Raw genomic sequence first — 111,227 nt, 5'->3', positions numbered from 1 at the left:
CTTCCTGCAGCAGATGGCGGGCCATGGCCAGCTCGCCGCGGTTCAGGTGCATGTCCGCCAGGTTAAAGAGCGAGTTGGCCATGCCCTGCCGGTCACCCAGCTCGCGTTTAATCGCCAGGCTCTGCTCGGTGAGGCGCTGGTACTCGCCCAGGTCGTCCGTGACGTTGGCGAGGTTGGCCAGCGCGTACGCGACCCCCTGCCGGTCACCGATGCGCTCCTTCAGCGTCAGGCTCTCCTGAAAGAGCGGCCGGGCCCGGTCCAGGTCATCTTGCAGGGCCCAGACGATGCCCAGGTCGTTGAGCGTGCTGGCCAGCGCCCAGGGCAGCTCCAGCGTCCGCTGCAGCTGCTCGGCCCGTTGCAGCTGCAGCCCGGCCGCCTCCAGCTCTCCGCGTTCCCGGCGGCTCAACCCCAGGCCGTGCCGCACCTCGGCCTCCAGCCGGGCGTCCCGGTCCTGCACCAGCGTCAGCGCCTGCTCCAGCCACGCCTGGGCCTGAGGGTACTCGCCCAGATCGCGGGCCAGCCCGCCCAGCCGGCTCAGGGCCGCCGCACGCAGCGGAGCCGGCACCTCGCCGGGCCGCTCCAGGGCCATTCTCAGCCAGCCGTACCCGGAGCGGTGGTGGCCGCGCACGTACCAGAACCAGTGCAGCGCCACCGTCAGCTCCAGCGCCTGCTGAACGCCCGCCTGAGCGAAGGTCCATTCCAGCGCAGCCTCCAAGTTGTCGTGCTCGGTCTGCAACCGGGCCAGCCAGTCGGTCTGCTCCGGCCCATGCAGGTGGGGCGCCGCCTCCTGAGCGAGCGCCGCGTACCAGTCGGCATGGGCCTGGCGTGCCTGCACCTGCTCGGCCGGCTGGCGCTGCAGCTGTTCGGCCGCGTACTGGCGCACCACCTCGTGCAGGGTGTACCGCCCCGCCCGGTCGCGCCGCAGCAGCGAGTGGTCGGCCAGGGTCAGCAGCGGGCGCAGCCGGCCGCCGGTCACCGCCAGGGCTGCCGCCCGCTCGAAGCCACCCCGGAACACCGACAGCCGGGCCAGCGCCCGCTGTTCGTCTGGGCCCAGCAGCCGCCACGAATGCCCGAAGGCCGCCCGCAGGCTGCGGTGCCGCTCCGGCCGGTCGGGGGCGTCACTGTCCAGCAGGTCCAGGCTGGCCGACAGCTCCGCCACCACGTCCGCCACGTCGAAGGTGCCCATCCAGGCGGCCGTCAGCTCCAGGGCCAGCGGCAGTCCCTCGGTCAGCTGGCAGACCCGGATCAGGTCATCCACGTTCTGCGGCGTCAGTCCGAAGCCGCCCCTCACCCGCCCGGCCCGCTCCACGAACAGCCGCACCGCGCTGGACTGGGCCGCGAGGTCCAGCCGGGCGATCTGCGGGTAGTCCAGCCCCCCCAGCGAGATTACCCACTCGGCCTGCAGACCCAGCCGCACCCGCGAGGTCACGATCAGCCGCAGGGTGGGCACCGCCTCCAGCAGCGTCTGGATCAGGGTCAGCACCTCCGCGCGCGAGGGGGCAGCCAGCAGGTGCTCCAGGTTGTCCAGCACCAGCAGGTGAGGGCCGGTCTGCAGCACCGGCGGCAGCTGCGCCGCCAGCGTCTCGGCGGGGCCGGGCGGCAGGCCCAGGGCGGCGGCCAGGGCCGTCACCATCCCCTCGGCCGCCGTGGCCGCCTCGAGCGGTACGAACGCCACCCGCACCCCTGCGTCCTGGCCGGCCAGCACCTCCTGAGACAGCCGGGTCTTGCCGGCCCCGCCCGGCCCCAGCAGCGTCAGCAGCCGGCCGTCCGGCTGGTCCAGCCGTTCCTGAATCCAGGCCAGCTCGTGGTGGCGCCCAAACAGCGGGGGACCGGAGTGGCGGAAGGTCGGCAGCGGCGCGGCAGGGGCCGCCGCCTGCTGGACCCCCTCGTAGAGCCGGGTGGTGGCAGCGCTGGGGTACACGCCCAGATCGCGCTGCAACTGCAGCTGAAAGCGGCTGTAGACCCGCTCCGCCTCGGCGGGGTCACCGAGCTGGGCGGCGCAGCGCAGGGCCGCCTGCACCGCCTCCTCGCTGTAGGGGCTGACGCCGAGCAACCGGTCCAGCCAGGGCAGCGCCAGCCGCGCCTGTCCGGCCCGTTCCAGCTCGGCGGCATGCTGCAGCGCCGCGTCCAGCCAGCTGGCCTGCAGCTCGTCGCGCTCCGCGTCGAGCCACGCCTCGAACTCCGGCAGATCAGCGGGTCGGCAGCCGTCCAGCAGCGGTCCCCGGTACAGGGCCAGCGCCTCGGCCCAGCGGCCATCCCGGCAGGCCTGCCGGAAGGTCCGCACGTCCACCGGGGCGGTCCAGTACAGGCCCGGGCCACTGGCCTGCAGGCCGCCGCTCCACGGCTGCTGCCGCAGGCGGTGCAGCAGGTTGCGCAGCCGGTTGCGGGCCGCCGGCTCGTCCACCTGGGCATACAGCAGCTCCAGCAGTTCCGGGCGCGTCACCGGCTCCTCGTGGCAGCCGAGCAGCGTCAGCAGCCACAGCGGGGCCTCGGCCGGCAGGGGGAACCGGGCGCTCCCGGCCTCCACCTCGGGCGGGCCGAGCAGCAGCAGCGTGGGCTCCGGTCCCGGGCCGTTCATCGGTTCACACCGTACCAACCGCAGCGCGGGCGGTCATGCACCTGTTCCCCGGCTCAGTCCAGCTTCATGGTCATGATGTGCGCGCCGGCGTCCACGTACACCACTTCTCCGGTGATGCCGCTGCCCAGGTCGCTGAGCAGGAACAGCGCCAGCTTGCCCACCTCCTCGGCGGTGGCGTTGCGGCCCAGCGGGGCGGCGGCGGCGGCCTTGTCGTACATGCTGCCGAAGCCGGGGATGCTGCGGGCGGCGATGGTCCGCATCGGCCCGGCCGAGATGCAGTTGACGCGCACGCCCGCCGCGCCGAGCTCACTGGCGAGGTAGCGGGTGCTGGCCTCCAGCGCCGCCTTGGCCACGCCCATTACGTTGTACTTGGGCACCACCTGCTGCGAGGCGTGATAGGTCAGGCTCACGATGCTGCTGCCCTCGCGGAGCAGCGGCTCGGCATGGCGCGCAATGCTCACCAGCGTGTAGGCGCTGACCGACATGGCGGTGTTCCAGTCCTGAGGCGTGGTGTCCAGGAAGCGGCCCTCCATCGCCTCGCGCGGCGCGAAGCCGATGCTGTGCACCAGGTAGTCCAGCTGCCCGAACTCCTCTTTCACCTTCGCGAAGAGGGCGCTCAGGTCGTCCTCGCTGGTCGCGTCCGCCTGCTGGATCCAGGTGCCGCTGTGGCCGCCGGTCAGCTTCTCCAGCTCCGACTTCAGGCGCTCGCCCTGGTAGCTGAAGCCCACCCGGGCGCCCGCCTCCAGCAGTTTCTGTGCGATGGCCCAGCCGAGGCTGCGCGCGTTGGCCACGCCCATCACCAGGGCCGTCTTGCCGTTGAGATCAATGCCGATCATGCGCCGAATGTAGCAGGCGGGCCGCCTGCGGGGCTGAACTCGGCTCAAGCCGGGGCCCTGCGGTTTGTCGGCTGGGTTGGCATGGTGAGCCGTCGCAAACGTCAGAATTCGGTGATACATGCACCCGGATACTGAAGACCTTATGACGATCCAGGCACCCCTGCTGCGGGCCACCCACGGGTTCACCACCCGGCGGGGCGGGGTCTCGGCAGGCGCCTACGCGGGCCTGAACCTCGACGACCGGCAGGACGATCCGGCGGCCGTGCACGAGAACCGGCGGCGGCTGGTGACGGCCCTGGGCTTTCAGCTGCCGCAGGTGGCCCGGCTGGATCAGGTGCACGGCGATGAGGTGCGCACGGCGCAGCCCGGCGTGCAGACCGGCGACGCGCTCGTCACCGACCGGCCCGGCGTGCTGCTGAGCATCATGACCGCCGACTGCTACCCGCTGCTGCTGGAAGACCCGGAGGCCGGCGTGCTGGGTGCGGCCCATGCCGGCTGGCGCGGCACCGTTGGCCGCATCGGGGTGCGCACGGTGGAGGCGATGGTGCGGCTGGGTGCCCGGCCGGAGCGCATCCGGGCCGCCGTGGGCCCCGGCATCAGCGCCGGGCACTATCAGGTGGGGCCGGAGGTGGAAGCGACCTTTATTCAGGCGGAACTCGGCACACACCTGCAGGACCGGCACCTGGACCTGGCCGGGGCCAACCGTCAGGTGCTGCTGGAGGCGGGCGTGCCAGAAGGGCACATCTGGATGTCGGGGCGCTGCAGCACCGAGGCCGACTTCTACAGTCACCGCCGCGACCAGGGCGTCACCGGCCGCATGTGGGCCGTGATCGGAACCCCGCTGATGGACGCCGGGGAACCGGAGCGAACGGTCGCCGCCAGCCGTCTCCACTCCGCGTCTCAGGAGGCGTTGGGCTCCGCCGGGCAGGGCGGCCTGCCCGTTGACGCCCTGGTCCGTCCGGCGTCTCTGGGGGGATTGTGAGCCTCCTGCGCCCCCGTGTGATCCTGCCGGACGTGTACAGCATCACGCCTGAATTCATGGAGCAGCACGGCCTGAAGGGGCTGCTGCTGGACCTGGACAACACCCTGATTCCCTACGGCTCCTACGAGGAGCGCCACGAGGTGATGACCTGGGCGGCCGATCTGCGGCGCGGTGGGTACCGGCTGTACCTGCTGTCCAACGCCACCCGCGAGCGGGCCGCCTTCTGGCTGGAGCGGCTGGGCTTCGAGGGGGTGGGCATGGCGGCCAAGCCGTTTCCGGGCCACTACCGGCGCGGCCTGCAGGTGATGGACCTGCCGGCGCGTCAGGTGGCGATGGTGGGCGATCAGCTGTTCACCGACGTGCTGGGCGGCAACCTCAACGGCATGTTCACCATCATGGTGCGGCCCATCAGCGACAACGCCCTGCCCCACACCCGCGTGACGCGGCGGCTGGAACGCATCGTACTCAAACGTTATGGACACGACTGGTACAGCCGTGACTGGAGGAAGAAATAATGGCGCTTTCGATTGGTGACCGGCGGTTGGGTGCAATCCTGCTTGAACAGGGCTACGTGAACGACACCGACCTGCAACGGGCCCTGGACCGGCACGCCGAGGTGGGTGGCCGGCTGGCCGACATCCTGATCGACGGCGGCATGGTGGGTGAGAAGCGCATCGCGCGGGCGGTGGAGGAAGCGCTGGGCATTCCGCTGGTCAACCTGACGTCCGTCACCCCGGACGTGGCCGCCCTGGCCTGCCTGACCGCGCAGGTGGCGCACAACGCGCTGGCCTTCCCCTTCGCGCTGGAGGGCGACACCCTGCGGGTGGCCTTCGTGGACCCGCTCAACAACCTCAACCTGGAAACGGTCGAGGATGCCAGCGGGCTGAACGTGGAGCTGTATCAGGCGCTGCGTGAGCAGGTGCAGTGGGCCATCGCGGCGAACTACCCGGAACTGGGACTGAACGTTTCGGCGCCGTCCGATGGCCAGGACGGCACCGTCTCGCTGCTGGGCCAGCGCCTGATCAACCGTGGGCTGCTGAGCGAACTGCAGCTCAAGGACGCCCTGCAGCACCAGAAACAGAGTGGCGATCCGCTGGGCGCGCTGCTGGTCAACATGCGGCTCATCACCGAGGAGCAGCTGTACGAGACGCTGGCCGAGCAGGCCGGCACGCTGTTCGTCCGCAACCCCAAGGACTTCAACCCCGACGAGGAGGTGCTGGGGCTGCTGCTGCGCGCCGACGCGCTGCGCCTCTCGGCCGTGCCGGTGGACGAGACGGCCGGCAAGGTCACGGTGATCGGCTCGGACCCGCGCCGCCGCGAGGACATTCAGGCGCTGATGGGCAAGCCGGTGGACCTGCTGCTGGCCCGCCCCGACGACGTGGACACCCTGATCGAACGCGCCTATCCGCAGCGCGGCCGGCTGGGGGAGCAGATGGTGCAGCAGGGCACGCTGTCGCGCGAACAGCTGCGCGAGGCGCTGCAGGTGCAGGCCCGCACCGGCAAGGTCAAGCCGCTGGGCGAGGTGATCGTGGACCTGGGCTTCGCGGCCAGCGACGAGATTGAGGCCGCGATCCAGAAGCAGAACGCGGGCGGCGGGCGGCTGGAAGACACGCTGGTGCAGTCGGGCAAGCTCAGCCCCGAGATGCTGGCGCGCTCGCTGGCCACCCAGCTCGGCTACGAGTACCTGGACCCGGTCCAGAGCCCGCCGGACCCCAAGGTGGCGCTGCTGATTCCCGAAAGCACCGCCCGGCGCTACGTGGTGGTGCCGATGCGGCTGCAGGGCGACGCGCTGGTCGTGGCCATGAAGGACCCGCGCAACGTGTTCGCGCTGGACGACCTGCGGCTGCTGACCGGCCGCGAGATCCAGCCGGCCGTGATGGCCGAGAAGGACATCGTCCGGCTGATCGAGCGCTACTTCGGGTCGCAGGACATGGCGGCGCTGAACGAGGAGCTGGCCAAGAACAGCCGGGGCCGCGAGAAGGAGCGCGAGGCGGCCCAGGATCAGGCCAACCTCGACGACAACGCGGTCGTGAAGGTGGTGGACAGCATCATCCGTGAGGCGGCGCTGCAGGAGGCCTCGGACATCCACATCGAGCCCAGCGAGACCGCCGTGCGGGTGCGCTACCGGGTGGACGGCAACCTGCGCGACCACATGGAACTGCCCAAGGGCTCGGCGCAGAGCGTGCTGGCCCGCATCAAGATCCTGGGGCAGCTGGACATCGCCGAGCGGCGCATTCCGCAGGACGGACGCGTGCGCTTCAAGAAGGGCAGCATCGACCTGGACCTGCGTCTCTCGACCCTGCCGACCCTCTACGGCGAGAAGGCCGTGATGCGTCTGCTGCAGAAGGCCAGCAACATTCCGGAAGTGGAGCAGCTGGGCCTCAGCGAGCACAACTTCCAGCGCTTCACCGATCTGATCGAGAAACCGAACGGCATCTTCCTGATCACCGGCCCCACCGGCTCCGGCAAGTCGTTCAGCAGCTTCTCGATCCTGAAGCGCATCGCCCGGCCCGAGAAGAACACCACCACCATCGAGGACCCGGTGGAGTACGAGATTCCCGGCATCAACCAGTCGCAGGTGAACCCGGTGGCCGGCATGACCTTCGCCCGCGCCCTGCGCGCCTTCCTGCGACAGGACCCGGACATCATCTTCGTGGGCGAGATCCGCGACGCCGAGACCGCCAAGATCGCCACCGAGGCGGCCCTGACCGGCCACCTGGTGCTGGCCACCCTGCACACCAACGACGCCCCCGGCGCGGTCACGCGTCTGGAGGAGATGGGCGTGGAGCACTTCAACATCGGCGCGGCGCTGATCGGGGTGCTGGCGCAGCGGCTGGTGCGCAAGGTGTGTCAGGAGTGCAGGACGCCCACCAACGCCGACCCGGACGTGCTGCGCCGGCTGGGCATCGGGGAGCGCGAGCTGACCGGGGCCACGCTGTACCGCGGCGCCGGCTGCCCGCGCTGCGGCGGCACCGGCTACAAGGGCCGCATGGGCATCCACGAGCTGATGGTCATCGACGACCCGCTGCGGCGCGGCATCGGCAAGGCCCTTTCGGCCAACGACCTGCGCGACATCGCCACCGAACAGAGCAACATGAAAACGCTGCGCCAGGACGGCATCGAGAAGGCCATGGCCGGCATCACCACCCTGGAAGAAGTGCTGGCCGTCACCAGCGCCTGAGCTGTCCCTGCCCGTCCACCAAGGAGCACCTATGCAGACTGCCACCGACATCACCGATATCCTGCGCCTCGCCGCCGAGAAGAACGCCTCCGACGTGATCGTGACGGCCGGACTGCCGCCGCAGTTCAAGATTCACGGCGTGTACACCGGCTACGATTTCGCCGAGCTCTCGGCCACCGACACCCGCAAGCTGATGTACAGCATGATGAACGAAAAGCAGCAGCGCAGCTTCGAGGAGCGGCGCGAGCTGGACTTCAGCTTCGCGCTGGGCGAGCGGGCGCGCTTCCGCGTCAACACCTTCATGCAGCGCGGGTCGGTGGGCGGCGTGATGCGTCTGATTCCCACCACCATCAAGTCGGTGGGCGACCTGGGCCTGCCGCCGAACGTGGTGGAGATTGCCAACGCGCCGCGCGGACTGGTGCTGGTGACTGGCCCCACCGGCTCCGGCAAGAGCACCACGCTGGCCGCCATGATCGACTACATCAACCAGAACAAGAAGATGCACATCATGACGATCGAGGACCCGATCGAGTTCATGCATCCGCACAAGAACAGCATCGTGAACCAGCGCGAGGTCGGCTCCGACACCATGGACTTCCAGAACGCGCTGCGGGCGGTGCTGCGTCAGGCGCCCGACGTGATCCTGGTGGGCGAGATGCGCGACTACGAGACCATCAAGGCGGCCGTGACCGCCGCCGAGACCGGGCACCTGGTGATGGGTACCCTGCACACCAACAGCGCCCCGGAGAGCATCGACCGCATCGTGGACGTGTTCCCGGAGGAGCAGCAGGAGCAGATCCGGGTGCAGCTGGCCAACAACCTGGTGGCGGTCATGACCCAGCAGCTGCTGCCCAGGATGGACGGCGGACGGATTCTGGCGTATGAGCTGCTGATCGCCAACCCGGCGGTGCGCGCCCTGATCCGCGAGGGCAAGACCTACCAGATCACCTCGGTGATGCAGACCGGGCTGCGCGAGGGCATGGTCACCATGGACGCCTACCTGGCGGGCCTGTACCGCCGCCGCGTGATCTCGCACGACACCGGCATGGAGCGGGCAGTGGACAGCAAGGAGTTCGCGCGCCTCGCCAACGACCCGAATGCCAGCGCCCAGATCCCCATGAGCACCAACCTGAGCGGCCAGGGCGGCCCGGACGTGTCGTCGGTGCAGCCGCAGGGAGTGGGGCGGCCCTCCACCGGGCTGCCGGCCAGCGGCGCCACCCTCTCGGGCATGCCCGCCAAGCCCTACGGTCGCGGCTGAAGCGCAGCAGACAAAGCGCCCCGGCGAGCTGTGCCGGGGCGCTTCTGTGTGGCCTGCCCTCCGCTTCCCGCTATGCTGAGGCCCACATGCCGGACCACCAAGCGAATCTGAACGTCGAGCTTCAGGAACTGATCGCGGCGATGGAGCAGCGCCGCAGCAAGATCGAGGCGGGCGGCGGCCCGGCCCGGCAGCAGAAACAGCGCGACGCGGGCCGCCTTACTGCCCGCGAACGGCTGGAGCGGCTGCTGGACCCCGGGAGCTTTCTGGAGTTCGGGACCTTCGTGGAGCACGACGGCACCCGGCTGATGACCGGGGTGGAGGCGCCCGGCGAGGGCGTGGTGACCGGCAGCGGCACCATCCACGGCCGGCAGGTGTACGTGTTCAGCCAGGACTTCACAGTGCTGGGCGGGTCGCTGGGCAAACGCAACGCCCAGAAGGTCGTCAAGATCATGGATCTCGCGGCCAAGGTGGGCTGCCCGATCATCGGGCTGAACGACAGTGCCGGCGCGCGCATCCAGGAGGGCGTGGACGCGCTCTCCGGCTACGGCGAGATCTTCTACCGCAACGCCATCTACAGCGGCAGCGTGCCGCAGCTGAGCGCGATTCTGGGGCCGTGTGCGGGCGGCGCCGTGTACAGCCCGGCCCTGACCGATTTCATCCTGATGAGCCGGGGCAGCAGCTACATGTTCATCACCGGCCCGGAGGTGATCAAGTCGGTGACGCGCGAGGAGGTCAGCTTCGACGCGCTGGGCGGCGCCGACGTGCACACCCGCAAGAGCGGCGTGGCCCACCTGGAGTTCGAGGGCGACGAGGCCACCCTGGAGGGCCTGCGGGCGCTGCTGGCCTACCTGCCGCAGAACGCCCGCGAGCGGCCCCCGGTGCGGCCCACTCAGGACCCGCCCGGACGCCAGAACACTGAGCTGCTGGAGGTGGTCACGCCGGACCAGCGGCGGCCCTACGCCATGCACCGGGTCATTGAGAGCGTGGTGGACGACGGGGTGTTCTTCGAGATCCAGCCGGATTGGGCCAGGAACATCCTGTGCGGCTTCGCGCACCTGGGCGGGCAGGTGGTGGGCATCGTGGCCAACAACCCGCGCGTGATGGCCGGCACACTCAACATCGACGCCTCGGACAAGGCGGCGCGCTTCATCCGCACCTGCGACTGCTACAACATCCCGATCCTGACGCTGGTGGACGTGACCGGCTTCCTGCCGGGCGTGGCGCAGGAACACGCCGGCATCATCCGGCACGGGGCCAAGATGCTGTACGCCTATGCGGAGGCCACCGTCCCCAAGATCACCCTGATCACGCGCAAGAGCTACGGCGGCGCGTACCTGGCCATGAACAGCCAGGACATGGGCGCGGACGTGGTCTACGCCTGGCCCACGGCGGCGGTGGCGGTGATGGGCGCGGAGGGGGCCGCCAACATCGTGTACCGGCGCGAGATTGCCGGCTCCGACCAGCCGGAGCAGACGCGCGCCGAGAAGATCCGCGAGTACCGCGAGACCTTCGACAACCCCTACGTGGCAGCCAGCAAGGGCTACATCGACGACGTGATTCCCATCGAGGAGACCCGCGCCCGGCTGATCGCCACGTTCGCCATGCTGGAGCGCAAGCAGGAGCAGCGCCCATACAAGAAGCACGGCAACATCCCGCTGTAGGGCCGCCGGCCTCCATTCATGCTTCATCAAGACTGTGGAGGCAGTCTTGCCGCTCCTCATGCGGTCCGGGGCCCCCTCCCGTACTCTGAGGCAAAGGCAGGGACCCGATGACGCGAACGACCGAGCTTGTGATTGCCACGGTACCGGCGGTGCTGGCCGTCGCCGCGTTCTTTGCCGGCGACCTGTCGAGGCTGCTCAACCACGATCCGGCGCCGGGGCTCGCCACACCCATCCCGCTGAGCGCCCCGCACCGGCCCAGCGCGGTACCCCTGCTGAGCAGCGGCGGTGCAGTGCCCGCGCTGCAGACCCCGGCCAAAGCGCTCCCCACTCCGCCCGCGCCCCCGGCGGCCCAGATTCCGGCCCGGCCCACGCGGCAGGCGGCCCCCCTCCCCCGGCCCACGGCCGTCGCCGACCCCCTCACCCGGGCCCCCGTGAAGCATCCGGCCACCGTTCGTCCGGCCACGCCGCATCCGGCGGCCCGTGCCTCCCCACCTGTACGGCACCCGTCCGCCGCGCACCCGACCACCCGGGTTCAGCCGGCTCCGGCGGCCCGCGCCCGGCCCACACCCGCGCCGGTGAAATCGGCTCCGGTGAAGGCCACCCCGGCGCCCACGGTTCACCGCCCGGTCCCCGCGAAGCCCACCGCGACCAGGCCAGCGCAGACGAAACTGGCAACGAAGCCAGCCCCCACCACACCTGCCGCAGCCAGACCGACTCCTTCAAAACCAGCTGTGGCAAAACCGGCCCAGACACCGGCGCACCCGGCGACCACACGCACCCGGCCGACACCCGCGCCGGCCAACGCGGTGACGGTTCGGCCCCACGCCCAGGCCACGCCGCACCGCGTCGCCACCGCGCCGGTCGTCCGACCGAAGCCGGTGCCCGTGGCGCGGGCCGTGCCCCGGCCCGCAGCGGCCGCGCCCACGCCGACCGTCCACCCACAAGCCCCGGCCCCGGCGCCCGCCACCGAACTGACCCGCGGACGGGCGCTGACCCGGCAGCTGTATCACGGTGAGCTGCCCCGGGTGTGGGCCGCCTTCCTGCCGCCGGCGCGGGCGCGCTGGCTCAGCCTGAACCGGCTGCAGGCGTATCAGCGGGCCACCCTGAAGCGGCTGGGCAACGAAACGGCGGTGCTGGACGAGACCGTGACGCGCGGCCGGGGCGTGACGTACTACAGCCGGCTGGCCCGCTTCAAGAACGCGCCGGGCGGCACCACCGTGATCTTCGGGCTGGACGGCAGCGGCCGCGTGGTGTCGTTCGGAATGGTCACCGGAGGGGTGCTGCCGCATCAGCGCGCCAAACTGCACACGCCGGACTGAGGGCCAGGCACAGGTCACATCCAGCCCATCTGCCCCCCTCTATCCTGGGGCATCTGGAGGACGCTGTGGGCCGAGCCACCGAATTTGCCATCGCCACCCTGCCGGCGCTCGCCGCGCTGGCGGTGTTCGGCGGGCCAGGACTGCTGACCCTGCTGCGGCACCCGGCCCAGCGGTCCGTGACTCACAGCCCCGCGCCCCAGACGACGCCCACCGTGGCCTCCGTGCCGACCCGGCCCAGCACCCCGGCCCCCCCTGCAGCGGAGCCGGTGGTTCAGGCGCACCCGCTGGTAAGGCGGCCCCCGAAGCCGGCCTCCACGCCCCGGTCCGTGGCCCTGGACCGTGCCCGCACCCTGACCCGGCACCTGTATGCCGGGCAGATGGCCCCGCTCTGGAAGGCCTTCACGCCCGAGGTGCAGGCGCAGTGGGGCAGCTACCCGGCTTTCCTGGCCTACCGGACCGGCGGGCAGCGGGCCTACGGGAACGAGGGGCAACTGCTGAGTGAGGAGCTGCATCAGGACGGTCCGGTGCAGTACTACACCCGCACGGCCCGGTTCGAGCGCGGGACGCCCCGCACCTGGACCCTGATCATCGGCCTGAACGCTGGGGGGCAGGTGGTGCAGTTCGGTGTGGTGGCCACGGATCTGTTGCCCGCACCGCCGGCGGCCCGCGCCCCATGAACCCCGGCTCATCCGCCCCTCTCCGGGGCCCGGGACGCGAGTGACATACTCAGCCATGACCCCGCTCCGCTCCACCCGCTGGCCGCTGCTGCTGTCGTGTGTCGCCGCCCTTGCTGCCGGAGCCGCGCGGGCGGACGGCGGTCCCCCACCGTCCGCGGCCGCCCCGGCGGACCCTGTGATCGCCCGGGCCACCTACCGCTGCCAGGGCGGCGTGCAGGTGCAGGTGGAGCAGCGCACCGGCACCGCCCGCGTCACCTTCGCCGGGCGGACACGCATTCTGCGGCTGGTGCGCGACGCCAGCGGCACCCATTATCAGAATGCCCAGTTCGCGTGGTTCAGCCGGGGCAACACCGCCACCATGCGCCGCACCCAGGGCGGCCAGCCGGCGTTAAGCGGCTGCGTTCTGGTGCCGTGACCCGCGCTCAGCCGAGCGTGGCCCGGACGGCGCGCGGCAGGCCCGCGACCACCAGGGCGTAGCTTCCCTGCAGCAGCTCCAGCACCAGCGGTCCGGGCAGGGAACCGTCCAGCGTCAGGGTGTGCCAGTGCCGCTTGTTGAGGTGATAGCCGGGCGCAATGGCCGGATGCTCGGCCCGCAGCTGCTCTGCCTGCTCCGGCACGCCCTTGACGCTGAGGGTCAGCGGGTCGTCCTGCAGGCCGCACAGCGCGTAGATGCGCCCACCCACCTTCCACACCAGCGTGTCGGGGCCGAAGGGAAACGTTTCGGTGCTGCCGCGCAGGGCCGCACACGCCTGTCTGAGTTCCGGGACGCTCTGCATGGTGCCATGATGCAGGAGTGATCTCCAGCGCCGTCCGCCCCACCGAACGCCACCCGTTGCCGGACATCCTGCGCGGCCTGGCCATCCTGGGCATCCTGTGGGTCAACATGCAGGATTTTGCCGGCTACGACGAGTGGCGGCAGCACGGCGCGGACCGGGTGGCCCAGGTGGTGATTGACGTGCTGTTCAACGGCCGCTTCATCAGCATCTTTGCCATGCTGTTCGGAGCTGGGGTGGCCGCCCTGCTGGCCCGGCACGACCTGGCCCTACTGCTGCGGCGCCTGCTGGTGCTGCTGGCGCTGGGCAGCCTGCACGCGGTGCTGCTGTGGCACGGCGACATCATCGCCAGCTACGCCCTGCTGGGCCTGCTGTTGCTGGTGCCGCTGACCCTGCGCCTGAGCAGCGGGCGGCTGACCGTGCTTGCTGCCGCGCTGGGCGCGTACTGGCTGCTGGCCCGCAGCCTGGAAGCGCTCGCGGTTCCGGCACTGCACCGCTGGACCACGGTGCAGCGCACCGCTGACCTGCAGCACTACCTGCCGCTGGTGCAGCAGCGCGCCAGCAGCTACCTGTCCACCTTCACTGACAACCTGCTCTACAACGCCCCCTGGCTGCTGTGCCTGCTGCTGCTGGGCGCGGCGGCCCAGCAGGCGGGCGTGCTGCAGCGGCCCGCCGAGCACCGGCCGCTGCTGCGGCGGCTGGCCTGGGGCGGGGTGGCGCTGGGGGTGCCGCTGGGCCTGCTGCTCGCGTGGCTGAACAGCCTGTCCACCGCCCAGGCCGGGTACTGGGCGGTGCCGGTGCGGATGTCGGGCGGGCTGGCGCTGGGGCTCGGGTACGTGGGGCTGGTCGGGCTGGCGGTCGCGGCAGGTCAGGCCGGCGGGCTGCGCCGCTTTGCCGCCGCCGGTCAACTGGCCCTGACCCACTACCTGACCCAGTCGCTGCTGATGACCACGCTGTTCTACCCGTACGGCCTGGGCCTGTATGCGCGGCTGGGCGCGCTGCCGTGCCTGCTGATCGCGCTGGCGCTGGGGGCGGTGCAGCTGTGGATTTCCGCGCCGCTGCTGCGCCGCTTCCGGCGCGGGCCGATGGAGGCGCTGCTGCGGCGGGTGGTGTACGGCCGTTGAGGAGCACCCTTCCTTGACCGGCTGCACGCGCGGCGTCTATACTCCCAGGGCTGAAGACAGCCTTGGTGGGGCATGGTGTAAAGGCAGCACAGCAGTCTTTGGAACTGTTAGTCTAGGTTCGAATCCTTGTGCCCCAGCCATCCGGGCGGGCGATACCGGTGCGGAAACGCCGCGCCCAGGGTCGCCCGCTTTCTGTATGGCTTCACAGGCGTTCATCTGGCGCCCACTTGTGCCTATAATGCCTGGGTTATGCGTTCTATCACGGTCGGTACGCGGGGCAGCACCCTGGCTCTCGCGCAGACGCACTGGGTTGTGGCCCGCCTCAAGGAAGAATGGCCGGATACCGATTTCCGGATCCAGACCATCAGCACCAAGGGCGACCGGAGCCGCGAGTCACTGAGCAGTCTGGTGGAGAAGGGCAACAAGGGCCTGTGGGTCAAGGAGATTGAGGACGCGCTGCTGAACAAGCGCATCGACATCGCCGTGCACAGCCTCAAGGACCTGCCGACCAGCCAGCCGGACGAGCTGGAGGTGGCCAGCATTCCCAAACGTGTGGACGCGCGTGACGTGCTGGTGGGCCGGGAAGGCATGAAGCGCCTCGCGGAGCTGCCGCAGGGCGCCCGCATCGGCACCAGCAGCGTGCGCCGGCGGGCCTTCCTGCAGGCGTTTCGCCCGGACCTGATCGTCAAGGACCTGCGCGGCAACATCGACACGCGGCTGGCGGCGCTGGGCGGCGACGAGTACGACGCGATCATCCTGGCGGCGGCTGGCCTGATCCGCACCGAGCAGCGCCACCGCATCGACGAGTTCATCGAGCCGGGCATCCTGCTGCCGGCGCCGGGCCAGGGCGCCCTGGCGCTGGAAACCCGCAGCGACGACGACCTCTCGGTGGAGGTGGCCTACGCCATCCACGACCGCACCACCGACGACCGGGTCACGGCGGAGCGCGAGTTCCTGGCGGGGCTGGGCGCCGGCTGCATGGCCCCGGTGGGCGCGCACGCCACCATCAAGAACGGCGTGCTGACGTTGGAAGGCTGGGTAGCGGCGCTGGACGGCTCGCGCGTGCTGAGCGGCAGCACCACCGGTGACGCCAGCGAGTGCGCCGACCTGGGCGCGGAGCTGGCCGAGGACATGCTCAAGCAGGGCGCCGCCGAACTCGTCGAAGCGGCCCGCGTCTGAACGAGCAGGAATCGGCGGCTACGCCCTCCGGTCCACCGCAGCGGCTGGCCCTGATTCATACCGGCGGCACCATCGCCAGCCGTCCGGACCCGGCGGGTCAGGGGCTGACACCTCAGCACGCCCCTCCCCTGCCCGGGCTGCCGGGCGTGACGGTGCAGACGCACCAGCCGTTCAGCCTGCCCAGCCCGCACATCACGCCGCAGCACATGAATACGTTGCGCGACCTGCTGGGCGGGCTGAAGGACGTGGACGGCGCGGTGGTCACGCACGGCACTGACACGCTGGAAGAAACGGCCTTCTTTCTGCACCTGACGCTGGCCACCGACGTTCCGGTAGTGCTGACCGGCAGCATGCGCCACGCCGAGGAGGTGTCGTGGGACGGCCCCGGCAACCTGCGCGACGCCGCGCAGCTGGCCCTGCACCCGCAGAGCCAGGGGCGCGGGCCGCTGGTGGTGTTCGGCGGGGACGTCTTTGACGCCCGCACCGTCACCAAGGTCCACACCAGCGCCGTGGACGCGTTTGGCGGCTATCCCGGTCCCATCGGCCGCATTGACCAGGGGCCGGACGGGCCGGCGGTGCGCTACTTCGCCGGCCCGGAGCCGCGCCCGCTGTACGCCCCGCGCCAGCTGGACGCGCGGGTGGAGGTGCTGTACGCCTACGCCGGCTGGCAGGGCGAGGGCTACGCCGAGGCCGAGCAGCGGGCCGACGGGCTGGTGATCGCGGCGCTGGGCACCGGCAACCTGCCGCCCCAGCTGCTGCCGCTGATCCAGGCGACAGACAAGCCGGTGGTGATCGCCACCCGCACCCACGCGGGGCCGGTGCTGCCGGTCTACGGCTATCCGGGCGGCGGCGCCACCCTGCAGCGGGCCGGCGCGATTCCGGCGTCGTTCCTGAACGCCCACAAGGCGCGGCTGCTGCTGCTGATCCTGCTCTCGGAGGGCCGCAGTGTGCCGGAGATCCGGCAGGTGTTCGCAGGCGGCCTGTTCTGACTCAGGTCAGAATCAGGGCGCGCGGCTTGGTCGGGCCGTCCTCGCGCTGTTCGCCGGGGCGCAGCACGTACACTTCCAGCCGCGCCTGCGGCACCAGAAACGGGAGCAGGCTGGAGGCCAGCATCCAGAAGGCGCGGCGGGCATTGTCGAGCAGCGTGCCGCGTTCGTCGCCGCTCAGGCCGCCGTCCACATTCTTCAGCACCAGCACCGCCCGCTCGCCGTTGGGCGAGGCCCAGATGTCGGCCTGGCCCAGCCGGTCGATGCCCTGCTGATCGCGGTACTCGAATTCATGTGCGCCCCTGACCAACTGCACTCTGCCCACGCTCCTCTGATGTGACGAACCTTGAATTGTTCTTAGTGTAAACGAATGCGGCGGGACGTGTGTCAGGCAAATGACCCGCGGCGCCGCTACTCCAGCCGGTCCAGCCGCGCCGCGCCCCAGCGCAGCGCGCCCCAGCTGCCCAGCAGGGTGAAGAGCAGCAACGCCAGCAGGCCGCCCAGCCCCCAGCCGGTCCAGAGGGCGCTCAGGCCCGGATACAGGCCCGGCAGCGCCACGCTCAGGTAGGCGGGGCGGGCCAGCAGCGCCAGCAGCAGCAGGCTGGTCAGCAGGCCCAGCAGCGTGTAGATCAGCCCGCCAGCCGAGAAGCCGATCTCTGCCGGGTTGTCGGCGGTGAAGCGCGGCAGGGCGGCCCCCAGCCCCACCCCCAGCGCGGTGATCAGCAGGGCACTGGCGGCCCCGATCAGCAGCGAGGCCAGCAGCAGCAGCGGCCCCAGGCCCAGCAGGGCGGCGCTGCTGCCGGCCAGCGTCAGGCTGAGCGCCAGCATCACCGGCAGCAGCGCCACATACTTGGCGCGCACCAGCTGCCACGCGGTCAGCGGCGAGGTGCGCAGCAGCCAGTAGGCGCGGCCCTCCAGGCTGATGGCCGGAAACGCCAGCCGCACCCCCACCCCCGCCACCACGAAGCCCTGAAACGCCAGCTGCACGTACCCCAGGATGCCCCGGAACTGCGGAATGGGCGGCAACGGCAGGCTGCGGATGCTCACCAGGTACACCGCCGCCAGCGCCACCAGCACCAGCAGCTGGCTCCACTGGGTGGGGTCGCGGCGGGTCAGCTGCAGGTCGCGGGCCGCCAGCAGGCCGCTCACTCCCAGCCGGCCCGCCAGCTGTTCCAGCCGGTTCGGGGGCCGGGTGGCCGCGTCCAGCCGCAGGCGCGCGCTGCTCTGCTGACGGGCCCAGCCGGCCTGATACGCGTGTCCGGCCAGCAGGGTGGCCAGCAGCAGCAGGCCCGGCGTGACCAGCAGCAGCGGCCACAGCGCCGGGCTGAGGTGGCCCAGCGCTGCCTGCCACATCGTCTCGGCGGCCCAGGCCTGCGGCCAGGCGAGGCTGCCCCCGCCGCCCGACAGCTCGCGCAGCACGCCGTCCAGCTGGGCCGGGTCGGCGGCGCGCGACAGCAGCCGTTCCGGGTGCAGCGATCGCAGCGCCCACACCAGTGCCGCACTGATCAGCACGCCCAGCGCGGTGGCCACCTCACGCACCCGGTCCACCGGGGCCAGCCGCATCAGCAGCACCGCCAGCAGCGCGCCCAGCCCGACAGGCAGCGCATAGACCAGCACGCTCACCAGCACGGCCAGCGGGTAGAACCACGCGGGCGCGGCGCGGTAGAGCCCCAGGCCCACCAGCAGCGGCACCGTCAGCAGCGTAGGCACCAGCGCCGCCGCCAGGAAGGTCTCCAGCACCTTCAGCCCGAACACCCGCCGCACCGGCAGCGGCAGGGCCAGCAGGAAGTTCAGGTCCTCGGAAAGGTACAGGGTGCTGATGGCGGTGGTGACGGCCGAGAAGGTCACACCCGACAGCAGCACCAGCAGCCCGGTCTCCAGCACCCGCCGGAACACCCCCAGCCCGATGAACCCGAAGCCGCCCAGGAAGGTCAGCGCCCGCACGGTGCCGCCGACCTCGGCCCACACGAGCAGCGCTCCCAGCAGCGCCAGCAGCACGAAGCCGGCCCGGGGGCCGCGCCGCAGGGCATTCCACAGCCCGCGCAGCTTCAGGGCCAGCAGATTCACGCCGGACCTGCTGGAGTTTCGGTCGCCTGCCGGCGCTGCTCCTCCTCCAGCAGCCGGAAGAACACCCGCTCCAGGCTGTCGCCACTCACGCCGCCCTGCACCGTGCCGGTCTGGGCGCGCAGCTGATCCATGCTGCCCTCGCCCAGCACCCGGCCCTGATCCAGCACCACCAGCCGGTCACACACCGCCTCGGCCAGCGGCAGGCTATGGGTGGTGAGCAGCACCGTGCGGCCCCGGTCGGCGTAGTCGCGGAACAGCTCGCGCACCTGACGGGCCGCCTGCGGGTCCAGGCCCACCATCGGCTCGTCCACGATCAGCACCGGGCACTGGGGCAGCAGCGCCGCAATGATGACGAGCTTCTGCCGCATGCCGTGCGAGTAGGTCTCGGTCAGCTCGTTGCCGAACGCCGAGAGCCGGAAGTATTCCAGCCAGCGGTCAATCTCGCGCTCCGGGTCCGGCAGCCGGTGCAGCCCCGCCACGAAGCGCAGCGTCTCGCGGCCGGTCAGCTTGCCGTACAGGTGCGGGCGGTCCGGAATGTACCCGAAGCTGGCCTTGGCCCGCAGCGGGTCGCGCCACACGTCGTGGCCGTGTACCCGCACCTGCCCCCGGCTGGGCCGGGTCAGGCCCACCAACGCTCGGATGGTGGTGGTCTTGCCGGCCCCATTGCTGCCGAGCAGCCCGAAGAGCTGCCCCGGCGCCACCGTGAAGCTCAGGCGCTGCACCGCGTCGTGGCGGCCGTAACGCTTGCCGAACTCCTGCACCTCGATCATCCCGGCAGGCTAGAGCAGCACGCCTCACCGGCGGCTTACACCCTCAGGCCGGGTCCAGCAGCGCAACACTGCACCTGCACTGCATGGATGCGCGGCAACACGGTGGCGCCACCGTACAGCCCCGCCACTCTCACGCCGCCGGAGAAGAAAAGCCGCAGCGGCCGGGCCAGCGGCGGCAGAGCCAGCAGCGACCACACCAGGCCCACCACCAGAAAGCCGTTGTCCAGCACGTGGGTGGCCTGGGCAACCTCCGGCGTGGTGCCAAGGGCGGCGCGGGTCCGCAGGGCTGTCCAAAGCACCATCTCCAGCACCACGAGATGGATCACGGCGATCAGCAGGATCAGCCCTTGCGCCAGGAGAGGCAGCGGGCGGTTGTACCACGCCCGGACCCCTGCTCAGACGGTGGCTTCCTGCGGCTGCGCCTCCCAGGTCAGATGGACGCCCTCGGCGCGCAGCCAGGCCGGCACGTCGTAGGCGTGCCGGGCCAGCGCGTTCAGCACCCGGTGGGCCACGTTCATGGTGGCGTGCAGTTCCTGGGTGCCGATATAGCTGCAAGCGTGGGCGGCCAGCAGTTCGTCGGTGTCCACCACCTCGGCGCACAGGCCCTCCCACACCAGCACGTCCAGGTAGCGGTCGCGCACCGCCCACACGCCCTGCTCCTGGCTGATGTGCGCCACGTCAATGTAGTAGTCGTGGGCGCGCTCGCCGTGAAAGTCGTAGCGGCACAGCTGGATGCCGAGCCGGGGAAGCAGGTGCGCCTGCCAGTAGCGGATGCGCGGGTGCGCAATGAAGCGGCGGGCCACGTACAGGCCGTCCTGGTGCTCCACATAGCGGTCCACCGGCCGTGGGCCGGTGTTGGTGTGGTGGATCAGCTGCTGGGTGTCGTGTCGCTCGGTCTTGATCGGGTGAGCCAGAGGGGAGGCGGGGCTGCTCAGGTGAGCGGCGGTGCAGGGCACCGCTTGAATGGACTGCTCGCTTGGTGGCGCCGTGACCGTCTCCTGGTGACCCGTCGGCATGGACCAGCTTACACTGCGTCCACCATGAGCAACCTGTAGCCTGGATGTACTTGATAAAGAAGTGTGAAGAACTTCTCAGACGGGCAACAGACTCAGCTGCGGCAACGCCCCGAAGTCCTGACCAGCCGGCACAAACAGGCTGCCCTCGGTCACCCCTTGCCGGTCCACCGCCGCGAGCCGGGCTTCCAGCTCCGCCGCGTTCAGCTGACCGTCCAGATGGGCGCGGAAGGCCGAGACCACCGCCGTCACCCCGGCCGCGTCCTCGTGGACGAACTCCAGCCGCAGGTCGCGGATGCCGGCGTCCAGCCACAACCCCAGGTGCCGGGCGGCGGTCTGGGCGCGGCCCTCGAAGACGGTGTTGCGGCAGCCCACATCGGCCATCACCGGGTGCGCCACGCCCTGATGGTCCCGCAGCGCCACCCGGTGAGACTCGCAGGGGTGACCGCAGTTGGTGTGGTCCGTGCCGCTCGACAGGAAGCGACAGAACACGCAGTGCTCGGTGTGGAACACCGGCAGGTGCCCGTACACGGTGGCCTCGATGGATGCCGGCCCCACCCGCAGGGCCAGCTCCGCCACCTGCTGGGCGTTCAGGTCATGGGTGGGATTCAGGCGCTCCAGGCCCAGGTCCAGCAGGGCGCGGGCGGTCAGCGCGTTGGCGGCGTTCAGCGAGAAGTCGCCGTGCAGGGCCGGGCGCTCCGGGGTGGCCTGCAGCCCCTCCAGCAGGCCGCCGCTGCGGACCAGCAGGTCGGCGTGCAGCGACAGCAGGAAGCGCTGGATGTTCTGTTCGGTGGGCTTCAGGATGCGCGGGCTGGCCACCCGCACCGGCAGTCCGGCTTCCTGCACCCGCTCCACGCTGGGCTTCAGGCCGTACAGCTCCAGGTAATCCAGGGTGATGCTGTCGGGGCGCAGCGCGATGGCCGCCTCCAGCTGCTCCGGGGTGCGCACCAGCAGGTGCAGGCGCGGCGCTCCGGGCACGGGCGGCACCTCGGCGCCCGCCACCTCCACCAGCCGCGGCTGGGCGTGGCGCTCGGGCGCCTGACCGCGCCGCTCGGTGAGGCGGGTGGTGGCGTCCCGGCGCAGGGCATTCAGGCTGCTGACCGGCAGGAAGGTGTCGCCCACCAGCTCGGTGCTGAGCTGTTCCAGGTGGTAGGGCGTGCCGCCCAGCCGCTCCAGCTGAGCCCGCAGGGTGGCGTCGTCCAGCGCCCGGTTGCGCGCCGGCTGCAGCGGGGCCTCCCCCTCCACCGTGACGTTCCGGCCCTGCTCGTCGGTAACGGTCAGCTGAGGCGCCTCGCCCAGCACGCCCCGGAAGTGCATGCTCACCGGGCGGGTGTACTGCGGATCGGCGGCCTCGAGCAGCGGCGCCACCCGGCTGGCCAGCGAGGGGTCGGAGGTGCGCCACACCCAGTCGCCGGGCCGCACCCGCCGCAGGTCAATGGCACCAGTCCCGAACCGCAGCTCCACCACGCCGTCGCCGACCTGCTCGGCGCGGCCCTCACGGGTGAACAGCTCGTAGAGCCGCCCGCCCTCCTCCGGCTCGAAGGGGGTCTGCCACTCGGCGCCGTCGAACACCAGCCCGTCGCCGGGGCGCAGGGCCACGCCGTTCAGGGCCACCCGCACGCCCCTGCGCGTCACCTCCTGCACGGTCCCGACCCGCACGCCGCGGTGGCGGGGCGCCCGGCCGCGCACCACCGTCTGGTGGTTGGTGCCGCTCATGAAGTGCGGCCCCAGCCCACGCGAGTACACCTGCTCGAGGTCCCGCTCCTCCTGAGGGGTCACGCTGAGCGGCAGCCCCGCCCACGCCTCGTCCACGGCCTTGCGGTAGGCGGCGGTGGTGAGCGCCACGAAGTCGGCGTCCTTGTAGCGGCCCTCGATCTTCAGGCAGCTGACGCCCAGCCGCACCAGTTCCGGCACCTGATGCAGCGCGTACAGGTCGCCGGGCGACAGCAGGTAGCGGGCGTCATCCAGGTCGCGGTACTCGCCGTCCACCAGCAGGTCGTAGGGCATCCGGCAGGCCTGGGCGCACTGACCGCGGTTGGCGCTGCGGCCGCCCCAGGCTTCCGAGCTGAAGCACTGCCCGCTGTAACTCACGCACAGCGCGCCGTGCACAAAAGTCTCCAGCTCGATGTCGGTCTGGGCGGCGATGCGCCCGATGTCCTTCAGGCTCAGCTCGCGGCCCAGCACCACCCGGCTGGCCCCGAAGCGCCGGGCCAGCTCGGCCCCCTCGGCGCTGGTGATGCTCATCTGGGTGCTGCCGTGGATCGGCAGGTCCGGGCAGACGGCGTGCGCCAGCCGCGCCACCCCCAGGTCCTGCACGATGATCGCGTCCACCCCGCTCTCGGCCAGGTGCATCAGGCGACGCTCGGCCTCCTTCAGCTCCCGGTCGAAGACCAGCACGTTGAAGGTCACGAAGCCCTTGACGCCGCGCACGTGCAGCTCGCGCATGATCTCCGGCAGCCGCTCCTCGCTGAAGCCCACCTTGGCGCGCGCCTGAAAGCTGTCGAGGCCAAAGAACACGGCGTCGGCACCGGCCTCGATGGCGGCCCGCAGCTGACGCTCGCCGCCCACCGGGCTCATCACTTCGGGCTTGACGCGGGGGCGGGCACTGGAGGGGGTCAGAACGGCCATAACGCTCCAGTGTAGGTGAAGCGCGCGGGGCCGGGCAGGACGGGGCTCACGGTTGGAGGCTCAGGCGCGGGGCGACACGGGCGGCAGCGCCAGCGGAGGTGCCGTTGGAAATGATGACCCCACAGGGTTCAGCCCACGACCGGCCCTATCGCCTCAGCCCGGCCGCCCTCCGCCGTCCAGCGGCCGCTGCTTCAGCCACGCCCGCGCCGGCTCCTCCACCTCCGGCGCCACATACACGAACTCGGCGCTGATGGGCGGCAGGTCACGCAGCAGGCGCGAGGCCTCACGGGCCTGCCCCACCTGCCCGCCGGTGAGCAGCAGGAAGTCCAGCTGTCCGGGGCGGCGCTCCACCGGGTCGTAGACCACCTGCTCCGCTCCGAAGCGCTCGCGAGCCTGGGCCGCCACCTGCCGCGCCGCCGGATCGCCCGGCTGCTGGCGCGAGCGGTACAGCAGCCGGAAATGTTCGCGGTGCAGCAGCCGCCGCGCCCAGCGGTGACCCGGCAGCGCTGGGTCGCGGTCGGCGCGGCGGATCGCCGTCAGCACCTCATTGTCGCTGAGGCTCAGGTGACGTTCCAGGTCGGCGCTGAAGCGGCCCGCCTCGCCCTCCGGCAGCAGCGGCGTGCCCAGCGCCTCCTGCAGAAACTGGCCCAGGTGATGGTCGTAGATGCGGCGCACCGGATGAAAGTACAGCCCCTCGTACAGGGCGTCACGGGTGGTGAGCAGCGCCTCGGCGGCCTGCAGTCCCCCGATGTGCAACCCCACCTGCAGCGCGCCCCCCGCGCCGGGCAGCAGCGTCAGGCGGTCCAGCAGCCGCTCGGCGTCGAAGGTGCCCAGCACCGCGCCGCTGTGGTAGGCGTCGCGCAGCAGGTAGTCCACCCGGTCGGCCCCGAAGGCGTCGCCCACGATCAGGCTGGACAGCGCCGCCTCCCAGGCGCTCAGCGAAGGCCCACCCACCGCCAGCCGCGCCACGTCACCTGGGTCCACCTCCAGCGCGGCGAGCGGCCCGGCCAGATGCCCCGAGCGGATCAGCCGGCCACTGACGTCCTCGTGGTCCAGGCCGTCCGGCAACAGCGCCTCGGCCGCGTGGCTGAACGGCAGATGACCCACGTCGTGCAGCAGCGCGGCGGCCCGCAGCACCCGCCGCCAGTAGCCCAGGTCCAGGCCGGCCGGCGGCGGCAGCGCCCCCTCAAAGCGGTCCTGGTTGCGGACCAGCGCGTCGAAGGCCCGCCCCGCCAGATGCATCACGCCCAGCGAATGCTCGAAGCGGCGGTGGGTGGCGCCCGGATACACCAGAAAGCTCAGCGCCAGCTGGTGAATGTGCCGCAGCCGCTGCACCGGGGCGCTGTCGATCAGCTGCCGCTCCGCCTCCGAGAGCCGCAGAAAGCCGTGGACCGGGTCCTTGATCTCATGCTGGCGGTGGGCAGGCACGCCTCTGAGTGTACGGCGGGCTAGGCCTCGTCCGGCTCCAGCAACCGGCGCAGGCCCACGCTGGCCGTGTCGCGCAGGCTCAGCTGCACCTGCATGCTCAGGTCGGTGGGTTCCGGGTTGATCTCGATCACCACGCCGCCCGCCCGCAGCGTTTCGGCGGCCAGCCCCGCCGCCGGGTACACCTGGGCGCTGGTGCCGATCACCAGCGCCACCTCGGCCCGATCAAAGGCGTCCTCGGCAGCGCTCAGCGCGTCCGGCGGCAGGTACTCCCCGAACCACACCACGTTGGGGCGGCCCCTCGCGCCGCAGCGTTCGCACACGGGCGGCGGGGTGAACTGGTCCGGCGGAGGCAGCGGCTGGACATGGCCGCAGCGCTCACAGCGGCTGCTCAGCAGGGTGCCGTGCAGTTCCACCGGGTCACGGCTGCCGGCGCGGGCGTGCAGGCCGTCCACGTTCTGGGTGATCAGGGAGAAGCCCTCCCCCACCTGCCGTTCCAGCTGCACCAGCAGCCGGTGGCCGGCGTTGGGCTCGGCGGCCATCACGTCGCGGTAGCGCCCGGCGTACCACTGCCACACCAGCTCCGGGTCACGGTGGTACGCCTCCGGGCTGGCCAGATCCTCGGGCCGGAAGCGGGCCCACAGCCCGGACTGCGCGTCACGGAAGGTGGGAATGCCGCTCTCGGCGCTGATGCCGGCGCCGGTCAGCACCGCCACCCGGCGGGCCTGCCGCAGGCGCGCCGCGGCCTCGGCCACACTCAGGCTACTGGGTGCCACCGTAGCCGCCGGAGCAGGCCGCGCCGCGCTCGGGCGCCGTGCTGCCCTGCTCGTACTTCTTCAGGAAGGCGCCCAGGCGGCGGTCGTCGGCCGTCTGCACCTGCACCTGGGCGTTCCAGGCGCTGATCACGATGGGCGCGGGCAGGTTGTCGCGCGGGCTGAGCAGCGTGTAGCTGTGGCCGTCCACCAGGGCCTTGAGCTTGTCCACCTCCGCGCTGGCCAGCGATGGCCGGTAGGTAATCCAGACGGCCCCGTGCTCCATGCTGTGGACCCCGTACTCGTCATAGATCGGGGCGGTGTACACGCCGCAGTTCTGCCAGATGGGGTTGTGGGTGCCGCCCACCGGGGGGTTCTCCGCGTACTGAATGCGGCCCTCCTGGTGCTGACCACCCGCGTACTTGTAGGTCTTGAGATCCTGAATGCCGCCGCCACAGGCGGACAGCAGCAGGGCCAGGGCAGGCAGGGTCAGCAGGGCGCGCGGCAACGTCATAGGGGTTCAGGGTACCGTCTGCCGGGCCACGGACGGTAGGGGCAACTGGCCCCCCTCACGCTACACTCCGGCCATGACCACACACGACGCTGCCGCGGGCCCCCTGCTGGCCGGGGTGGTGCTGGCCGCCGGGCTCAGCCGCCGCATGGGACAGCCCAAACAGCTGCTGCCGCTGGCCGGCCGGCCACTGCTGTGGCACACTGCCCGCGCCCTGCTGGACGCGCGGCCCACGGCCGGCGTGCTGGTGGTGGTGCCGCCCGGCGATCTGGGCGAGCAGGTGCGGCAGGCGCTCCATGGGCTGCCGCTGCAGTGCGCCACCTGTGACCACCCGGAGCGTGGCCTCTCGGAGAGTTTCCGCGCGGGCATAGGGGCGCTGGACCCGGCGGTGGAGGCGGCCAGCTTCGTGCTGGGCGACATGCCGTTCGTGAGTGCCGGGATGCACCGGGCGGTGCTGGACCGCTATGCCCCTGAGCGGCCCCCGCTGGTGCTGGCCCGCTACGGCACCGGCGACGACGCGGTGCGCGCGCCGCCGCATCTGTTCCGGCGCGACCTGTTCCAACACTTCGATCAGGCGGGCGATCACGGCCCCAAGCACCTGATCCGGCAGTACGGTCCGCAGACCGCGTGGGTGGACCTGCCGATGGAGGCGCTGCAGGACGTGGATACCCCGGAGGACCTGCAGCGCGCCGAGGCCCGGTTCCAGCCCTGAGCCGGGGGCCCGGCCCCGGGACGCCCGTTACGCCTGGGCGCCGCGCACGATCTTGGCCGGGTCCACGCCCAGCAGGCTGACCGCCTGCCGCCAGCGGTCCGCCACCGGCACCTCCAGCACCAGCTCCGGGCCCGCCTCCACCCACAGCCAGGTGCCTTCGCGCAGCTCGCGGTCCAGCTGGCCCTTGCTCCAGCCGCTGTAGCCGAGCAGCAGCATCAGCTCCTGCTCGCCCTCCACCAGCCGGCTGAGCACGTCCAGGCTGCTGGTCACGCACAGCCGGTCCGAGAGCCGCAGCTCATCGTCGCGGCCGGTCGCGTCCGAGTAGATGCACCAGCCCACGTGCGGCTCCACCGGGCCGCCCAGCCACGCGAGTTCCTCACGCCCCGCCGCCAGCGGCAGCAGTTCCGAGATGGGGGTCTGGGTCTGGGCGTTCACCAGCAGGCCCAGCGCGCCGGTGTCATCGTGTTCGAGCAGCAGAATCACGCCCTGCTCGAACAGGCCGCCCTGAACCTGTGGGCTCGCCACCAGATAGTTCAGCCGGGGTCCCTGCAATGACGACGACGTCATACGGTCAGGATAGCAGCGCGCATAGGCCCGCGCTGAGAAAACCCGCAACGGAAGCCGCCGCGACCCCCAACGATGAAGATGCCGGGCCTCTCCACAGCAACGAGGCCCACCCCTCGTCGGGATGGGCCTCGTGATGTTGGATGGCTCAGGCGGTGGCGGGGGCGCCGTCCTCGCCGCGCTTACGCCGGGTGGCCTTGGGCTTGCTGCCGCCGCCTCCGGTGCCGCGCGCCTCCAGGGCCGCCAGTCCGCCCACCAGCGCCACGTCCAGCACCTGATCGGCCGTCTCGGCCGGGTGGAAGCGCATGCTGCTGCGCAGGTGCAGCGGGATGTCGCGCAGGTCGCCCTCGTTGGCCTTGGGCATGATGATGTGCTTGATGCCCGCACGCCGGGCGCCCAGCACCTTCTCCTTCAGGCCACCGATCGGCAGGTAGCGGCCGGTCAGGGTGATCTCGCCGGTCATGGCCACGTCGCGGCGGGCCGGGATGCCGGTCAGGGCGCTGATGATGCTGGTGAGCATCGCGCCGCCCGCGCTGGGGCCTTCCTTGGGAATGGCGCCGGCCGGCACGTGCACGTGGATCTCCGACTCGTCGATGCGCTCCTTCGGGATGCCGAAGCGCTCACCGTGGGTCTTGGCATAGGTCAGGGCGGCGCGAGCCGACTCCTTCATCACGTCGCCCAGCTGACCGGTCAGCACCAGGCCGCGTCCGGGCATCACGCTGGTTTCGATGAACAGGATGTCGCCGCCCACCGGGGTGTAGAACATCCCGGTGCTGACGCCGGCCATGTCCTCGCGGGCCTCGTGCTCCGGCAGGTAGCGCGCCTGCCCCAGGTAGCGGTCCAGCTCCTTGTCGGTCACCTTGACGCGCTTGACCTCGCCGCCCGCAATGCGCCGGGCGACCTTGCGGGCCACGGTGCCGATCTCGCGCTCCAGGTTGCGCACGCCCGCCTCGCGGGTGTAGTGGCTGATCAGCCGCTCGAGCGCCGCGTCGGTCACGGTGATCTGGTTGGGCTTCAGGCCGTTCTGGGTCAGCTGGCGCGGCAGCAGGTAGCGCTTGGCGATCTCCAGCTTCTCCTGCTCGATGTAGCTGGAGAAGTCGATGACTTCCATGCGGTCCATCAGCGCCGGCGGAATCTGCTCCGGGTAGTTGGCGGTCGCGATGAACATCACTTCCGAGAGGTCGAACGGCACACCCAGGTAGTGGTCGGTGAAGTTGTTGTTCTGGGCCGGGTCCAGCACCTCCAGCAGCGCCGCGCTGGGGTCACCCTGGTAGCCGCTGCCGAGCTTGTCCACCTCGTCCAGCAGCACCACCGGATTCTTGGTGCCGGCCGAGCGCAGGCCCTGGATGATGCGGCCGGGCATCGCGCCGATGTAGGTGCGGCGGTGGCCACGGATGTCCGACTCGTCGCGGGCGCCGCCCAGGGCGATGCGCACGTACTTGCGGCCCAGGCTCTTGGCGATGCTCTGCGCGATGCTGGTCTTGCCCACGCCGGGAGGGCCGGTGAACACCAGGATCGGGCCCTTGTTCACGTCGGCGGCGTCGATCTCGCCGCGCTCGGCGCGGTCACGGCGCAGCTGCCGCACCGCCAGGAACTCCAGCACCCGGTCCTTGACCTTCTCCAGGCCGTAGTGCTCCTCGTCCAGGATGGTCGCGGCCTGCTGGATGTCCAGCTGGTCGTCGCTGCGCACGCTCCAGGGCAGCTCGGTGATCCAGGTCAGGTAGGTGCGGATCACGCTGGCCTCGGCGGCGTCCGGGTGCATCCGGGACAGCCGGTTCAGCTCGCGGTCCACTTCCTTCTTGACCTCGGGCGAGAGGCCCAGCGCCTCGATCTTGGCCTTGAGTTCCTCGGTCTCGTCGGTCTCTCCGTCGTCGCCGCCGTGCAGCTCCTTCTGGATGACCTTCATCTGCTCGCGCAGGTAGTACTCGCGCTGGTTGCGGTCGATCTCTTCCTTGACCTGCGCGCGGATCTTGTGCTGCATGCTCAGCACTTCCGACTCGGCGTCGAGCAGCGTCAGCACCCGGCGGATCCGGTCGGTCAGGACGGTCGTTTCCAGCACGCCCTGCTTGTCTTCCAGCTTGAAGTCCATGTTGAAGGCGATGAAGTCGGCCATCTCGCCGGCGTCTTCCTTCGCCTGGATGGTCTGGACCGCTTCCTGCGACATGAACTTGCCGCCCTGGATCAGCGACTCGAACTTGCTGTGCAGCTCGCGGGTCAGCGCCTGCAGCTCCACGGCCTTGCCGGGGGTGCTCTCGAGCGCCGTGACCTCGGCGCGCAGGTACTCGCTGCGGGTGTAGCGCGTCACGCGGGCGCGCCCGATGGCGCTCACCAGCATCTGCACCGTGCCGTCGGCGTTCTTGCGCACGCGCAGCACCGAGCACGCGGTGCCCACGTCGTAGAGGTCCGCGCCCTGCGGATCGTCCACGTCCTTGTCACGCTGGGACACGATCAGGATGACCTTGTCCTCGTGCATGGCCGCGTCGATGGCCGCGATGCTGATGGCGCGGCTGGCGTCAATGTGCTGCACCATGGTCGGGTAGATCACGCTGCCGCGGACCGGACAGACCGGAATGTTGGCGGGCAGCGGGGTGTGGTTGGAGGAGGTGTCGGGCATGTTAGGCTCCTTTCGCCCAGATAACTTGAGTCCTATAGTATCAAGTTTCCGGAGAATCCACAAGTGAGAGAGCACGCGAACCCGACCGCAGCCGAAAGGGGCTGCACCGCGCTGGGAAGCTGGCCAGCGTGACTACACGCTAGCGCAGCCCAGCTGACAGAACCGTTACCTGGACCTGACGAAGCCTTGAGGCATCCGGGGGCGGGCATACAGCCGGGCGGGGCAGCCTTCATAATGCGGACGTGACCGGGTGGCTCGATACCCTGAGCCCACTGTGGCTTCATCTGACCAGTTTTGGGCTGATGTTCCTGGAGGGCATGGGCATTCCCGGGGTGCCGGGCGTGCTGCCGATGCTGGCCCTGGCTGAATCCATCCACGCCGGTCAGACCACCCTGCTGGAGGCGATCCTGTCCGGGACGCTCGGCAACTGGCTGGGCAGCCTGGCCGGCTATCACATCGGGGCCTCGGCGCTGCGGCGGCTGCCGCCCAGCTGGCAGCGGATGGCCCGCAGCCGCCGCGCCCGCCACTGGATGCAGCGCTCCGGGCCGGTGGCGATCATCCTGAGCCGCACCATCGGCTCGCTGCGAACCCCGGTGACGCTGTACGCGGGCGCAGCCCATTACCCCTGGCGCCAGTACGTGCTGTACAGCCTGCTGGGCGCGCTGCTGCACGTGGGCGTGTGGCAGACGTTGCTGTGGCGCTTCGGCCCGGCGGTGCTGGAAACCTTCGAGGAGCGGCAGGGCGAGCTGCTGCCGTACGTGCTGGGGGTGGCCGCGCTGATCGTGCTGCTGGTGCTGGTAAGGCGCCGCCGCGCCCGCCCGGAGCAACCGGACAGCGACAGCGAACTGCCACAGAGCTGAGCGAGCACCCTACCGTTCAGGGCGGAGCGGCCGGCCCGGCGTGTTCGCTGAGTGGACCCCGCGGCAGCGGCGTGCGGCTGTACAGCTCGTTGCGCCGCACGAACGCTTCCATGAAGCGCCCCAGCAGGGCCGTCTGGCTGCGGTAGGCGCGCACCGCCTGCAGCTTGCGTTGCTCCTGAGGGGCCGTCAGGTCCAGGCGGGTCCAGTCGAGGGTGGGCGCGCGCGGCGGCAGCAGCAGCGGCTGCGACAGCTGCAGGCCCTTGGGCAGCGGCCACTCCAGCCCGCCGTGCACCACCCAGTAGCGCACCCGGTCCAGCTGACCGCGCCGCGCCATCAGCCGCAGCGCCAGATACGACGTGACCCGGTGGTCCGGATGGGCGTCCTGCGGGGCCGGCGCCAGCACCAGGTCCGGCCGCACCGCCGCGATGGCCCCCTCCAGGTCCTGCTCCAGCTGCTGCCCGGTGTAGCGGCTCCCGGGCGAGCGGGTGCCGGGATAGCTGACCCGGTCCAGACCGCTGGTGCGCGAGGTGTAGGGCGAGGCGTAGTTTTCCAGGAACAGGTGCAGCAGGCCGCCGTCCGGGTACCCCAGGAACTGCAGGTGGGTCTCCGGAATGCCCAGCGCCGCCGCCGCGCGGCGGGCCTCGCCCATCCGGCGCAGCGCCAGCGCCCTCAGGTCGGCCGGGCTGGGCCGCACCGCCCGGCTCTCGTAGGCCGCGTCGTACTCGAAGCCGTCGCCGCTGGTCAGCCACACCACGTACACCGAGGCGCCCGCCTGCGTGGCCTGCTGAATCAGGCCGGCGCAACACAGCGTCTCATCGTCCGGGTGCGGCGACAGGATCAGCAGCCGCTGACCGGCGCGCAGCGGCGTGGTGGGCGGCAGGGCCGCCACCCGGGCGGCGGCGTGCGGCTGGGTCAGGCGGCTGACCGGGGCCACGTTGATCCACAACGCGAGCACGGCGGCCACCACCAGCACCGGAATCAGCCAGCGGCGACGCGGCACCGGCCACAGGGACAGGCGGGGCTTCACGCTCGCGGGGGCGCCTCGGCCAGCCGGGCCAGCACCGTCTCCAGCCGTTCCAGCGCCGGCCCGATCTGCCAGCTGGCCCGGTCGCGCGGGCCCACCAGGTTCGAGATGCCGCGGATCTCGGTACACGGCACGCCGTGCAGCCGCGCCGCCTGCGCCACGCCCGCCCCCTCCATGCCCTCCACCAGCGCGCCCGGCACCCGCCGCGCCAGTTCGGCCGCCGTCTCCAGCGTGCCGGTGGCGGTGCTGACCGTCACGAAGGGACCGCACGGCAGGCCCAGCCGGGTGGCCAGCTCCAGGCTGCCGGCCCACGCCTCGAAGTCGCCGCTGCTGCCCGGTTGCACTTCCAGCCCCAGCGCCGACAGCGGCAGGAAGCTGGCCGCGTCCTGCGCCCCCAGGTCGCCGTACACCATCCGGCTGGCCACAGCGGCGCCGCCCGGCGCCAGCCCCTGGCCGGGAAAGGCCCCGCCGATGCCGGCGCTTACCACCAGAGCCGGCCTTGGCCCCTGCAGCAGCGCCGCCTGGGTGGCCAGCGCCGCCGCCGCCGGCCCCACCCCCGACACCACGGCCCGCAGCGGCAGCCGGGACAGCCGCGCCGCCTCGGCCGCCGTGGCCACCACCACCAGCACGTCCATACCGGCCAGCATAGCGGCCCGATCCGCTAGCATCACAGGCATGCCTGCCTTTGATCTGGAGCGCACCACCGCCGTGCTGATCGAGCTGCTCAACACCCCCAGCCCCACCGGCTACACCGAGGCGGCGGTCCGGCGGATCGAGGCAGAGCTGGACCGGCTGGACCTGCCGTACAGGCGCACCGCCAAGGGCGGGCTGGTCTGGACCCTGCCGGGCACCGGCGCCGAGCACCTGACCTTCAGCGCCCACGCCGACACGCTGGGCGCGATGGTCAAGGAGATCCGGGACAATGGCCGGCTGGGCCTGACGCAGCTGGGCGGCTACGACTGGGCCACCATCGAGGGCGAGGAGGTCCAGGTGCACCTGCAGGGCGGCCGGGTGCTGACCGGTACCGTGGTGAACACCCGCCAGAGCACGCACGTGTGGGGCTCGGCGCTGCGCGACCTGAAACGCGACGAGCGGGTGCTGGAGGTGCGGCTGGACGAGCGCACCGGCTCGGCGGCCGAGACGCGTGCCCTGGGCGTGGAGGTGGGCGACTTCGTGAGCCTGGACTCGCGGGCGCGGCTGACTCCGGCCGGCTACATCAAGGGCCGTCACCTGGACAACAAGGCCAGCGTGGCGCTGTTCCTGGGCGTGAGCGAGGCGCTGCAGGGCCGGCGGCTGCGCCCCACCGTCAGCTTCGTGATCACCGTCTACGAGGAGGTCGGGCACGGCGCGGCCAGCGACATTCCTGCAGGCACCACGGCCCTGATCGCGGTGGACATGGCGGCCATCGGGGACGGTCAGACCAGCAGCGAGCATCACGTCACGCTGTGCGTCAAGGACAGCAGTGGCCCCTACGATCACCAGCTGGGCAACCGGGTGCGCGACGTGGCCCGGCGCGCGGCCGTGGACCTGAAGGTGGACATCTACCCGTACTACAGCTCGGACGCCTCGGCCGCGTGGCGGGCCGGTCTGCCGTGCCCCACCGCCCTGATCGGGCCGGGGGTGGACGCCAGCCACGCCTACGAGCGGACCCACCAGGACGCGCTGGACGCCACCGCCCGGCTGATGCTGGCCCTGCTGGACTGACACACCGCCCGGACCTTGGGAGGTATTCGTCCCGGCACCCCCATGCCATCATGAGGGCGATGCGGCGGGCGGCTCCTTCCCTGTGGCCACGGCTCTGGCTGTGGCTGGCCACCGTGCTGTTCGGGCTGCAGGTGCCGGCCCACGCCGCGCTGCCGATGTCGGCGCTGATGGTGATGCCGCCGGGCAGCGCCGCCACGCCGATGAGCGGCATGGCCATGGAGCACCACCCGTCCGGCCCGGCCACGCCGCACCCGCTGGACTGTTCCGGCTGCCAGTGCTGCATGCCGCCGCTGGCGCTGGTGCCGGAACTGTGGCACCCGCCCGCGCTGCCGCTGCTGCCCGCCTCGCTGCACCCGCCCCGGGCGGTGCGCGAGGCGCTGCGGGTGCGGCGGGCCACCGCCCGGGGGCCGCCAGAGCCCGGCCTGACGATTCCTCAGCCCTGAGCGGTGTCTGACACGGCTTGGGCTGCGCGTCTCTGCGCCCCGGCGGACCACCCGTGCGTGGTGAGCCGCCCCGTTCCATCCGAGGTTTACATGAAGCGTTCCGTGTCCTACCTGCTGTCCCTGACCACCGCCGCCCTGCTGTCCCTGGCCGCCGCCCACGCCACCGTCCGCACCGACACCGGCCAGTCCGAGAGCGCCGCCGGCGCCTACGAGACCTACCGCCTGCAGGTGCCGGTCGAGAAGGACGTGGCCACCACCGTGGTGCGGCTGGTGGTGCCGGCCGGCCTGAAGATCAGCGCCTTCCAGCCGGTGCCCGGCTTCGTGCGGACCGTCAAGATGACCGCCGACGGCACCGTCACCGAGGTGACGTGGCGCGGCCGCATCGCGCCGATGGAGTTCCAGCGCTTCCTGATCAGCGCCCGCAACCCGGCCGACGCCGGCACCCTGGTCTGGAAGGTCTACCAGACCTACGCCGACGGCACGGTGGTCAGCTGGGACGACAGCGCCGCCAGCACGCCCGCCAGCCGGGTGGTCATCAAGTAGATGCGTGCCCCCCCGCGCCGTCCGGCGTCCGGCTGGGTGCAGCTGGCGGTGGCGCTGCTGCTGCCGCTGAACCTGGACCTGCTGCTGCAATTGCTGCAGCCGGCCGAGCTGCTGCAGCGGCGCGAGGAGGTCTACGGCGCGCTGTCGCTGGTGGCGCTGCTGCTGGTGCTGCTGACCCGCCACCTGCCCGCGCTGCGGCCCTACCGCCGCGCCCTCGGGCTGGCCGGCTTCGGCTACGCGCTGATCCACGGCTGGCTGGCGATCCTGCACGTCTTCCACGGTGACCTGAGCAACGTGCTGTTCCTGAACCCGGCCACCCAGGCGGGCGTCGGGGCCGGGCTGCTGGCCCTGGTCCTGCTGCTGCCGCTGGCCCTCACCAGCACCGACGCCGCCCGGCGCCGCATGGGCCGCCACTGGAAGACGCTGCACCGCCTCGGGCCGCCGCTCACCCTGCTCTCGGCCGTGCACACCGCCTGGATCGGCGTGCATTTCAGCCTGTGGCCGCTCACCTGGGGGGCCGCGCTGCTGCTGGCGCTCAGCGTGGCGCTGTATGTGTGGCCGCGCCGCCGCCCCCCTGTTCCTGTCCGGAGACCCTCATGACCCTGAAAAAAGTTGTTCTGTTCACCGTCCTGCTGCTGGGCCTGACGCCCGCCCTGGCCCACGAACTGGCCCGCGACGGCAACGTGGGCGCCCTGATGCACACCGACCCCGACGACGCCCCGCTGGTGGGGAAACCCACCGCCGTGTTCTTCGAGCTGAACCAGCGCGGCGGCAAGGCCATTCCGCTGGCGCAGTGCCGCTGCACCCTGCAGGTGTACGCGGGCAGCGCCGCGCCCGGCCGCAAGCCGCAGAGCACCGGCGTGCTGAAGCAGACCAAGAACGAGCTGACCAGCAGCGTGACCTTCCCGGTGGCCGGCGCCTACACGATGGTGCTGCAGGGCGCGCCCCGCCCCGGCTTCACCTTCCCGGCCTTCCGGCTCAGCTGGACTGTGCGGGCCGGCGGCAGCGGCGGCATGGACATGGACATGAACCACTGACCGGCGGAACGGTCCTGTCGCCCCGGCCTCTGCACCACGAAGGGAGGCCGGGGCGCACGTTTGGCTGCCCACTCCTGCACCCCGCGTTCATCCGGCGCTGGCCTGAAGCGTGCAGCATGTCGGGTATGACTGCTGCCTCCAGCGCCGCCTCGCTGCTCGACCCCTTTCCCTGGTACGCCCGGATGCGCCGGCAGGCCCCAGTGGTGCAGGACCCGGACTCGGGCATGTGGATGGTCTTCGGATACCCGGACGTGCAGCGGGTGCTGTCGGACTGGCGGGTCTTCTCGTCGCAGCAGGGCCGCCCGCGTGGCGAGGACGCCGAGTCGGCGCTGTCCAGCAGCATGATCAGCACCGACCCGCCACGGCACCGGCAGCTGCGGACCCTGGTGGAGCAGGCCTTCACGCCCCGGCAGGTGCGCGAGCTGGCCCCGCGCATCGGGCAGCTGACCCATGAGCTGCTGGATCAGGTGCAGGCCGGGCGGCTGGACTTCGTTCACGACTTCGCGTACCCGCTGCCGGTGATCGTGATCGCCGAGATCCTGGGCATTCCGGCCCAGGATCGGGACCGCTTCAAGCGCTGGTCCGATCAGGTGGTGACCGGCGACCGCAGCGGCAGCCGCGAGATGGCCGGCTACTTCGCCACCCTGATCGAGCAGCGCCGCGCCGACCCCGGTCCGGACCTGATCAGCGGGCTGCTGGCCGCCCAGCTGGAGGGCGAGCACCTCAACACCCAGGAGCTGCTGGGCTTCTGCATCCTGCTGCTGGTGGCCGGCAACGAGACCACCACCAACCTGCTCACCAACACGGTGCTGTGCTGGCAGGACGCGCCGGAGGCCTACCAGCGGGTGCGGCAGGACCCGGAACTGCTGTCCGGCACCATCGAGGAGTCGCTGCGGTACCGCTCGCCGGTCCAGAGCATGTTCCGCACCTGCGTGCAGGACGTGGAGCTGAGCGGCGTGACCATTCCGGCGGGGCGCCCGGTGCTGGCCTGGATCGGGTCAGCCAACCGCGACGAGCAGCAGTTCGAGCAGGCGGATACCTTCGACCCGGCGCGCACACCCAACCGCCACTTGGCGTTCGGCAACGGCATTCACTTCTGCCTGGGCGCGCCGCTGGCCCGGCTGGAGGCCAGCATTGCGCTGGGGGCGGTGCTGGAGCGGCTGCCGGAACTGCGCGTCGAGCCGGGCACCGTGCTGGAACCGATCGAGAGCCGGATTGTGGCGGGCGTCAAGCGGCTGCCGGTGCAGTTCGGCTGACACCGGGGGAGTTCCCCAAAATCCCTGCCGGCTGCCGTAGCCTGGGCACATGACTGCACAGGCAACCTCCCGCGCCTTCGTTTCCCTGATCGGGGCTGGCCCCGGCGACCCGGGCCTGCTGACGCTCAACGGCCAGCAGGCGCTGGCCCAGGCCGACGTGGTGCTGTTCGACTACCTCGCCAACCCCGAGCTGCTGCGGCACTGCCCGCAGGCCCGCACCGTGTACGTGGGCAAGAAGGGCTTTTCCGAGTACATCAGCCAGGAGCAGATCACCGAGCTGCTGGTGCAGACGGCGCTGGAAGGCGGCGGCCAGCGGGTGGCGCGGCTCAAGGGCGGCGACGTGTACGTGTTCGGGCGCGGCGGCGAGGAGGCCGAGGCGTGTCAGGCGGCCGGCATTCCCTTCGAGGTGGTGCCGGGCATCAGCAGCGCCATCGCCGCGCCCGCCTACGCCGGCATTCCGGTCACGCACCGCAGCGTGGCGCGCAGCTTTGCGGTGCTGACCGGCAACGTCAAGGAGGGCGATGCCCACTACGAGCGGCTGAGCGGCATCGACACGCTGGTGCTGCTGATGGGGGTACGCAACCTGAACGTGATCGCGGCGGAACTGGTGCGGGCCGGGCGCTCACCCGAAACGCCCGCCGCCACCATCCAGTGGGGCACCACCCCCGAGCAGCGCACCGTGACCGGCACGCTGGCGACCATCGCGCAAGAGGTGCAGCGGGCCGGGCTGGAGGCGCCCGCCGTGACGGTGGTGGGCGAGGTGGTGCGACTGCGCGAGCAGCTGCGCTGGTTCGACCTGCAGCACGGCGGCCCGCTGAGCGGCCGGAGCGTGGCCGTGACGCGCACGCGCGACGGGGCCAGCGGCCTGCCGGACCTGCTGCGGACGCTGGGGGCGCGGGTGCTGGAAGTGCCGCTGATCCGCTTCGCGCCCAGCGCCCAGCCGGATGAGGTGCAGCGGCGGCTGCGGGACCTGAAGGGCCTGGACTGGCTGCTGCTGACCAGCAACCAGGCGGTGGCCGCGCTGTTCGAGCATCTGGAGGCCGCCGGGCTGGACACCCGCGCCCTGGCCGGGGTGCGGCTGGCGGCAGTGGGGCCGTCCACCGCCCGCAGCCTGCGCGAACGGGGCCTGCAGGCCGACTTCGTGCCCGGCACGCCCGGCGCCCGCCATCTGGGCAGCGAGCTGCCGGTGCTGGCGGGCACCCGGGTGCTGCACCTGACCTCCCAGCTGGCCGAGGCCGAGCTGCAGCAGGCGCTGGAGGCGCGCGGCGTGGCCTATGACCGGCTGGAGGCCTACCGCACCGAGCCGGCCGAGCCGGGCCAGAACGAACTGGAGCGCCTGAAGGGCGCGGACGTGGTGACGCTCGCCTCCGGCAGCGCGGCGCGGCATCTGGCCGAGCTGGCCGGCACCGACTTCACGGTGGCCGTGATGGGGCCGCAGACCGCCGAGGCCGCCCACGCGCTGGGCTTCCGGCGGGTGGTGGTGGCCGAGACGCCCAGCCTGGAGGCGCTGGCCGCCGCCGCCGCCCAGGCGGTGTCCGGCGACTGAGCCGACCGGCACTTTTGCCGTGCCAGCGCCACTTTCCGACCGATCGGTCAGGGACGTTCCGCCCCCCCGCGGCCCCTATACTCAGTTCATGTTACTGGCGACCTTCCTGGACCTGAGCGGCAGCACCGCCGTGCTGGTGGGCGGCGGACGCGTGGCCGCCCGCCGCAGCCGGGTGCTGCTTCAGGCCGGGCTGCAGGTCAGGGTGGTCTCGCCCACGTTTGCGCCGGAAGTGCGGGCGCAGGATGTGGAGCTGATGGAGCGCGAGTACCGCACTGGAGACCTCGACGGAGCCGCGCTGGTGGTGGCCTGCACCGACAACCCGGAGGTCAACGACCGGGTGGCCGACGATGCCCGGCGGCTGGGCCTGCTGGTCAACCACAGCGGCGATGCCGCGCGCGGAACGTTCCGCTTCCCGGCCACCGTGGAGCGCGGCGGGGTGCAGCTGGCGCTCACGACCGGCACCGAGCTGCCGATGCTGGCCCAGGCGCTGCGCGAACGGCTGGAGGCAGCGCTGCCGGAGCAGCTGCCGCTGGAGCGGTGGTCCCAGCAGCGCGACGCCGCGCTGCGCCTGGACCCGGCGCAGCGTCAGCCGGCACTGGACCGGCTGCGCGAGGACATCCGGCGCACCGTGGGGGTCCGCGCGTGACGGCCGCCCCGCTGCTGACCGCCAGCTGCCCCACCGCGCTGCGGCTGCGCCCGGCCCACTTCCAGGACCAGCTGGACCTGGCGGTGGTGGGCCTGAATCACACCACCGCGCCGGTGGCCGTGCGTGAGCGGGCCGCCGTGCGCGAGGGCGAGCAGGAGGCGCTGCTCTCGCACCTGCGCCGCCACGCCCGCGAGGTGATGCTGCTCAGCACCTGCAACCGCACCGAGGTCTACATGAGCGGCATCCAGGGCGACCCGCAGAGCGCCTTCGAGGGCGCCTGGGGCCACCGGCTGAGCGAACACCTGTATGTCCACCGGGGCCACGAGGCCGCCGCCCACCTGTACCGGGTGGCCGCTGGCCTGGACAGCCTGGTGATCGGCGAGACGCAGATTCAGGGACAGGTGAAGCGCGCGTGGCAGGACGCCTCCAAGCGCCGCGACACTGGCGCGCTGCTGAACAAGGCCGCCCAGGGCGCGCTGGCCGCCGGGAAGCGGGTGCGCTTCGAGACCGGCCTCTCGGACCGGGTGGTGAGCGTGTCGAGTGCGGCCGTGGAGCTGGCCCAGGGCATCTTCGGCGACCTGTCGGGCCGCACCGCCCTGATCGTGGGGGCCGGCGAGACCGCCGAGCTGACCCTGACGCACCTGCGCGCCGCCGGCGTGGGCGACGTGATCGTGGTGAACCGCACCGAGGAGCGCGCCCGCGCCCTGGCCGAGCGGGTGGGCGGCCGGGCCTGCGCCTCGGAGATGCTGCACGAGGTGCTGCCGGAGGCCGACGTGGTGATCGCGTCGAGCGCCGCGCCGCACTACGTGCTGCGGCCCGACGGCATGGCGGCAGCCCTGCAGGGCCGGGAGCGCCCGATGTTCCTGATCGACATCTCGGTGCCGCGCATTCTGGACCCGGCCATCGCCGGGGTGCCGGGCGCCCACCTGTACAACCTCGACGACCTGCAGGCGATCGTGCAGCGCAACCTGGCCTCGCGTCGCGCCGCGCTGCCGCAGGCCGAGCAGATCGTGGAGGAGGGGGTGGCCGAGCTGGAGCGCTGGAGCGCCTTCCGGGAGGCCCGCCTCGCGGCCCTGGCCGACTCGCCGTCCGCCGCCCTCGCGAGCGACTGACCGGCGCGGCCGGGTCATGCAGGGCACGCCGGCCCCTGCTAGCCTGTACAGCATGACCACCACAGCAACAGGGGTTCTGGGCATCGACATCGGCGGCAGCGGCATCAAGGGAGCGCCGGTGGACCTGCAGAGCGGCCAGCTGATCGGCGAACGGGTCCGCATTCCCACCCCGGCCGGGGCCAAGCCCAGCGAGGTGGCGGAGGTGGTGCGCCAGCTCTCGGCGCAGCTGGGCGGTCAGGGACCGGTGGGTGTGACGTTTCCCGGCGTGGTGCGCGGCGGCCGGACCCTGAGTGCCGCCAATGTGGACAAGAGCTGGATCGGGCTGGACGCCGACCGGCTGTTCAGCGAGGCGGCGGGCCGGCCGGTCACGCTGCTCAACGACGCCGACGCGGCCGGGCTGGCCGAGGCCCGCTACGGAGCGGGCCGGGGCGTGCAGGGCGTGATCATGCTGCTGACCTTCGGCACCGGCATCGGGAGCGCGCTGATCAGCGGCGGCCAGCTGGTGCCGAACACCGAGCTGGGCCACCTGGAACTGGACGGCCGTGAGGTGGAGCCGTGGGCGTCAGCCGGCACCCGCGAGCGGGAGGAGCTCAGCTGGAAGCAGTGGGGCAAGCGGGTCACGCCGTACCTGCAGCACTTGGAGCGGCTGTTCAGCCCGGACCTGTTCATCATTGGGGGCGGCGTCAGCAAGAAGGCCGACAAGTGGCGCGAATACCTGGAAGTCAGCACCCCACTGCAACCGGCGGGCCTGCAGAACGAGGCGGGGATCGTAGGCGCTGCCCTGATGGCTGCGGAGCGTCAGGACGCCGCCGACCACACCCCGGCGGTGGGCCGGCGCAAGTCTGACTGAGCAATCAGAGGTCCTGTCCCAGCGGCAGGACCTCAACAGCTCCTCAGCAGCGCTGCCGAAAGGGGCCTCGCCTGCCTTTCCTACTTCCAGAGCAGGTAGGCCTTGGGGTGATGGCCGCCCGAATACACCTGGAACAGCTCCTGGGCCTCCCAACGGCTCTGGGCGCGCAACACCTGTTCGAACAGCCGGATCTCGTGGGTGAGCACCACCAGCCGTCCGTGCAGCGAGGTGAGGCGGTGCATCTCGCGCAGGAACAGCGGGTACAGCTCGGCATTGCCGCCGTGACTGCCGATGGCGTCGCCCCACGGCAGGTCCGCCACCGTCAGGTCGAAGCTGCGGTCCGGCAGGCCGGTGTTCAGCGCGTCCACCTGCGCCACCTCGATGCGGCGCCCGGCCGCCTGGATGTTGGTCTGGGCGCAGCGGATCGCCTCGGGGCTGGTGTCCACGCCCACCATGGCGTCCAGCGGCCCCATCAGGGCGCGCTCGATCAGCAGGGTGCCGCTGCCGCACATCGGGTTGAAGATACGGTCGCGCTCGCGCTGCCCGGCCAGCCGGTGCATGGCGTAGGCGATGGTGGCGTTCAGGCCGCCCTCCATGTTGCACGCGCGCCAGCGCCGCGCCGACAGCGGACGCGGCGTGGTGCGGGCCAGCACGTCCCAGCCGGCCTCCAGCGCGCCGGGCCGGAAGCGCACCAGCAGCTCGCCGTCGTCGGGGCGGTACGGCAGCTCCAGCCCCTCCGACAGCATCTCGGCCAACCGCTGATAGGTGTCGCTGTCCCGGCCCGCCGCACTCAGCCGGAAGCTGGTGTGGCCGCCCTGCCGCGCCACCTCCGCCAGAAAGCGGGTCAGTTCGCCCAGCACCTGATGCCCCATCAGCGCCTTGGGGCGCGGCACGTCCCAGCTGGCCACCCGGTACACCGCCACCGCCCCGCGCAGCCGCTCCAGCCGGGCCGGATCACCGGCAAACTGGAAGCGCACCCCGCCGCCCTCCAGCGGTCCGCCGCCGCGCACCTGCGGCACCTCACGCAGTTCCGCCTCGGCCACCGCTTCCAGGCCCGGCAACGCCTCCAGCTCATACGTCAGGTAGCGTTCGGGAGCGGAGCGGGGCTTCTGGTTGCGGGCAGTGGAACGGCTGGGGCGCGGCATAACGAGCCAGTATAGCGGGTGAACGGCACGGCCGGACCTGGGCAGGGCACGCCGGGCGGGCCTGCCCTTTCCCTACGCTTCCGGCACGCTGGCCCTCAGGAGCCGGGCAGGCTGGTCGGCCTCCAGGCGGTACCCACCCGCCGAGGCCGCCACCAGCAGCGTGTCGTACCGCCGCAGCCGCACACGCTCCTCGCCGCGCTGCACCTGCACCTCACCTTCCGTCACGGTCAGCAGATGCGGGCTGCGTCCGCCCGTGTCGGCCGCCTGGGCAGCGTTCAGGTGCAGCCCCTCCAGGACGAAGTAGGGGCTGCGCACCAGCTCGCCCTGGCCACCGGTCTGCCCCACCCCCCGCACGTCGCCCTGCTGCCCGGCGTCCGTGACCGCCACCGACTCCTCCAGGTGCAGCGCCCGCCCCGCGTTGGCCGGACGGTCCCAGTCGTAGACCCGGTAGGTGGTGTCGCTGGACTGCTGCACCTCGTACAGCAGCATGCCCGGCCCCAGCGCGTGCAGCGTGCCGGCCGGGATGTACACCGTGTCGCCGGCCTGCACCGCCTGCCGCGCCGAGACGTCCAGCACCTCGCCTCCCCGGATGGCGGCGGCCAGCTGGGCCGGGGTGGTCCCGGCCTGCACACCCACGATGATCTCGGCGCCCGGCTCCACTTCCAGGAAGTGCCAGGCCTCGGTCTTGCCGAACTGCCCCTCCCCCACCAGCTGCCGCGCCTGCTCATCGTTGGGGTGAACCTGCACGCTCAGCCAGTCGGCGCAGTCCAGCAGCTTGATCAGCAGCGGAAAGCGGGTGTAGCGCCCCGCCAGGTGTTCCCCCAGCAGCGCCTGAGGCGCCGCCTGCACCAGCTGATGCAGCGTCTGCCCGGCCAGCGGGCCCGCCGCCACCCGGCTGTCCTCGCCCGCGATCCAGGCCTCCCCGATCGGCGGCGTGTGCGGTTGCAGCCGCTGTCCTCCCCACACGCGTTCCTTGTACTCGGGCACGAGCGGCAGCAGCTGCTGGGACAGCGGGGAGTGGGTCATGCCGCCCATGCTAAACGATGCTTGAACACGCGGGGAGCCGGCCCGGCGGCGGGTATGCTGAGCCATGATTCGCCTGCCGCTTCTGGCCGTGCTGCTGGCCAGCCTGGTTTCCTGCGCCGCGCCGCACGCCGGCACCGCCAACCCCTACATCGTGAACGAGCCCTGGATTCTGGCGCATCAGGGCGGCGAGGACCTGTGGCCCAGCAATACCCTGCTGGCCTTCCAGCAGGCGGCGCAGCTGGGCGTGAACATGCTCGACACCGACATGCACGCCACCCGCGACGGAGTGCTGGTGCTGTCGCACGACGAGACGGTGGACCGCCTCACCGATGGCCAGGGCCGCATCCGCGACCTGACGCTGGCGCAGCTGAAGACGCTGGATGCCGGCTACCGCTTCACCCCGGACGGCGGCCAGAGCTACCCGTACCGCGGTCAGGGCCTGACCATCCCGACGCTGGACGAGGCGCTCTCGGCCCACCCGGAGCTGCCCTGGACCATCGAGATCAAGCAGGACACCCCCAGCATCGCTGAACCTTTCTGCGCCGAACTGCGTCAGCGCGGCATGACCGGGCGGGTGGTGGTGGCCAGCTTCTCGGACAAGGCCATGCAGGACTTCCGGCGCACCTGCCCGGAGGTGGCGACCAGCATGACCGAGCGCGAACTGCGTCCGCTGGTGCTGCTCAGCAAGGTCGGCCTGAGCCGTCTGGCCGGCACCCCCGGACAGCTGGCGCAGGTGCCGGCACGCTCCGGCAGCATCGAGGTGGTGACGCCCAGTTTCGTGCGGCAGATGCACGCCCTGGGCGTGGCGGTGCACGTCTGGACCATCAACGACCCGGCCGAGATGCGCCGCCTGCTGGACCTGGGTGTGGACGGCCTGGACACCGACCGGCCCGACCTGATGCGGCAGGTGCTTCAGGAACGCGGCGCGGCAGGGCACTGAGCCAACGCGGCTGTCTTCAGGAACGCTCAGCTCCGCTGCGGCCCGCCGACCCGGGGCGGGCCACTACCCTGAGGCATGACCCAGGTCCAGGACAACGCCGAGCGGCAGCGCTACGAACTGCAGACTCCCCAGGGCACCGCCATCGCCGCCTACCACGATGACGGCGGGAAACGGGTGTTCACCCACACCGAGGTGCCGGAGGCGCTGGAGGGCCAGGGTGTGGGCTCGCAGCTGGTGCAGGCGGCGCTGGATGACGCCCGGCAGCAGGGCCTCCAGGTGGTGCCGGAATGCCCCTTCGTGGCGGACTACATCGAGCGGCACGAGGAGTATCAGGACTTGGTGCCGCCGGAAGCCTGGGAGGGCCTGGGCCGGAGCTAGCGGATGGCAGAAGGCCCCAGGGGCAGAGGCGACCGCCCCTGAACCAGGCGGTCGCCTCTGCCCTTTAGGGCCCGGTCAGCGTTCCGGGTCGGCCTGCCAGTCGGTCAGCGAGTAGACGGTCAGGACGGTGGCCAGCAGCGACAGGAAATACAGCCGCTCGCGGGTGGCCTTGAACGCGCCGCTCAGCAGCGGCAGGGCCAGCAGCGCCGGGGCTGACGCCAGTTCGATCTGGCCGTGCACCGGGAAAGGAATCACCGGCTTGACGCCCAGCGGCATGCGGGTCAGCAGCGACACGCCCAGGTAGCTGCCGGCGAACAGCCGCGAGATCAGGCCAGCGCGGCCGTCGAGCCGCAGCAGGGCGGGGGCGGCCAGCATCAGGGCCACCGACGAATAGTCGATCATGCCGTGGATCCGTGGAGTGATGGGTTTCATGCCTCATCGTGCGGGCCACAGATGGGGCTGGACACCCGGCAGAAGGCCCAGGTCTTCAGCGGGAATTGAGCCGCACTTGGCTGGGCGTGAACGTTGATGCGGGCGGGGGTGGGGTACCCCCTCCATTGACAGCCTCATTCCCTCGCCTGACTATGTAGACAGGCTAGATAGTTAAGGAGGGCCTATGGATGCCAACATGCTGCGCGGTCATCTCGACCTGATTCTTCTCTCGACGCTGGAGGGCGGCCCGCTGTATGGCCTGCGGATCATCCAGAACGTCCATCAGCAGACGAAGGGTGCCTTTCAGTTCAAGGAAGGCACCCTCTACCCGGCCCTGCACCGCCTGGAACAGCAGGGCCTGCTGAGCAGCGAGGTCCAGCCGAGCGACACCGGCGGCCCGCCGCGCAAGTACTACCGCCTGACCGCCCAGGGCCGCGAGGCACTTCGCCGCAAACAGGCCGAGTGGCAGGCATTCACGCGGGCCATGCGCCCGTTTGGCGGGCTGTCGCTGGGACAGGCATGACGCCGGTTGACCGGTACCTGCGGCGCGCCACCCGCGGCCTGCCGCGCCGTCGTCCGCCAGGACGCCCGCGCCGAACTGGAGAGCCACCTGTACGAGCGGGTACAGACGCTGCGGCTGTCGGGCATGGACCCGGAAACTGCCGCCCGGCAGGCCATGCAGGAACTCGGCCCGGCGGCAACCGTGGCCCGCAGCCTGAACCGCAGCCACCACGTTCATCCGCTGCTGAGCGCCGCGGTGCTGGGCCTGCTGCTGAGCTTCGGCGCGCTGATGCTGTCCGAGCTGGTGGCCGAGTCGCGCCGGGCCGCCATCCAGACCCTGCAGGAGCGGATTGAGATTTTTGAGACGACAGCGCCGCTCTCCGATCAAGACCGTGCCGGGCTGAGCCTGGCCACGCGTTCCGAAGTGGTCCGGTGGCTTGAACCCACAGCAGTCCGGCTCGTGGGTGATGGTCCGCAGGCCCGCTTCGAGCTGAGCGGCTCTGCGGCCGTGCCGGTGATGGGCGAGCCGGGGCAGGCCAGCAGCCTGACCTACCAGCGCCTCTCGGACACCCGACTGGGTGAGCCGCTCTACGAGCGGACCGCCGCTGTCAACGCCATGGTGCAGGCCGGCTGGCCGGTGCAGCTGACCGGAGAGCAGCTCCAGATCGCCGGTCAGCCGCTGCGGCTGTCGGCGCAGGAGCAACGGCAGCTGACGTACAGCCTGGTGACCGCCCAGCTGCGCCACACCGTTCCCCATCCGGCCTGGATGATCGGCGACTTTGCGGCCATGCTGGGCCACTACGACATGTCGGCTGCGGTCGCCCACCCGCAGCCGCAGCAGAGCTACCTGATGCCCGGCACCGTGGAACCGGGGCAGCGGTTCATGCTGGCCGTCCGGCTCCAGACGCCCTTCCTCAACGGGCAGCGCCACCCGCCCATGCAGGAGGAACTGTGGCTCAGCCTGGCCCGGGCCGACGCCTCCGGCCACCTCAGCTTTCCGCTGACCCGCACCCGCCACTCGGCCCACGCCCTGCAGCTGCACACCAGCGTCACCGCCTGGCAGACTGCACGTATCGGGACCACCCTGCCGGCCGTGGTGCTGAAGCTGTCCAGCCCGCTCCCGGCGGCCAGCACCCCGCTCCGAACCGTGCCGCTAAAGGGCATGGTGTCGCCCCACCTGCCCTGAGCAACCACAAAAGCGGGCCGCCCCAGCAGGAGGCGGCCCGCTCTGTGCCTTCTTCAGGCGCGCGTCTGGTAGCGTTCCAGCAGCTCAGCCTTCAGGTCGTCGAACGGCACGCCCTTGCGCTCGCTGGTGCCGGCGGCCCCGCGCTCGCGCACGCTGACCTGCCGACCGGCCTGCTCCTGGTCGCCCACCACCAGCATCACCGGAATCTTGTGCAGCTCGGCGTCGCGGATCTTGGCGTTCATGCGGCTGGTGCTGTCGTTCAGCTCGGCGCGCAGGCCCAGGTCACGCAGTTCATCCACCAGCTGCTGGCCGTACTCGTTGTGCCGGTCGGCAATCGGGATCACCATGATCTGGCGCGGGGCCAGCCACAGCGGAAAGTCGCCGCCGTAGTGCTCGATCAGGATGCCCACGAAGCGTTCCAGGCTCCCGAAGGGGGCGCGGTGAATCATCACCGGGCGGTGCTCCTGGCCGTCCTCGCCCACATAGGAAATATCGAAGCGCTCCGGCAGGTTGTAGTCCACCTGGATGGTGCCCAGCTGCCACTCGCGCCCGATCACGTCGCGCACCACGAAGTCCAGCTTGGGGCCGTAGAAGGCGGCGTCGCCCGGCTCGACGGTGAAGGGCAGGCCCACCTCATTCACCGCCTCGATGATCTGCTGTTCGGCGGTGTCCCAGTTCTCGTCGGAGCCCACATACTTGGTGCTCTCCGGGTCGCGGGTGCCCACCCGGAGGCGGACTTCCGTCATGCCGAAGGTCCGCAGCACCAGCACCGTCAGGTCCAGCGTGTCCAGGAATTCCTTCTTCAGCTGATCCGGGCGGCAGAAGATGTGGGCATCGTCCTGGGTGAAGCCACGCACGCGCGTCAGGCCGTTCAGCTCGCCCGACTGCTCGTAGCGGTACACGGTCCCGAACTCGGCCAGCCGCACCGGCAGGTCGCGGTAGCTGCGCGGCTTGCTGGCGTAGATGCGGACGTGGTGCGGGCAGTTCATCGGCTTGAGCATGTACTGCTCGTCGTCCACCGTGATGGGCGAGAAGTTGCTGTCGCTGTAGTTCTGGTAATGGCCGCTGGTCTTGTACAGCTCCAGGTTGCCGATGTTCGGCGTGATGACGCCCTGGTAGTGCCGGGCGAACTGCTGCTCACGCAGGAAGCGGGTCAGCTCATCGCGCAGCACCGTACCGTTGGGCAGCCACAGCGGCAGCCCCTTGCCCACCAGCGGGTCGATGGTGAACAGCTCCAGCTCCTTGCCCAGCCGGCGGTGATCGCGGCGCTTGGCCTCCTCCAGCCGCTCCAGGTACTCGTCGAGTTCCTTCTGGGTGGCGAAGGCCACACCGTACACGCGCTGCAGGATCGGGTTGTTCTCGTTGCCGCGCCAGTACGCGCCGCTGGTGCTCATCAGCTTGAAGCTGGTGGGCAGCGCGCCGGTGCGCGGGAAGTGCGGCCCCCGGCACAGGTCCGTGTAGTCGCCCTGCGTGTAGAAGGTGATCGGCTGGTCGTCCGGCAGCGCCTCGATCAGCTCGTGCTTGTAGGGATCGGCGGCGAACTGCTGCAGCGCCTCCTGCTTGCTCACCTCCCGGCGCGAGAAGTCCAGATTACGGCCGATGATTTCGCGCATCAGGCGTTCGATCTCTGGCAGGTCCTCTTCCTTCAGCGGCTCGGGCAGGTCGAAGTCCTGATACCAGCCGTTCTCGATGGCCGGACCCACCCCGCGCTTGACCGCCTCGGCCGGATAACCCTTCTGGCGGTAGAACTCGCCCACCGCCTGACTCATGACGTGGCCCAGGCTGTGCCGGAATACGGCGGCGGCGTCCTCGGGCTTTTTCTTGGTGATGATGCCCAGCTGCGCGCCTTCCGGCAGCGGCGTCATCAGGTCGGTGAGTTCACCGCCCACCGTGGCGGCCAGCGCGTCCTGCGCCAGACGCGGGCCGATGGCTTTCGCGGCGTCCAGGGCGGTGCCGCCCTGCGGCAGCTCCAGTTGTTTTCCGTCAGGCAACACTACGTGCATTCGAAGCTCCTTCACTTTGCTATGGGCATGAGACACCCGGTCTGGCCGTCCTTCCAGCAGAACGCCTGAGAGCAGCGGAGGCTCTCAGGCGCGTGGAGTTCGCGTGACCAGACCGGGCAGCAGAAAATGTCGCTGCAGCACGCCGCCGCGCATCACCAGACCGGAGTGACGGGGCGAGGGCTTCATGGAAGCAGTCTAGCGGGTGAAGTGGGAAGCGGGCAAGTTCGCCAGATGGCGGAGGCCGGACGGGTTCAGAAGGCGGGCGTGACCGCGACCGCACCCTTGGGGTTCGGCCCCCACTTGTTGTCGCCCGGCTGGCTGTCCTGCACCAGGAAGACCAGCAGAATCAGGCTCCCGACAAAGGGGATCAGCGTGATCAGATAGAGCCAGCCGGTGCGCCCGGTGTCGTGGAGCCGGCGCACGCTGACCGCCAGACTCGGCACCAGCACCCCCAGCGTGTACACGCTCATCAGCGCGATGCCCACCCAGGCGATGGGAGAGACAGAGCCGTCGGCACTGGCGCCGGTCATGCTGAATCCGCCCACCATCAGCAGCACTTCCAGCAGGATGATGATGATGCCGTTGATCAGCGAGAACATCCAGTATTCGCGGCGGCGGGCGCGTCCGGTAAAGGTGGCGTAGTTCTTCAGCACCGTCAGGTAATCGTTCATAGGTGTCCTCCAGCGATGACCCTGGCCGTGTCGGCCCTCACTCATCTTCCTTAGTTTAGCTTCAGATTGTCTACAGGAACGCGCATGTGTGGGCATCCGGGTCAGCTGTCCAGATCAGCCGAAACCCGACACGCATCGGTCTGCTATGCTTCCTAAAGTTGACAAGTTTTATCAGGTTCTCACGGTGCGGCCGGCACCATCAGGAGGCTCTATGACCGAAGCGAAGTTCGAGACGCTCGCCGTCCATGCCGGACAGTCGCCCGACCCCGCCACCGGGGCGCAGCAGGTGCCGATCTACCCCACCAACAGCTATGTGTTCGAAACGCCGCAGCACGCCGCCGACCTGTTCGCGCTGAAGGCCTTCGGGAACATCTATTCGCGCATCATGAACCCCACCAACGACGTGCTGGAGAAGCGCGTGGCGGCGCTGGAGGGCGGTGTGATGGCGGTGTCGGTGGCGAGCGGGCACGCGGCGCAGTTCGTGGCCCTCACCACCCTGGCGCGGGCCGGCGACAACATCGTCAGCACGCCCAACCTGTACGGCGGCACGGTCAACCAGTTCCGGGTAACGCTGGAGCGCCTGGGCATCGAGGTGCGCTTCACCGGCAGCGAGGAGCGCCCCGAGGAGTTTGCCGCCCTGATCGACGACCGCACCCGCGCCGTCTACCTGGAAACGATTGGCAACCCGGCGCTGAACATCCCTGACTTTCAGGCGATTGCCGACGTGGCGCACGCGCAGGGCGTGGCGGTGGTGGTGGACAACACCTTCGGGGCCGGCGGCTACTACGCGCAGCCGCTCAAGTGGGGCGCCAACGTGCTGGTGGAGAGTGCCAGCAAGTGGATCGGCGGGCACGGCAACGGCATCGGCGGCATCATCGTGGATGGTGGCAACTTCGACTGGGGCAACGGGCGCTACCCGCTGTTCACCGACCCCAGCCCCAGCTACCACGGCCTGAACTTCTGGGAGACCTTCGGGGAGGGCAACCCGCTGGGCCTGCCGAACGTGGCCTTCGCCATCCGCGCCCGCACCGAAGGCCTGCGCGACCTGGGCCCCACCCTGGCCCCGCAACAGGCCTGGCAGTTCCTGCAGGGGCTGGAGACGCTGGCGCTGCGCGCCGAACGGATCGCCCAGAACGCCCAGCGGCTGGCCGAGTGGCTGGAGCAGCAGGACGGCGTGGCGCAGGTCACGTATCCGGGCCTGCCCTCGCACCCACATCACGCGCGGGCGCAGCGGTACCTGCCCCGGGGGGCGGGCGGCGTGCTGACCTTCGAGCTGAAGGGGGGCCGGGCCGCAGGCGAGGCCTTCATTGGGGCGGTGCAGCTGGCACAGCACGTGGCCAACGTGGGCGACACCCGCACCCTGGTGATCCACCCGTCCAGCACCACCCACAGCCAGCTGGACGAGGGCGCCCAGACGCTGGCGGGGGTGACCCCCGGCCTGATCCGCGTCTCGCTGGGCATCGAGCACATCGACGACATCATCGCGGACGTGCAGCAGGCGCTGCAGTCCACCCTTCAGCCGGCCTGAGCCGGACCGGGACATGGGCACAGGGCGCAGCCGCTACCCTGTGCCCATGTCCCGTCTGCTGCTGACCCTGCCGCTGCTGCTGGCCGCCTGCGCTCCCGCCGTGCGGGGCCCGGTCACGTTCCCGGACGTGCAGGCCACCCTGCCGGCCCCGCCAGACCCGGCGCAGCTGCGGGTGCTGATCATGGGCGATCAGGGCAAGGGGGGCAACCTGCAGCGTCAGGTGGCGCAGGCGATGCAGGCGGTCTGCCAGCAGCAGGGCTGTGACCTGGGCGTGGGGCTGGGCGACAACTTCTATCCGCAGGCCCCGAAAGAGGCAACCGACCCGGCCTTCCAGCAGCGCTTCGCGGACCTGTATGGCCCGCTGGGCATCCCGTTCCTGATGGTGGCCGGCAACCACGACGAGTCGTGGGTGAGCGGCGGTGACGGCGGCGACCCGGCCGCCCTGAGAAGCGAGCTGGACTACGCCCGGCTCAACCCGCAGTGGGTGATGCCGGCCCGCAGCTACCGCGCCCGCTGGGGCCAGCTGGCCGAGTTTTTCGTGGTGGATACCGCGCCGCTGGCCGCCTACCTGCCGGTCCGCGACCCCAGCTTCCGGCCCGGCGGCCCCTTCGACCTGGGGCAGCGGGCGTGGCTGAAGACGCAGGTGCTGGACAGTGACGCGCGCTGGAACATCGTGCTGGGCCACCACCCACTGCTCAACAACGGCAAGCACGGCCCGGCCGGTAATTATGACTTCGGACTGCTGCCCTGGGGCCGGGGCGACAGCGTGAAGGCGCTCTATCAGGGGGTCTGCAGCCATGCCGACCTGATCGCCAGCGGCCACGACCACACCCTGCAGCTGTTCGGGCCCGGCACTGCCGTGTGCCCCGGCACGCCGGTGCTGGTGTCCGGCGCGGCGGGTGAGGTCACCGGCCGGGGTGTCGGCACCACCCCGGCGCTGTTCCAGACCTTCAACCAGCCGGGATTCTTCTGGATGCAGCTGACGGCGACCACCCTGGAGCTGCGCGTCTACACGGCGGATGCGGCGGGCGGGCCCTCGCTGGCGTATACCCAGACCTTCAGCAAGGCAGGCGGACGCTGAACACGTCCGCCTGCTGCCGGTGCGGGTGGCTTACGCCAGTCCGGCCTTGCCCAGAAAGTCGTTGAGCTTCACGATCGAGAAGCCGCTCAGGCTGGCGGCGGTGTCGCCGTACTGCAGGGTCGGCACGCTGCGGCGGCCGCCGTTCACGCTCATCACGTACTCGGCGGCGTCCGGCTGCTCCTCGATGTTGATCTCCTGGTACGCGATGCCCTTCTTGTCCAGCGCCATCTTGGCGGCGCGGCAGTCGGGGCACCAGCTGGTGCTGTACATGCGGATCGGTTGCTGGGTCATGCGGTCACTCTAGGACAGCTCTGCCCGGCGGGGAGCGGCAGGCGTCACAAAAAAAGCCCACCCGATGTGGGTGGGCCAGCAGGGATGCTGAACTTCAGGCCGGCGCGGCGGCGGGTTCCGCCGGCGTCGTGTCCGGCTGCTGGGTGGCCGCCTCGACCTCGGCGTCCAGGGCAGCGTCGCCGGTGCCGTCGATCCGGGCCTTCTTGGGCGCGGCCTTGGGGGTCATGATCATGTTCATGTCCATGCCCATCATCGAGGGCTGGCTCTCGGGAGCGCCCACGTCCTGCAGCGTCTCGGCGACGCGCACCAGGATGCGCTCACCCAGTTCCGGGTGGGTCCGCTCACGGCCACGGAACATGATGGTGACCTTGACCTTGTGGCCCTCCTCCAGGAAGCGGCGCACGTGGTTGGTTTTGGTCTTGAAGTCGTTGTCGTCGATCTTGACGCGGAATTTGATCGCCTTGACTTCCTGCGACCGCGCCCGCTTGCGATTTTCCTTCTCGTTCTGCTGCTGCTCGAAGCGGAAGCGGCCATAATCCATCAGCTTGCAGACCGGGGGCACGGCCTGGGGACTCACCATCACGAGATCCAGGCTCTTCTCGCGGGCCATCTGCATGGCCTCCCGCGTGTCGATGATGCCCACCTGTTCGCCTTCTGCCCCAATCAGACGAATCTGGCGAACCCGGATCTGCTCGTTGACTTTATGATCTTTCGCTATGCTCATCACCTCCGCACACCTGTGCGCACGCTGGCGCTCTGGCGGCTCATGCCTTGTGGCAGTGGCTCAGTATACCACGCTGGCGTGGCCCTTTTTCAGTCTGGAACGCCGGAATTCGTGCTCCTGGCCTTCAGGCTGGTCCCATCCGACGGGCATGTTGGACGGCAGCCGTTAAGATTGAGCGCCATGACCGCATTCGTTTCCGCTCACCGGCTGGGCCCCCAGGATGTCCGGGACCTGCAACGCGAGGTGCTGCTCACCGACGGCCTGGGCGGCTTCGCCCTCTCCAGCCCGGCCGGGGTGCCCACGCGCTGCTACAGCGGGCTGGCCCGCAGCCTGACCCCGCCCACCCACCGCCACCTGATGTTCATCTCCGCGCTGGAAACGCTGGAGGTGGCCGGCGAGCGCCACACCCTGCACGCCTTCGAGGTGGCGCCGGGTGCTGTGGAGGGCGACGGCCTGAACCGGCTGTCCCACGTGGACCTGCACGACCTGCTGCCCACCCGGGTGCAGGTGGCGGGCGGCGTGCGGGTGGAGCGGCGCAGCGTGGTGCCCCGGCACAGCGGCACGCTGGCGCTGCTGTACACCCTGCACTGTCCACAGGCGGTCACGCTGACGCTGGGCGCGCTGCTGACCGACCGCGACATGCATCTGGTCTGCCGGGACATGCCGGCCCTGACCGTGGACCAGCAGGACCAGCAGGTGACGGTCCGGGGCCAGCAGACGCTGGGCCTGACGCTGCACGCGCCGACCGGCACAATGGAGGTGCTGCCGGCCCGGCCATATCCGCAGCGGCTGTACTACCGCCTGGACCAGCAGCGCGGCGCGCCCGACACCGAGCAGGCGGCCCGCACCGACCTGTGGCGGGTACAGCTGCCGGCCGGCACCCACCATCTGGCCCTGGTGGTGGGCGACCCAGCCCAGGTGCCGGACCCCTGGGCCTCGCTGGAACAGGAACAGCAGCGCCGCGCAGCCCTGATCCGCCAGACCTGGGCGGCCAGCGGCGTGGCGGACGATGTGACCGCCACGCTGGCCGTGAGCGCCGACAGCTTTCTGGTGCGGCGGGAGCTCACCGACTCCACCACCGTGATCGCCGGGTACCCGTGGTTTGCCGACTGGGGCCGCGACAGCATGATCGCGTTGAGCGGCCTGACCCTCACCACCGGCCGGCTGCCGGACGCCCGCTCGGTGCTGGACACCTTCCTGCGTCACCTGCGGCGCGGGCTGACTCCCAACCACTTCCACGACGGCGGTACCCTGGGCGGCGCCACGGAGGGAGCCGGGTACAACACGGTGGACGGCGCGCTGTGGCTGGCGGTGGGGCTGGAGCGCTACGTGCAGGCGAGCGGCGACCTGGCGTTTGCCCGGGCGGCGCTGACCGCGCTGCGCGGCATCCTGCAGCACCACGTGGACGGCACTGACTACGGCATCCGTGCCGACCCGGACGACGGCCTGCTGTGGGCCGGCGAGGCGGGCGTCCAGCTCACCTGGATGGACGTGAAGATCGAGGACTGGGTGGTGACGCCCCGGCACGGCAAACCCATCGAGGTGCAGGCGCTGTGGCTGGCGGCCTTGGGGGCAGAGCAGCGGCTGAGCGACCGGCTGGGCGAGGCGGGCCGCTACGAGGCGTGGTACCGGCAGGCCCAGGCCAGTTTCGGCCGCTTCTGGGACGGGGAGACCGGCCGTTTCGCCGACAGCCTGACCCCAGACGGCCCGGACCCGAGCGTCCGCCCCAACGCCCTGATCGCGCTGGCCCTGCCGGACACCCCCGCGGCGCCCGAGCAGCGACATGCCGCGCTGCAGGTGGCCGCCCGCGAGCTCGCCACCCCGCTGGGTCTGCATACCCTGTCGCGCCGTGACCCGCGCTACCGGGGCAACTACGGCGGGCACCAGCTGATCCGGGACGCCGCCTACCACCAGGGCACCGTCTGGCCGTGGCCGCACGGCGCCTACGCCGAACTGCTGCTGCAGGCGGGGCAGGTTCAGGAGGCCGCCGAGGCGCTGGACGGGCTGGTGGCGCACCTGTGGGACGCGGGGCTCGGCTCGGTGAGCGAGGTGTTCAGCGGCGACACGCTGATGCCCGGCGGTTGCGCCTTCCAGGCCTGGAGCGTGGCCGAGCTGCTGCGGGTGTACGTGCTGGTGCAGCGGGCCCGGCAGGCATGAGCGCCGGGGAGCCGGGCGCCATCATCCTGCTGAACGGCCCGTCGAGCGCCGGGAAGTCCACGCTCTGTCAGGCAATTCAGGACTGCGCCGAGCAACCGTTTCTGCAGTTCTCGCTGGACTTCTTCATGTTCGGCGGCCCGGTGCTGCCCCGGCGCCGGGACCCGCAGGGCCCCTTCTCGTGGGCCGAGCTGCGCCCGCGGCTGTTCGAGGGCTACTTCCGCTGCCTGCCGGCGCTGGCGGGCGCCGGCAACCATCTGGTGCTGGATTACATCATCGAGAACGAAGGGCAGCGCGACCGGCTGGTGCAGCTGCTGGGCCCGCTGGACGTGTTTCTGGTGGGAGTGCACTGCCCGCTGCCGGAACTGGAGCGGCGGGAGCGGCAGCGCGGCGACCGCCGGCCCGGGGACGCCCGGCGCGATCTGGAGACGGTGCACAGCTTTCTCCAGACCGACCTGGACGTGGACAGCACCCGGCCGCCCGACGAGAATGCCCGGCGGATCCTGAGCGCCTGGGCCCAGCGACAGCCCACCGGGGCGCTGGCCCGGCGCTTCCAGGCCACCTCCGGCTGAACGTCAGCCGAGCGCCAGCCGGATGTGGCCCAGGTGGTGCCGCGCGTGCCAGTCATGCCGGGCCAGCAGCTGCCAGAGCGTCATCGGGCCGTCGCCGGGGCGCACGACGGTGCGGGTCAGCCGCTGCGGGTCCAGGGTGCCCAGCAGCGTCACCCAGCGGGTGTTGACGCCGGCAAAAATGGCCAGCGATACGGCCGGAGGCAGCCGGTAGTCGGCCAGCGCCGCCCAGCCGTCCGGGTCCATCGGCAGGATAGTAGGGGTGTCGCCGGTCAGGCCCCAGCGGAAGCGCATCAGCCCCTGCTGGTGCCCGTCCGCGATGTGATGCACCAGCTGCCGCACCGTGAAGCTGCCGGCACGGTAGCGCCGCTCCAGCTGCTCTTCATCCAGCCCGGACACCCGCTGTTCCAGCTGGGCCCCCGTCTTCTGGAGGCTGGCGGCGTAAGCGGTCAGTTGGGCCGCCGTCTGGGCCGGAGGGGCCTGGACCGGGCCCACCGGAAATCGCACCGGATCGAAAGTCATGTCCGCATCGTATCCACAGACAGCCGCTAGAGTACCGGTACACCCCCGCCCCCCAAGGAGCTCCTTATGACCACCCAGACAGCCCCGGCCCAGTCGTCTGCCCCCCTGCTGGCCCCGCTGCGGGCCACCCCGGCCCAGAACGTGGTCACCATCGTGCTGGGCTTCTGGCTGATGGTCGGGATCTTCATCGACGGCTGGGCCCACAATCACCTGGGCACCCGGCTGGAAACCTTCTTCACCCCCTGGCACGCCATCTTCTACAGCGGCTTCGCGGCCACCGCCCTGTGGGTCGGCGTGCTGGCGCGGCGCGGTCTGCAGAGCGGGCGGCGGGGGCTGGCGGCCCTGCCGGTGGGGTACACGCTGGGGGCGGCGGGCGTGGTGGTGTTCGCGCTGGGCGGCCTGGGCGACATGCTGTGGCATACCCTCTTCGGGATTGAGGTCAGCATCGACGCGCTGCTCTCCCCCACCCACCTGCTGCTGTTTCTGGGCGCCGAACTGCTGGTGCTCTCGCCGCTGATGAGCAGCTGGCACGCGCCCACCCCGCGCCACAGTCCGGCCGGGGTGGTGTGGCCGGCCGTGCTGTCCATGACGGCCGCGCTGTCGTTCGCGTCCTTTATGCACATGTACGCCTGGGCGCTGGTGCAGCTGCCGGACGCCAGCGGCTGGGAAGGCGCGCGCAGCTTCCTGACCAGCACGCTGCTCACCGCCGTGATGCTGATGGTGCCGGTGCTGCTGCTGCTCCGCCGCTGGCAGCTGCCGTTCGGGGCGGTGACCGTGCTGTACCTGACCAACACGCTGCTGATGCGCGCCATGACCAGCGGCCTGGACACGGTCCCGGTGGTGCTGCTGCTGGCGCTGCTGGCCGGGCTGGCCGCCGACGTGCTGATCTGGTGGCTGCAGCCGTCGCCGGGCCGTCCGCTTCAGTACCGCGCCTTTGCCACGGCGCTGCCGCTGCTGGTGTGGGCCCCCTTCTTCATCGGGGGGCAGCGCTTCGGCGGCTTCGGGGCCAGCCTGGAACTGACCGCCGGGGTGTGCGTGATGGCGGCGCTGGCCGGCCTGGCGCTCAGCACGCTGATCGTGCCGCCGGCCCTGCCGGAAGCGGCGCAGGAGCGTCCGGGCCGCTGAGCGCTCTACCTCCAGTGTCTGGGCGGGCGCGGAGGGACAGCGCGTTTCAGCAGTTCCCGGGTGCGCCACGCACCGCCTTCCGGCACCCGGCGCAGCAGCGTCCAGGCCATGACCCGCAGGGTGGCGCTGGTGGCGAACAGGGTGTGGTAGGCGGTCCAGCCGGTGGCCGAGGGCGTGAACGCCCGGTACAGTTCCAGCAGCGGGCCCGACACCAGCCCGCCCAGGAAGCCGGCCACCCCGGTCAGGGCGCTCAGCACCGCGATGAAGGCCGCCCGGTTCTCGCGCGGGGTGGTGGCCAGACTCAGGTTGAACATGCCCGGGTTGATGGCGCTCCAGACCAGCGCGTCCACCACTCCCGACACCCAGATGGGCCACAGCCGGCCCGGCGCGGCCAGCATCCAGGTCAGCGGCAGCAGCGTGCCCGCCAGAAAGGTGGTGACGGCCAGCACCGGCTTGTTGCCCACCCGGTCGGCCAGCCGGCCCCAGGTGGGCGACAGCACCAAGGCCGAGACCGCGCTGATGGTGCTCCAGATGGCCACCTGCAGGTAGGACATGCGCAGGTGGTTCAGGAAGTACGGAATCACGAACGGTGACGAGATCATCACCGCGAAGCCCCAGTACACCGCGAACACCGCCAGCCGCCGGAAGGTGCGGTTCATCAGCGGCAGCGCGAAGGTGGAGCGCATCCGCAGGCGCTCTCCGCCCAGCGGCGGCTCGTCGTGGCGGGTCAGCAGCGCCACCGCCACCAGCCCGGCCCCCACCGCCACCAGCAGCACTGTCTGGAAGTTGAGCGGCGCCCCCACCCGGTCGAGCCACACGCCGGCCAGCAGGTTGGCCACCGTGCCGATCATGCCGTTGATGCCGCTGCGCAGGCCGAAGTACCGCCCGCGCTCCTGGGCCGGCACCACGTCGCCCATCCAGGCGGTCCACAGCGCGCCGTTGGCCGCGATGAAGATGCTGCTCAGCGCCACCAGCGCGATCAGCAGCGCGCTTCTGGCCTCGTCCGGAATCGGGAGGGCCGGCAGCAGGGCCGCCAGGGCCCACAGCACCCTCCCCAGCAGCGCCGCCAGCACCGCCACGCCCTTGCGCCGGCCCCGCCGCCCCACCAGCCAGGCGGCCAGCGGGCTGATCGCCTGCCCCAGCAGCGGCACGCTGGCGATCAGGCCCAGCGCGGTGGGCGTGGCGCCCAGGTGCAGCGCGAAGCCGGTCAGCACGCTGCCGCTGGTCCAGTTGATGAAGAACATCGCGAAGCTGCCCTCGAGGATCGAGAGGCGCATGGTGCGGTGGGCGAGGGCCAGCGGCAGCGTGTGGGGGGACAGCGGTTCGGGCGTGGGCTCCGGGGAGGGCGACACCGTCAAGGACGAGACCTCGGCATGCAGGTACTGTACGCCCCGGTCAGGCCGGGCCGTCCAGCCGGGCCGTCACCCAGGCCAACACGGCCGGCAGGTCCACGCCCGCCGAGGTGTCCACGCTCAGCAGCGGGGCGTCCAGGTCCAGCGGCCGGGTACAGGCCTGCGGGGAGAGCCGCTCCCACAGCTCGGGCCGGTGAATATGCGGGTGCTCGCCCGCCGCCACCCGCTCGGCGTGCCGCTGCCGCAGCAGGTCCAGCGGCGCGTGGCAGTACACCTGCAGCACCCGGGCCCGGTGCACCTGCGCCAGCTCCAGAATCTTCGGTTCACTGACGCCCAGGTAGAAATGCGTTTCCAGCACGCCGCCCACTCCGGCGCGCAGCACGACCTCGGCCACGTGGTACATCACGGAAAAACTCAGCGGGCCGGCGTCGGCGTGGCTCAGCTGCGGCAGGCGCTGGTGCAGCAGTTCCTTGTACTCGTCCTTCGTGACATATGGCAACTGCAGCTCAGCGGCCAGCCGCGACCCCAGGAAGGTCTTGCCGGACGCGGGCAGACCGGACACCACCAGCAGCGGAGGACCCATGTGCCGCAGCATACCGGGCCTGTCAGACTGGACCTGGTCATGATCCTGAGTGAACAAGAGCTGCAGCGCCGCCGGCCGGTCTGGGACGCGCTCTCGGAGCTGTTTCTGGACAACGAGCTGGACGAGGCTGCCCTTCAGTTCGTGGTGCGGACGCTGCGGGCCGCCGGCTATGACGCCGGCGATTGGCTGGCCATCCTGCGCCACGAGGTGGCCCCGGTGGTGGGCGGCAACCTGCTGACCGTGGCGGGTGAGTGGGCCGGCTTCGACCCGGCGTGGCTGGAACAGCGCATCCTGGCCAGGGCCAGCGGCCCCTCGCTGGAAGGACGGCTGGCCCTGTGGCTGATCCGCGCGGATGTGCAGCGGCTGCAGGCGGCCTGGGCCGCCCAGCCCTGAGGGCCGCTCACACTTCGCGCAGCCCTTTTCGGGTGCCGAGGAAGGCCATGAACGCCGCCACGATGCCGGCCCCCAGCAGCACCACGCCGCCCGGCCCCATCGCCCCGGCCAAGGCACCGGCCGGGAAGTCGCCCAGCGGCCGCAGTCCCATCATCAGCAGGGTGTTGACGCTCATGATGCGGCCGCGCAGCCGCTCCTCCACCCGGCCCTGCATCAGCGCGATGGAGATCGACTGCACGGTGTTGAGCGCCACCCCGAACACGAAGAGCGCGCCCAGGGCCATCAGCAGGGTGTGGCTCAGCCCCAGCCACACCAGCGCCCCCACCCACACGGCGGCCGCCAGCAGAAAGATCAGGCCCCGGCGCTTCATCTCGCGCAGCGACGCCACCGTCAGCCCGCCCAGGATGGTGCCGAGCCCGACCGCCGTGAACAGCCAGCCGAGCCCGGCATTGTTCAGGTGCAGCACCCGCTGGGCGAAGATCGGCAGGATCAGCGACACGCTCGGCCCGAAGAACAGCACCGCCGCGTAGCCGCTGATCAGCCACGGCAGCGCCGGGTCCTGGCGAATCACCTGAAACACCTCCTTCAGCGACTCCAGGAAGCTGCGGTCCTGGTCGCGGGCGGCGGCCCGCCCGGACAGCCGGATGCGCCACAGCACGATCAGCATGCCGGCGAAACTGGCGGCGTCCAGCAGAAAGATGCCGCCCAGCCCCAGCGGCCCCGATAGGAAGCCGGCCAGGGCCGGTCCCACTGCCGCCGCCGCGCTGAACGCCACCGACTGCAGCGCCACCGCGTTGGTCAGCAGCTCTTCCGGCACCAGCAGCGGCACCAGCGCGCTGCGGGTCGGCTGGTCGAAGCTCAGCACCGCGCTGGAGAAGAAGGCGAGGCACAGGATGGACCACAGGCTGGCGTGGTTGGTCACGGCCAGCAGGCCCAGGGCCAGCGACCCGAGGCCCAGCAGGCTCTGGGTGACCAGCAGCAGTTTGCGCTTGTCGAAGCGGTCGGCCACGCTTCCGCCCACGAAGCTGAACAGCACGAAGGCCAGCGCCTGCGTCAGCGACACTGAGCCCAGCGCCAGCGTGGAGCCTTTGGTGATGCGCAGCACCAGCAGGCTGAGCGTCACCACCTGCATCCAGGTGCCCACCGCCGACACCAGCAGGGCCAGCCACAGCCAGCGAAATTCCCGGTTTCCCAGCGCCTCGAAGGTCCGCCAGCGGTGGCCGGACGATGCCGCGTTCGTGCTCATGCGGCGCACCCTAGCCCCGGCGCGTGGCCCAGACCGTAAGACAACGCCCGGCCCGCCATTGGGCGAACCTTGCGACTTGCGCCGGCCCCACAAAAAACCCCCCCACCCGGAGGTGAGGGGTCAGGTTCAGCCGAAGCTGCGCCGGGGTTAGAAGTCCATACCGCCCATGTCGCCGCCGCCCATGCCGCCGGCCGGCGCGCCACCGTTGCCGTTGCTCTTCTCGGGCTTGTCGGAGACGATGGCCTCGGTGGTCAGGATCAGGGCGCCGATGCTGGCCGCGTTCTGCAGCGCGGTGCGGGTCACCTTGGCCGGGTCCACGATGCCGGCCGCGACCATGTCGTCCACGAACTCGCCGGTGGCAGCGTTGAAGCCGTAGCGGACCTTGTCGCTGTTGATGACGGCATTCACGATGACGCTGCCCTCGAAGCCCGCGTTGGCCGCGATCTGACGGGCCGGCTCCTCCAGGGCGCGGATCAGGATGCGCGCGCCGGTCGCCTCGTCGCCCTGCAGGCTCTCGGCCACGGCGCGGACCGCCGGGATCACGCGCAGCAGGGTGGTGCCGCCGCCCGACACGATGCCTTCCTCAACCGCCGAACGGGCGGTGCTGAGGGCGTCCTCGTAGCGGTGCTTCTTCTCCTTCAGCTCGGTCTCGGTGGCCGCACCCACGCGGATCACAGCCACGCCGCCGGCCAGCTTGGCCAGCCGCTCCTGCAGCTTCTCACGGGCGTAGTCGCTGTCGGTGCTCTCCAGCTCGGCCTTGATGGCGCCGACCCGGGCCTCGATCTCCTGCTGGTTGCCCAGACCGTCGATGATGGTGGTGTCGTCCTTGGTGATGCGGATGCGCTTGGCGCGGCCCAGCATGTCCAGGCCCACGCTCTCCAGCTTGTGGCCCAGGTCCTCGGTCACGACCTGACCGCCGGTCACGGCAGCGATGTCGCGCAGCATCTCCTTGCGGCGGTCACCGAAGCCCGGCGCCTTCACGGCGGCGATGTTCAGGGTGCCGCGCAGCTTGTTGACCACCAGGGTGGCCAGCGCCTCGCCTTCCACGTCCTCGGCGATGATCAGCAGCGGGCGGCCGGTCTGGGCCACCTTCTCCAGCACCGGGAGCAGGTCCTTCAGGGCGCTGATCTTCTTCTCGTTGATCAGGATGTAGGGGTCTTCCAGCTGCGCTTCCATCTTGTCGGTGCTGGTCACGAAGTAGGGGTTGATGTAGCCCTTGTCGAACTGCATGCCCTCCACCACGTCCACCTCGGTGTCGAAACCGCGCGACTCCTCGATGGTGATGACGCCTTCCTTGCCGACCTTGTCCATCGCGTTGGCGATTTCCTGGCCCACGCTGTCGTCGTTGGCGCTGATGCCCGCGACCTTGCGGATGGCGTCGCTGTCCTCGACCGGCACGCTGAGGCGCTTGATCTCCTCGATGGCGGCGGCCACGGCCTTGTCGATGCCGCGCTTCAGGGCCAGCGGGTTGGCGCCGGCGGCCACGTTGCGCAGGCCTTCTTTCACCACGGCCTGGCCCAGCACCGTGGCGGTGGTGGTGCCGTCACCGGTGATGTCGTTGGTCTTGCTGGCGACTTCCTTGAGCAGCTGGGCGCCGATGTTCTCGAGCTTGTCCTCCAGCTCCACTTCCTTGGCGACGGTCACGCCGTCCTTGGTGATGGTGGGGCTGCCGAACTTCTTCTCGATCACGACGTTGCGGCCACGCGGCCCGAGGGTGACCTTGACGGCGTTGGCGACGGCATTGACGCCGCGCTCCAGGCTACGACGGGCAGATTCCTCAAAAACAAGTTGTTTCGCCATGTGGGTTGCTCCTTTATGCCGCGGCCAGGCGCTGGGGCCTGGGGCGGCCGAGAATGAGAGGGGACGGCCAGCAGGACGGGACAGGCGTCAGGACGCCGCCCGCCTTACTCGACAATCGCCAGGATGTCGCGCTCGGACAGGATGCTGTAGTTCTTGCCGTCCAGCGAGACTTCGGTGCCGCCGTACTTGGCGAAGTAGACGGTGTCGCCCGACTTCACTTCCACCGGCACCTTGGTGCCGTTGTCGAGCGTCTTGCCGCTGCCCACCGCCACAACCCGGCCGCGCTGGCTCTTTTCCTTGGCAGTGTCCGGGACGTAGAGGCCGCCGGCCGTCTTCTGCTCGTTCTCTTCGATGATTTCCACCAGGATCCGGTCGCCTAAAGGTTTGAGCATAGCAGTGCCTCCTGTAATTGAGATAGATGGGATTCGGCCCGTCGGTCGTCCGACAGGATTTTGCCGTTCCAGCGGGAATGTTAGCCCCGCACTCAGGCAAATGTCAATGTCTGAAATATAGGAATATGAGTGCGACTCGCTCAAGTTGCGCCTGGAGGGCGTCGGGCGCTCCGTATTGCGCTGCATATGTACGTTCTGATATATATATGTTCAAAGACATACACGAATTTTGGAGGAGTATATGGCCCGTCCGCCCATCCTGTCGCGCGCCGAATTTGAGAAGACCATGCAGGGTCTGCAGGGCGTACCCCTCACGCTGGCCCTGGTGGATGTGGATCACTTCAAGCCGCTCAACGATCTGCTCGGCCGTGCCGAGGGCGACCGAGTGCTGCGGATCGTGGAGCGCCTGCTGAGCGGCAGCCTGCCCGCTGGCAGCCACGTCGCCCGCTTTGGAGGGGACGAGTACGCCGCCATCCTGCCGGAGAGTGCGCCCGAAACGGCCCTGATCCTCTTTGACGAGATCATCCGGCATTTCCAGATCAACCGTGACCCGGAATGGCCCCGGACCCTGAGCCTGTCCGTGGGCCTGGCCGGACGTCCGGCCCACGCCGATGCCAGCCTGGACCTGCAGCGCGCCGCCGACGAAGCACTGCTGCGGGCCAAACGCGAGGGGCGAGGGCGGGCGTGCATCTATGTGGAGAGCAAGATGACCCTCAAGAGCAATTACTACCCAAAAAGCCAGCTGGAGCGGCTGGGCAAACTTGCGGCCGCGCTGGAGCGCACCGAGGCCAGCCTGCTGCGTGAGGCGCTGGACGAACTGGTGGAAAAGTACCGCAGCCGGTTGTAGGCGCTCCTCCTTTTCCCTCAGCTGTGCCCGGGATCGCTGTCGTCGGAGGGGCGGCCGTGTGTGCCGGTGTGGTCCTGCTGCTGCTGGTCATCCGAGACCGGGGTCTGGTCCGGCGTGGTGTCGGGCCGGCTGCCCGGCTGATCGGAAGCTGGCGTGGGGCTCGGCTGGTCCTGGGTTCGGTCTGTGGTCATGGGGCCTCCTGGGCGCGGCGGCCGCGCCCTGCTGCCCCTACCATCGCCGCTCTGCAGGTGTGGGCGTTGCGGATGCCGTAAAGCAGCCTTGGGCCTCGGCACACTTGCAGCGCCAGGGGCGTCCGGCTGCCCGGTACAGTGGCTCCATGCGTCACGACCTCAGCCTCCGCAGCGGCGACCTGACCCTCAGCCCTCTTCAGGACCAGGACATCGCGCCGCTGATGGCGCTGGCCGCCGCCCACGCGCCCGAGTACGCCCGGATGGGCACCCTGCCGGATACGCTGGCCTTCTATCACGGCGGGCTGGACGCCCCGGACCAGCAGGTGTTCGTGGCGCAGGTGGCGGGCGAGTACGCCGGCAGCACGCGCTACATGGAACTTCGCCCGGCCCATCGCCGCCTGGAAATCGGCAGCACCTGGCTGGCCCCGCAGTTCATGCGGACCGGGGTGAACCGGGGCTTCAAGCGGCTGCTGATGGAGCATGCCTTCGAGGTGATGGGCATGCAACGGGTGGAACTCAAGACCGACCTGCTCAACACCCGCTCGCAGACGGCCATTGAGGGGCTGGGCGCGGTGCGTGAGGGGGTGCTGCGCAAGCACATGCTAAGGCCGGACGGCTCCAGCCGCGACTCGGTGATGTTCAGCGTCACGGATAACGAGTGGCCGCAGGTGAAGGCCCGGCTGGAGGCGGGGCGTCTGCTGCGCTGAGGGGCGAACGCCGCTCGTGCAGCCGTTCACTTGGGTACGGTTGTCCTGAGGGGACAGGCGTAGCATGGCCGTATGAAGTGGATTCGTGATCCCGAACTGCGGCCCATCGCCGCGAAGGTGGAGGCGGGCGAGCGCCTGAGCTTCCAGGAGGGGTTGACGCTGTTCCATACCCCCGACCTGAATGCCCTGATGCGGCTGGCCAACATGGTGCGCCAGCGGCTGCACGGCGACGACACCTACTTTGTGCACAGCATGCGGCTGGAGTTCACCAACATCTGCTATGTGGGCTGCACCTTCTGCGCCTTCGCCGCCCACAAGGGGGAGGAGCGCGCCTGGGACTACGACGAGGCGGCGGTGGTGGAGCACGTGCGCCAGAAGTACGTGCCGGGCGTCACCGAGCTGCACATGAGCAGCGGCCACCACCCCAACCGGCCCTGGAGCTTCTACCCGAGTATGGTGCGCGAACTCAAGGCCAACTTTCCGGAGCTGCAGGTGAAGGCCTTCACCGCCGCCGAGATCGAGCACCTCAGCAAAATCTCCAAGAAGCCCACCCTGGACGTGCTGCGCGAGCTGATGGAGGCGGGCCTGAGCGCCATGCCGGGCGGCGGCGCCGAGATCTTCGCGGACCGGGTGCGGCGACAGGTGGCCAAGAACAAGGTCAAGGCCGAGAAGTGGCTGCAGATCCACCAGGAGGCCCACTCCCTGGGCATGCGTACCAACGCCACCATGCTGTATGGCCACATCGAGACGCTGGAGGAGCGGCTGGACCACATGGACCGCCTGCGCACGCTCCAGGACCAGACCGGCGGCTTCCACGCCTTCATTCCGCTGGCCTTCCAGCCGATGGGCAACACGCTGGCGCAGAACCTGGGCAAGCACGACTACACCACCGGCCTGGATGACCTGCGCAACCTCGCGGTGGCCCGCATCTACCTCGATAACTTCCCGCACATCAAGGGCTACTGGGTGATGATCAGCTCGGAGCTGACTCAGGTGAGCCTGGACTGGGGCGTCAGTGACGTGGACGGCACCATTCTGGAGGAGCACATCGCGCACGCGGCGGGCGCCACCAGCCCGATGGAGCTCAGCAAGGCCCGCATGATCCAGATGATCCAGCAGGCCGGGCGGGTGCCGGTGCTGAGGGACGCCTATTACAACGAGCTGGAACGCTATCCGGCGGTGCCCGATGTCGCCGCAGACTGAACCGGCTGGCGAGCCGGTGGCCACCACCAAGCCCTACCCCATCGGACTGATCCACTACACCAACGTGGCCCCCATCCTGGACTCGTTGCGGCTACCGGAGGGCGTGAGCGCCGTGCGCGGCGTGCCCACCGAGATGAATGCCGCGCTGCTGTCGGGTCAGGTGAACCTGGCGAACATCAGCGGGGTGGAATTCATCCGCAACGCAGACGTGCTGGCCGCGCTGCCAGACTTCAGCGTCTCGGTGCTGGGCGCGGTCTACAGCGTCAATCTGTTCCACCGCCGGCCCTGGGCCGAGCTGCAGGGCGGGCGCATCGCCCTGACCGCCCAGAGCGCCACCAGCGTGGCGCTGCTGGAGGTGTTGCTGCGCCAGACCGGCCTGGAGGTGCAGCTGGAGCGGGCCGAGGGTACGGCGCTGGCGCTGCTCTCGGCGGGCTACGACGGGGTGCTGCGCATCGGGGACAGCGCCCTGAAGGAATGGTACGAGGTGGTCGGCCCCATCGGTGAGGACGTCAGCATGCTGAACCTGCCGCACGAACGCGGCGGCGTGACCGTCACCGATCTGGCCATGAAGTGGTTCGAGCTGACCGGGCATCCCTTTGCGTTTGCGGTGTGGGCCTACCGCAAGGACGCGCCGCCGCCGCACGCGCTGGTGCAGGCGATGCGGCAGGCCCGACGACACGGCATCGGCCACCTGGCCGAGGTGAGCGAGCGCCACGCCCTGAAGCTGGGGTTGCCGGAGCGGGTGGTGCAGCACTACCTCTGGAATTTCCGCTATCACCTGGAGGCCCCGGACCGGCTGGGGCTGGCGGAGTTTGCGGACCTCAGCACGCCGGGCCACGCGCCGCTGGTGTTCGCGGAGCCGGACTGAGCCGATGACCGCGCCCTCCGACCCCCCTGAAGCCGCACCGGAGCTGTCGGTCCGGTTGCTGGACTCGGCCACCTGGCCGGACTTTGCCGCCCTGGTGGAGCGGCACAGCGGCGTGTGGGGCGGCTGCTGGTGTATGGCGTTTCATGCCGAGGGGGCCGGAAGCGGCACCACGCCGGAGCAGCACCGCCAGCAGAAGGAGTGCCGACGTCCGCGAGGGGCGCGCCCACGCGGCGCTGGTCTACCGGGGCCCCATCTGCGTGGGCTGGTGTCAGTTCGGCTCGCCGGACGAACTGCCGCGCATCAAGCGCCGGCGCGCGTACCAGGAGGGCCTCTCCGCCCTTCCGGACTGGCGCATCACCTGCTTCTTCGTGGACCGCACCGCCCGCCGGCAGGGGGTGGCCACGGCTGCCCTGCGGGGCGCGCTGGAGGCCATCGCCCGGCTCGGCGGCGGCATGGTGGAGAGCTACCCGGAAGACGTGACCGGCCGCTCGGTCGCCTCCGGCTTCATTCACAACGGCAGTGTCGCCATGTTCGAGCGGCAGGGGTTCGAGCGCCAGCGCCGCATCGGAAAGCACAGCTGGGTGGTCGCGCGGGTGGTGGCGCCCCAGGACTGAGCAGGGGCCGCCTGCACCGGGAGGTCCAGGGTATGGTGAGGGCCAGGCCCGGGGCTGGCGTCATCGCCGGGCCGCTGGCCTACACAGGCAAGGAGGACCGATGAGCGACCAGACCTGGCTGGACGGCACCCTGGCGGTGCTGAAGGAAGCGGTGGAGGGCGGCACGCCGGGGCAGGGCACCGCGTTTCTGGACAGCACCAAGGCCGACGGCAGCGACAACCACGGCCTGCTGGCCACCCTGAGCGGCCTGAATGCGGCCCAGGCCAGCGACCCCACGGCGCTGGGCCTGAGCGTGGCGGCCCACGCCGCGCATGTGGCGTATCACATGGAGGTGATCGTGCGCTGGCAGGCCGGCGAGCGCGGGCCCTTCGACTGGCCCGGGAGCTTCCAGCCGGCGGTGGTGGACGACGAGGCCTGGACCACGCTGCAGGCCCGCGTTCAGGCTGCCTATCAGGGCCTGCTGACCCTGGCCGGCCAGCAGGCCGAGTGGGATCAGGATGCGGCCGGCGGGCTGGTGGGCGGGCTGGCCCATGTGGTGTATCACCTGGGCGCTGTGCGGCAGACGCTCAAGCTGATCGGCTGAGGCTGCCGCACCCTGTTCAGCTGAAGATGCTCAGCGGCAGCAGCGCGCTGACCGTCCAGTTCGGCGCGTCCACCACCTGACTGATCCGCAGGTCCACGCAGGCGCTGCACAGCACATACGCCTGTGGCAGCTCCAGGCCGTACTCGCGGCCCAGGTGGCGCAGCATCCCGCGCAGGGCGATGCGGGCCGCCTCCATCAGGTCCGGGGCGTGGCCGGTCACCTGGAAGGCGCCCTGCGCCCACAGCGCGGTGGGTTCCGGCGGCGTCTGCAGCTGCGGGCTGTCGATGGGCCAGTCGTGGCGCACGCTCAGGCGCACCGTGACCACGCCGTCGGTCTCGATGCCGGTGCCGCACAACTCCCCGTCGCCCTGGGCCGCATGCACGTCCCCGATGCTCAGCAGGGCACCCTCCACCTCCACCGGCAGGTACAGCGTGCTGCCCGCCACCAGCTGCCGCACGTCCATGTTGCCGCCGACCCGGCGCGGCGGGCTGGTGGGGTGCGGGCCGGGCGCGGCCGGAGCCAGTCCCACCACGCCCGGGAAGGGGGCCAGCGGCAGGCGAATCCCCGGCAGGAAGTCAGTGTGGTCGCCGCGCAGGTCCCAGAAGTGGGTATAGGGAGCGCCGAGCGCGCCGCTGGCACTCAGCTCGTGGTCCAGCAGACCGATGCCGCCCGGCCGCACCCCGGTCCAGCCCCAGCTGCCCGGCTGCACCTCCAGCAGTTCCACCACCAGGGTGTCTCCGGACCGGGCGCCCTCCACATACACCGGCCCGGTCAGCGGGTGGCCGCGCTGCCCGCCAGTGGAGGGCCGCTCCGGGTATGCATCGGCGCTGACCAGCGCGTGCAGCGGGTCGCCCGCCGCCCCGGCCTGCACCTGCCGGGCCACGCTGCCGTAACTGGCCTCCAGCGTCTGAAAGGTGACGGTGGCGCCGTCCTCCACCCGCAACGCCGGCTCCAGCGCGGCGTCCCAGACGGTATGGATATGGTCGGACTTCAGCAGATGACTCGGCATGCGGCAGTCTAGCGGCGGCTCAGACTTCCTGGGTGGTGGGCCGGATCAGCAGCTCGTTAATGGCCACCCCTTCCGGCTGGCTGACCGCGTACATCACCGCCCGCGCCACATCGTCATCGGTCAGGAAGGCGGCGTCCGGCTTGCCGTTGCGCCAGAAGTCGGTGTCCACCCGCCCCGGTTCGATCAGCGTCACGCGCACGCCCTGGCCACTCACCTCCTTGCGGATGCTGTCGCCCATGCCGGTCACGGCCCACTTGGTGGCGCTGTAGGGGCCGGGGTTGGCCACCCGGCCCGCCACGCTGCCCACCAGCAGAAAATGCCCCTTTGTCCGGATGATCTCCGGCAGGGTGGCCCGGGCTGTCAGGGCCGCGCCCAGCACGTTGGTCAGGATCATCTCGCGCCACTCGTCGGGGGTGGGGTCGCCGCTGGCGTACTTGCCGGTGCCCGCTGTGAAGCCGGCGTTGGCCAGCGCCACGTCCAGCCGTCCGAAGCGCTCCAGGGTGGCGTCCACCGCCGCCGTCAACTCCGGCCATTGGGTCACGTCCACCCGCCGCACCAGGGCGTTCTCCTCGCCCAGTTCCTCCTGCAGCGCCCGCAGTTTGTCCTCGCTGCGGGCGGTGAGCACCACCTTGTAGCCGCTGCCCACCGCCTGCCGCGCCACGGCCGCCCCGATGCCCATGCTGGCCCCGGTGATGAACATGACTTTGCTGTCGATTCTCAGATGCGCTGCGTCGGTCATGGGGCCACCGTACCGCTGGCCGGCACCGTTGCGCTGCGCCCAACCTCATGTGGAGCTTGCGGAAAGATTTATCCGGGTGGCCCCAGCCGCAGCAGCCCGGCCGCGGTGAACCGGAACCCGCATCGCCGGTAGAAGGCCTCCCGCGGCGGCTCAAAGTCCACGTGCAGCCAGACGACACCCCGCAAAGGCGTCCAGGTGACCCTTCAGGTGATACCCGACCGCTCCTCTTCAGTCGAGGATACGCATCACCGCGCCCGCCTCCATCCAGGTCCGGCAGCGGGGACAACGGCCCTTCCGCGCCCAGTTCATGCGCCAGCGGCGCGTGAGGTGCCACGGGTTCGTGGAGCAGCGGGGCGGGATCAGCCACGAGAGACGGGCCTGCACTTGCTCCAGGGCGAGCTCCCACCACGATGCGTCTTCCATCCCCATCCAGCCGGGGTTCCAGAGGGGGCGCGCATCGGTCAGCTCCCGGCAGCGGAAACACTCGATGGTGACCAGCGCCTCGCCTGACATCAGGGAATCGCGTCCGCCACATATGACGGCCTCGTACCTGCAGCTGGGGCAGATGAACTGATACTGGCTGGCCATAACCGCCAGGATAGAGCAACGTGACCTAGCGCCTAGCCGCCGATCACGCCCATGTCCCGGCCCACCTGCTGGTACGCGGCCAGCGCCGCGTCCAGGTCGTCACGGGTGTGCTCGGCCGTCACGATGTTACGGATGCGGGCCAGGCCGCGCGGCACGGTCGGGAAGCCCAGGCCCACCGCGAAGACACCGCGTTCCAGCAGCTGCCGGCTGGCCTCGAAGGCCGCCTCCGCCTCCCCGAAGATCACCGGGGTGATGGGCGTCTCCGAGCCGAAGGTGTCGAAGCCCAGGCGCTGCAGCTCCGCCTTGAAGTACCGGGTATTGTCCCACAGCCGCTCCATGAAGGAGGGGTCCGCCTGCACCAGTTCGATGGCGGCACTCAGCGCGCCCACCACGGCCGGCGGGTGCCCGGTGGAGAACAGGAACGGCCGGGCCCGGTTGATCAGCAGGTCGCGCAGGTCGTGCGGCCCGGCCGCGTAGCCGCCCACCACGCCCCAGGCCTTGCTGAGCGTCCCGATCTGAATCACGTCCTCGGCGTGCTGGAAGCCGAAATGGTGCACCGTGCCGCGCCCCTGCTCGCCCAGCACGCCGCTGCCGTGCGCGTCGTCCACGTACGTCACGGCCCCGTACTCGCGGGCAATCGCCACGATCTGATCCAGCGGCGCGATGTCGCCGTCCATGCTGAACACGCCGTCCGTCACCACCAGCCGCAGCCCGTCGGTGGGGTTCTCGGCCAGCACCCGGCGCAGGTCCTGCATGTCCTTGTGCTTGAACACCCGCTTGGTGGCCTTGGCCAGCCGCAGGCCGTCGATGATGCTGGCGTGGTTCAGCTCGTCGCTGACCACCAGGTCACCCTCCTGCAGCAGCGAGCCCAGCACGCCCTGGTTGGTGGTGAAGCCGCTCTGCAGCACCAGCGCCGAACCGGTGTGCTTGAACTCGGCCAGCTGAGACTCGAAGTCCTCGTGGATGCTCAGGGTGCCGGCGATGGTCCGCACCGCCCCGGCCCCGGCACCCCACTCGCGCAGGTACCGCTCGGCGCGCTCCTTCAGGAACGGGTGATCGGCAAAGCCCAGGTAGTTGTTGCTGGCGAGGTTCACCACCTCGCGCCCGGCCACCCGGGTGCGGGCGCGCTGCGGCGCCTCCAGCACGCGGGGGCGGATGTACAGACCGGCGTCGCGCAGCCGGCCGAGTTCCGAACTCAGGCGGCCCTGCAGGGTGGTGGGAGCGAGGGTGGTCATGTCAGAAGTCTAGATCAGTGGGCCGCCGGATGCCTGTCAGCGGAGCGGGAATCGGGGGGTCACACCTGCAACAAAAGTGTAAGTCGCACCCTCCTATACTGGCCTCGGCCTCATGTCGAACCCTGTCTACCTCCTGGTTGTTGATTCCCTGTCGAGCGCGGTGAGTGAGCGCGCCGCCGATACCATGCTGCGCGCCGCCCTGCGCGACGCCCGCCTGTCTCCCGACACGGTCACCGCCCAGGATATTCAGCGGGTGCTGTCCGGCCCGCTGCTGACGCGGTTGGCCAGTGTGCTGCCCCCGGCCCAGGCGAGCCGGGAACTGCGGGTCCTGGCCCGCCGGGTGGCCATGGAGCATCCCAAGGCCCCCACCCTGTTCATGGACCCGGACGGGCCGCTGAACTGGGAGCAGGTGCCCACCCCCGCCACCGTCAGCGTCGGTTCCGAGGACCTCGGTTCCGACGACTTCGAGTTCGACGACCCGGATTACAGCGCCTTTCAGGGCAACGAGCGCCTCTACGACCTGAAGTCGCCGGCCGGCCAGCAGGACCTGCTCTCGGACCTGGCGCGTCAGCCGGGCGTGGTGGGCGTGGTGCTGTGCGACAAGAGCGGTCAGGTGCTGCGCGCCCTGGCCCCCAAGAACGCGGCGCAGCTGGGCAGCATCGTGGCCGCCACGGTGCTGCTGTTCCGTCAGCGCACGCTGAACATTCTCTCGGCCGATCTGGGCAGCACCAAGGTGTGTATGCGCCCGCTGGGCAGCCACTGTGTGGCCGTGCTGGCCGGCGAGGGCGTCAACATCGGCCGGCTGATGACCGAACTCAAGCAGATTCAGGAGACCGCGTGATGAACCGCTCCCTTCCTGTGGGACTGGCCTTGGGGCTGCTGAGCACGCTCGGCAGCGCCTCGGCCCAGCAGCTGTCCGCCTACCGTCAGATGGCCGCCGCGCTGGACCGGGCCGTGAGTGTGCGCTCCAGTGGAAGCGCCGCCAGCCTCCCGGCCCTGCAGGAGGCCCAGAGCGCCTTTGCGCTGCTGCGCCCCACCCTCAGCAGCGACCTGATCCGCAGTGGTCTGGAGCGCAGCCTCCAGGCGGCCCAGGCCGCGCTGGGCCGCTCCCCGGCCGACCTGGAGGCGCAGGTGACGCAGGCGCGCGGCCTGATGCGCAAGGCGCTGCACGACCAGACGCTGCAGCAGCTCAGCAGCGACCCCACCCATGCCGCGCCCCAGCTGGGACTGCTGGCCAGCGAGTTCGCCCTGCAGGGCCAGAGTCGCAGCCGCTTTCTGGCGGCGGCCCAGGGCGGCCACGCCGACGTGGCGGCCCGGCTGCTGCGTCAGGCGGCGGCCACCCGGGTGCAGGCCAACCTGAAGCAGGCCAGCGTGCCGCAGAACGACGCGCAGCGGATTCAGACCTACCTGACGCTGGCCCGCGCCACCAGCTGGTTCACGGTGATCCAGGACGCGCCGGAGGTGGCGCCGCTGCAGGTGTCGCAGTTCGGCGCGGCCCTGCGCGAGCTGACTGGCCACGACGACGCCGCGCTCGGCACCACCCTAGTCAGCCTCAAGGCGGGCAGCACGCGGCTGGTGCAGGCGGTGCAGCAGAGCCTGCGTCCGCCGGCCAGCACCCCCACCGCCGTGGCTCCGGTCAAGCCGGCCACCACAACCAAAGCCGCCCCCGCCGTGGTGCCTGCTGTCTCCCCTGCCGTGACGCCCAGCACCTCCGAACCGGTCACGCCGGTGCCCGACGCCGCGCCGGTCAGCACGCCCCCGGAGACGCTGCCGAGTGAGAGCGGCGCGTCCGACGCGGTGTACGCCGGCCTGGGGCGCGCCCTGGTGGCCGCCGGTCACGCCGACACCCCGCTGGCCCGCACCGCCCTGATGCAGGCCGGGCAGGCGCTCAATGCCGCGCCGCCCGAGCTGCGCAGCACCCCCCGCTACACTGCCTTCGCCGCCGCGCTGGTGCACGCCCAGAACCAGAACGGTCTGCGACCGGCGGAGGTGCAGGCGCTGATCGGTCAGTTCGCCGGCCTGGAGGGCAGCCTGACCGATCAGCCGACCAGCACCCTGGACGCCCTGAGCAGCGCGTCGGCGCAGGCGCTGGGCGCGCCGGTGCGGCCGCTGCTGTTCCTGCTGCTGGGCCTGCTGGCCTTCTATCCGCTGTACCTGCTGAACCTGGCCTTCGGTGGCCGCAACACCTACTGGCGGGCCATCTCGCTGGGCGTGCTGCTGCTGTTCCTGCCCACGCTGCTGGAGGGCCTGGGCGGCCTGCTCGGCTGGCTGGGCGACCTGACCGGACTGGTGGGCCTGCGGCCACTCAGCAACCTGAGCCTGTACCAGGGCGCCTGGGGGCTGCCGCTGCTGGCGCTGCTGGTGCTGGCGGCCATCGGGCTCACCAGCTACGGCTTCCGCGGTCTGTGCCGGCAGTTCGGTCTGCTGGGCAGCAGCAGCGCCAGCCGCAGCGAGGCGCAGCCGGCCCTGGAATGGGACGAGGAGCTGTAACCCATGCTCTACCGCACCGCCACCCGCACGCTGGGCGACCTGATCTCGCCCAAGGCCCTGGAACGCATTCTCTCGGACGCCGCCCGCGAGCGGCACACCACGCTGGCCCAGCTGGACAACGCCCTGCTGGCCGACATCCTGAAGCGTGACGTCTACCGCCGGCTGCAGCTGAGCGTGCCGGCCGCGCTGGCCAAGCGCCGGGTCCAGGAGGTGCTGGACGCCCTGGAGCACGGCACCGACCCGGCGGGCGGCGGGGCCGGGGCCAACACCCAGATCCTGACGCTGGAAGACCAGGCGCGGCGGTTCGCGCTGTACTTCGACTGGCCCCAGACGCAGCGGCTGCGGGCGCTGCTGGGCGTGGCCAAGCAGGAGGCGGCCGCCGGGCGCGATCCGGAGGCGCTGCTGCGCGAGGGCGCCGAGCTGATCGAGGCGCTGGAACGCCGGCTCTCGGAGGAGCTGGTCACCCAGGGCCGCGACCTGTCGGAGCTGAAGGCCTCCTTCGCCCGTCTGGGCGGGGTGGGCGGTCCCAAGATCCGCCGCCTCGACACGCTGATCAAGCAGATTGACGAGGCACAGGAGCAGCGCACCCTGCTGCCGGCCGAGCTGGAGCGCGCGCTGGGCCTGAGCCTGGACCTGCGCAAGCAGGTGGAGTCGTCGGTGGTGCAGCACCTCGGCAAGACCGCCGAGAGCGGGCCGGACGAGGCGCAGACCTTCGACTACTCGCTGCTGCCGCCGGAAGCGCAGGCGCGCGTGCAGAGCATGGAGCGCGAGCACGAGGCGCGCACCCTGCAGGACCTGACCCGCGAGTTCCAGACGCTGCTGCGGACCGACGTGGCGCTGGACGGCGAGGTGCAGCTGCTGCGCGCCCGTTCCGAGGGCGGTCAGCTGCTGGGCGAGACGGTGCTGCAGAACTGGCGCGCCCGCCTCACTGAGGCGCAGCAGCGGCTGCTGAACGATCAGCGCGCCGTCCTGCACACGCTGGGTGAGCGGCTGTCGCGCCTGCCGGACGACGCGTCGGTCCGATCGGCCCGTCAGGCGTACGCGCTGGCGCAGGCCACCATTCAGGGCGGCGGGCTGGCCAGCGACGAGCTCTCGCAGCTGGCCCAGCAGGTGCAGGTGCTGGAGGGCCGCGCCACCAGCGTGATGCAGAACGACACCGCCGAGCTGGTGCTGGCCCAGCAGCGCGAGAGCTTTGAGCTGGAGCGGGCCGCCCGCGAGGTGCCGGGCGCCATGAGCGACCTGACCCCGATGCTGCAGGACGTTCGTCAGCGGCTGGCGAGTGGACAGACCGTGGCGCTGGAGCCGCTGTGGGCAGTGCTGGAGCGGCGCATGGGCGAGGCCGCCCAGCAGCGCGAGGACATGGACCGACGCGCTGACACGGTGATGCGCGACTACGACCGCTACCGCCACCTGGCCGGCGAGACCACCCAGAAGCTGGGCCGGCTGGCCGACGTGCTGCGGGCCCAGCGGCACCTGGGCACCCTGTCCAACGACGCGCGCGAGCGCTACCTGGAGACGCTGGTGCAGGCCGAGGCGCTGCTGAGCGAGGCGCAGGCCGAATTCCAGGCCGCGCGCGAGGTCACCTCGGCTTTTGGCGCCGACGCGCTGGAAGGCCTGCTGGACGTGTTCGACACCGACGGGCCGTCGCTGGGGTCCAGCAGCGCGCTGCTCAGCACCGAGCCGCCCGCCCCGCTGTCCGGGCTGGCCGCGCTGATGGCGGCGGCTCCGTCCGCGCCGGCGGCCCCGGATCCGTTCGGGCTGGGCGGCATCGCGCCCACGCCGATGGCGCTGCCGGGCCGCGCGTGGCTGGTGGTGGACGGGCAGGTGACGCAGGGCGACCTGCAGCCGGAGAGCGCGCCGCTCACCCGTCACTGGACCAGCGCCAACGACTGTGAGGCCGACGTGCTGCGGCTGGCCTGGCTGACCCAGCAGGCCGCCGAGCTGAACGCCCAGCAGCTGACCCTGATGGTGGCCGGCTGCTGCTGGCTCACGCTGCCCCAGACCGACGGCAGCGTGCTGGTCAGCTGCGCGCCGGACCTGCCGGGTGCCCAGCTGACCGCCAGCCACTGGAAAACCACCCTGGCCTGAGCCTTACCGGTCCGCGCCTGCTACAGTCAACACCCATGGACCGCACGACCACCCAGCTGCTGGCTGACCTGGACCTGCCCACGCCCGGCCGCACCCTCCTGTTGCCGGGCGTGGAGGCCCAGCAGTGGCTGGGCGCCCGGCTGGCTGAGCTGCCGCCCGGCACGCTGCTGTTTCTGGAGGGCGAACTGGGCAGCGGCAAGACCACGCTGACCCAGGGGCTGGTGCGGGCGCTCGGCTTCTCCGGGCTGGTCAGCAGCCCCACCTATGCCCTGATGCACCGCTACCCGGCGGTGCAGGGCGCGGTGCTGCACATCGACGCCTACCGGGTGCGCCACCCGCAGGAACTGTACGAGATGGACCTGGAGGTGCTGGTGCAGCAGGCCCGGCTGAGCGTGATGGAGTGGGGGCAGCTGTACTACCCGGACTTCCCCGACGCCCCGATCCTGCGCCTGCAGCACCAGGACGATCCGGACGTGCGTCTGCTGGAACGGGTGCGCTGACAGGAAAACGGCGCACCCCCGCCGGATGGCTGGGGGTGCGCCGCTTTCGCCTGTTCAGCCTTTGAGCTGTGCCTGTGGCTTCAGGCGCCGGCGCATGCCGTCCGCGTACTCTCCCAGGTCGGTCAGCAACGCGCGCATGTCGCTGCGCAGGTAGTACTGGCCGCCCGGCAGCGGCGTCAGGGCCAGGAATGGCGGGCGGGTGAGCGTTTCCAGGATGTCCTGCAGCTCGGCCGTGTTCACGCCGCTGCCCAGACGCTCGGCCAGCCGGGGCAACGCCACCAGGCTGTGGGCCGGCTGCTGCGCCAGGGTCATCAGCACGTGCGAGAAGCTGCCGCGCTGGGCCAGGTGGGCGCTGACCAGTTCGGCCACGCTCGCCACACTCTCCTGATCGAAGGAGCCGGTGTTCCAGTAGCCGCGCAGGTCCACCGGCGACAGCGGCGCCAGCCGGGCATGCTCCAGCAGGGCGAACAGGGCCTCGCGGGTGAAGCGCGGCACGCCCTGCGGACGCTCGTGCTCCTCAGTGATCAGGGCCTTGTAGTCGCACGGTTCCTGCCAGCCGGGCGCCTGCAGCGCCGCTTCGCTGGTGGCCAGCAGCACCTGGTAGCCGTGCGGTCCCAGCTCGGCATGCAGCCGCACCACACCGCCGCCCAGATGCTGGCAGCGGTAGCCGGTCAGCCGGGCCAGCTCCGAGAGCTGTTCTTCCAGCGTCTGCACCGCTGCTGGGGCCACCGGCAGCACCGGCACTTCCGGCAGCGGGGCCGGCTTCGGTGCAGGCTGCACCTGGACGGCCACCGCCCGTTCCCGCTCGGTCACCGGTTCCGGGGGGCGCTGGACCGGCACCGGCCCCCGTACGGCGGCCGGCTGCGGCTCCCGCTGAGGGCGGCGGGCCACCGCGGGAGCCGCAGCGTCGTTGCGCCGAGCCTCTGCAGCGGGGGCCGGCTGCTCCTGAGGCACGTCTGAGGGGGCCGGCTCCGGCACCCGGCGCCGCGGCTCGGGCGCCAGATCTGCCGGTGGTGCGTCGGGAACGCGGCGCTCCATCCGCACCTCACGCACGTAGGGACTGGCGCTCACCACCACCCGGGTGGTGGGGGGCGGTGTCGGCCGCGCCGGGGCGCTGCTGGCCGGCCCGGGCACCGGCCGGGACAGCGGCTTGACCACGCAGTCCACCAGATAGCGGCCCTCACCCTGCGCGGTGATGAGCAGCACGTCGTTGACGCCCAGGTGGTGGGCGCGGTACAGCTCGCCCATGCCCAGCAGCCGCGCGCGCGGCCGGTCTGGCGTGACCGGATAGCTGCGGCCCGACAGGTCCTGGAACGTGAAGGTTTCGGACGGGTCTTCAGAAAACAGCGGCTCCAGATACTTCAGAAGACGCAGACTTCCTTCAGCCAGGCAGGGTCGGGTGATGATGTAGCGCGCAGCCTTCACAGATCCTCCAGAAGCAGCTCTGCCCGGCGCACGGGGCGCAGGGTACGCTGCCGGAACAGGTCAGTATCGAAAGAACAACATCCACGGCAGAACAAGAACTAAACGGCATTATCCTACATTTGTTATGTGAAGGTGCAACATCTGTTAATTTGGCCTGGTTCTTAAAACAAATGCAGGATTTTACAAATAACAGAACCCGCAGCGCTGCCCCCGGCCCTGCAAACGCTTTATAGTGCGGACAGCAGCAGAGAGGGGAGGAGGAGCGACGACTGTTCGGGGCATTGCTGAGCCAGGCTGGTCTGGGTCTGAAGGACCTGCTCGACGTGGCGCTGGTCGGCCTCCTGATCTACCAGGGCTACGTGCTGGTCAGCGGCACGCGCGCCGTCAACGTGCTGCGCGGCGTGCTGGTGTTCGCCGCGCTGTGGGTGGTGAGTCTGCTGCTGGGCCTGACCACCCTGAGTTACCTGCTGGGGCGGGTCGGCACGGTCGGGCTGTTCGCGCTGGTGGTGGTGTTCCAGCCGGAACTGCGTCAGGCGCTGGAGCGGCTGGGCCGTCCACGCACGCTGGGGGCGGCCCGCGGCGGCGCGGCGCTCCAGGAGCTGTCGCGGGCGATGGAACGGATGGCCGAGCGCAAGACCGGCGCCCTGGTGGCCATCGAGCGGCGCACCCCGCTGGGCGAGTACGCCCGCAGCGGCGTGGGCCTGGACGCGCAGCTGAGTACCCCCTTTGTGGAGGCGCTGTTCGCCCGCAACGCCCCGCTGCACGACGGCGGCGTGATCGTGCAGGGCGACCGGGTGGTGGCCGCCGCCTGCCTGTTTCCGCTGCAGAGCAGCGACGGCACCTACCGGCGCTACGGCACCCGGCACCGCGCCGCGCTGGGCCTCTCGGAACTCACCGACGCGGTGGTGGTGGTGGTGAGCGAGGAACGCGGCAGCATCCGCATCGCGCTGGCCGGCCGGCTGGGGCCGGAGCTGACGGTGGGCGAGCTGCGCGACCGGCTGCGCGAGCTGGTCTACGAGGAGACGCTGTGAGCCGGGCAGGGCGGCCATGACCCGCCTGCGGCACTGGCTGTCGCCCGGCTATGTGTGGCGGCGCACGGTCCACAACCTGCCGCAGAAACTGCTGGCGCTGGCGGCGGCCATCGCGCTGTGGCTGGTGGCCACCGCCGACCGCCGCACCAACATCGAGCAGAGTTTCGACGTGACGCTGGAGGTGCGCGACACCACCGGCGGCAGCAGCAAGCGGGCCGTGAGCAGCCTGCCCGGCACGGTCCGCGTCACGCTCAGCGGCACCCGGCAGCGGCTCCAGGCCCTGCGGCCCGATACAGTGGAGGCCACCGTGGACACCACCAACGTGCCGGAGGGCAGCTTCAGCCTGCCGGTGGAGGTGCGCGCCCCGGACGGCACCCACATGGTCCGCACCACGCCGGGCCGGGTCGAGGGCTTTGTGGACAGCCAGCTGAGCCGCGCGTTCGTGGTGGAGCTGAGTGTGGGGGGGCCCGCCCAGAACAGCCTGCCGCGCTACACGCTCAGCCCGGCGCGCACCGAGGTGAGCGGCCCCAGCCGGCTGGTCAACTCGGTCAGCCGGGTGGTGACGGTGCCGGTGGTGCTGCAGCCGGGCGACCAGAGTCCGGCCAACCTGATCGCGCTGAGCAGCGACGGCAGCGCCGTGACCGGGCTGACGTTGAACCCCGGCGGCGTTACGGTGACGCGCATCGACCAGGGCGGGCTGCCGCTCAAAACGGTGCCGGTCACGCTCCCGCGTCCCCCGGCCGGTCTGGAGGTGGTGAGCAGCAGCATCGAACCGGCGACCGTGCGGGTGGTGGCGCCGACAGCGGTGCTGGCCACGCTCCAGAGTGCGCCGGCCGTCCTGACCTACCGGGAGGGCAGTTACAACCTGACGCCGGCCCTGAAGCTGCCGTCCGGCGCGCAGGCGCTGGAGCAGGTGCGGGTGCGGCTGACGGTGCGCAAGCGCTAGCCGGAACGTCGCGCGCCTCCCGAACACCCGCCGCCGGATACGCTAGAACTACAGGTATTGTGACGCAGCCCGCTCCCCACATCTATCCGATCCGTCTGTACGGCGACCCGGTCCTGAGGCGCAAGGCCCGGCCGATCCAGGACGTTCAGGCCCCGGTTCAGGTGCCCGGTTTCGCGCCCGCCCCGCTGAAGCGGGTGGCCGACCGGATGCTGGAAACCATGTTCGAGGCGCGTGGCGTGGGCCTCGCCGCCCCCCAGATCGGGCTGAGCGCCCGGATGTTCGTGGCCGTGGAGTACGAGGACGACGAGGACGAGGGCGACGAGGCCCCGCTCAAGAGCCGGGTGCTGCGCAGCTACGTGATGCTCAATCCCACGCTGAGCGTGCTGAACAAGCGCCAGGACGACCACTATCAGGAAGGCTGCCTGAGCATTCCCGGCATCTACGAGGAGGGCGTCAAGCGGCGGCGGGCGGTGCGGGTGGACTATACCGACCTGGACGGCCAGCCGCGCAGCATCGAGGCCGAGGACTACCTGGCGCGGGTGTTCCAGCACGAGATTGACCATCTGGACGGCGTGTTCTTTCTGGACCACCTGCCGGCGGCAGTCACCGACGAGCACCGCAAGGCGCTGGGGCAGATGCAGCGTCACGCACGCGCCTACCTGCGCGAGCTGGAGCAGCGCGGCCCGGACGACGTGTGACCCGCCGGGTGGCCTTCTTCGGCTCCCCGGCCTTCGCAGTGCCGGTGCTGGACGCCATCCGGGCCGAGCATGAGGTGGTGCTGGTGGTGGCGCAGCCGGACAAACCGGTGGGGCGCGGCCTGCGGCTCACGCCGCCGCCGGTGGCCGCCCACGCGGCTGAGCTGGGCCTGCCGCTGCAGCAGCCGGCGCGGCTGCGCGGCAACAGCGAGTTTGCCGCGCAGCTGCAGGCCAGCGGCGCCGAGGTGGCCGTGACGTGCGCCTACGGCAAAATCCTGCCGGCCGCCCTGCTGCAGCTGCCACGCTACGGATTTCTCAACACCCACACCAGCCTGCTGCCGCGCTACCGGGGGGCCGCCCCGATTCAGTGGGCGCTGATCCGGGGCGAACAGGTCAGCGGCACCACCATCATGCAGACCGATCCGGGCATGGACACCGGCCCGATCCTGCTGCAGGAAGCGCTCGACATTCCGCCGGACTGGACCGCCCCCGAGCTGGCCGACGCGCTGCAGCAGCAGGCCGCCCGGCTGATCGTGGCCGCGCTGGCCCAGCTGGACACGCTGACGCCCACCCCGCAGGACGAACAGCAGGCCACCCTCGCCCCACTGCTGGAGAAACGTGACGGCGAGGTGCGCTGGCACGAGTCGGCTCAGGCGGTCTACAACCGCTACCGGGGTGTCTACAGCTGGCCGCAGAGCAGCGGGCGCATCGGCGGCCAGCGCCTGACGCTGCGGCAGATGCAGCTGGCGGCCGGGCAGGGCGCGCCGGGGGAGGTGCTGGCCGCCGATGCCCAGGGGGTGCTGGTGGCCTGCGGCGAGGGGGCGGTGCGGCTGCTGACGGTTCAGCCGGACAGCCGCCGGCCCATGCCCGCCGCCGACTGGTGGCGCGGCAGTGGCCTCGCGCTGGGCGAGCGCTTCGAACTGACGCAGGGCTGAGGGCCGCACCCGTCAGGGTTGAATTCAGCACGGCGGCCCTGGGCACCCTGGGTTACGCTTGAAGCCATCGCCTGCAGGGCGGGCCGGGGGCTCCACTGAACGTCTACGATCAGATCGTCACAAACTTTCTCGCGCTGGTGGGCCTGATGTCGCTGGTGGGTCTGACCTTTCCGTACCGGGGACAGGACCGGCGGCGCCACCGGCTGGCCCGCGGCCTGCTGCTGTCGGCCAGCGTGTTTCTGCTGCTTCGCTACGCCCTGGACCTGGAGCCGGGCATCAAGTTCGACTTCCGCTTCGCGCCGCTGGCCTTGGCCACGCTATTGGGCGGCCCGCTCTACGGCCTGCTGGTGGCGCTGCCCAGCCTGGCCTACCGCGTCTGGCTGGGTGGGGCCGGGGCGCTGCCGGGCGTGCTCTTCACCCTCCTGACCCTGCTGGTGTCGGCGCTGATCGGCCGGGTGCGCAACCCGCTGCGGGCGCCTGCCAGCCTGTGGCCGCTGGTGGCCAGCAGCGCGGTTATCGCCGGTGCCGGCAACCTGATCTACCTGATGGTGCCAAACGGCCTGCACCTGCTGCTGCTGGCCACCGCCCTGCTGCCGCTCAAGGTGGCCGCCCTGACGCTCAGCGTGGTGCTGGTGCAGGCGCGGCTGCGGCTGGTCGGCTCGTTTCAGAACGTGCGGAGCATGGCCTACACCGACAAGCTGACCGGGCTGGGCAACCGCCGCAGCCTGGACGAGGGCCTGCTGCCCGGCCACACCGAACCGGCGAGTTTCCTGCTGCTGCTGGACCTGGACCACTTCAAGCTGGTGAACGACTCGCGCGGTCATGACTTCGGCGACCGGGTGCTGAGCAGCACGGCCCAGGCCATCTCACGCAGCATCCGGCCGCACGACAGCGCCTACCGCTACGGCGGCGAGGAGTTCGCGGTGCTGCTGCGGCAGTGTACGCCGGTGCAGGCGCGGCAGGTGGCCGAACGGGTACGGCAGAACGTGGCGCAGCAGGTGCTGCGGGAGACCGGGCAGGCCGTGACGATCAGCGCCGGATGCACCCCCGTGGACGGCCAGCAGGCGGCCGACCTGCTGCGCGACGCGGACGAGGCGCTGTATCAGGCCAAGCACCGGGGCCGCAACCGGGTGGTGTGGCGCGGCGCCGAACCGCTCAGCGCCTAGACGCCCACCGGCACACGCTGCTCCCCCATCTGAGGCAGGTCGCGGATGTGGTCCTCGATCAGGCCGCCGCCCAGCAGCCTGGAGCCGCTGTAGAGCACCGCGCTCTGCCCCGGCGCCACCGCAAACTGCGGGTCCAGCAGTTCCAGCTCAAAGCCGTGCTCGTCGGCGTGCAGCACCCGGGCCGGGACCGGCGTGCTGCGGTAGCGCACCTGCACCTCCAGCTGCTCCGGCAGTTCCGAGAGCGGCAGCAGGTAGTTGGCCGCGCTGGCCCGCAGCCCGCTCCACAGACAGTCGGCGTAATCGCCCACCCAGACGGTGTTGCTGGCGGGGTCCAGGTGCACCACGTGCCGCACCTGGTGGCTGCGGAACAGCCCCAGGCCCTTCTTCTGCCCCAGGGTGTAGAACTGGGTGCCCAGATGCTCGCCCACCACCTCGCCGGTGTGGATCTCGCGGATCTGGCCCCGCGCCTGCGGCACGTACTCGGCCACGAACTCGCGGACGGTGCCGGGCACGAAGCAGATGTTCTGGCTCTCCGGCTTCTGGGCGGTCAGCAGGCCGTGGTCGGCCGCCAGCGCGCGCACCTGCGGCTTCTCCAGCGTGCCCACCGGGAACAGGATGTACGGCAGGGCCTCGCGCGGGGTGCCCCACAGGAAGTAGGTCTGGTCCTTGCGGGGGTCATCGCCCCGGTGGAACTCCACGCCCCGCTCGGTGTCCAGGCGCTTCACGTAGTGCCCGGTGGCCACGTAGTCGCAGCCGAGCATGCGCGCCTTCTTCACCAGCTCATCGAACTTCACCTTGGTGTTGCAGTTGACGCAGGGGTTGGGGGTGCGGCCCGCCCGGTACTCCTCGATGAACGGCTCCATGATGTGCTGCCGGAACTGCTCGCGGTAATCCAGCAGGTAGAACGGCACCCCCACCTGATCCGCCACCCGCCGGGCCTCATAGGCCGCGTCGGGCGAGCAGCAGCTGTCGAAGGTGTCCACCCGTTTCTCGTCGGGCCAGAAGCGCATCATCGCCCCGATCACCTCGTAGCCCTGCTCCTTGAGCAAGGCCGCCGAGACGCTGGAATCCACGCCCCCCGACATTGCACACAACACCCGCCTGCCCGCTCCACTCGTCACCGGGGGAGTGTAGCAGGCCGGCGGGCGGCGGATGGTGGCGCGTGGAACGGGCAGGGGCGGAACAGGGAGCCGGTCGCTCTCTGTTCCGCCCCGAATGGCGTCGGTGGCCGCGCAGGGCGGCCGGCCCGTTGATGCCAGCGTCTCTGGTCCTTAGTGCTCCGCGCCTCGGGGCGGGCCGGTGCCTGACGCCCGACTCCGTCCCGCGTCGCTGTTTCTTACAGGTCCAGCAGCAGCCGGGCCGGGTCTTCCAGCAGGTTCTTGACCGTCACCAGGAACTGCACCGCTTCCTTGCCGTCGATGATGCGGTGGTCGTAGCTGAGCGCCACGTACATCATCGGGGCGATCACGACCTGACCGTTCTGGGCGATGGGCCGCTCGATGATGTTGTGCATGCCCAGGATGGCACTCTGCGGCGCGTTGATGATCGGGGTGCTCATCATGCTGCCGAAGGTGCCGCCGTTGGTGATGCTGAAGGTGCCGCCCGACATGTCGTCCAGCGTCAGCTTGCCGGCCTTGGCCTTGACCGCGAAGCCCGCGATGGCCTTCTCGATGTCGGCGAGGCTCATGGCGTCGGTGTCACGCAGCACCGGCACCACCAGGCCACGGTCCGACGCGACCGCGATGCCCAGGTCGTAGTAGCCGTGGTAGATCACGTCCTTGCCTTCGACGCTGGCGTTGACCACCGGGAAGGCCTTGAGGGCCTCGGTGGCCGCCCGCACGAACAGGCTCATGAACCCCAGCTTGACGCCGTGCTTGGCCACGAACTGGTCCTGGTACTTCTTGCGCAGGTCCATCGAGGGCTTCATATTGACTTCGTTGAAGGTGGTCAGCAGGGCGGCGGTGTTCTGCACTTCCTTGAGCCGCTCGGCAATGCGCTGACGGATGCGGGTCATCGGCACGCGCTGTTCGCTGCGCGGCCCGCTGGCCACCGGGGCGGGAGCCGACGGCGCAGGGGCGCTGGCCGGCTGGCTGGGCGCGCGCATGCTGGCCGGCTCGGCGGCCTCCTGCGGTCCCTGGTAGGTGGCGCCGCCCTGGGCCGCCACCACCGCGTCCTGCTTGGTGATGTTGCCCTTGGGCCCGCTGGCCGGAATCTGGGCCGCGTCCAGCCCGTGCTCGGCCACCACCCGGCGCACCGCCGGGGAGAGGGCGGGCGCGCTGCCGGCCGGCTGCGAATCCGGCTGAACGGCGGTGCCGGCGGCGGTCGCCTCACCGGTCACCGGACCGGCGGCGCGGTCGGCTTCCGGGGCGGCCGGGGTGGCCACGGCCGGTGCACTGCCGGCCTCGCCCAGCACGCCAATCACTTCCTCGCTGAGCACCGTGTCGCCCTCATTCCGGGCCGCGCTCTGCATCACGCCGTCCTGCAGCGCCGTCACCTCCAGCACCACTTTGTCGGTCTCGATCTCGGCCAGCACGTCGCCGCGCTTCACCGGATCGCCGGGGTGCTTGTGCCAGGCCAGCAGCGTGCCTTCGCTGACCGATTCGGAAAAGACGGGAACCTTGATGTCGGGCATGAACTGTTGCTCCTTCGTGAATCTGGAGAGAGATGATGAACCGCAGTGAACCGGGCAGGAGCGTGGCCTGTGGCGACCGGGAACCGCTGTTCCTGCTCCCGCCACAGGCCGCTGCGGCCCCGGTTACGACTGAGCGGTGGCTTCCTTCTTGACCGGGATGGTCGTGACCGGCACCGCCGCGCCCAGCGCGTCGGTGATCACCTGCGCCTGCTCGCGGGCATGCACCTGCGCGTAGCCGACCGCCGTGCTGGCGCTGCGCGGGCGGCCCGCGTAGCTGAGCGTCTGGCCCGGCTGCAGCGCCGCCCGCAGGTCGTCCTGCAGCATCAGCCAGGCGCCCTGGTTCTGCGGCTCCTCCTGCGCCCAGACCACCTGCGCGCCGGGGTACAGGCTCAGCTCGGCCTGCAACTGGGCGGCCGGGAACGGGTACAGCTGCTCCAGCCGGATCAGGGCCACCTGCGTCTGCAGGCCGCCCTTTTCGCGGGCCTCGCTCAGCTCCCAGTGCAGCTTGCCGCTGCTGATGACCACCCGGCGGGCGCTGCTGGCCTGCACGTCTCCGATCACCTCCTGGAAGCGGCCGTCGGTGAACTCCGAAAGCTCGCTCATGGCGGCCTTGTTGCGCAGCAGGCTCTTGGGGCTCATCACGATCAGCGGCTTGCGGTACGGCCGGATCATCTGGCGGCGCAGCAGGTGGAAAATCTGCGACGCGCTGCTCGGCACCACCACCTGCATGTTCTTCTGGGCACACAGCTGCAGGTAGCGCTCCAGCCGGGCGCTGGAGTGCTCCGGCCCCTGGCCTTCATAGCCGTGCGGCAGCAGCAGGGTCAGGCCGCACAGGCGCTGCCACTTGCTCTCGCCGGCGCTGATGAACTGGTCAATGACCGCCTGCGCGCCGTTGGCGAAGTCGCCGAACTGCGCCTCCCACAGCACCAGCGAGTCGGGGGCACTGGTGGCGTAGCCGTATTCGAAGGCCATCACCGCCTCCTCCGAGAGCGTGCTGTCGATCACCTCGATGCGGCCCTGCTCCGGGCTGAGGTGCGCCAGCGACAGGTACTCTTCGCCGGCCGGGTCCTGGGCCGTCTGGTCGTGCAGCACCGCGTGGCGGTGCACGAAGGTGCCGCGCCCGGCGTCCTGCCCGTCCAGGCGCACGTTGTACCCTTCCATCAGCAGGGTCGCGTAGGCGAGCGTCTCGCCCATGCCCCAGTCGAGCGGCTGGTTGCCCAGCGACATCTCGCGGCGGTTCTTGAGCACCCGCTCCACAGCGCGGTGCACCCCGAAGCCCTCCGGCACGCTGGCGAGGCGCTCGCCCAGCGTTTCCAGCAGCTCACGCGGCACCGCCGTGCGGCTCTCCTCGGACCAGTGGGTGTCCAGGTACTTGCGCCAGTCCAGCGCCAGGGCGCTCTGTTCGTCGTTGCGGATCTCCTCCACCACGCTCTCGCCCGCGTCCAGCCGGTCGCGGAAGCTGGTGACCAGCGCGTCGGCCTCGCCCGGCTTCAGCACGCCGCCCTGCTCCAGCGCCTGCGCGTACAGCGCGCGGGTGCCGGGGTGGGCCTTGATCTCGCGGTACATGATCGGCTGGGTCATGGTCGGGTCGTCCGACTCGTTGTGCCCATGACGCCGGAAGCACAGCAGGTCGATGAACACGTCCTTGCCGAACTGCTGGCGGTACTGCAGCGCCAGCTCACCGGCGTACACCACCGCCTCCGGGTCGTCGCCGTTGACGTGCATCACCGGCGCGTTGCCGATCTTGGCCACGTCGGTGCAGTAGCGGCTGGACCGGCTGTCGCGCGGGTCCGAGATGGTGAAGCCCACCTGGTTGTTGATCACGATCCGCACCGCGCCGCCGGTGGTGAAGCCGCGCAGCCGCGACAGGTTGATGGTCTCCATCACCACGCCCTGCCCCGCCACCGCCGCGTCGCCGTGGACGGTGATCGGCAGCACCTGCTGGCGGGTGTCGTCGCCGCGGCGGTCCTGGCGGGCGCGCACCGAGCCGTGCACCACCGGCGACACGATCTCCAGGTGCGAGGGGTTGTAGGCCAGCGCCAGGTGCATCGGGCCGCCGGGCGTGGACACGTCCGAGCTGAAACCCATGTGGTACTTCACGTCGCCCGACACGTCCGGGTCGTCGCTGAGGCGCTTCTTGCCCTCGAACTCCGCGAACAGGTCGGCCGGCTTCTTGCCGAAGATGTTGACCAGCACGTTCAGGCGGCCACGGTGGGCCATCCCGATCACCGTCTCCTTGACGCCCAGCTCACCGCCCAGCTGCACCAGCCGGTCCATCAGCGGAATGAAGCTCTCGCCGCCCTCCAGCGAGAAGCGCTTCTGGCCCACGTAGCGCTGACCCAGGTAGCGCTCCAGGCCCTCGGCGGCGTTCAGCTTGCCGAGAATGCGCCGGCGCTGCGCCTCCGAGTAGCTGGGGCGGCCCTGGCTGCGCTCGATGCGCTCCTGGAACCACTCGCGCTCGGTGACCGGCAGGTACGTGAACTCGAAGCCGATGCTGCCGCAGTAGGTGGCCTCCGCCTGCCGGATCACCTCCTGCAGGGTGCCCTGGAACGGGCCCTCGTGCACCTGCTCCTGCAGGTCCTGGGCGGTCAGGCCGTAGTACTCGGGCGTCAGCTCCGGCACCACCGCCGCCGGGCGCATGCTCAGCGGGTTCTTGCGCGCGCCGATGTGCCCGTAGACCCGGTAGGCGCTGATCAGGGCGCTGGCCGCCTGCTGGGCGGCCGAGACGCTGCTCTGCTGAGCCGGCGCGGCGGCGCCGAGGCGCATACGCTGGCGACCCACTTCCAGAAAATGCTGCTGTACCGCCGTGTGGGCGGTGTCCTGTGCGCTGCCGCGCACGCCGTCAAAATAGACGCGCCACTCGTCCGACACGCTGGCCGGGTCCGAGAGGTACGCCTCATACAGCGCCTCGACGAAGGCGGCGTTTCCGCCGGACATCACCGTGCTGTGCTGGGACTCATCCATATCCATAGCACCTTCCAGCATACCCCCACCTCCCGGCAGAGAATGGACCTCCAAGCAGAGTTGCCCCCAGCGCGGTAACAGCCTGCGACCTGTAAGACCGTCGTAAGTGCCGCTTCGCTTAACTGGCCCAAGAGCTGCTGGCTTCCGCTGGCGCACCCACGATCATGTTTCCCTGCCGGTGCTGCCCGGTGGGCTGCCGCTGCCGCTGTTCCCGCCCCATCCGCCCAGGAGGCGCCTTGCTGCCCATCAATCACCTGTCGAGCGCTCCGCCTGCCCCGCTGCCCCGCCTCCACGGGGTGCTGGTGGTGGGCGCTCATCTGAGTGTCCGCAAGGCCCTGGAGCGGCTGCTGGAGCCGTACGGCGTGGGGGTCCAGGGGGCCGCCGGCGGTGCGGACGCCCTGCGGGTGCTGACCCGGCAGCCGGACCTGCTGGTGCTGCTGGACCCGCAGGTGCAGGACGCCGATGGCGCGCCGCTGTGCCGGCGCCTGATCCGCGAGGGCCGGCAGGTGCTGCTGCTCATGCCGGACCAGCAGGCGCCGTCCGGGGCGTGTCCGGAGCAGGGCGCGCTGGACGTGCTCCGCATGCCGCTGGAGCCGCAGCGGGTGCTGGACACCCTGACGCGTCATCTGCAGCTGGACCAGCAGGCGCCTCGGCTGGAGCCGCTGCAGCCCTCAGCGCTGCTGGCCCGGCTGCTGCACGGCGGAGCGCCGCGGCCCGGGCTGCTGGGCGCCTGGCTGCTCAGCCCGGCTGGACCGGTGCTGGAAGCGCTGGGCGAGGGGCTGACGCCGGACCTGCTGGTCACCCTCAACCGGATGGCGCGCGACCTGGGCCAGACGGTGCAGGCGCAGGACGGCGCGCCGCGCAGTCTGGTGCTGGAGTACAGCCAGCGCTGCGTGCTGCTGGTGCCGGAGCCGGACTGGCACGGTCCGCTGCTGGCCTGCCTGCTCAAGGATGCCAGCTACGCCAGCCTGATCCGCTACTGGCTGCAGGCAAAGGCCTGAATCGGCCGCACCAGGACGACGGCCTGTACAGGAGGCCGGCTAAGGCACGTCGGACAACCGGCGTTTCTGCGCTGCGGCTTGAGGGTGCCGCAACGTGATGGCTTGGCAGAGCGCAGATTCATTCCGGATGACACCAGGGAACCTGCCTCCTTCTAGAATGGCGCCACATGGAGCCACTGGCACGCGTACTTGACTTCTATCAGAGTGGCCAGGAGCTGGAGCGCCTGACCACCGGTCTCGGCCGGCTGGAGGCCGAGCGGACGCGAGCCCTGATCACACGCTTCCAGCCAAGCTCGGCTCGCACGGTGCTGGATGTGGGCGGCGGACCGGGCGCGCACGCCCTGTGGCTGGCCGCGTCCGGGCTGGAGGTGCACCTGCTGGATGCCGTACCCCTGCATGTCGAGGCGGCGCTGCGGAGGTCTGCGGCGGCTCCGCGTGGCCTCGCCAGCGCGGTGGTGGGTGACGCCCGCGCGCTGCCCTACCCGGACGCCACAGCAGACATGGTGCTGCTGTTGGGACCGCTCTATCACCTGACCGACCCCCAGGACTGGGCGAACGCCCTGACCGAGGCCTTCCGCTGCGTCAGACCCGGCGGGGTTGTGTTCGCGGCCGCCATTCATCGCGGCGCTTCCACGGTGGTGGGAGCGCAGCGCGGCTGGGTGCTGGATCAGGCGTACCTGGGCATGCTGGAACGCGAGTGGATCACCGGGGAACACCGCCGGCCGGCAGAGTGGCCCCGCCTGTTGGTGGACGCGCACTTCCACAGCCCGCAGGAACTGACAGCTGAGCTGGAGACGGCAGGTTTTTCGGTGGAGCGCGTGTTTGGTCTGGAGGGACCTGGGTGGCTGATGCCCGACTTTTCGGAGGCCGTGCAGGATCCGGAAACGAGAGAAAAGCTGCTGTGGCTCGCCAGCCTCTTGGAGGACGAGCCGGCCCTCAGCCCGCACATCCTCGCCGTGGCTACACGGCCCACTTAAGAAAGTTGGACGCCCCGTCAGGTCCGGGTGGCCGGGGACCCTGGCCCAAAATTCCGGACTAGCCGTCCACCACCTGCTGCAGGTCGGCCTGGGCCCAGCGCGAGGCACGCAGCCGTTCGGACCGCTGCACCGCGTGCATGTCCATCACGGCCCGGTCCAGGTCATCGTTGAGCACCACGTAATCGAAGCGGTGCGCCTCCAGAATCTCCTCGCGGGCGCGGGCCATGCGGCGTTCGATCTGCGCGGGCGTCTCGGTGGCGCGGCCTTCCAGCCGGCGACGCAATTCTGAGAGGCTGGGGGGCATGATGAACACCAGAATGGCCTCCTGGCTGTGCTGACGCACCTGCATGGCCCCCAGCACCTCGATCTCCAGAATCACATCCTGGCCTCGTTCCAGCGCCGCCTCGATCGGGCCGCGCGGCGTGCCGTAGCGGTTGCCGGCGAACTCAGCGTGCTCCAGGAAGCCATCTGAGTGCAGGTGCTGCAGGAACTCGGCCTCGCTGACGAAGTGATAGTCCACGCCGTCCTGCTCACCGTCGCGCGCAGCCCGGGTGGTCATGGACACCGAGTAGAAGACGTTCTGACCGTGCAGCCAGCGTTCGCGCAGGGTGCCCTTGCCGACCCCGCTCGCGCCGGTCATCACGATCAGCAGGCCCCGCTCCGGCCGCTGCTCAGCTTGTTGGTGTGGTGTGGTCTGTGTAGGAAGGGTCATCTCTTGCTCCAGCACGGCAGCCGACATTCCAGAGAGCATAGCCCAGAAGGGCAGACGCGGCTAGGGACGAGAGGTCCCGGCCAGGGACCACCCACATCAGAGCAGGTGATCCCTGGCGCAGTCGGGCTGGTTCAGGGCAGCAGGGTCCAGCGCAGTTCGGTGGTGTTGGTGCCGTACCACGGCAGCCGGTACCCCACGAAATTGCCGGACTGAGCAATGTACGACTGCGTGATGGTCGTCATCGGGTCCAGCCCCGTATCCCTGAGCACGATATCCACCGGCGCACGCAGCTCGCCCGCCACCAGGGTGGTGGGACCAGTTACGGTGGCCTCCGCGTCACTCGAGGTGGACGGCTGGATGGTGATGGGCGTCAGGAACTCGACGGGCGGCGTGGTGCGCACCACCGCCACCACGTGCACGGTGTCGCCGGGATGGCCGCTGGAGAGCGGGGGCTCGAAGCGGGTCTCGACCTTCACGGTCTGGACCTTGACTGCCAGGGCACTGCTGCTGGCCTGCACCGATCCGGCCTGGCCCACCAGCCGGTACTGCCCCTGCAGGTTGTCGAGGTAGTTCGGGATGAAGAAGGGGGGCATGTCCGGCTCGGCCACCACGATCTCGCGGGTCTGCGGGCCGCTGCCGGTGAGCGTCACCGAACCGGTCAGCAGCTGCAGGCCCGGGTGGCCGCTGCCCACGTCCTGCAGACTCAGCGCCACGGTGCCGGCCGGGAAGCCGCTGAAGGTGGCGTGCAGCCGGGCGGTGTGGGTATGGAACACCGTGAGGGCGGATTGGTCCAGCGTGATGATCGGCTGGGTGACGGCCTCGCACTGAATGGTGGGGTTCAGCAGGTCGGCGTGATCGTAGAAGGCGCCGTCGCCGGCGTCGTTCACCACGATCCGGATGCTGACGTCACCGGCCGGCAGCGGGAAGGTCTGCTGCTGCGGCGCGTCACGGCCGGTCTGGGTGAGGCTGCGGAAGGTCGGCGCCCCGTTGATGGACAGCTCGAACTGCACGCTGCCCCGGTCACCCACCTCGTCATCCACCCCGAAGCCGAGGCTCAGGGCGGTGCAGCGGGTGCCCGGCTGCGGCTTCAGATCGTAGCTGAGCAGCGCTGGGGCATGCAGGCCGAAGCCCCGTGCGAAGACCTTCCCGCCCACGGTGAGCGGGTTGCCGTCCAGCTGAGTCCGGCCGCCGTTGCTGCGGTTGACCTCGATGGGCCCCCAGCCGTTCTGGGCCGCCGTGGTCTTCTCGTAGAACAGCGTATTGGTGCCCGGGGTCAGCGACAGCGCACTCAGGGTCGGCGCGCTGGCCGCCCATGGCGCCGGCGGCGCGGCGGCATACCCGGCCACCCATGGATCGGGGGTGGCGGTGGACTGCTGCCCGCACGACACCAGCAGCGCGGCAAGACTGGCCCAGACGATCAGTTTCTGCATGAGTCCTCCTGGCCCAGGACGACAATTCAGGTCGCAGAAGAAGGGAACCGGCTGCAATGTGGGGCGCCATCCATCACACCACTGCGCTCCGGAAAAGACAACCGGTGCGGGCCTGTTCATGCGGCGCAGCGGGCCACCGGAGCAGGGACTCTCATCCTTGCCTGCCCGCCCACATCGGCGCATGCTGTGCATATCGCGGCGTGAACTCTGTCTGTATCCGGCGGTATCCGGATGGCCCTCACGGTCTGCTTCACGTCGCCGGGGGAGAATACTGATGATGCAATCCACCCTGCCTGCGGCACGTGACCGCCTGACCCCTGCGCTGGGTCTGCTGACGCTGGTTCTGATGCTCAGCGGCCTGTACATCGGCCTGTCCGCCCCGCCCGACGTGAACCAGGGGACCCTGGTGCGGCTGCTGTTCATTCACGTGCCGGCCGCGTGGCTGAGCTACCTCGCCTACGGCGGCACCGGCCTGTTCGGCCTGCTGTACCTCGTCACCCGCCAGCGCCGCTTTGACCGGCTGAGCCACAGCAGCGCCGAGATGGGCCTGATGTTCACCATCGCCACCATCATCGTGGGGATGCTGTGGGCCAAGCCCACCTGGGGTGCCTACTGGGTCTGGGAGCCCAGGCTCACCACCACTGCGCTCTCGCTGGTGATCTACGGCGGCTACCTGCTGGTGCGCGGCCTGATTGACGAGCCGGAGCGCCGCGCCCGAGTGGCGGCGGTGATCGGGATCGTGGGCACGCTGTACGTGCCGGTGAACTACATGGCCGTGGAATGGTGGCGCGGCATCCACCAGACCCAGACGCTGAAGCTGCTGGGCGGCATCGGGTTTGCGGCCTCGCCGGCCTACGGCATCGCGCTGACCGTCATGACCGCCGCCTTCACGGTGCTGTACGTGTACCTGCTGCGGACCCGTGGCCGGCTGGCGGCGCTGCAGGAAGCCAGAGAAGAGCGCGAGCTCGGCGCCGAGCTGGGCAGTGAGGTGAGCCGTGGATAAGTTCAGCGGATACGTGATCGCCAGCTACGTCGTGACCTTCGTGGTGCTGCTCGGCTATCTCGGCTGGCTGTGGTGGCGGCTGCGTCAGGAGGAGGGCCAGCGCCGGTGAGCGTGACCTCTCCCACGGCGCTGCCCCAGGCACGTCGCCGTCGCCGCAATCCGGTGCCGCTGGTGCTGGGCGGGCTGGCGCTGGCGCTGCTGCTGGGTTTCATCCTGTTCGGGAACCTCAGCAAGAGCCTGGAGTACTTCGTAACGCCCACCGAGTACCGCCAGGACAGTGCCCAGTACCAGGGCCGCACGGTGCGGCTGGGCGGGCTGGTGCGCCACGCCGAGTACGACCGGCAGACGCTCAACCTCCGCTTCACCATCACCGACTACGGTGCGAGCTACCCGGTGACGTACCAGGGGGCGGTGAGCGACCTGTTCAAGGAGAACCAGGGGGTGGTGGTGCGCGGGCAGTTCCAGAACGGGGTCTTCCATGCCAACGAGCTGCTGGTCAAGCACAGCGAAGAGTACCGGGTGCCCCAGAGCCAGGCGGACATCAAGAGCATGCTGAAGGACACCCAGTGAGGCCGTCATGCTGAACCTGATCAGTTTCCAGGCGAGCCCGCTCGGTGCGGTCGGCCAGATCGCGCTGCTGCTGGCGCTGCTGTTCACGCTCGCCGGCCTGTGGCTGGCGGCAGTGGGCGGCCTGCGCTCCGACGCCCGCGCCACCGAGGGCGCCCGCCGGGCCATCTGGGCGGTGTTCGCCTTCACCACGCTGAGCGTGTTGGTGCTGGAGGTGGCGCTGCTGCGCGACGACTTCTCGGTGCGCTACGTGGCGGGCCACTCGATGCGGGTATCGCCCACCTGGGTCAAGGTCACCACGCTGTGGGCGGCGCTGGAGGGCAGCATCCTGCTGTGGGCCTGGATCCTGTCGCTGTACAGCTTCGTGCTGAGCCTGACGCTGCGCCGCGACGCGTTGCGGCCCTGGGCGCTGGGCGCGATGTTCGTGTCGCTGCTGTTCTTCATCGGCGTGACGGCAGGCGTGGCCAGCCCCTTCACCCCGCTGGCCCAGATTCCCAGCGACGGGGCCGGGCCCAACCCGGCACTGCAGAACCACTGGATGATGGCCGTGCACCCTGTGCTGCTGTACCTGGGCTTCGTGGGCCTGTCGGTGCCGTTCGCGTACGCCGTCTCGGCCCTGATCACCGGGCGGCTCAGCACCCACTGGATTCTGGTGACGCGCCGCTGGACGCTGGTGGCCTGGAGCTTCCTGACCGCCGCCATCGTGGCGGGCGGCTGGTGGAGCTACGAGACGCTCGGCTGGGGCGGCTACTGGGCCTGGGACCCGGTGGAGAACGCCAGCTTCATTCCGTGGCTGCTCACCACCGCGTTCCTGCACAGCCTGCAGATTCAGGAGCGCCGCGGTCAGCTGCGGGCCTGGAACATCTGGCTGATCGTGCTGAGCTACAGCAGCACCGTGCTCGGCACCTTCCTGAACCGCAGCGGCATCGTGCAGAGCGTGCATGCCTTCTCCAACGGCCCGGTGGGCGCGGTGTTCCTGGGCTTCCTGGCGTTCCTGCTGCTGAGCGGCATCGGGCTGGCGGCGTGGCGCGCCCCGCACCTGCGTGACGAGGGCGAGCCGAGCGCGCCCCTGAGCCGTGAGAGCGCCTTCCTGGCCGGCAACTGGCTGTTTCTGGTGTTCTCCAGCATGGTGCTGCTCGGCACGCTGTTCCCGGTGATCGTGGAAGCGGTCACCGGCCACAAGACCAGCGTGGGTGGCCCGTTCTTCGATACCTTCGCGGTGCCGCTGGGCCTGGGCCTGCTGCTGCTGATGGGCGTGGGGCCAATGCTGCCGTGGCGCCGGGCCAGCGGCGAGCGGCTGCTCACCGCGCTGCGCTGGCCGGGCCTGGGTGCTGTGGCCGCGCTGCTGGTGGGGCTGCTGCTGGGCGTGCGCTCGGTGGGCGTGCTGCTGACGCTGGCGCTGTGCGCCTACAACCTGATGGGCCTGGGGCAGCTGACGGCCCGCGCCCTGCGCGAGCGCGGCGGCGACCCGCTGGGCCTGGTGCGGGAACAGCCGCGCCGCTACGGGGCCTACCTGGCGCACGTCGGACTGGTGATCGTGGCGCTGGGGCTGGCCTTCAGCGGCACCTACAAGCAGAGCGCCGAGACCACCCTCAACCGGGGCCAGACGGTGACGCTGCTGGGTCAGTCGCTGTCACTGAGCAGCATCCGGCAGGAGACGTACCCCTACGGCACCTCCAAGGTGGCGCTGGTGCAGGTCAACGGCCGCGCCTACCAGCCACGCGCCAACCTGTACGTGCAGGGCGGCAATACCCTCTATCCCACGCCGGCGGTGCAGTACAGCCCGCTGGGCGATACCTATCTGGTGACCACCGCCTTTGACCCGGCCGGCCAGTGGGCCAGCGTGCGGCTGATCGAGTCGCCGCTGGTGTCCTGGATCTGGGTGGGCACGCTGGTGGTGGTGCTGGGCGCCAGCCTGACGCTGGCCACGCCCCGGCAGGCCGTGCGGCGCACGGTGAGTGCCGGGCTGCAGGCCGCCGACTGAGCGGCCCACGAGGACCTTCCATGACCACATCCAACTCCACCCCCACCCCGGCCGCCCCGCGGCCCTCCTCTCCCCTGCGCCGGGTGCTGCCCCCGCTGATCGCCGCCGTGCTGGTGGTGCTGCTGGGCCTGGGCCTGCTGCGCAGCAACGGCCAGCAGGAGGGCGGCCCACTGGTCGGCAAGGCCGCGCCCAACTTCACCCTCACCACGCTGGACGGCGGCACGCTCAGCCTCGCCTCGCTGAAAGGCCGCCCGGTGGTGCTGAACTTCTGGGCCTCCTGGTGCGTGCCGTGCCGCAGCGAGGCGCCGCTGCTGCGCGAGCTGAGTGAACGTCAGACCGCGGGCGGGCTCGCGGTGGTGGGCGTGGTGTTCAGCGACAAGGACCTGAAGGCGGTGCGGCAGTTCGTCGGCGAGTACGGGCTGGCGTATCCCAGCCTGCTGGACCCGAAGCTGGACACCGCCATCAACTACGGCGTCAGCGGGGTGCCGGAGACCTTCTTCGTGGACCCGCAGGGCGTGGTGCGCGGCTATGACCAGGGCGGCCTGACCCGCGAGCGCCTCACCGCCGGCCTGCAGACGATCGGGGTGAAGTTCTGAACGCGCTGCGCACCACCCTGGCCGTGCTGCTGCTGGTGCTCGGCTGGGCGCTGGCGTCGGCCCCACTGTCGCCGGCGCAGGAGGCCCAGGCGCAGCAGATCGGGCGCACCATCCGCTGCCCAGTGTGCCAGGGGCTGCCGATCACCGAGAGCACCAGTGACCTGAGCCACCAGATGATGCGCGAGTTGAGAAGCCAGGTGCAGCAGGGCCGCGGCGCCGACCAGATCATTCAGTACTTCGCTGCCCGCTACGGCGACACGGTGCTGCTGAATCCGCCCCGGCGCGGCATCAACCTGCTGCTGTGGCTGGCCCCGCTGCTGGCGCTGCTGCTGGGCGGGCTGTGGCTGCTGAGCTACCTGCGTCGCCCGGCGGGTGCCGCCGCGCCGCTGCCCAGCACGCCCGGGCCGGACCCCGATGACGAGGACCCGTATCTGCGACAGGTGCGGGCGGTCAGCTCGGCCCGCAAGGCGCGTGACGCATGACGGCCCTGACCCTGGGGCTGCTGGCCCTGCTGGTGCTGGGCGCCCTGATGCTGGTGCTGGCCCCGCTGCGGCAGGGAGCAAGCCCGGACCCGGACGCCCCGGAACGCGAGCGGCTGGAGCAGGAGCGCGACCGGCTGTATGACGAGCTGCGCGCCCTCCCCGAGGAGGAGCCCGCCCAGCGCACCCGCACCGAACTGGAGCAGCGGGCCGCCCGCACCCTGCGCGCCCTGGACGCGCTGCCACCCGCGCCCAGCCACCGCACCCGGCCCGGCTGGCTGTGGGGCGGCGTGGCCCTGGCGGCCGCACTGGTGCTGGCCGGCAGCGTCAGCTTCATTCCGCGCTGGCAGCTGGGCGGGCTGGCGGCCGACGAGGCCAGCAGCGTCCGCACCGCCCTGACGCTGCCGGCGCTGGCCCGCCGCGCCCAGCAGACGCAGCAGGCCAGCGCCTACCTCGCCTGGGGCAAGGCCGCCTTCGATGCCGGGCTCTACGATCAGGCCGCCAGCGCCTACGCCTCGGCCCTCAAGCAGAACCCGCAGCAGCCGGAAGCGCTGCGGCGGCTGGGCATCATTCTGCTGACCAAGGAGGACGGCAGCGGCCAGCAGACGGTCCCGAACGACCAGGCATTCCTGCTGATCCGCACCGCCGCGCAGCTGGCGCCCAACGACCCGGAAAGTCAGCTGCTGCTGGGCTTCGGATTCTCACGGTACGGAGAGGACCAGCTGGCCCTGGCCGCCCTGGAGCGCTACCGCACCCTGAATCCACAGGGCCGCGACGCCGACGACCTGATCTCGGCCATCCGGGCGCGCCAGAACCAGACCGATCCCGGCGCGCAGGCCTACGCCAGCAACTGCGCCAGCTGCCACGGCGCGTCCGGCAACGGCGGTGTGGGACCAGCGCTGCGAGCGGCCGGGCTCACCCGCGACACCATCGCGGCGGTGGTACAGCACGGCAAGGGCAGCATGCCGGCCTTCCCGAACATCCAGGGCAAGACGCTGGAGGCCCTGGTGACGCTGGTGGAGGGCTGGCAGAAGTGACCCGACTGACCCGCCGCGCCGTGCTGGAACGCTGGTGGCTGCTGCCGGTGGGCGCCACCGTGGGTGTTTTCGGCTTCATGGGGCTGTACGCGGCGCGGGTCAGCCGCAAGAGTGTGCCGGGCGCGCCACAGTTCGTGGGCGGCCCGGCCGTGCGAGTGGCGGCGCTGCCCCAGCTGGACCGCGAATGGGCCGAAGTGCAGTTCGCCTACGCCGGGCGCCCCTGCACGGTGCTGCGGCTGCCGGAGGCCACGCTGGGCGGCCTGAGCGCCGGCGGCCAGCACTACGCCGCCTTCTCGCGGGTCTGCACGCACCTGGGCTGCCCGGTGAACCTGGTGCGTGACGTGGAGGTGCTGGCCTTCAGCTTCAACTACCGCGCGCCCAACCCGCAGGACCAGCACCCGCAACTGGGCTGCCCGTGCCACTTCAGCGTCTTCGATCCGCTCAGGAGCGGGGAGGCGGTGTTCGGCAAGGCCCACCTGCCGCTGCCACGGGTCCGCCTGGAGCGGCGCGGCGACGCGCTGTGGGCCACCGGCATCGAGGCCGCCCCTGCCATCGGCGGCTAGAGATGTGAGTCAAGCCAGAGGGTTCTGGCTGGCCGCCCCTTGCGCCGCCTCGTCCGCCTGACCCTGGGGTGTTCCGAGCAGGGAATTTCTTCCACACCTAGCGGAAAGCGGACGCTGCATAACTGTCGCGGGTCGTCTGCCGGCCCGGTCGGTCAAGGGGAGGTGCAGGGACGCCGCGCGGTTGCCCCGCACCGACTCCCTAGACTGGGGGCATGAGTCACGCGGTGGATACCCGGGCGCCCTGGAGGGTGTCGCTGGGCAACATCATCTTCAACAGCGATACCCCGGCCGGTCGCGCCTTCGACCTGCTGCTGACGGTGCTGATCATTGCAAGCATTCTGGTGGTGGTGCTGGACAGTGTCGCCCGCATCCACCAGCACTACGGCGCGCTGCTGCACGGCGCGGAGCTGTGCTTCACGGCGCTGTTCACCCTGGAGTACGTTGCCCGCCTGGTCACCGCCCGGCGGGCCTCTCACTACGCCAGGAGCTTTTTCGGGCTGGTGGACCTGCTGACCATCCTGCCCGGTGTGGTGGCGCTGACGCTGCCGGGCGCCCAGTACCTGCTGAGCGTGCGGGTGCTGCGGCTGCTGCGGATCTTCCGCATTCTGAAACTGGCCCGCTACCTGAGCGAGGCCAGCGTGCTCTCCACTGCCCTGCGGAACAGCGCCACCAAGATCATCGTGTTTCTCTCGGTGGTGCTGACGATGGTCACGCTGATCGGCAGCCTGATGTACGTCGTGGAGGGGCCGGAGCATGGCTTTACCAGCATTCCGACCAGCATCTACTGGGCCATCGTGACGCTGACGACCGTGGGGTACGGCGACATCGCTCCCGGCACGCCGCTGGGCAAGACGCTCGCGTCGCTGGCCATGATTCTCGGGTACGGGGTGATTGCCGTCCCCACCGGCATCGTCACGGTCAGCCTGACCCAGGCGCAGCGGGCGCGGCAGTCGTTCGTGACGTGTTCACGCTGCGGCCTTCAGGGGCACGAAGGGGACGCCCGGTTCTGTCGTCGTTGCGCGGAGCCGCTCCCTCCTGAGGCGGCGGCAGACCCGGAGCGGCGCTGACCCAGCTACGAACAGGTCCAGTCGAAGGCCACGGCTACCCGACCCATGAAGGCAGGGGGCGAGCCGGAGGCCAGGGCGTTCTCTGCACCATCTCTGGTCCAGGGACTGTGCCGGCCAGCCCGCTCGCCCGGCCCTATGCCCCGCGCTGAATCTGAAGGTGCTGATCCATGACCTTCAGGAAAGCCGCCACCACCTGTGGATCAAAGTGCTGCCCCGCCTGCCGCACAACCTCCTGCAGCGCCTCCTCGGCACTCCAGGCGGTCTTGTAGGGCCGTTCGCTGGTCAGGGCGTCGTAGACGTCACACACGGCGAAGACGCGGGCCAGCAGGGGAATCTGCTCGCCGCTCAGCCCCACCGGGTAGCCACTCCCATCCCAGCGCTCGTGGTGGCTGACGATCACGGCCCGGGCCTCTTCCGGCAGGAACGGCAGCGCCCGGGCAAAGCGCTCGCCCGCCTGCACATGCTGCTGCATCAGCTGCCACTCCAGCGCGTCCAGCGGCCCGGATTTGAGCAGCACCTGATCCGGCACCGCCAGCTTCCCGATGTCGTGCAGGCTGGCACCCCAGCGCAGCGCCTGCCGCTGTTCCGGGCTCAGCCCCAGCGCCGCGCCGATCTCCAGCGCCAGCTGCGTCACCCGGTCGGTGTGACCCTTGGTCTCGTCGTCCCGCAGCTCCAGCGCCAGCCCCAGCGCCCGGACGCTGGCCTCCTGGGCCGCCCACAGCTGCTCCTCTGCCAGCATGCGGGCCGTTACGGTGGCGAGGGTGCTGGCCACCAGCCCAAACAGCTCGATCTCGTGCGGCTGCCACTCGTGCGGCTGAAAGGTGTGCATCAGGTAGGCGCCCACCAGCAGGCCACCCTGGGTCCTCACCGGCGCGGCCGCCACACTGCAGACGCCCAGCTCGGGAAATCCGGCCGCTTCCGGCACCAGCGTCGTGTCGGGAATGTAGATCGGCCCGGAGGTTCCGCTCAGCGCCTGCAGCAGCGGGGTCTCGGACGGAAGGCCGTGCACCGAGATCGCCTGCATCCGGTCGTTGTCGGGCATCTGCCCACTCGCCACGCGCGCGTAGTAGCGCAGCGAGCCACTGTCCAGCTGGAAGTAGGCGGCGCCCACTGCCGAGGTGAGTTCCACCAGCGTCTGCAGGGTGGGTGCCACCGCTTCCGGCAGGGTCGCCGCTTTCAGCGCCTGCCGGGTCAGGTCCAGCACCAGCCCCGCCTCCTTCGATGCGGCGGGCCGGCTGGCCAGGCCAGCTCCCGCCCCCTCCTCCTGCTGACTCACGTTCTGTCACCTCACTCGTATGCGGGTCGTGTCGGGCCTGCCGTTCCGCTGGCCCGGACCCTTATCATGCCGGATTGGACGTGATGCTGCGGGCGCAGAGCGGACAGTTGTCCAGGCCATCTCTTCACCAGGTGGTCAGACCACTGGCCGCCGGGCTGCCTGAACTGCGGCTCCGGCAGCGGCGCCGGCCACCGCCCGGTCATGGTCGCGGGTATTCAGCACCTGACCGTCCCGCCGCAACTCCCGGGTCAGCGAGAGGTCCAGGGTGTGCGTGAGCCAGCCGGGGGCGTTCATGCTGCCCAGCGCCAGCACCCCGTCGGCCGGCAGGCCGTTGCCGCCGGGAAGCGTGCCGGGATCGCTGGGCGCGTAGATGGCCGCCGCGCCCACCGCCGTCTCGATGGCGTAGGTCCAGGGCGCGTCGGCCAGGAAGGGCGCGTGCAGCACATACAGCTGGTTTTCCAGCGCGCGGGCCATGCTGCCCACCCGGACGCGGTGGTAGCCGTGCGCGGCGCTGGTGAAGCTCGGCACCAGCAGCAGCTCCATGCCCGCCTCCGCCTGCGCCCGCGCCAGCGCCGGAAACTCGGCGTCGTAGCAGATGTTGACGCCCACTCGGCCCAGCTCGGTGTCGAAGACGTGCAGGCCCTCACCGCCCTCTACCCCCCACTCCTCGCGCTCAAAGCGGGTCATCACCTGCTTGTCCTGCTGCCAGCGCTCACCATGCGGGCCGAACAAATAGGCGCGGTTGACGTAGTGGCCGGGCGCGGCCTCCACCGGCAGGCTGGCCGCCAGCAGGTAGACCCGGTGATGGCGCGCCAGCCGGGCGTGCAGGTCCAGAAAGCCCGGCAGGAACGGCTGCAGCGCCGGAAGCTGCGCCCGCACGTCGTCCCAGAGTGCGGGTGGAAGCAGCGCCACCAGTTCCAGGCTGGCGTACTCCGGCAGCATCAGCAGCTGCGCTCCTTCCGCCACCCCCTGGGCGACGAAGCGCTCCAGGGCGGCGGCGTACTCGTCCCAGTGGGCCGGACGCTGGCACGGATAGGCGGAGGCGGCCACACGAATCGACATGGGCCGAGTCTAGAGCCCAGGGCCGGCAGCTGCCATGACGCGGGACGGCCGACCATCCGCACCCGCCTTCATGGGCGCGGACCGGGAGCCACCGGCCTTCAACTTGAGACGCCCTTTACATAGCCTCAAAAGCGTTGAGCACACGTTCACGGTCTTTACCACCTTCACCGTTTTTGGGAAAAGGGCAAGGAATCCGGGGTCACAGTGTGAACTATCTGCACACGACTTCTCCTCCGACCTGACCGTGCACCCCAAAGGAGCAACCCTGATGAGTAGACTGATTCCCCTGTCGGACCTGACCCGTGACCGCAACTACGACCTCTCCGGTGACGTCTACGATCCCACCGGTGAAGTGGCCTACGGGGCCAACAACGAGAAGCTCGGCACCGTGCGCGGCGCGCTGACCGAAGAGGGCGGACGCATCCGCTACCTGATCGTGGACGTGGGCAGCTGGTTCACCAGCAAGGAAGTGCTGGTGCCGGTGGGCCTGGCGCGCTTCGAGCAGGACGCGGTGTACATCGACAGCCTCACCAAGGATCAGGTCCGTGACCTGAACCAGTACACCGTGGGTCAGGACTACAACGACGACGCCCAGATGGCCGACGAGCGCGTGCTGCGCGGCACCACCATGAACGCCAGCATGGACACCACCGCCACCACCAGCCGCACCGTGGACCGCGACAACGACGCGATGTTCCGGACCCCGGACCGTCTGCAGCTGCTGGAAGAGCGCCTGCTGGTCAACAAAGACCGCTACCAGGCGGGCTCGGTCGAGGTGGGCAAGCACCTCGAGACGCGCACCGAGAACGTGAACGTCACGCTCTCGCACGACGAGGTGGTCATTGAGCGTCACCCGCTCAGCGAGCCGCGTCCGGTGGACGGCAATGTGACGCTGGGCAACGACAGCGAGACCATCCGGGTGGACCTGGAGGCCGAGCGCGCCAACGTGCAGAAGCAGGCCTACGTGACCGAAGAGGTCGAGGTGGGCAAGCGCACCGAAACCGAGCAGCGCACCTTCAGCGAGACGGTGGGCAAGGAAGTGCTCGATGTCACCAAGACCGGTGAGGTGACCACCCAGAGCGCCGACACCCTGACCAACCGTCAGTCGCGCACCGAGGACATGCTGGAAGACACCGGCACCCGCGGCATCGACGTCAACGACACCAACCGCCGCTAAGCGCGGTGAGAACAACGCCGGGGCAGCCCTGTACTGCCCCGGCGTTGTTCGTCCCCGAAGGAGCAGACCTGCCATGACTGATTCCCATGATCCGACCCAGCCGGTGAGCGTCCAGAGCGACACGCGCGAACTGGTGGGGCGACTGGAACTGCGGGCCGAGCGGGCCACGCTGGACAAGGTGCGGGCCGAGGCCGGCACTGTGGTGGTGCGGCGTGAGCTGCGGCAGCGTCAGGAAGTGCTGACGGTCGAGCTGATGAGCGAAGTGCTGGTGATCGAGACGAAGAGCGGAGGGCCGGACGTTTATCTGGACGGTGTGCTGCTGCCGGCCGGGGAACCGCGCGAACTGCTGCTGTACACCGAGATGGCCGAGGTGACCAAGGTGCCGCACGTGGTCGAGGAGGTCAAGGTGTACAAGGAGTGGCGCGCGGTTCAGCGGAGCGTGCCGGTCCAGCTGGGGTACGAGACGCTGGTGGTGGACGAACAGCTACTGCCAGGGGCCGTGGACCCGACCACGCCCTGAGCCCTCCTCCTCACGGCGAGGCCAGCGACAGCAACCCCGACTCGATCCAGCGCACCACCACCGGCAGCTGCAGCTCCATCAGCTCAGCGTCGGTGGTGGCGCTGTTGTCATTGAAATAGCTGTAGGCGAGCAGGTCGCCGCCCGGCAGCTCCACGAGGCCGGTCAGGGTCAGGAGCCGCCAGCCGCTGCCTGCCTTGCTGGCCCAGTAGCTGGCCCGCAGCCTGGGCAGTTTCGGCTGACAGCAGCCCGCGGCCAGCACCCGGCGAAACAGCTGGCGCGTCTCCGCCTGTAACCCGGCCCCGGAGAGGGTGCGGACCATCAGGTCGGTGTAGGCCTGCGGCGTGCTGGTGTTCTGCAACGCCAGCTCCAGGGCCGGCAGGTACTGGGGCCCATGAAAGTAGCGGTCCAGGGCGGCCTCCACCTGCGGGCCGCTCACCTGCTGGGAGGCCGCGATCAGCCGGCCCGCCTGCTGTAAACGCTGGTCAAACGGGAGCCCCGCATAGGCGAGCGCGCCCGCCCCGGTGTCCGGGCCCAGCACACCGGCGCTGAGCCCCGCCTGAGCGGCCCACCACGCCTTGGTGGTGAGCAGCACGGTGGTACAGGGACTGAGCTGCTGCACCCGCCGGGCCAGCCGCACCGGGCCGTAGGCCAGCTGCAACAGGTCACTGGCGGTGTTGTCCGAGCGGACGATGGCCCGCTTCACCAGCTCACTCAGGGCCGTGGGCCCGGGCGGGTAGCCCTCGATGCTGCGGGTGGCGGCGGTCGCGGTGAAGGTGTGCGAGAGGGTGAAGCGGCCCGCATCCACGTCCTGCAGGATCGCCTGCACCACCAGCGGCTTGAAACTGCTGGCCAGCGGGTGCACGGCATTGGCCTGTCCCAGCGCCAGCGCCGCTTTCGGTTGAAGGGTGCGCGGGTCGTAGCGCGCCGCGTAGAAGTCCACCCGGCCCGACACGCTGGCCGGCAGTGGCGTGGCCGGCGCCGGGGCCGTCACCCCTGGACCACAGGTGGCGGGCCCGGCGGGCAAGGGAGCGGCGCCGACCAGGCTGCCCAGCACGCAGCACAGCCCTCCCAGGGCGCGGCGAAGGCGGCCCCGGCCGGTCGGGTGGGCGGCAGAAAGCGGTCCTGGCGAAGGTCTGAGCACGGTGTTCCAGCATAGACCGACTGCAGCAGGCACGCCGGCGTGGATGCGCTTCCATTGGCACCGGCGGGCAGGGTACACTGCCGACACCATCATGAAACGACCCGTGACGCTGTTGACCGTCGCGCTGCTGGCTGCCGCCACCATCGCGCCCACCGCCGCCACCGCGCAGGCCGCTGACCCGGCGGTGCCGGCCGGCTACGCCCGCGTGAACTACTACCGTCCAGACGGCAACTACCAGGGCTGGGGGCTGCACGTCTGGGAGGACACCACCGCTCAGGTGGAGTGGACCAAGCCGCTGCCGCAGACCGGCAAGAACAGCTTCGGCGCCTACTGGGACGTGCCGATGAAGGAAGGCTGGCAGAAGCTGAACTTCATCGTGCACCAGGGCGACAACAAGGACCCGGGGCCGGACCAGAGCCTGCCGGCCAGCGCGGGCAACCAGGCCTGGATCATCAGCGGAGACAGCAAGGTGTACACCCAGAAGCCGGATGTGACGGCCCAGCAGATCGGTGATCTGAGCAAGGCCCAGGCCCACTTTCTGACCCGCAGCCTGATCGCGGTGAAGCCGGAGCTGGTGGCGAACGGCGCCCTGCTGAACCTGCACTACAGCCCGGCGGGCGACCTGAAGCTGACGGCCACCGGCATCACCGGGGGGCAGAGCTTGCCGCTGATTCCGGTGGAGGGCGGCATGACGGCGGCCCTGAAGGCCAAGTACCCGTACCTGAGTGGCTACGCGCTGGTGTCGGTACGTCCGGAGGAGGCCGCCCAGGTGCCCGAAGCGCTGCGCGGTCAGCTGGCGCTGGACAGCGTGACCCCGGCCGGCAAGCTGGTGGACGCCACCAGCCTGCAGGTGCCGGGCGTGCTGGACGACCTGTACAGCTACACCGGCCCGCTGGGGCTGACCTGGACGGCCGGCAAGCCGAGCCTGAGCCTGTGGGCGCCCACCGCCCAGAGCGTGCAGCTGCGCCTCTCGGACGCGGCCGGCACGGGTGAGCAAACGCTCCCGATGACCCGCAACGCCCAGGGCGTCTGGAGTATTGCGGGCGACGCCAGCTGGAAGGGCCGCAGCTACCGCTATGAGGTGAAGGTCTACGCGCCCAGCACCGGCAAGGTGGAGACGAACCTCGTCACCGACCCCTACTCGGTGGCGCTGACCCTGAACAGCGAGCGCTCGGTGATCGCGGACCTCTCGGACGCCGCCCAGAAACCGGCCGGCTGGGACGCCCTTAAAAAGCCGGCGCTGGCGAGCGTCAACGACCTCTCGATCTACGAGCTGCACCTGCGCGACTTCAGCGCCAGCGACCCCACGGTGCCGGCGGCGCAGCGCGGCACGTACCTGGCGTTCACGCAGGTGAACAGCAGCGGCATGCAGCACCTGAGGGCGCTGGCGACGGCGGGCCTGAAGGCCGTCCACCTGCTGCCCACCTTCGACATCGCCACCATCGAGGAGAACAGGGCGAAGTGGAAGGCCACCCCGGACCTCTCCAAGCTGCCACCCGACAGTGACCAGCAGCAGGCAGCAGTGGCAGCCGTGCGCGACCAGGACGCCTACAACTGGGGCTACGACCCCTACCACTACCTGACCCCTGAAGGCAGCTACGCCGTGAATCCGGACCAGCGCACCCGGGAGTACCGCCAGATGGTGATGAGCCTGAACCAGGCGGGCCTGCGCGTCATTCAGGACGTGGTGTTCAACCACACGGCGGCCAGCGGCGAGGCCAGCACCAGCGTGCTGGACCGCATCGTGCCCGGCTACTACCAGCGGCTGAACCTGGACGGCGCGGTGGAGAACAGCACCTGCTGCAGCAACACCGCCACCGAGCACACCATGATGCGCCGCCTGATGCTCGACACGCTGCGCCTGTACGCCACCCAGTACAAGATTGACGGCTTCCGCTTCGACCTGATGGGGCACCACATGGTGGCCGACATGCAGGCGGCCCGCCAGATGCTCGACAGCCTGACGGTGCAGAAGGACGGCGTGGACGGCAAGCGCATCTACCTGTACGGCGAGGGCTGGGACTTCGGGGAGGTGCAGGGCAACAAGCGCGGCAAGAACGCCACCCAGATCAACATGTACGGCCAGGGCATCGGCACCTTCAACGACCGCATCCGCGACGCGGTGCGCGGCGGTAACCCCTTCGGCGGCCTGCAGGACCAGGGCTTCGCCACCGGGCTGGTGGGCGTGCCGAACGGCCAGAAGCAGAACACCGACGTGGCGCGGCTGCTGCACCTCAGCGACCAGTTGCGGGTGGGCCTGACCGGCAACCTGCGCGACTACCGCCTGACCGACATGACCGGCAAGACCGTGACCGGCGCCCAGGTGGACTACAACGGCGCGCCCACCGGCTACGCGGCCAGCCCGCAGGAGAGCATCAACTACGCCTCCGCGCACGACAACCAGACGCTATTCGACGCGGTGACGCTCAAGGCACCCCTCAACGCGCCGGAAGCCACCCGCGTGCGGATGCAGGACCTCGCCAACAGCCTGATCCTGCTGGGCCAGGGCATTCCCTTCTTCCAGGCGGGCGACGACCTGCTGCGCAGCAAGAGCTTCGACACCGACAGCTACAACAGCGGCGACTGGTTCAACACCCTGGACTGGACCGGCAAGGACAACGGCTTCGGCCACGGCCTGCCGCCCGCCGACAAGAACAAGGACAACTGGCCGCTGTACAAGACGCTGTTGGGCAACCCGGCCCTGAAGCCCAGCGCCCAGGACACCCAGCGCGCCACCCAGCACTTCCAGGAGATGCTGCGGGTGCGTTACAGCACCCCGCTGTTCCGGATGCAGACGGCCCAGCAGGTGCAGCAGGGGCTGAGCTTCCTGAATACCGGCCCCCAGCAGACGCCCGGCGTGATCGTGATGCGGCTGACCGGCGCGGTGAACGCCCAGAACCCCTACCGCAACGTGGTGGTGGTGTTCAACGGCAGCGGCCAGACCACCAGCGTCAAGGACCCGGCGCTGGCCCCGCTGAAGCTCAGCCTGCACCCGGTGCTGGCGCAGTCCAGCGATCCGGTGGTGCGCCAGAGCAAGGCCACCGGCAACACGCTGAGCGTGCCCGCGCTGACCACAGCGGTGTTTGTCGGCAAGTAAGGTTCAGGCAACTTCAGGCGGGAGGGCTCAGGCGGGCCCTCCCGCCTGTATGGTGAGCGTCCCCCCTCCCGGCCCTGTCCGCATCCGCTACACTGGCTCGCCATGCCCGACGCCGCCCCTGCCCTCCCCCGCCTGCGCCTGCGCGTCAGCGCTCCGGCCCAGGCCCGGCTGCGCGGCGGCCACCCCTGGCTGTACGAGAGCAGCATCCAGCAGCAGAACCGCCCCGGCGAGGCGGGTGAACTGGCGGTGGTCTACGACCGGCAGGACCGCTTCCTGGCCATCGGGCTCTATGACCCGGCCTCTCCCATCCGGCTGCGGGTGCTGCACGTGGGCAAACCGCAGACGGTGGACGACCGGTGGTGGGCGCAGCGGCTGGACGCGGCCCTGGACCGCCGCGCCGGCCTCTTTGATGCCCGGACCGACGGCTACCGCCTCGTCAACGGCGAGAGCGACGGCTGGCCGGGCCTGGTGCTGGACCGCTACGCGGGCACGCTGGTGCTCAAGCTCTACACCGCCGCGTGGTTCCCACACCTGGAGCGGCTGCTGACCCTGCTGGAGGAGCGGTTCCCGGAGATGCGGGTGGTGCTGAGGCTGAGCCGCAACATTCAGGCGGCGGCGGGAGCGGCTGGGCTGCACGACGGTCAGCTGCTGCGCGGCACCCTGGACACTGACGCGGTGGTGTTTCAGGAATCCGGGCTGCACTTTGAAGCCGAGGTGCGCCAGGGCCAGAAGACCGGGTTCTTTCTGGACCAGCGTGAGAACCGCCGCCGGGTGGAGCGGCTCTCGGCCGGGCGGCGGGTGCTGAACGCCTTCAGCTTCTCGGGCGGCTTCTCGCTGTACGCGGCGCGGGGCGGCGCCCGCGAGGTGCTGAGCCTCGACATCAGCCGGCACGCGCTGGCCAGCGCCGAGCGCAACTTCGCGCTGAACCGCGCGCTGCCGCAGGTGGCCGCCGCCCGGCATCAGACGGTGCAGGCCGACGTGTTCGAGTGGCTGCAGACCCCGCAGCAGCCGTTCGGGCTGATCGTGCTGGACCCGCCCTCGCTGGCCCGCCGCGAGAGTGAGCGCGAGGCCGCCATCCGCGCCTACGGGCGGCTCGCCTCCGGGGCCATCCGGATGCTGGAGCCGGAAGGCGTGCTGGTCTCGGCGTCGTGCTCGGCGCATGTGTCGGCCGAGGAGTTCTACACGGTGGTGCGCGAGGCGGCCCGGCGCAGTGGCCGCACCGTGGAGGAACTCGGCACGTGGCAGCACGCCCCGGACCACCACGCCAGCTTCCCGGAGGCCGAGTACCTGAAGGCCATTTTCCTGCGGCTGAAGTAGCCCTACCTCGCCGGCCGCCGGTGCAGCTCGATGCCCAGCGACGTGCGCGCCGGGAAGCCCTTCAGTTCGCCGGGGCCGTCCGGGGCGTCCAGGTAGGTCAGCGCCTCCGTCTCGCCCTTGAGCTGGGCGTTCAGGAAGGCCGTCACGAAATGGCAGTTCAGGTCGTTCAGGCGGCGCGCGTCCCAGGCGGGTTCGGCGTAGTGCATGTAGGGGGCCAGGGTGTCGGCGGCGGGCGGCGGCGGGTTGGGCGCCACGTTGTGCCGGGCGTTCCGGTACACCACCATGCGGCGCTCCGAGTGAACGGCGCGCTCGAACAGGGCCCGCACCCCGTCCCGGTATCCGGACACGTCGTCCTGGTCGCCGGCAATGAACAGGCAGGGCACCCGCACGCCCGCCAGGCCCTCGGCATCCCAGACGCCGAACTCGGCTGCTGGAACACCCAGGCCCCGCACCGCCGACGGGCCGCCCCACGGCGCGAAGGTCACGATGGCCTTCAGCCGGGGGTCCACCGTGTAGGCCCCGCTCAGGCGGCCGGCCAGCGCGCCGCCCGGCACGAACGCCAGCGTCTGCGGGGCAAACCCGGCCCCGGCGAAGTTCAGCGCCCCGTAGCCGCCCATGCTGTAGCCGATCAGGGCGGTGCGGGAGGTGTCCAGCAGGCCGCTGAGCGGGGACCCGCTGCCCGGGGCCGAGAGTGCGTCCAGCCGGTCCAGCACGACCTGATCGTCGAGGGGCCGGTTCAGCAGGGTGCTGGCGAAGGCGGCCAGATCGGCGTAGGTGCTGTCGGTGTGGTCGATGGCGGCCACCACGTAGCCCTTGCTGGCCAGGTTCTCGCACAGGTAGCTGAGCAGGTAGCGGCTGCCGGGGTAGCCGTGCGACACCAGCACCAGCGGGTGGGGACCGCCCTGCGGCTCGGGCGCCGCGTCGCGGACAGCGCGCCCCAGCCACTCCAGGGGCGTTGCCGGCTGGCCCGGGGCGGGCACCACGCGGTCGGCGTAGTGGATCTGCTCCAGCTGACCGTCCGCCAGCCGGGCCGGATACCACACCTCCACCGTCAGCCGCCGCTCCGAGCGCGGCAGCGGGTCCGGCAGGGTGGGCTGGGCCAGCGCCGCCACCACGTCCAGCTGATCCGGGTGCTGCACCGTCAGGGTCAGCACCCCCACCGGGAAGGGGCCACGGGCGGTCAGGGCCGGGGCGTCCGGGCGAGGATCGCCGGGCACCACCGCCGGAAAGGGCACAGCCGGCAGGACAGTCATCGTCTGCGACAGTAGCGCCGCCGGGGAGGCCGCACAAGCGCCCCGCCCACCGCCCGGCCCGCTTCAGCCCTGGGCCAGCTCGCGCTGCCGCTCGGCGATGATGCGCTCGGCCAGCGCCTGCGGCACGTCCTGATAGCCGGAGAACTTCAGGCTGTAGGCACCCCGGTCGCCGGTCATGCTGCGCAGCGCCGCGCTGTAGGCCTGCACTTCCGCCTGCGGCACCGCCGCGCTGATCACAATGACGGTGCCTTCCGGCTCCATGCCCTGCACCCGCGCCCGGCGGGTCTGCAGGTCGCTGATGATGTCGCCGGTGTACTGGGCCGGCACCCGCACCCGCAGCGTCATCACCGGCTCCTGCAGCACCGGTCGGGCCTGCTGCGCCGCCGCCCGGAACGCCAGCGCCCCGGCCATCCGGAACGCCTGCTCGCTGCTGTCCACCTCGTGGTAGCTGCCGGTCAGCACCGCCACCCGCACGCCCTGCACCGGGTAGCCGGCCAGCACGCCGCGCCGCATCGCCTCCTGCACGCCCTTCTCGATGGCTGGCAGGTACTTGCCGGGAATGGCCCCGCCCACCACCTCGCTGCCGAAGGTATAGGCCGCCGACGGCTCCAGCCGCACGGTGCAGTCGCCGTACTGCCCGTGGCCGCCCGACTGTTTCTTGTGCTTGCCCTGCGCCTGGGCGGTGCCGCGCAGCGTCTCTCGGTAGGCGATCTTCGGGGTGCTGGTGTCCAGCGCGACTCCCAACGCCGCCAGCTTCTGCACCGCGATGTCCAGATGCAGGTCGCCCATGCCCGACAGCGTCAGCTCGCCGGTGTCCGGGTCGTGGTCGTAGCGCAGGG

General features: G+C 70.6%; 108 protein-coding genes and 1 tRNA gene (2 of these 109 cut by a window edge). 64 read left to right on the top strand and 45 right to left on the bottom strand.

Features of this window, described 5'->3' with window-relative positions; translation table 11 throughout:
* Both ABOD76_RS11905 and ABOD76_RS11900 read right to left on the bottom strand, forming a co-directional pair.
* Positions 1-2,578, bottom strand: partial view of an ATP-binding protein gene (locus ABOD76_RS11905; RefSeq protein ID WP_350245064.1) — the 5' portion only. Its footprint begins 320 nt before the window's first position; the window shows 2,578 of its 2,898 coding nt (coding positions 1-2,578); its start codon is at positions 2,576-2,578; its stop codon lies off the left edge, out of view.
* A gap of 53 nt (positions 2,579-2,631) precedes the next feature.
* Positions 2,632-3,414: an enoyl-ACP reductase FabI gene (locus ABOD76_RS11900; RefSeq protein ID WP_350245062.1), complete on the bottom strand. Its 783-nt coding sequence runs from the start codon at positions 3,412-3,414 to the stop codon at positions 2,632-2,634.
* Positions 3,415-3,532: 118 nt separating this feature from the next.
* Here ABOD76_RS11900 and pgeF point away from each other — a divergent pair, with 118 nt between their 5' ends.
* The 8 genes from pgeF to ABOD76_RS11860 all read left to right on the top strand — a co-directional run bounded on the left by pgeF (position 3,533) and on the right by ABOD76_RS11860 (position 12,907).
* Positions 3,533-4,396, top strand: a complete 864-nt coding sequence (gene pgeF, locus ABOD76_RS11895) for a peptidoglycan editing factor PgeF (RefSeq protein ID WP_350245061.1) — start codon at positions 3,533-3,535, stop codon at positions 4,394-4,396.
* On the top strand, positions 4,393-4,911 hold the full coding sequence (locus ABOD76_RS11890; protein ID WP_350245060.1) for a YqeG family HAD IIIA-type phosphatase: 519 nt from the start codon (positions 4,393-4,395) through the stop codon (positions 4,909-4,911). Before pgeF ends, ABOD76_RS11890 begins: the two co-directional genes overlap by 4 nt.
* Positions 4,911-7,577 carry an ATPase, T2SS/T4P/T4SS family gene (locus ABOD76_RS11885; protein WP_350245059.1) on the top strand — a complete coding sequence of 889 codons (2,667 nt, stop codon included), beginning with the start codon at positions 4,911-4,913 and terminating at the stop codon, positions 7,575-7,577. Before ABOD76_RS11890 ends, ABOD76_RS11885 begins: the two co-directional genes overlap by 1 nt.
* A 31-nt stretch (positions 7,578-7,608) precedes the next feature.
* A complete protein-coding gene (locus ABOD76_RS11880; protein WP_350245058.1) occupies positions 7,609-8,835 on the top strand; it encodes a type IV pilus twitching motility protein PilT in 1,227 nt (408 codons plus the stop codon).
* Between the two features lie 86 nt (positions 8,836-8,921).
* Positions 8,922-10,496: an acyl-CoA carboxylase subunit beta gene (locus tag ABOD76_RS11875; RefSeq protein ID WP_350245057.1), complete on the top strand. Its 1,575-nt coding sequence runs from the start codon at positions 8,922-8,924 to the stop codon at positions 10,494-10,496.
* 107 nt (positions 10,497-10,603) lie between these two features.
* The gene (locus tag ABOD76_RS11870) at positions 10,604-11,815 is read left to right on the top strand and encodes a hypothetical protein (protein ID WP_350245055.1); all 1,212 of its coding nucleotides are present in this window, start codon (positions 10,604-10,606) and stop codon (positions 11,813-11,815) included.
* 65 nt (positions 11,816-11,880) lie between these two features.
* The gene (locus ABOD76_RS11865) at positions 11,881-12,492 is read left to right on the top strand and encodes a hypothetical protein (RefSeq protein ID WP_350245054.1); all 612 of its coding nucleotides are present in this window, start codon (positions 11,881-11,883) and stop codon (positions 12,490-12,492) included.
* Positions 12,493-12,547: 55 nt separating this feature from the next.
* Positions 12,548-12,907: an MliC family protein gene (locus ABOD76_RS11860; RefSeq protein ID WP_350245053.1), complete on the top strand. Its 360-nt coding sequence runs from the start codon at positions 12,548-12,550 to the stop codon at positions 12,905-12,907.
* Positions 12,908-12,914: 7 nt separating this feature from the next.
* Here the strand turns inward: ABOD76_RS11860 and ABOD76_RS11855 are convergent, their stop codons facing one another.
* Entirely contained in the window at positions 12,915-13,268 is a 354-nt protein-coding gene (locus ABOD76_RS11855) for an MmcQ/YjbR family DNA-binding protein (protein ID WP_350245052.1), read from the bottom strand.
* A gap of 17 nt (positions 13,269-13,285) precedes the next feature.
* Between ABOD76_RS11855 and ABOD76_RS11850 the strand changes: the two genes are divergently transcribed.
* From ABOD76_RS11850 to ABOD76_RS11835, 4 genes are all read left to right on the top strand, one after another.
* Complete coding sequence (locus tag ABOD76_RS11850; protein ID WP_350245051.1) at positions 13,286-14,389, top strand: DUF418 domain-containing protein; 1,104 nt, start codon at positions 13,286-13,288, stop codon at positions 14,387-14,389.
* A gap of 66 nt (positions 14,390-14,455) precedes the next feature.
* Positions 14,456-14,529 (top strand) — tRNA-Gln (locus tag ABOD76_RS11845).
* 109 nt (positions 14,530-14,638) lie between these two features.
* A complete protein-coding gene (gene hemC / locus ABOD76_RS11840; RefSeq protein WP_350245050.1) occupies positions 14,639-15,568 on the top strand; it encodes a hydroxymethylbilane synthase in 930 nt (309 codons plus the stop codon).
* Positions 15,565-16,557 carry an asparaginase gene (locus tag ABOD76_RS11835; RefSeq protein ID WP_350245255.1) on the top strand — a complete coding sequence of 331 codons (993 nt, stop codon included), beginning with the start codon at positions 15,565-15,567 and terminating at the stop codon, positions 16,555-16,557. Before hemC ends, ABOD76_RS11835 begins: the two co-directional genes overlap by 4 nt.
* Before the next feature lies 1 nt (position 16,558).
* Here the strand turns inward: ABOD76_RS11835 and ABOD76_RS11830 are convergent, their stop codons facing one another.
* The 9 genes from ABOD76_RS11830 to ABOD76_RS11790 form a co-directional block, all read right to left on the bottom strand.
* The gene (locus ABOD76_RS11830; RefSeq protein ID WP_350245049.1) at positions 16,559-16,870 is read right to left on the bottom strand and encodes a hypothetical protein; all 312 of its coding nucleotides are present in this window, start codon (positions 16,868-16,870) and stop codon (positions 16,559-16,561) included.
* Positions 16,871-16,965: 95 nt separating this feature from the next.
* Positions 16,966-18,621 (bottom strand): putative ABC transporter permease subunit, encoded by a 1,656-nt coding sequence (locus ABOD76_RS11825; protein WP_350245048.1) that lies wholly within the window; start codon positions 18,619-18,621, stop codon positions 16,966-16,968.
* Complete coding sequence (locus ABOD76_RS11820) at positions 18,618-19,391, bottom strand: ABC transporter ATP-binding protein (protein ID WP_350245046.1); 774 nt, start codon at positions 19,389-19,391, stop codon at positions 18,618-18,620. Before ABOD76_RS11820 ends, ABOD76_RS11825 begins: the two co-directional genes overlap by 4 nt.
* Before the next feature lie 35 nt (positions 19,392-19,426).
* On the bottom strand, positions 19,427-19,693 hold the full coding sequence (locus tag ABOD76_RS11815; protein ID WP_350245045.1) for a DUF1304 family protein: 267 nt from the start codon (positions 19,691-19,693) through the stop codon (positions 19,427-19,429).
* A gap of 93 nt (positions 19,694-19,786) precedes the next feature.
* Complete coding sequence (locus tag ABOD76_RS11810) at positions 19,787-20,407, bottom strand: DUF402 domain-containing protein (protein ID WP_350245044.1); 621 nt, start codon at positions 20,405-20,407, stop codon at positions 19,787-19,789.
* A gap of 75 nt (positions 20,408-20,482) precedes the next feature.
* Positions 20,483-23,032 carry a U32 family peptidase gene (locus ABOD76_RS11805; protein WP_350245043.1) on the bottom strand — a complete coding sequence of 850 codons (2,550 nt, stop codon included), beginning with the start codon at positions 23,030-23,032 and terminating at the stop codon, positions 20,483-20,485.
* Between the two features lie 153 nt (positions 23,033-23,185).
* Positions 23,186-24,460 (bottom strand): HD domain-containing protein, encoded by a 1,275-nt coding sequence (locus tag ABOD76_RS11800; RefSeq protein ID WP_350245042.1) that lies wholly within the window; start codon positions 24,458-24,460, stop codon positions 23,186-23,188.
* Between the two features lie 20 nt (positions 24,461-24,480).
* Positions 24,481-25,233, bottom strand: a complete 753-nt coding sequence (locus ABOD76_RS11795) for an SIR2 family NAD-dependent protein deacylase (protein WP_380129660.1) — start codon at positions 25,231-25,233, stop codon at positions 24,481-24,483.
* Positions 25,220-25,723 (bottom strand): DUF3105 domain-containing protein, encoded by a 504-nt coding sequence (locus tag ABOD76_RS11790; protein ID WP_350245041.1) that lies wholly within the window; start codon positions 25,721-25,723, stop codon positions 25,220-25,222. The genes ABOD76_RS11795 and ABOD76_RS11790 overlap by 14 nt, the downstream gene beginning before the upstream one ends.
* Before the next feature lie 73 nt (positions 25,724-25,796).
* Between ABOD76_RS11790 and ABOD76_RS11785 the strand changes: the two genes are divergently transcribed.
* A complete protein-coding gene (locus ABOD76_RS11785) occupies positions 25,797-26,432 on the top strand; it encodes a nucleotidyltransferase family protein (protein ID WP_350245040.1) in 636 nt (211 codons plus the stop codon).
* Between the two features lie 27 nt (positions 26,433-26,459).
* On the opposite strand, the gene ABOD76_RS11780 is transcribed toward ABOD76_RS11785, so the two are convergent.
* Entirely contained in the window at positions 26,460-26,999 is a 540-nt protein-coding gene (locus ABOD76_RS11780; RefSeq protein ID WP_350245039.1) for a YqgE/AlgH family protein, read from the bottom strand.
* Positions 27,000-27,144: 145 nt separating this feature from the next.
* Positions 27,145-29,610 (bottom strand): endopeptidase La, encoded by a 2,466-nt coding sequence (gene lon / locus ABOD76_RS11775; RefSeq protein WP_350245038.1) that lies wholly within the window; start codon positions 29,608-29,610, stop codon positions 27,145-27,147.
* A gap of 242 nt (positions 29,611-29,852) precedes the next feature.
* On the opposite strand from lon, the gene ABOD76_RS11770 reads away from it, so the two are divergent.
* Positions 29,853-30,470: a DedA family protein gene (locus ABOD76_RS11770; protein WP_350245037.1), complete on the top strand. Its 618-nt coding sequence runs from the start codon at positions 29,853-29,855 to the stop codon at positions 30,468-30,470.
* 16 nt (positions 30,471-30,486) lie between these two features.
* Here ABOD76_RS11770 and ABOD76_RS11765 read toward each other — a convergent pair whose 3' ends face one another.
* The gene (locus tag ABOD76_RS11765; RefSeq protein WP_350245036.1) at positions 30,487-31,497 is read right to left on the bottom strand and encodes a PIG-L deacetylase family protein; all 1,011 of its coding nucleotides are present in this window, start codon (positions 31,495-31,497) and stop codon (positions 30,487-30,489) included.
* The gene (gene mqnB / locus ABOD76_RS11760) at positions 31,494-32,129 is read right to left on the bottom strand and encodes a futalosine hydrolase (RefSeq protein ID WP_350245035.1); all 636 of its coding nucleotides are present in this window, start codon (positions 32,127-32,129) and stop codon (positions 31,494-31,496) included. Before mqnB ends, ABOD76_RS11765 begins: the two co-directional genes overlap by 4 nt.
* A gap of 40 nt (positions 32,130-32,169) precedes the next feature.
* Between mqnB and ABOD76_RS11755 the strand changes: the two genes are divergently transcribed.
* The 10 genes from ABOD76_RS11755 to ppgK all read left to right on the top strand — a co-directional run bounded on the left by ABOD76_RS11755 (position 32,170) and on the right by ppgK (position 40,631).
* Positions 32,170-33,198, top strand: a complete 1,029-nt coding sequence (locus ABOD76_RS11755; RefSeq protein WP_350245034.1) for a M42 family metallopeptidase — start codon at positions 32,170-32,172, stop codon at positions 33,196-33,198.
* A gap of 59 nt (positions 33,199-33,257) precedes the next feature.
* Positions 33,258-33,641, top strand: a complete 384-nt coding sequence (locus ABOD76_RS11750) for a hypothetical protein (protein ID WP_350245033.1) — start codon at positions 33,258-33,260, stop codon at positions 33,639-33,641.
* A gap of 90 nt (positions 33,642-33,731) precedes the next feature.
* Complete coding sequence (locus ABOD76_RS11745) at positions 33,732-34,184, top strand: DUF1775 domain-containing protein (protein ID WP_350245032.1); 453 nt, start codon at positions 33,732-33,734, stop codon at positions 34,182-34,184.
* Entirely contained in the window at positions 34,185-34,784 is a 600-nt protein-coding gene (locus ABOD76_RS11740; protein ID WP_350245031.1) for a ferric reductase-like transmembrane domain-containing protein, read from the top strand.
* Positions 34,781-35,221 (top strand): hypothetical protein, encoded by a 441-nt coding sequence (locus ABOD76_RS11735; RefSeq protein ID WP_350245030.1) that lies wholly within the window; start codon positions 34,781-34,783, stop codon positions 35,219-35,221. The genes ABOD76_RS11740 and ABOD76_RS11735 overlap by 4 nt, the downstream gene beginning before the upstream one ends.
* Before the next feature lie 125 nt (positions 35,222-35,346).
* Positions 35,347-36,477: a cytochrome P450 gene (locus ABOD76_RS11730; RefSeq protein WP_350245029.1), complete on the top strand. Its 1,131-nt coding sequence runs from the start codon at positions 35,347-35,349 to the stop codon at positions 36,475-36,477.
* A 49-nt stretch (positions 36,478-36,526) separates the two neighbouring features.
* Positions 36,527-38,023, top strand: a complete 1,497-nt coding sequence (cobA, locus tag ABOD76_RS11725) for a uroporphyrinogen-III C-methyltransferase (RefSeq protein ID WP_350245028.1) — start codon at positions 36,527-36,529, stop codon at positions 38,021-38,023.
* Between the two features lie 88 nt (positions 38,024-38,111).
* Entirely contained in the window at positions 38,112-38,669 is a 558-nt protein-coding gene (locus ABOD76_RS11720) for a precorrin-2 dehydrogenase/sirohydrochlorin ferrochelatase family protein (RefSeq protein WP_350245027.1), read from the top strand.
* Between the two features lie 14 nt (positions 38,670-38,683).
* The gene (gene hemA / locus ABOD76_RS11715; protein ID WP_380129703.1) at positions 38,684-39,781 is read left to right on the top strand and encodes a glutamyl-tRNA reductase; all 1,098 of its coding nucleotides are present in this window, start codon (positions 38,684-38,686) and stop codon (positions 39,779-39,781) included.
* 52 nt (positions 39,782-39,833) lie between these two features.
* A complete protein-coding gene (gene ppgK / locus ABOD76_RS11710) occupies positions 39,834-40,631 on the top strand; it encodes a polyphosphate--glucose phosphotransferase (protein WP_350245026.1) in 798 nt (265 codons plus the stop codon).
* An 80-nt stretch (positions 40,632-40,711) separates the two neighbouring features.
* Here the strand turns inward: ppgK and ABOD76_RS11705 are convergent, their stop codons facing one another.
* Complete coding sequence (locus tag ABOD76_RS11705) at positions 40,712-41,776, bottom strand: methyltransferase domain-containing protein (protein WP_350245025.1); 1,065 nt, start codon at positions 41,774-41,776, stop codon at positions 40,712-40,714.
* 72 nt (positions 41,777-41,848) lie between these two features.
* Complete coding sequence (locus tag ABOD76_RS11700; RefSeq protein ID WP_350245024.1) at positions 41,849-42,802, bottom strand: type I phosphomannose isomerase catalytic subunit; 954 nt, start codon at positions 42,800-42,802, stop codon at positions 41,849-41,851.
* Positions 42,803-42,866: 64 nt separating this feature from the next.
* Between ABOD76_RS11700 and ABOD76_RS11695 the strand changes: the two genes are divergently transcribed.
* Complete coding sequence (locus ABOD76_RS11695; protein ID WP_350245022.1) at positions 42,867-43,742, top strand: glycerophosphodiester phosphodiesterase; 876 nt, start codon at positions 42,867-42,869, stop codon at positions 43,740-43,742.
* 75 nt (positions 43,743-43,817) lie between these two features.
* Positions 43,818-44,120: a GNAT family N-acetyltransferase gene (locus tag ABOD76_RS11690; protein WP_350245021.1), complete on the top strand. Its 303-nt coding sequence runs from the start codon at positions 43,818-43,820 to the stop codon at positions 44,118-44,120.
* 75 nt (positions 44,121-44,195) lie between these two features.
* Here ABOD76_RS11690 and ABOD76_RS11685 read toward each other — a convergent pair whose 3' ends face one another.
* On the bottom strand, positions 44,196-44,552 hold the full coding sequence (locus tag ABOD76_RS11685) for a hypothetical protein (protein WP_350245020.1): 357 nt from the start codon (positions 44,550-44,552) through the stop codon (positions 44,196-44,198).
* A gap of 184 nt (positions 44,553-44,736) precedes the next feature.
* Between ABOD76_RS11685 and ABOD76_RS11680 the strand changes: the two genes are divergently transcribed.
* On the top strand, positions 44,737-45,075 hold the full coding sequence (locus ABOD76_RS11680) for a PadR family transcriptional regulator (RefSeq protein WP_350245019.1): 339 nt from the start codon (positions 44,737-44,739) through the stop codon (positions 45,073-45,075).
* Between the two features lie 6 nt (positions 45,076-45,081).
* Complete coding sequence (locus ABOD76_RS11675; protein WP_350245018.1) at positions 45,082-46,239, top strand: permease prefix domain 1-containing protein; 1,158 nt, start codon at positions 45,082-45,084, stop codon at positions 46,237-46,239.
* 53 nt (positions 46,240-46,292) lie between these two features.
* On the opposite strand, the gene thrS is transcribed toward ABOD76_RS11675, so the two are convergent.
* A complete protein-coding gene (gene thrS / locus ABOD76_RS11670; RefSeq protein WP_350245017.1) occupies positions 46,293-48,242 on the bottom strand; it encodes a threonine--tRNA ligase in 1,950 nt (649 codons plus the stop codon).
* 251 nt (positions 48,243-48,493) lie between these two features.
* Positions 48,494-48,913, bottom strand: a complete 420-nt coding sequence (locus tag ABOD76_RS11665; protein ID WP_350245016.1) for a DUF805 domain-containing protein — start codon at positions 48,911-48,913, stop codon at positions 48,494-48,496.
* Positions 48,914-49,124: 211 nt separating this feature from the next.
* Between ABOD76_RS11665 and ABOD76_RS11660 the strand changes: the two genes are divergently transcribed.
* Together ABOD76_RS11660 and ABOD76_RS11655 are read left to right on the top strand one after the other, a co-directional pair.
* Positions 49,125-50,441: an O-acetylhomoserine aminocarboxypropyltransferase/cysteine synthase family protein gene (locus ABOD76_RS11660; RefSeq protein ID WP_350245015.1), complete on the top strand. Its 1,317-nt coding sequence runs from the start codon at positions 49,125-49,127 to the stop codon at positions 50,439-50,441.
* A 46-nt stretch (positions 50,442-50,487) separates the two neighbouring features.
* Positions 50,488-51,522, top strand: coding sequence for a metallophosphoesterase (locus ABOD76_RS11655; RefSeq protein WP_350245014.1), 1,035 nt, complete (start codon positions 50,488-50,490; stop codon positions 51,520-51,522).
* Positions 51,523-51,552: 30 nt separating this feature from the next.
* Here the strand turns inward: ABOD76_RS11655 and ABOD76_RS11650 are convergent, their stop codons facing one another.
* Together ABOD76_RS11650 and infC are read right to left on the bottom strand one after the other, a co-directional pair.
* On the bottom strand, positions 51,553-51,813 hold the full coding sequence (locus tag ABOD76_RS11650; RefSeq protein WP_350245013.1) for a glutaredoxin family protein: 261 nt from the start codon (positions 51,811-51,813) through the stop codon (positions 51,553-51,555).
* A gap of 94 nt (positions 51,814-51,907) precedes the next feature.
* On the bottom strand, positions 51,908-52,540 hold the full coding sequence (gene infC / locus ABOD76_RS11645) for a translation initiation factor IF-3 (protein WP_350245012.1): 633 nt from the start codon (positions 52,538-52,540) through the stop codon (positions 51,908-51,910).
* Between the two features lie 177 nt (positions 52,541-52,717).
* Between infC and ABOD76_RS11640 the strand changes: the two genes are divergently transcribed.
* Positions 52,718-54,694 carry an amylo-alpha-1,6-glucosidase gene (locus tag ABOD76_RS11640; RefSeq protein WP_350245011.1) on the top strand — a complete coding sequence of 659 codons (1,977 nt, stop codon included), beginning with the start codon at positions 52,718-52,720 and terminating at the stop codon, positions 54,692-54,694.
* Positions 54,691-55,263 (top strand): chloramphenicol phosphotransferase CPT family protein, encoded by a 573-nt coding sequence (locus ABOD76_RS11635; protein WP_350245010.1) that lies wholly within the window; start codon positions 54,691-54,693, stop codon positions 55,261-55,263. Before ABOD76_RS11640 ends, ABOD76_RS11635 begins: the two co-directional genes overlap by 4 nt.
* 3 nt (positions 55,264-55,266) lie before the next feature.
* Here the strand turns inward: ABOD76_RS11635 and ABOD76_RS11630 are convergent, their stop codons facing one another.
* Positions 55,267-55,782 (bottom strand): YfiT family bacillithiol transferase, encoded by a 516-nt coding sequence (locus ABOD76_RS11630; RefSeq protein WP_350245009.1) that lies wholly within the window; start codon positions 55,780-55,782, stop codon positions 55,267-55,269.
* 66 nt (positions 55,783-55,848) lie between these two features.
* On the opposite strand from ABOD76_RS11630, the gene ABOD76_RS11625 reads away from it, so the two are divergent.
* Positions 55,849-56,907, top strand: coding sequence for a hypothetical protein (locus tag ABOD76_RS11625; RefSeq protein ID WP_350245008.1), 1,059 nt, complete (start codon positions 55,849-55,851; stop codon positions 56,905-56,907).
* A gap of 5 nt (positions 56,908-56,912) precedes the next feature.
* Here the strand turns inward: ABOD76_RS11625 and ABOD76_RS11620 are convergent, their stop codons facing one another.
* Positions 56,913-58,259, bottom strand: a complete 1,347-nt coding sequence (locus tag ABOD76_RS11620; RefSeq protein WP_350245250.1) for an MFS transporter — start codon at positions 58,257-58,259, stop codon at positions 56,913-56,915.
* A gap of 43 nt (positions 58,260-58,302) precedes the next feature.
* Entirely contained in the window at positions 58,303-58,842 is a 540-nt protein-coding gene (locus ABOD76_RS11615; RefSeq protein ID WP_350245007.1) for an AAA family ATPase, read from the bottom strand.
* Positions 58,843-58,881: 39 nt separating this feature from the next.
* On the opposite strand from ABOD76_RS11615, the gene ABOD76_RS11610 reads away from it, so the two are divergent.
* The gene (locus ABOD76_RS11610) at positions 58,882-59,235 is read left to right on the top strand and encodes a DUF7079 family protein (RefSeq protein ID WP_350245006.1); all 354 of its coding nucleotides are present in this window, start codon (positions 58,882-58,884) and stop codon (positions 59,233-59,235) included.
* Positions 59,236-59,242: 7 nt separating this feature from the next.
* Here ABOD76_RS11610 and ABOD76_RS11605 read toward each other — a convergent pair whose 3' ends face one another.
* The 3 genes from ABOD76_RS11605 to groES all read right to left on the bottom strand — a co-directional run bounded on the left by ABOD76_RS11605 (position 59,243) and on the right by groES (position 62,673).
* Complete coding sequence (locus ABOD76_RS11605) at positions 59,243-60,481, bottom strand: MFS transporter (protein WP_350245005.1); 1,239 nt, start codon at positions 60,479-60,481, stop codon at positions 59,243-59,245.
* Positions 60,482-60,628: 147 nt separating this feature from the next.
* Positions 60,629-62,281 carry a chaperonin GroEL gene (gene groL / locus ABOD76_RS11600; RefSeq protein ID WP_350245004.1) on the bottom strand — a complete coding sequence of 551 codons (1,653 nt, stop codon included), beginning with the start codon at positions 62,279-62,281 and terminating at the stop codon, positions 60,629-60,631.
* A gap of 104 nt (positions 62,282-62,385) precedes the next feature.
* Entirely contained in the window at positions 62,386-62,673 is a 288-nt protein-coding gene (groES, locus tag ABOD76_RS11595) for a co-chaperone GroES (RefSeq protein ID WP_350245003.1), read from the bottom strand.
* 241 nt (positions 62,674-62,914) lie between these two features.
* On the opposite strand from groES, the gene ABOD76_RS11590 reads away from it, so the two are divergent.
* Entirely contained in the window at positions 62,915-63,520 is a 606-nt protein-coding gene (locus ABOD76_RS11590; RefSeq protein WP_350245002.1) for a GGDEF domain-containing protein, read from the top strand.
* Positions 63,521-63,537: 17 nt separating this feature from the next.
* Here ABOD76_RS11590 and ABOD76_RS11585 read toward each other — a convergent pair whose 3' ends face one another.
* Positions 63,538-63,711, bottom strand: coding sequence for a hypothetical protein (locus ABOD76_RS11585; protein ID WP_350245001.1), 174 nt, complete (start codon positions 63,709-63,711; stop codon positions 63,538-63,540).
* A 146-nt stretch (positions 63,712-63,857) separates the two neighbouring features.
* On the opposite strand from ABOD76_RS11585, the gene ABOD76_RS11580 reads away from it, so the two are divergent.
* From ABOD76_RS11580 to ABOD76_RS11560, 5 genes are all read left to right on the top strand, one after another.
* Positions 63,858-64,418, top strand: coding sequence for a GNAT family N-acetyltransferase (locus tag ABOD76_RS11580; protein WP_350245000.1), 561 nt, complete (start codon positions 63,858-63,860; stop codon positions 64,416-64,418).
* Positions 64,419-64,490: 72 nt separating this feature from the next.
* Positions 64,491-65,621: an aminofutalosine synthase MqnE gene (mqnE, locus tag ABOD76_RS11575; RefSeq protein WP_350244999.1), complete on the top strand. Its 1,131-nt coding sequence runs from the start codon at positions 64,491-64,493 to the stop codon at positions 65,619-65,621.
* Entirely contained in the window at positions 65,605-66,489 is an 885-nt protein-coding gene (locus tag ABOD76_RS11570; protein WP_350244998.1) for a menaquinone biosynthetic enzyme MqnA/MqnD family protein, read from the top strand. Before mqnE ends, ABOD76_RS11570 begins: the two co-directional genes overlap by 17 nt.
* A gap of 143 nt (positions 66,490-66,632) precedes the next feature.
* Positions 66,633-67,103, top strand: a complete 471-nt coding sequence (locus ABOD76_RS11565; RefSeq protein WP_350244997.1) for a GNAT family N-acetyltransferase — start codon at positions 66,633-66,635, stop codon at positions 67,101-67,103.
* Between the two features lie 100 nt (positions 67,104-67,203).
* Positions 67,204-67,686: a DinB family protein gene (locus ABOD76_RS11560; RefSeq protein WP_350244996.1), complete on the top strand. Its 483-nt coding sequence runs from the start codon at positions 67,204-67,206 to the stop codon at positions 67,684-67,686.
* Between the two features lie 16 nt (positions 67,687-67,702).
* Here ABOD76_RS11560 and ABOD76_RS11555 read toward each other — a convergent pair whose 3' ends face one another.
* From ABOD76_RS11555 to ABOD76_RS11540, 4 genes are all read right to left on the bottom strand, one after another.
* Positions 67,703-68,695 carry an acetamidase/formamidase family protein gene (locus ABOD76_RS11555; RefSeq protein ID WP_350244995.1) on the bottom strand — a complete coding sequence of 331 codons (993 nt, stop codon included), beginning with the start codon at positions 68,693-68,695 and terminating at the stop codon, positions 67,703-67,705.
* 19 nt (positions 68,696-68,714) lie between these two features.
* Positions 68,715-69,434 carry an SDR family oxidoreductase gene (locus tag ABOD76_RS11550; RefSeq protein WP_350244994.1) on the bottom strand — a complete coding sequence of 240 codons (720 nt, stop codon included), beginning with the start codon at positions 69,432-69,434 and terminating at the stop codon, positions 68,715-68,717.
* 228 nt (positions 69,435-69,662) lie between these two features.
* On the bottom strand, positions 69,663-70,022 hold the full coding sequence (locus ABOD76_RS11545; RefSeq protein ID WP_350244993.1) for a hypothetical protein: 360 nt from the start codon (positions 70,020-70,022) through the stop codon (positions 69,663-69,665).
* 32 nt (positions 70,023-70,054) lie between these two features.
* Positions 70,055-71,257, bottom strand: coding sequence for a glycine C-acetyltransferase (locus ABOD76_RS11540; RefSeq protein WP_350244992.1), 1,203 nt, complete (start codon positions 71,255-71,257; stop codon positions 70,055-70,057).
* A gap of 112 nt (positions 71,258-71,369) precedes the next feature.
* Here ABOD76_RS11540 and ABOD76_RS11535 point away from each other — a divergent pair, with 112 nt between their 5' ends.
* From ABOD76_RS11535 to tsaE, 4 genes are read left to right on the top strand one after another with little or no spacing between them, the layout of a single operon-like run.
* Entirely contained in the window at positions 71,370-72,098 is a 729-nt protein-coding gene (locus ABOD76_RS11535) for a roadblock/LC7 domain-containing protein (RefSeq protein ID WP_350244991.1), read from the top strand.
* Positions 72,098-73,747, top strand: a complete 1,650-nt coding sequence (locus ABOD76_RS11530) for a hypothetical protein (RefSeq protein WP_350244990.1) — start codon at positions 72,098-72,100, stop codon at positions 73,745-73,747. Before ABOD76_RS11535 ends, ABOD76_RS11530 begins: the two co-directional genes overlap by 1 nt.
* A gap of 3 nt (positions 73,748-73,750) precedes the next feature.
* Positions 73,751-75,835: a hypothetical protein gene (locus tag ABOD76_RS11525; protein ID WP_350244989.1), complete on the top strand. Its 2,085-nt coding sequence runs from the start codon at positions 73,751-73,753 to the stop codon at positions 75,833-75,835.
* A gap of 35 nt (positions 75,836-75,870) precedes the next feature.
* A complete protein-coding gene (gene tsaE, locus ABOD76_RS11520; RefSeq protein ID WP_350244988.1) occupies positions 75,871-76,335 on the top strand; it encodes a tRNA (adenosine(37)-N6)-threonylcarbamoyltransferase complex ATPase subunit type 1 TsaE in 465 nt (154 codons plus the stop codon).
* A gap of 54 nt (positions 76,336-76,389) precedes the next feature.
* Here the strand turns inward: tsaE and ABOD76_RS11515 are convergent, their stop codons facing one another.
* Positions 76,390-77,760, bottom strand: a complete 1,371-nt coding sequence (locus tag ABOD76_RS11515) for a hypothetical protein (protein ID WP_350244987.1) — start codon at positions 77,758-77,760, stop codon at positions 76,390-76,392.
* Positions 77,761-78,041: 281 nt separating this feature from the next.
* Between ABOD76_RS11515 and cdaA the strand changes: the two genes are divergently transcribed.
* The 5 genes from cdaA (at position 78,042) to ABOD76_RS11490 (ending at position 82,533) form a co-directional block, all read left to right on the top strand.
* Complete coding sequence (cdaA, locus tag ABOD76_RS11510) at positions 78,042-78,791, top strand: diadenylate cyclase CdaA (RefSeq protein WP_350244986.1); 750 nt, start codon at positions 78,042-78,044, stop codon at positions 78,789-78,791.
* Positions 78,792-78,807: 16 nt separating this feature from the next.
* Positions 78,808-79,737: a CdaR family protein gene (locus ABOD76_RS11505; protein ID WP_350244985.1), complete on the top strand. Its 930-nt coding sequence runs from the start codon at positions 78,808-78,810 to the stop codon at positions 79,735-79,737.
* Positions 79,738-79,796: 59 nt separating this feature from the next.
* Positions 79,797-80,435 (top strand): peptide deformylase, encoded by a 639-nt coding sequence (gene def, locus ABOD76_RS11500; protein ID WP_350244984.1) that lies wholly within the window; start codon positions 79,797-79,799, stop codon positions 80,433-80,435.
* A complete protein-coding gene (fmt, locus tag ABOD76_RS11495) occupies positions 80,432-81,367 on the top strand; it encodes a methionyl-tRNA formyltransferase (RefSeq protein ID WP_350244983.1) in 936 nt (311 codons plus the stop codon). The genes def and fmt overlap by 4 nt, the downstream gene beginning before the upstream one ends.
* Before the next feature lie 146 nt (positions 81,368-81,513).
* Positions 81,514-82,533: a GGDEF domain-containing protein gene (locus ABOD76_RS11490; protein ID WP_350244982.1), complete on the top strand. Its 1,020-nt coding sequence runs from the start codon at positions 81,514-81,516 to the stop codon at positions 82,531-82,533.
* Here ABOD76_RS11490 and mnmA read toward each other — a convergent pair.
* The 3 genes from mnmA to ABOD76_RS11475 form a co-directional block, all read right to left on the bottom strand.
* Entirely contained in the window at positions 82,530-83,618 is a 1,089-nt protein-coding gene (gene mnmA / locus ABOD76_RS11485) for a tRNA 2-thiouridine(34) synthase MnmA (protein ID WP_350245249.1), read from the bottom strand. The genes ABOD76_RS11490 and mnmA overlap by 4 nt on opposite strands.
* A gap of 251 nt (positions 83,619-83,869) precedes the next feature.
* A complete protein-coding gene (odhB, locus tag ABOD76_RS11480; RefSeq protein WP_350244981.1) occupies positions 83,870-85,165 on the bottom strand; it encodes a 2-oxoglutarate dehydrogenase complex dihydrolipoyllysine-residue succinyltransferase in 1,296 nt (431 codons plus the stop codon).
* Positions 85,166-85,288: 123 nt separating this feature from the next.
* The gene (locus tag ABOD76_RS11475; RefSeq protein WP_350244980.1) at positions 85,289-88,129 is read right to left on the bottom strand and encodes a 2-oxoglutarate dehydrogenase E1 component; all 2,841 of its coding nucleotides are present in this window, start codon (positions 88,127-88,129) and stop codon (positions 85,289-85,291) included.
* Positions 88,130-88,365: 236 nt separating this feature from the next.
* Between ABOD76_RS11475 and ABOD76_RS11470 the strand changes: the two genes are divergently transcribed.
* Together ABOD76_RS11470 and ABOD76_RS11465 are read left to right on the top strand one after the other, a co-directional pair.
* The gene (locus ABOD76_RS11470) at positions 88,366-89,130 is read left to right on the top strand and encodes a hypothetical protein (protein WP_350244979.1); all 765 of its coding nucleotides are present in this window, start codon (positions 88,366-88,368) and stop codon (positions 89,128-89,130) included.
* A gap of 167 nt (positions 89,131-89,297) precedes the next feature.
* A complete protein-coding gene (locus ABOD76_RS11465; RefSeq protein ID WP_350244978.1) occupies positions 89,298-90,107 on the top strand; it encodes a class I SAM-dependent methyltransferase in 810 nt (269 codons plus the stop codon).
* Between the two features lie 58 nt (positions 90,108-90,165).
* Here the strand turns inward: ABOD76_RS11465 and gmk are convergent, their stop codons facing one another.
* Both gmk and ABOD76_RS11455 read right to left on the bottom strand, forming a co-directional pair.
* Positions 90,166-90,819, bottom strand: coding sequence for a guanylate kinase (gene gmk / locus ABOD76_RS11460; protein ID WP_350244977.1), 654 nt, complete (start codon positions 90,817-90,819; stop codon positions 90,166-90,168).
* 131 nt (positions 90,820-90,950) lie between these two features.
* Positions 90,951-92,249, bottom strand: a complete 1,299-nt coding sequence (locus ABOD76_RS11455; protein WP_350244976.1) for an NPCBM/NEW2 domain-containing protein — start codon at positions 92,247-92,249, stop codon at positions 90,951-90,953.
* A 274-nt stretch (positions 92,250-92,523) separates the two neighbouring features.
* On the opposite strand from ABOD76_RS11455, the gene ccsA reads away from it, so the two are divergent.
* The 9 genes from ccsA to ABOD76_RS11410 all read left to right on the top strand — a co-directional run bounded on the left by ccsA (position 92,524) and on the right by ABOD76_RS11410 (position 99,545).
* Positions 92,524-93,252, top strand: coding sequence for a cytochrome c biogenesis protein CcsA (gene ccsA, locus ABOD76_RS11450; RefSeq protein ID WP_350244975.1), 729 nt, complete (start codon positions 92,524-92,526; stop codon positions 93,250-93,252).
* Positions 93,245-93,361 (top strand): heme exporter protein CcmD, encoded by a 117-nt coding sequence (ccmD, locus tag ABOD76_RS11445; RefSeq protein ID WP_350244974.1) that lies wholly within the window; start codon positions 93,245-93,247, stop codon positions 93,359-93,361. Before ccsA ends, ccmD begins: the two co-directional genes overlap by 8 nt.
* Positions 93,362-93,363: 2 nt before the next feature.
* Complete coding sequence (gene ccmE / locus ABOD76_RS11440) at positions 93,364-93,822, top strand: cytochrome c maturation protein CcmE (protein ID WP_350245248.1); 459 nt, start codon at positions 93,364-93,366, stop codon at positions 93,820-93,822.
* 7 nt (positions 93,823-93,829) lie between these two features.
* The gene (locus ABOD76_RS11435; RefSeq protein WP_350244972.1) at positions 93,830-95,803 is read left to right on the top strand and encodes a heme lyase CcmF/NrfE family subunit; all 1,974 of its coding nucleotides are present in this window, start codon (positions 93,830-93,832) and stop codon (positions 95,801-95,803) included.
* 20 nt (positions 95,804-95,823) lie between these two features.
* Positions 95,824-96,399 (top strand): TlpA family protein disulfide reductase, encoded by a 576-nt coding sequence (locus tag ABOD76_RS11430; RefSeq protein ID WP_350244971.1) that lies wholly within the window; start codon positions 95,824-95,826, stop codon positions 96,397-96,399.
* A 23-nt stretch (positions 96,400-96,422) separates the two neighbouring features.
* Positions 96,423-96,881 carry a cytochrome c-type biogenesis protein gene (locus tag ABOD76_RS11425; RefSeq protein WP_350244970.1) on the top strand — a complete coding sequence of 153 codons (459 nt, stop codon included), beginning with the start codon at positions 96,423-96,425 and terminating at the stop codon, positions 96,879-96,881.
* On the top strand, positions 96,878-97,915 hold the full coding sequence (locus tag ABOD76_RS11420) for a c-type cytochrome (protein ID WP_350244969.1): 1,038 nt from the start codon (positions 96,878-96,880) through the stop codon (positions 97,913-97,915). Before ABOD76_RS11425 ends, ABOD76_RS11420 begins: the two co-directional genes overlap by 4 nt.
* On the top strand, positions 97,912-98,478 hold the full coding sequence (locus ABOD76_RS11415) for a ubiquinol-cytochrome c reductase iron-sulfur subunit (protein WP_350244967.1): 567 nt from the start codon (positions 97,912-97,914) through the stop codon (positions 98,476-98,478). The genes ABOD76_RS11420 and ABOD76_RS11415 overlap by 4 nt, the downstream gene beginning before the upstream one ends.
* A gap of 212 nt (positions 98,479-98,690) precedes the next feature.
* Positions 98,691-99,545: an ion transporter gene (locus ABOD76_RS11410; protein WP_350244966.1), complete on the top strand. Its 855-nt coding sequence runs from the start codon at positions 98,691-98,693 to the stop codon at positions 99,543-99,545.
* 133 nt (positions 99,546-99,678) lie between these two features.
* Here the strand turns inward: ABOD76_RS11410 and ABOD76_RS11405 are convergent, their stop codons facing one another.
* Together ABOD76_RS11405 and ABOD76_RS11400 are read right to left on the bottom strand one after the other, a co-directional pair.
* Entirely contained in the window at positions 99,679-100,821 is a 1,143-nt protein-coding gene (locus tag ABOD76_RS11405) for an HD domain-containing phosphohydrolase (protein WP_350244965.1), read from the bottom strand.
* A gap of 135 nt (positions 100,822-100,956) precedes the next feature.
* Positions 100,957-101,883, bottom strand: coding sequence for a carbon-nitrogen hydrolase family protein (locus ABOD76_RS11400; protein WP_350244964.1), 927 nt, complete (start codon positions 101,881-101,883; stop codon positions 100,957-100,959).
* 268 nt (positions 101,884-102,151) lie between these two features.
* Here ABOD76_RS11400 and ABOD76_RS11395 point away from each other — a divergent pair, with 268 nt between their 5' ends.
* Positions 102,152-103,060 carry a PRC and DUF2382 domain-containing protein gene (locus tag ABOD76_RS11395; protein ID WP_350244963.1) on the top strand — a complete coding sequence of 303 codons (909 nt, stop codon included), beginning with the start codon at positions 102,152-102,154 and terminating at the stop codon, positions 103,058-103,060.
* Positions 103,061-103,133: 73 nt separating this feature from the next.
* The gene (locus tag ABOD76_RS11390; RefSeq protein ID WP_350244961.1) at positions 103,134-103,580 is read left to right on the top strand and encodes a YsnF/AvaK domain-containing protein; all 447 of its coding nucleotides are present in this window, start codon (positions 103,134-103,136) and stop codon (positions 103,578-103,580) included.
* Positions 103,581-103,590: 10 nt separating this feature from the next.
* Here the strand turns inward: ABOD76_RS11390 and ABOD76_RS11385 are convergent, their stop codons facing one another.
* A complete protein-coding gene (locus tag ABOD76_RS11385) occupies positions 103,591-104,721 on the bottom strand; it encodes a serine hydrolase (protein ID WP_350244960.1) in 1,131 nt (376 codons plus the stop codon).
* A 91-nt stretch (positions 104,722-104,812) separates the two neighbouring features.
* Here ABOD76_RS11385 and pulA point away from each other — a divergent pair, with 91 nt between their 5' ends.
* Positions 104,813-107,818, top strand: coding sequence for a pullulanase-type alpha-1,6-glucosidase (gene pulA / locus ABOD76_RS11380; protein ID WP_350244959.1), 3,006 nt, complete (start codon positions 104,813-104,815; stop codon positions 107,816-107,818).
* A 102-nt stretch (positions 107,819-107,920) separates the two neighbouring features.
* Positions 107,921-109,135 carry a 23S rRNA (cytosine(2499)-C(5))-methyltransferase gene (locus ABOD76_RS11375; protein ID WP_350244958.1) on the top strand — a complete coding sequence of 405 codons (1,215 nt, stop codon included), beginning with the start codon at positions 107,921-107,923 and terminating at the stop codon, positions 109,133-109,135.
* 2 nt (positions 109,136-109,137) lie between these two features.
* Here ABOD76_RS11375 and ABOD76_RS11370 read toward each other — a convergent pair whose 3' ends face one another.
* Together ABOD76_RS11370 and ABOD76_RS11365 are read right to left on the bottom strand one after the other, a co-directional pair.
* Positions 109,138-110,370 carry an alpha/beta hydrolase family protein gene (locus tag ABOD76_RS11370; RefSeq protein ID WP_350244957.1) on the bottom strand — a complete coding sequence of 411 codons (1,233 nt, stop codon included), beginning with the start codon at positions 110,368-110,370 and terminating at the stop codon, positions 109,138-109,140.
* A gap of 81 nt (positions 110,371-110,451) precedes the next feature.
* Positions 110,452-111,227 carry the end of an elongation factor G gene (locus tag ABOD76_RS11365; protein WP_350244956.1) on the bottom strand. 1,246 nt of this gene lie beyond the right edge of the window, so 776 of the gene's 2,022 nt are visible here — the last part of the coding sequence; the start codon falls outside the window, past its right edge; the stop codon is at positions 110,452-110,454.

The sequence above is a fragment of the Deinococcus sonorensis KR-87 genome, from assembly GCF_040256395.1.
Lineage (GTDB): Bacteria > Deinococcota > Deinococci > Deinococcales > Deinococcaceae > Deinococcus > Deinococcus sonorensis.
This window is presented reverse-complemented; position numbering and strand designations above follow the sequence as displayed.

Bases quoted from the DNA above. Each gene is read 5' to 3' on its own strand.
- ABOD76_RS11900 (WP_350245062.1), bottom strand. From the start codon at position 3,414: ATGATCGGCATTGATCTCAACGGCAAGACGGCCCTGGTGATGGGCGTG.
- pgeF (WP_350245061.1), top strand. From the start codon at position 3,533: ATGCACCCGGATACTGAAGACCTTATGACGATCCAGGCACCCCTGCTG.
- ABOD76_RS11885 (WP_350245059.1), top strand. From the start codon at position 4,911: ATGGCGCTTTCGATTGGTGACCGGCGGTTGGGTGCAATCCTGCTTGAA.
- ABOD76_RS11880 (WP_350245058.1), top strand. From the start codon at position 7,609: ATGCAGACTGCCACCGACATCACCGATATCCTGCGCCTCGCCGCCGAG.
- ABOD76_RS11875 (WP_350245057.1), top strand. From the start codon at position 8,922: ATGCCGGACCACCAAGCGAATCTGAACGTCGAGCTTCAGGAACTGATC.
- ABOD76_RS11870 (WP_350245055.1), top strand. From the start codon at position 10,604: ATGACGCGAACGACCGAGCTTGTGATTGCCACGGTACCGGCGGTGCTG.
- ABOD76_RS11860 (WP_350245053.1), top strand. From the start codon at position 12,548: ATGACCCCGCTCCGCTCCACCCGCTGGCCGCTGCTGCTGTCGTGTGTC.
- ABOD76_RS11855 (WP_350245052.1), bottom strand. From the start codon at position 13,268: ATGCAGAGCGTCCCGGAACTCAGACAGGCGTGTGCGGCCCTGCGCGGC.
- hemC (WP_350245050.1), top strand. From the start codon at position 14,639: ATGCGTTCTATCACGGTCGGTACGCGGGGCAGCACCCTGGCTCTCGCG.
- ABOD76_RS11820 (WP_350245046.1), bottom strand. From the start codon at position 19,391: ATGATCGAGGTGCAGGAGTTCGGCAAGCGTTACGGCCGCCACGACGCG.
- ABOD76_RS11815 (WP_350245045.1), bottom strand. From the start codon at position 19,693: ATGGTGCTTTGGACAGCCCTGCGGACCCGCGCCGCCCTTGGCACCACG.
- ABOD76_RS11810 (WP_350245044.1), bottom strand. From the start codon at position 20,407: ATGCCGACGGGTCACCAGGAGACGGTCACGGCGCCACCAAGCGAGCAG.
- ABOD76_RS11805 (WP_350245043.1), bottom strand. From the start codon at position 23,032: ATGGCCGTTCTGACCCCCTCCAGTGCCCGCCCCCGCGTCAAGCCCGAA.
- ABOD76_RS11790 (WP_350245041.1), bottom strand. From the start codon at position 25,723: ATGACGTTGCCGCGCGCCCTGCTGACCCTGCCTGCCCTGGCCCTGCTG.
- ABOD76_RS11785 (WP_350245040.1), top strand. From the start codon at position 25,797: ATGACCACACACGACGCTGCCGCGGGCCCCCTGCTGGCCGGGGTGGTG.
- ABOD76_RS11780 (WP_350245039.1), bottom strand. From the start codon at position 26,999: ATGACGTCGTCGTCATTGCAGGGACCCCGGCTGAACTATCTGGTGGCG.
- lon (WP_350245038.1), bottom strand. From the start codon at position 29,610: ATGCCCGACACCTCCTCCAACCACACCCCGCTGCCCGCCAACATTCCG.
- mqnB (WP_350245035.1), bottom strand. From the start codon at position 32,129: ATGGACGTGCTGGTGGTGGTGGCCACGGCGGCCGAGGCGGCGCGGCTG.
- ABOD76_RS11755 (WP_350245034.1), top strand. From the start codon at position 32,170: ATGCCTGCCTTTGATCTGGAGCGCACCACCGCCGTGCTGATCGAGCTG.
- ABOD76_RS11750 (WP_350245033.1), top strand. From the start codon at position 33,258: ATGCGGCGGGCGGCTCCTTCCCTGTGGCCACGGCTCTGGCTGTGGCTG.
- ABOD76_RS11745 (WP_350245032.1), top strand. From the start codon at position 33,732: ATGAAGCGTTCCGTGTCCTACCTGCTGTCCCTGACCACCGCCGCCCTG.
- ABOD76_RS11740 (WP_350245031.1), top strand. From the start codon at position 34,185: ATGCGTGCCCCCCCGCGCCGTCCGGCGTCCGGCTGGGTGCAGCTGGCG.
- ABOD76_RS11735 (WP_350245030.1), top strand. From the start codon at position 34,781: ATGACCCTGAAAAAAGTTGTTCTGTTCACCGTCCTGCTGCTGGGCCTG.
- ABOD76_RS11730 (WP_350245029.1), top strand. From the start codon at position 35,347: ATGACTGCTGCCTCCAGCGCCGCCTCGCTGCTCGACCCCTTTCCCTGG.
- cobA (WP_350245028.1), top strand. From the start codon at position 36,527: ATGACTGCACAGGCAACCTCCCGCGCCTTCGTTTCCCTGATCGGGGCT.
- ABOD76_RS11720 (WP_350245027.1), top strand. From the start codon at position 38,112: ATGTTACTGGCGACCTTCCTGGACCTGAGCGGCAGCACCGCCGTGCTG.
- ppgK (WP_350245026.1), top strand. From the start codon at position 39,834: ATGACCACCACAGCAACAGGGGTTCTGGGCATCGACATCGGCGGCAGC.
- ABOD76_RS11705 (WP_350245025.1), bottom strand. From the start codon at position 41,776: ATGCCGCGCCCCAGCCGTTCCACTGCCCGCAACCAGAAGCCCCGCTCC.
- ABOD76_RS11700 (WP_350245024.1), bottom strand. From the start codon at position 42,802: ATGACCCACTCCCCGCTGTCCCAGCAGCTGCTGCCGCTCGTGCCCGAG.
- ABOD76_RS11695 (WP_350245022.1), top strand. From the start codon at position 42,867: ATGATTCGCCTGCCGCTTCTGGCCGTGCTGCTGGCCAGCCTGGTTTCC.
- ABOD76_RS11690 (WP_350245021.1), top strand. From the start codon at position 43,818: ATGACCCAGGTCCAGGACAACGCCGAGCGGCAGCGCTACGAACTGCAG.
- ABOD76_RS11685 (WP_350245020.1), bottom strand. From the start codon at position 44,552: ATGAAACCCATCACTCCACGGATCCACGGCATGATCGACTATTCGTCG.
- ABOD76_RS11680 (WP_350245019.1), top strand. From the start codon at position 44,737: ATGGATGCCAACATGCTGCGCGGTCATCTCGACCTGATTCTTCTCTCG.
- thrS (WP_350245017.1), bottom strand. From the start codon at position 48,242: ATGCACGTAGTGTTGCCTGACGGAAAACAACTGGAGCTGCCGCAGGGC.
- ABOD76_RS11665 (WP_350245016.1), bottom strand. From the start codon at position 48,913: ATGAACGATTACCTGACGGTGCTGAAGAACTACGCCACCTTTACCGGA.
- ABOD76_RS11660 (WP_350245015.1), top strand. From the start codon at position 49,125: ATGACCGAAGCGAAGTTCGAGACGCTCGCCGTCCATGCCGGACAGTCG.
- ABOD76_RS11655 (WP_350245014.1), top strand. From the start codon at position 50,488: ATGTCCCGTCTGCTGCTGACCCTGCCGCTGCTGCTGGCCGCCTGCGCT.
- ABOD76_RS11650 (WP_350245013.1), bottom strand. From the start codon at position 51,813: ATGACCCAGCAACCGATCCGCATGTACAGCACCAGCTGGTGCCCCGAC.
- ABOD76_RS11640 (WP_350245011.1), top strand. From the start codon at position 52,718: ATGACCGCATTCGTTTCCGCTCACCGGCTGGGCCCCCAGGATGTCCGG.
- ABOD76_RS11635 (WP_350245010.1), top strand. From the start codon at position 54,691: ATGAGCGCCGGGGAGCCGGGCGCCATCATCCTGCTGAACGGCCCGTCG.
- ABOD76_RS11630 (WP_350245009.1), bottom strand. From the start codon at position 55,782: ATGACTTTCGATCCGGTGCGATTTCCGGTGGGCCCGGTCCAGGCCCCT.
- ABOD76_RS11625 (WP_350245008.1), top strand. From the start codon at position 55,849: ATGACCACCCAGACAGCCCCGGCCCAGTCGTCTGCCCCCCTGCTGGCC.
- ABOD76_RS11615 (WP_350245007.1), bottom strand. From the start codon at position 58,842: ATGGGTCCTCCGCTGCTGGTGGTGTCCGGTCTGCCCGCGTCCGGCAAG.
- ABOD76_RS11610 (WP_350245006.1), top strand. From the start codon at position 58,882: ATGATCCTGAGTGAACAAGAGCTGCAGCGCCGCCGGCCGGTCTGGGAC.
- ABOD76_RS11605 (WP_350245005.1), bottom strand. From the start codon at position 60,481: ATGAGCACGAACGCGGCATCGTCCGGCCACCGCTGGCGGACCTTCGAG.
- groL (WP_350245004.1), bottom strand. From the start codon at position 62,281: ATGGCGAAACAACTTGTTTTTGAGGAATCTGCCCGTCGTAGCCTGGAG.
- groES (WP_350245003.1), bottom strand. From the start codon at position 62,673: ATGCTCAAACCTTTAGGCGACCGGATCCTGGTGGAAATCATCGAAGAG.
- ABOD76_RS11590 (WP_350245002.1), top strand. From the start codon at position 62,915: ATGGCCCGTCCGCCCATCCTGTCGCGCGCCGAATTTGAGAAGACCATG.
- ABOD76_RS11585 (WP_350245001.1), bottom strand. From the start codon at position 63,711: ATGACCACAGACCGAACCCAGGACCAGCCGAGCCCCACGCCAGCTTCC.
- ABOD76_RS11580 (WP_350245000.1), top strand. From the start codon at position 63,858: ATGCGTCACGACCTCAGCCTCCGCAGCGGCGACCTGACCCTCAGCCCT.
- mqnE (WP_350244999.1), top strand. From the start codon at position 64,491: ATGAAGTGGATTCGTGATCCCGAACTGCGGCCCATCGCCGCGAAGGTG.
- ABOD76_RS11570 (WP_350244998.1), top strand. From the start codon at position 65,605: ATGTCGCCGCAGACTGAACCGGCTGGCGAGCCGGTGGCCACCACCAAG.
- ABOD76_RS11565 (WP_350244997.1), top strand. From the start codon at position 66,633: ATGCCGAGGGGGCCGGAAGCGGCACCACGCCGGAGCAGCACCGCCAGC.
- ABOD76_RS11560 (WP_350244996.1), top strand. From the start codon at position 67,204: ATGAGCGACCAGACCTGGCTGGACGGCACCCTGGCGGTGCTGAAGGAA.
- ABOD76_RS11555 (WP_350244995.1), bottom strand. From the start codon at position 68,695: ATGCCGAGTCATCTGCTGAAGTCCGACCATATCCATACCGTCTGGGAC.
- ABOD76_RS11550 (WP_350244994.1), bottom strand. From the start codon at position 69,434: ATGACCGACGCAGCGCATCTGAGAATCGACAGCAAAGTCATGTTCATC.
- ABOD76_RS11545 (WP_350244993.1), bottom strand. From the start codon at position 70,022: ATGGCCAGCCAGTATCAGTTCATCTGCCCCAGCTGCAGGTACGAGGCC.
- ABOD76_RS11540 (WP_350244992.1), bottom strand. From the start codon at position 71,257: ATGACCACCCTCGCTCCCACCACCCTGCAGGGCCGCCTGAGTTCGGAA.
- ABOD76_RS11535 (WP_350244991.1), top strand. From the start codon at position 71,370: ATGTCGAACCCTGTCTACCTCCTGGTTGTTGATTCCCTGTCGAGCGCG.
- ABOD76_RS11530 (WP_350244990.1), top strand. From the start codon at position 72,098: ATGAACCGCTCCCTTCCTGTGGGACTGGCCTTGGGGCTGCTGAGCACG.
- ABOD76_RS11525 (WP_350244989.1), top strand. From the start codon at position 73,751: ATGCTCTACCGCACCGCCACCCGCACGCTGGGCGACCTGATCTCGCCC.
- tsaE (WP_350244988.1), top strand. From the start codon at position 75,871: ATGGACCGCACGACCACCCAGCTGCTGGCTGACCTGGACCTGCCCACG.
- ABOD76_RS11505 (WP_350244985.1), top strand. From the start codon at position 78,808: ATGACCCGCCTGCGGCACTGGCTGTCGCCCGGCTATGTGTGGCGGCGC.
- ABOD76_RS11490 (WP_350244982.1), top strand. From the start codon at position 81,514: ATGTCGCTGGTGGGTCTGACCTTTCCGTACCGGGGACAGGACCGGCGG.
- mnmA (WP_350245249.1), bottom strand. From the start codon at position 83,618: ATGTCGGGGGGCGTGGATTCCAGCGTCTCGGCGGCCTTGCTCAAGGAG.
- odhB (WP_350244981.1), bottom strand. From the start codon at position 85,165: ATGCCCGACATCAAGGTTCCCGTCTTTTCCGAATCGGTCAGCGAAGGC.
- ABOD76_RS11475 (WP_350244980.1), bottom strand. From the start codon at position 88,129: ATGGATGAGTCCCAGCACAGCACGGTGATGTCCGGCGGAAACGCCGCC.
- ABOD76_RS11465 (WP_350244978.1), top strand. From the start codon at position 89,298: ATGGAGCCACTGGCACGCGTACTTGACTTCTATCAGAGTGGCCAGGAG.
- gmk (WP_350244977.1), bottom strand. From the start codon at position 90,819: ATGACCCTTCCTACACAGACCACACCACACCAACAAGCTGAGCAGCGG.
- ABOD76_RS11455 (WP_350244976.1), bottom strand. From the start codon at position 92,249: ATGCAGAAACTGATCGTCTGGGCCAGTCTTGCCGCGCTGCTGGTGTCG.
- ccsA (WP_350244975.1), top strand. From the start codon at position 92,524: ATGATGCAATCCACCCTGCCTGCGGCACGTGACCGCCTGACCCCTGCG.
- ABOD76_RS11435 (WP_350244972.1), top strand. From the start codon at position 93,830: ATGCTGAACCTGATCAGTTTCCAGGCGAGCCCGCTCGGTGCGGTCGGC.
- ABOD76_RS11430 (WP_350244971.1), top strand. From the start codon at position 95,824: ATGACCACATCCAACTCCACCCCCACCCCGGCCGCCCCGCGGCCCTCC.
- ABOD76_RS11420 (WP_350244969.1), top strand. From the start codon at position 96,878: ATGACGGCCCTGACCCTGGGGCTGCTGGCCCTGCTGGTGCTGGGCGCC.
- ABOD76_RS11410 (WP_350244966.1), top strand. From the start codon at position 98,691: ATGAGTCACGCGGTGGATACCCGGGCGCCCTGGAGGGTGTCGCTGGGC.
- ABOD76_RS11400 (WP_350244964.1), bottom strand. From the start codon at position 101,883: ATGTCGATTCGTGTGGCCGCCTCCGCCTATCCGTGCCAGCGTCCGGCC.
- ABOD76_RS11395 (WP_350244963.1), top strand. From the start codon at position 102,152: ATGAGTAGACTGATTCCCCTGTCGGACCTGACCCGTGACCGCAACTAC.
- ABOD76_RS11390 (WP_350244961.1), top strand. From the start codon at position 103,134: ATGACTGATTCCCATGATCCGACCCAGCCGGTGAGCGTCCAGAGCGAC.
- pulA (WP_350244959.1), top strand. From the start codon at position 104,813: ATGAAACGACCCGTGACGCTGTTGACCGTCGCGCTGCTGGCTGCCGCC.
- ABOD76_RS11375 (WP_350244958.1), top strand. From the start codon at position 107,921: ATGCCCGACGCCGCCCCTGCCCTCCCCCGCCTGCGCCTGCGCGTCAGC.